This window comes from Streptomyces sp. NPDC052225 (assembly GCF_040679615.1).
GTDB lineage: Bacteria > Actinomycetota > Actinomycetes > Streptomycetales > Streptomycetaceae > Streptomyces.
This window is the reverse complement of sequence record NZ_JBFAVD010000026.1, coordinates 1-115,343: the sequence shown is the minus strand read 5'-3', so window position 1 is coordinate 115,343 and position 115,343 is coordinate 1. Positions and strand designations below refer to the sequence as shown.

98 protein-coding genes (1 of these 98 running past the window's edge) are annotated in these 115,343 nt (G+C 71.9%); 46 read left to right on the top strand and 52 right to left on the bottom strand.

Features of this window, described 5'->3' with window-relative positions:
* Positions 1–158: the 5' end (the start) of a 2-dehydropantoate 2-reductase N-terminal domain-containing protein gene (locus AB0L37_RS30790; RefSeq protein ID WP_365512647.1), read on the bottom strand. It extends 853 nt beyond the left edge of the window; 158 of the gene's 1,011 nt are visible here — the first part of the coding sequence; its start codon is at positions 156–158; its stop codon lies off the left edge, out of view.
* A 127-nt stretch (positions 159–285) separates the two neighbouring features.
* Between AB0L37_RS30790 and AB0L37_RS30785 the strand changes: the two genes are divergently transcribed.
* Positions 286–1,152 (top strand): aldo/keto reductase, encoded by an 867-nt coding sequence (locus AB0L37_RS30785; RefSeq protein ID WP_365512644.1) that lies wholly within the window; start codon positions 286–288, stop codon positions 1,150–1,152.
* Here the strand turns inward: AB0L37_RS30785 and AB0L37_RS30780 are convergent.
* The gene (locus AB0L37_RS30780) at positions 1,136–1,699 is read right to left on the bottom strand and encodes a DUF1697 domain-containing protein (protein WP_365512641.1); all 564 of its coding nucleotides are present in this window, start codon (positions 1,697–1,699) and stop codon (positions 1,136–1,138) included. The two genes, AB0L37_RS30785 and AB0L37_RS30780, sit on opposite strands and share 17 nt — an antisense overlap.
* Before the next feature lie 73 nt (positions 1,700–1,772).
* Positions 1,773–2,987, bottom strand: coding sequence for a S8 family serine peptidase (locus AB0L37_RS30775; RefSeq protein ID WP_365512638.1), 1,215 nt, complete (start codon positions 2,985–2,987; stop codon positions 1,773–1,775).
* Positions 2,988–3,348: 361 nt separating this feature from the next.
* On the opposite strand from AB0L37_RS30775, the gene AB0L37_RS30770 reads away from it, so the two are divergent.
* Complete coding sequence (locus AB0L37_RS30770; protein ID WP_365512636.1) at positions 3,349–5,610, top strand: MMPL family transporter; 2,262 nt, start codon at positions 3,349–3,351, stop codon at positions 5,608–5,610.
* A gap of 140 nt (positions 5,611–5,750) precedes the next feature.
* On the opposite strand, the gene mgt is transcribed toward AB0L37_RS30770, so the two are convergent.
* The gene (mgt, locus tag AB0L37_RS30765; protein ID WP_365512633.1) at positions 5,751–7,025 is read right to left on the bottom strand and encodes a macrolide-inactivating glycosyltransferase; all 1,275 of its coding nucleotides are present in this window, start codon (positions 7,023–7,025) and stop codon (positions 5,751–5,753) included.
* A gap of 70 nt (positions 7,026–7,095) precedes the next feature.
* Here mgt and AB0L37_RS30760 point away from each other — a divergent pair, with 70 nt between their 5' ends.
* Positions 7,096–7,977 carry an aminoglycoside phosphotransferase family protein gene (locus AB0L37_RS30760; RefSeq protein ID WP_365512630.1) on the top strand — a complete coding sequence of 294 codons (882 nt, stop codon included), beginning with the start codon at positions 7,096–7,098 and terminating at the stop codon, positions 7,975–7,977.
* Positions 7,978–8,091: 114 nt separating this feature from the next.
* Here AB0L37_RS30760 and AB0L37_RS30755 read toward each other — a convergent pair whose 3' ends face one another.
* From AB0L37_RS30755 to AB0L37_RS30740, 4 genes are all read right to left on the bottom strand, one after another.
* A complete protein-coding gene (locus AB0L37_RS30755; RefSeq protein ID WP_365512627.1) occupies positions 8,092–8,814 on the bottom strand; it encodes a 3'-5' exonuclease in 723 nt (240 codons plus the stop codon).
* Positions 8,815–8,915: 101 nt separating this feature from the next.
* Positions 8,916–10,184: an SAV2148 family HEPN domain-containing protein gene (locus tag AB0L37_RS30750; protein ID WP_365512624.1), complete on the bottom strand. Its 1,269-nt coding sequence runs from the start codon at positions 10,182–10,184 to the stop codon at positions 8,916–8,918.
* Between the two features lie 116 nt (positions 10,185–10,300).
* Positions 10,301–11,647, bottom strand: a complete 1,347-nt coding sequence (locus AB0L37_RS30745) for a copper amine oxidase (protein ID WP_365512621.1) — start codon at positions 11,645–11,647, stop codon at positions 10,301–10,303.
* A gap of 62 nt (positions 11,648–11,709) precedes the next feature.
* Positions 11,710–12,501 (bottom strand): Tat pathway signal sequence domain protein, encoded by a 792-nt coding sequence (locus AB0L37_RS30740; protein WP_365512618.1) that lies wholly within the window; start codon positions 12,499–12,501, stop codon positions 11,710–11,712.
* A gap of 160 nt (positions 12,502–12,661) precedes the next feature.
* Here AB0L37_RS30740 and glgX point away from each other — a divergent pair, with 160 nt between their 5' ends.
* Positions 12,662–14,779, top strand: a complete 2,118-nt coding sequence (gene glgX / locus AB0L37_RS30735; RefSeq protein ID WP_365512615.1) for a glycogen debranching protein GlgX — start codon at positions 12,662–12,664, stop codon at positions 14,777–14,779.
* Here glgX and AB0L37_RS30730 read toward each other — a convergent pair.
* Positions 14,754–15,998, bottom strand: coding sequence for an MFS transporter (locus AB0L37_RS30730; RefSeq protein WP_365512612.1), 1,245 nt, complete (start codon positions 15,996–15,998; stop codon positions 14,754–14,756). The genes glgX and AB0L37_RS30730 overlap by 26 nt on opposite strands.
* An 81-nt stretch (positions 15,999–16,079) precedes the next feature.
* On the opposite strand from AB0L37_RS30730, the gene treY reads away from it, so the two are divergent.
* Entirely contained in the window at positions 16,080–18,506 is a 2,427-nt protein-coding gene (treY, locus tag AB0L37_RS30725; protein ID WP_365512609.1) for a malto-oligosyltrehalose synthase, read from the top strand.
* On the opposite strand, the gene AB0L37_RS30720 is transcribed toward treY, so the two are convergent.
* Positions 18,466–19,566 carry a cytochrome P450 gene (locus tag AB0L37_RS30720; RefSeq protein WP_365512606.1) on the bottom strand — a complete coding sequence of 367 codons (1,101 nt, stop codon included), beginning with the start codon at positions 19,564–19,566 and terminating at the stop codon, positions 18,466–18,468. The genes treY and AB0L37_RS30720 overlap by 41 nt on opposite strands.
* Positions 19,567–20,034: 468 nt before the next feature.
* Here AB0L37_RS30720 and AB0L37_RS30715 point away from each other — a divergent pair, with 468 nt between their 5' ends.
* Complete coding sequence (locus tag AB0L37_RS30715) at positions 20,035–21,276, top strand: M14 family zinc carboxypeptidase (RefSeq protein WP_365512603.1); 1,242 nt, start codon at positions 20,035–20,037, stop codon at positions 21,274–21,276.
* 27 nt (positions 21,277–21,303) lie between these two features.
* Here AB0L37_RS30715 and AB0L37_RS30710 read toward each other — a convergent pair whose 3' ends face one another.
* Both AB0L37_RS30710 and AB0L37_RS30705 read right to left on the bottom strand, forming a co-directional pair.
* Positions 21,304–21,735: an SSI family serine proteinase inhibitor gene (locus tag AB0L37_RS30710; RefSeq protein ID WP_365512600.1), complete on the bottom strand. Its 432-nt coding sequence runs from the start codon at positions 21,733–21,735 to the stop codon at positions 21,304–21,306.
* 149 nt (positions 21,736–21,884) lie between these two features.
* Complete coding sequence (locus tag AB0L37_RS30705; protein ID WP_365512597.1) at positions 21,885–22,436, bottom strand: DUF1707 and FHA domain-containing protein; 552 nt, start codon at positions 22,434–22,436, stop codon at positions 21,885–21,887.
* Positions 22,437–22,640: 204 nt separating this feature from the next.
* Between AB0L37_RS30705 and AB0L37_RS30700 the strand changes: the two genes are divergently transcribed.
* Together AB0L37_RS30700 and treZ are read left to right on the top strand one after the other, a co-directional pair.
* Complete coding sequence (locus AB0L37_RS30700) at positions 22,641–23,495, top strand: GNAT family N-acetyltransferase (protein ID WP_365512682.1); 855 nt, start codon at positions 22,641–22,643, stop codon at positions 23,493–23,495.
* 93 nt (positions 23,496–23,588) lie between these two features.
* Positions 23,589–25,349, top strand: a complete 1,761-nt coding sequence (treZ, locus tag AB0L37_RS30695; protein ID WP_365512594.1) for a malto-oligosyltrehalose trehalohydrolase — start codon at positions 23,589–23,591, stop codon at positions 25,347–25,349.
* Between the two features lie 231 nt (positions 25,350–25,580).
* Here treZ and AB0L37_RS30690 read toward each other — a convergent pair whose 3' ends face one another.
* Positions 25,581–26,453: an aminoglycoside phosphotransferase family protein gene (locus AB0L37_RS30690; protein WP_365512591.1), complete on the bottom strand. Its 873-nt coding sequence runs from the start codon at positions 26,451–26,453 to the stop codon at positions 25,581–25,583.
* A gap of 6 nt (positions 26,454–26,459) precedes the next feature.
* Positions 26,460–27,596, bottom strand: a complete 1,137-nt coding sequence (locus AB0L37_RS30685; RefSeq protein ID WP_365512588.1) for an aminopeptidase P family protein — start codon at positions 27,594–27,596, stop codon at positions 26,460–26,462.
* Positions 27,597–27,841: 245 nt separating this feature from the next.
* Between AB0L37_RS30685 and AB0L37_RS30680 the strand changes: the two genes are divergently transcribed.
* Positions 27,842–28,594 carry a metallophosphoesterase gene (locus AB0L37_RS30680; protein WP_365512584.1) on the top strand — a complete coding sequence of 251 codons (753 nt, stop codon included), beginning with the start codon at positions 27,842–27,844 and terminating at the stop codon, positions 28,592–28,594.
* 18 nt (positions 28,595–28,612) lie between these two features.
* Here the strand turns inward: AB0L37_RS30680 and AB0L37_RS30675 are convergent, their stop codons facing one another.
* Positions 28,613–29,197 (bottom strand): PDZ domain-containing protein, encoded by a 585-nt coding sequence (locus tag AB0L37_RS30675; RefSeq protein ID WP_365512581.1) that lies wholly within the window; start codon positions 29,195–29,197, stop codon positions 28,613–28,615.
* 107 nt (positions 29,198–29,304) lie between these two features.
* Positions 29,305–30,159, bottom strand: coding sequence for a LysR family transcriptional regulator (locus AB0L37_RS30670; RefSeq protein ID WP_365512577.1), 855 nt, complete (start codon positions 30,157–30,159; stop codon positions 29,305–29,307).
* 95 nt (positions 30,160–30,254) lie between these two features.
* Between AB0L37_RS30670 and AB0L37_RS30665 the strand changes: the two genes are divergently transcribed.
* Together AB0L37_RS30665 and AB0L37_RS30660 are read left to right on the top strand one after the other, a co-directional pair.
* Complete coding sequence (locus AB0L37_RS30665; RefSeq protein ID WP_365512574.1) at positions 30,255–30,998, top strand: hypothetical protein; 744 nt, start codon at positions 30,255–30,257, stop codon at positions 30,996–30,998.
* 61 nt (positions 30,999–31,059) lie between these two features.
* Complete coding sequence (locus AB0L37_RS30660) at positions 31,060–32,496, top strand: hypothetical protein (RefSeq protein ID WP_365512571.1); 1,437 nt, start codon at positions 31,060–31,062, stop codon at positions 32,494–32,496.
* A gap of 12 nt (positions 32,497–32,508) precedes the next feature.
* Here AB0L37_RS30660 and cyc2 read toward each other — a convergent pair whose 3' ends face one another.
* A complete protein-coding gene (cyc2, locus tag AB0L37_RS30655) occupies positions 32,509–34,701 on the bottom strand; it encodes a germacradienol/geosmin synthase Cyc2 (RefSeq protein WP_365512568.1) in 2,193 nt (730 codons plus the stop codon).
* Positions 34,702–34,758: 57 nt separating this feature from the next.
* The gene (locus tag AB0L37_RS30650) at positions 34,759–35,628 is read right to left on the bottom strand and encodes a pentapeptide repeat-containing protein (protein WP_365512565.1); all 870 of its coding nucleotides are present in this window, start codon (positions 35,626–35,628) and stop codon (positions 34,759–34,761) included.
* A 105-nt stretch (positions 35,629–35,733) separates the two neighbouring features.
* Between AB0L37_RS30650 and AB0L37_RS30645 the strand changes: the two genes are divergently transcribed.
* The 4 genes from AB0L37_RS30645 (at position 35,734) to AB0L37_RS30630 (ending at position 41,028) form a co-directional block, all read left to right on the top strand.
* On the top strand, positions 35,734–36,507 hold the full coding sequence (locus AB0L37_RS30645) for an alpha/beta hydrolase (RefSeq protein ID WP_365512562.1): 774 nt from the start codon (positions 35,734–35,736) through the stop codon (positions 36,505–36,507).
* Positions 36,504–37,751: a cytochrome P450 gene (locus tag AB0L37_RS30640; RefSeq protein ID WP_365512559.1), complete on the top strand. Its 1,248-nt coding sequence runs from the start codon at positions 36,504–36,506 to the stop codon at positions 37,749–37,751. The genes AB0L37_RS30645 and AB0L37_RS30640 overlap by 4 nt, the downstream gene beginning before the upstream one ends.
* A gap of 237 nt (positions 37,752–37,988) precedes the next feature.
* The gene (locus tag AB0L37_RS30635) at positions 37,989–40,016 is read left to right on the top strand and encodes a glucose PTS transporter subunit IIA (protein ID WP_365512556.1); all 2,028 of its coding nucleotides are present in this window, start codon (positions 37,989–37,991) and stop codon (positions 40,014–40,016) included.
* Between the two features lie 160 nt (positions 40,017–40,176).
* The gene (locus AB0L37_RS30630; protein ID WP_365512553.1) at positions 40,177–41,028 is read left to right on the top strand and encodes a PRD domain-containing protein; all 852 of its coding nucleotides are present in this window, start codon (positions 40,177–40,179) and stop codon (positions 41,026–41,028) included.
* Positions 41,029–41,038: 10 nt separating this feature from the next.
* On the opposite strand, the gene msrB is transcribed toward AB0L37_RS30630, so the two are convergent.
* The 4 genes from msrB to AB0L37_RS30610 form a co-directional block, all read right to left on the bottom strand.
* Complete coding sequence (gene msrB, locus AB0L37_RS30625; protein WP_365512550.1) at positions 41,039–41,446, bottom strand: peptide-methionine (R)-S-oxide reductase MsrB; 408 nt, start codon at positions 41,444–41,446, stop codon at positions 41,039–41,041.
* An 11-nt stretch (positions 41,447–41,457) separates the two neighbouring features.
* Complete coding sequence (gene murC, locus AB0L37_RS30620) at positions 41,458–42,864, bottom strand: UDP-N-acetylmuramate--L-alanine ligase (protein ID WP_365512547.1); 1,407 nt, start codon at positions 42,862–42,864, stop codon at positions 41,458–41,460.
* A gap of 109 nt (positions 42,865–42,973) precedes the next feature.
* A complete protein-coding gene (locus tag AB0L37_RS30615) occupies positions 42,974–43,447 on the bottom strand; it encodes an indole-3-glycerol phosphate synthase (protein WP_365512544.1) in 474 nt (157 codons plus the stop codon).
* A gap of 144 nt (positions 43,448–43,591) precedes the next feature.
* Positions 43,592–44,413 (bottom strand): pyrimidine reductase family protein, encoded by an 822-nt coding sequence (locus AB0L37_RS30610; RefSeq protein WP_365512541.1) that lies wholly within the window; start codon positions 44,411–44,413, stop codon positions 43,592–43,594.
* Positions 44,414–44,495: 82 nt separating this feature from the next.
* On the opposite strand from AB0L37_RS30610, the gene zapE reads away from it, so the two are divergent.
* On the top strand, positions 44,496–45,587 hold the full coding sequence (gene zapE / locus AB0L37_RS30605) for a cell division protein ZapE (RefSeq protein WP_365512679.1): 1,092 nt from the start codon (positions 44,496–44,498) through the stop codon (positions 45,585–45,587).
* 12 nt (positions 45,588–45,599) lie between these two features.
* Here the strand turns inward: zapE and AB0L37_RS30600 are convergent, their stop codons facing one another.
* Positions 45,600–46,100, bottom strand: a complete 501-nt coding sequence (locus tag AB0L37_RS30600; protein WP_365512538.1) for a hypothetical protein — start codon at positions 46,098–46,100, stop codon at positions 45,600–45,602.
* A 154-nt stretch (positions 46,101–46,254) separates the two neighbouring features.
* On the opposite strand from AB0L37_RS30600, the gene AB0L37_RS30595 reads away from it, so the two are divergent.
* Complete coding sequence (locus AB0L37_RS30595; protein WP_365512535.1) at positions 46,255–47,649, top strand: alkaline phosphatase PhoX; 1,395 nt, start codon at positions 46,255–46,257, stop codon at positions 47,647–47,649.
* Positions 47,650–47,698: 49 nt separating this feature from the next.
* On the opposite strand, the gene AB0L37_RS30590 is transcribed toward AB0L37_RS30595, so the two are convergent.
* Complete coding sequence (locus AB0L37_RS30590; RefSeq protein ID WP_365512532.1) at positions 47,699–48,439, bottom strand: alpha/beta hydrolase; 741 nt, start codon at positions 48,437–48,439, stop codon at positions 47,699–47,701.
* 245 nt (positions 48,440–48,684) lie between these two features.
* On the opposite strand from AB0L37_RS30590, the gene AB0L37_RS30585 reads away from it, so the two are divergent.
* Both AB0L37_RS30585 and AB0L37_RS30580 read left to right on the top strand, forming a co-directional pair.
* A complete protein-coding gene (locus tag AB0L37_RS30585) occupies positions 48,685–49,563 on the top strand; it encodes a polyphosphate kinase 2 family protein (protein ID WP_365512529.1) in 879 nt (292 codons plus the stop codon).
* Positions 49,564–49,637: 74 nt separating this feature from the next.
* On the top strand, positions 49,638–50,519 hold the full coding sequence (locus AB0L37_RS30580; protein WP_365512526.1) for an ABC transporter substrate-binding protein: 882 nt from the start codon (positions 49,638–49,640) through the stop codon (positions 50,517–50,519).
* A 132-nt stretch (positions 50,520–50,651) separates the two neighbouring features.
* Here AB0L37_RS30580 and AB0L37_RS30575 read toward each other — a convergent pair whose 3' ends face one another.
* Both AB0L37_RS30575 and AB0L37_RS30570 read right to left on the bottom strand, forming a co-directional pair.
* Complete coding sequence (locus AB0L37_RS30575) at positions 50,652–50,918, bottom strand: hypothetical protein (protein ID WP_365512524.1); 267 nt, start codon at positions 50,916–50,918, stop codon at positions 50,652–50,654.
* 14 nt (positions 50,919–50,932) lie between these two features.
* Positions 50,933–51,277 carry a plasmid stabilization protein gene (locus AB0L37_RS30570; RefSeq protein ID WP_365512521.1) on the bottom strand — a complete coding sequence of 115 codons (345 nt, stop codon included), beginning with the start codon at positions 51,275–51,277 and terminating at the stop codon, positions 50,933–50,935.
* A gap of 230 nt (positions 51,278–51,507) precedes the next feature.
* Here AB0L37_RS30570 and AB0L37_RS30565 point away from each other — a divergent pair, with 230 nt between their 5' ends.
* Positions 51,508–51,765: a WhiB family transcriptional regulator gene (locus tag AB0L37_RS30565; RefSeq protein WP_365512518.1), complete on the top strand. Its 258-nt coding sequence runs from the start codon at positions 51,508–51,510 to the stop codon at positions 51,763–51,765.
* Positions 51,766–51,793: 28 nt separating this feature from the next.
* On the opposite strand, the gene AB0L37_RS30560 is transcribed toward AB0L37_RS30565, so the two are convergent.
* From AB0L37_RS30560 to AB0L37_RS30550, 3 genes are all read right to left on the bottom strand, one after another.
* Positions 51,794–52,165, bottom strand: a complete 372-nt coding sequence (locus AB0L37_RS30560) for a DUF6479 family protein (protein ID WP_365512515.1) — start codon at positions 52,163–52,165, stop codon at positions 51,794–51,796.
* A gap of 27 nt (positions 52,166–52,192) precedes the next feature.
* On the bottom strand, positions 52,193–52,867 hold the full coding sequence (locus tag AB0L37_RS30555) for a phosphatase PAP2 family protein (RefSeq protein WP_365512513.1): 675 nt from the start codon (positions 52,865–52,867) through the stop codon (positions 52,193–52,195).
* Between the two features lie 182 nt (positions 52,868–53,049).
* A complete protein-coding gene (locus AB0L37_RS30550; RefSeq protein WP_365512510.1) occupies positions 53,050–54,090 on the bottom strand; it encodes a LacI family DNA-binding transcriptional regulator in 1,041 nt (346 codons plus the stop codon).
* Between the two features lie 165 nt (positions 54,091–54,255).
* Between AB0L37_RS30550 and AB0L37_RS30545 the strand changes: the two genes are divergently transcribed.
* The 5 genes from AB0L37_RS30545 (at position 54,256) to AB0L37_RS30525 (ending at position 58,938) form a co-directional block, all read left to right on the top strand.
* Positions 54,256–55,539 (top strand): MFS transporter, encoded by a 1,284-nt coding sequence (locus AB0L37_RS30545; protein WP_365512507.1) that lies wholly within the window; start codon positions 54,256–54,258, stop codon positions 55,537–55,539.
* Between the two features lie 28 nt (positions 55,540–55,567).
* Positions 55,568–56,254, top strand: a complete 687-nt coding sequence (locus AB0L37_RS30540) for an alpha/beta hydrolase (protein WP_365512504.1) — start codon at positions 55,568–55,570, stop codon at positions 56,252–56,254.
* Positions 56,251–57,777 (top strand): carboxylesterase/lipase family protein, encoded by a 1,527-nt coding sequence (locus AB0L37_RS30535; RefSeq protein ID WP_365512501.1) that lies wholly within the window; start codon positions 56,251–56,253, stop codon positions 57,775–57,777. The genes AB0L37_RS30540 and AB0L37_RS30535 overlap by 4 nt, the downstream gene beginning before the upstream one ends.
* Before the next feature lie 35 nt (positions 57,778–57,812).
* Positions 57,813–58,676, top strand: coding sequence for a polysaccharide deacetylase family protein (locus AB0L37_RS30530; RefSeq protein ID WP_365512498.1), 864 nt, complete (start codon positions 57,813–57,815; stop codon positions 58,674–58,676).
* Between the two features lie 85 nt (positions 58,677–58,761).
* Positions 58,762–58,938, top strand: a complete 177-nt coding sequence (locus AB0L37_RS30525; RefSeq protein WP_365512495.1) for a hypothetical protein — start codon at positions 58,762–58,764, stop codon at positions 58,936–58,938.
* A gap of 7 nt (positions 58,939–58,945) precedes the next feature.
* Here the strand turns inward: AB0L37_RS30525 and AB0L37_RS30520 are convergent, their stop codons facing one another.
* Together AB0L37_RS30520 and AB0L37_RS30515 are read right to left on the bottom strand one after the other, a co-directional pair.
* Complete coding sequence (locus tag AB0L37_RS30520; RefSeq protein ID WP_365512492.1) at positions 58,946–59,614, bottom strand: ABC transporter; 669 nt, start codon at positions 59,612–59,614, stop codon at positions 58,946–58,948.
* On the bottom strand, positions 59,611–60,489 hold the full coding sequence (locus AB0L37_RS30515; protein ID WP_365512489.1) for an ATP-binding cassette domain-containing protein: 879 nt from the start codon (positions 60,487–60,489) through the stop codon (positions 59,611–59,613). Before AB0L37_RS30515 ends, AB0L37_RS30520 begins: the two co-directional genes overlap by 4 nt.
* Before the next feature lie 90 nt (positions 60,490–60,579).
* On the opposite strand from AB0L37_RS30515, the gene AB0L37_RS30510 reads away from it, so the two are divergent.
* From AB0L37_RS30510 to AB0L37_RS30465, 10 genes are all read left to right on the top strand, one after another.
* Complete coding sequence (locus tag AB0L37_RS30510; RefSeq protein ID WP_365512486.1) at positions 60,580–61,344, top strand: aminoacyl-tRNA hydrolase; 765 nt, start codon at positions 60,580–60,582, stop codon at positions 61,342–61,344.
* Between the two features lie 395 nt (positions 61,345–61,739).
* On the top strand, positions 61,740–62,390 hold the full coding sequence (locus tag AB0L37_RS30505; protein ID WP_365512483.1) for a TetR/AcrR family transcriptional regulator: 651 nt from the start codon (positions 61,740–61,742) through the stop codon (positions 62,388–62,390).
* 33 nt (positions 62,391–62,423) lie between these two features.
* Positions 62,424–62,981: a YciI family protein gene (locus AB0L37_RS30500; protein WP_365512480.1), complete on the top strand. Its 558-nt coding sequence runs from the start codon at positions 62,424–62,426 to the stop codon at positions 62,979–62,981.
* A gap of 155 nt (positions 62,982–63,136) precedes the next feature.
* Positions 63,137–63,562 carry a hypothetical protein gene (locus tag AB0L37_RS30495; protein ID WP_365512477.1) on the top strand — a complete coding sequence of 142 codons (426 nt, stop codon included), beginning with the start codon at positions 63,137–63,139 and terminating at the stop codon, positions 63,560–63,562.
* A complete protein-coding gene (locus tag AB0L37_RS30490) occupies positions 63,559–64,233 on the top strand; it encodes a TIGR03086 family metal-binding protein (protein ID WP_365512474.1) in 675 nt (224 codons plus the stop codon). Before AB0L37_RS30495 ends, AB0L37_RS30490 begins: the two co-directional genes overlap by 4 nt.
* A gap of 72 nt (positions 64,234–64,305) precedes the next feature.
* Positions 64,306–65,631 carry a DUF692 domain-containing protein gene (locus AB0L37_RS30485; protein ID WP_365512471.1) on the top strand — a complete coding sequence of 442 codons (1,326 nt, stop codon included), beginning with the start codon at positions 64,306–64,308 and terminating at the stop codon, positions 65,629–65,631.
* Between the two features lie 6 nt (positions 65,632–65,637).
* Positions 65,638–66,450, top strand: a complete 813-nt coding sequence (locus tag AB0L37_RS30480; protein ID WP_365512468.1) for a TIGR04222 domain-containing membrane protein — start codon at positions 65,638–65,640, stop codon at positions 66,448–66,450.
* Between the two features lie 124 nt (positions 66,451–66,574).
* On the top strand, positions 66,575–67,402 hold the full coding sequence (locus tag AB0L37_RS30475; RefSeq protein ID WP_365512465.1) for a DUF4142 domain-containing protein: 828 nt from the start codon (positions 66,575–66,577) through the stop codon (positions 67,400–67,402).
* A gap of 63 nt (positions 67,403–67,465) precedes the next feature.
* The gene (locus tag AB0L37_RS30470; RefSeq protein WP_365512462.1) at positions 67,466–68,230 is read left to right on the top strand and encodes a TIGR04222 domain-containing membrane protein; all 765 of its coding nucleotides are present in this window, start codon (positions 67,466–67,468) and stop codon (positions 68,228–68,230) included.
* Between the two features lie 146 nt (positions 68,231–68,376).
* Positions 68,377–69,948: an alpha/beta hydrolase gene (locus AB0L37_RS30465; protein WP_365512458.1), complete on the top strand. Its 1,572-nt coding sequence runs from the start codon at positions 68,377–68,379 to the stop codon at positions 69,946–69,948.
* Between the two features lie 101 nt (positions 69,949–70,049).
* Here the strand turns inward: AB0L37_RS30465 and hemQ are convergent, their stop codons facing one another.
* Together hemQ and hemG are read right to left on the bottom strand one after the other, a co-directional pair.
* Entirely contained in the window at positions 70,050–70,787 is a 738-nt protein-coding gene (hemQ, locus tag AB0L37_RS30460; RefSeq protein ID WP_365512455.1) for a hydrogen peroxide-dependent heme synthase, read from the bottom strand.
* Between the two features lie 5 nt (positions 70,788–70,792).
* On the bottom strand, positions 70,793–72,280 hold the full coding sequence (gene hemG / locus AB0L37_RS30455) for a protoporphyrinogen oxidase (RefSeq protein ID WP_365512452.1): 1,488 nt from the start codon (positions 72,278–72,280) through the stop codon (positions 70,793–70,795).
* Positions 72,281–72,411: 131 nt separating this feature from the next.
* Between hemG and AB0L37_RS30450 the strand changes: the two genes are divergently transcribed.
* On the top strand, positions 72,412–73,383 hold the full coding sequence (locus AB0L37_RS30450) for a DUF4349 domain-containing protein (protein ID WP_365512449.1): 972 nt from the start codon (positions 72,412–72,414) through the stop codon (positions 73,381–73,383).
* A 40-nt stretch (positions 73,384–73,423) separates the two neighbouring features.
* On the top strand, positions 73,424–74,803 hold the full coding sequence (locus AB0L37_RS30445; RefSeq protein ID WP_365512446.1) for an FAD-dependent oxidoreductase: 1,380 nt from the start codon (positions 73,424–73,426) through the stop codon (positions 74,801–74,803).
* 25 nt (positions 74,804–74,828) lie between these two features.
* Here AB0L37_RS30445 and hemE read toward each other — a convergent pair whose 3' ends face one another.
* Entirely contained in the window at positions 74,829–75,908 is a 1,080-nt protein-coding gene (hemE, locus tag AB0L37_RS30440; RefSeq protein ID WP_365512443.1) for a uroporphyrinogen decarboxylase, read from the bottom strand.
* 100 nt (positions 75,909–76,008) lie between these two features.
* Here hemE and AB0L37_RS30435 point away from each other — a divergent pair, with 100 nt between their 5' ends.
* From AB0L37_RS30435 to AB0L37_RS30410, 6 genes are all read left to right on the top strand, one after another.
* Positions 76,009–76,731: a DUF3000 domain-containing protein gene (locus AB0L37_RS30435; RefSeq protein ID WP_365512440.1), complete on the top strand. Its 723-nt coding sequence runs from the start codon at positions 76,009–76,011 to the stop codon at positions 76,729–76,731.
* 291 nt (positions 76,732–77,022) lie between these two features.
* Entirely contained in the window at positions 77,023–77,685 is a 663-nt protein-coding gene (locus tag AB0L37_RS30430; RefSeq protein ID WP_338701586.1) for a response regulator transcription factor, read from the top strand.
* A 99-nt stretch (positions 77,686–77,784) separates the two neighbouring features.
* A complete protein-coding gene (locus AB0L37_RS30425) occupies positions 77,785–79,071 on the top strand; it encodes a ribonuclease D (RefSeq protein ID WP_365512436.1) in 1,287 nt (428 codons plus the stop codon).
* 175 nt (positions 79,072–79,246) lie between these two features.
* Positions 79,247–80,044 carry a ferritin-like domain-containing protein gene (locus tag AB0L37_RS30420; protein ID WP_365512433.1) on the top strand — a complete coding sequence of 266 codons (798 nt, stop codon included), beginning with the start codon at positions 79,247–79,249 and terminating at the stop codon, positions 80,042–80,044.
* Between the two features lie 66 nt (positions 80,045–80,110).
* The gene (locus AB0L37_RS30415; protein ID WP_365512430.1) at positions 80,111–81,337 is read left to right on the top strand and encodes an acetyl-CoA C-acyltransferase; all 1,227 of its coding nucleotides are present in this window, start codon (positions 80,111–80,113) and stop codon (positions 81,335–81,337) included.
* On the top strand, positions 81,334–83,475 hold the full coding sequence (locus AB0L37_RS30410; protein ID WP_365512427.1) for a 3-hydroxyacyl-CoA dehydrogenase NAD-binding domain-containing protein: 2,142 nt from the start codon (positions 81,334–81,336) through the stop codon (positions 83,473–83,475). The genes AB0L37_RS30415 and AB0L37_RS30410 overlap by 4 nt, the downstream gene beginning before the upstream one ends.
* A 32-nt stretch (positions 83,476–83,507) precedes the next feature.
* On the opposite strand, the gene AB0L37_RS30405 is transcribed toward AB0L37_RS30410, so the two are convergent.
* Positions 83,508–83,663 (bottom strand): hypothetical protein, encoded by a 156-nt coding sequence (locus AB0L37_RS30405; RefSeq protein ID WP_365512424.1) that lies wholly within the window; start codon positions 83,661–83,663, stop codon positions 83,508–83,510.
* Positions 83,664–83,879: 216 nt separating this feature from the next.
* Positions 83,880–84,911 (bottom strand): hypothetical protein, encoded by a 1,032-nt coding sequence (locus tag AB0L37_RS30400; protein ID WP_365512421.1) that lies wholly within the window; start codon positions 84,909–84,911, stop codon positions 83,880–83,882.
* 50 nt (positions 84,912–84,961) lie between these two features.
* Here AB0L37_RS30400 and AB0L37_RS30395 point away from each other — a divergent pair, with 50 nt between their 5' ends.
* Positions 84,962–85,315, top strand: coding sequence for an NYN domain-containing protein (locus AB0L37_RS30395; protein ID WP_365512418.1), 354 nt, complete (start codon positions 84,962–84,964; stop codon positions 85,313–85,315).
* Here AB0L37_RS30395 and AB0L37_RS30390 read toward each other — a convergent pair.
* Genes AB0L37_RS30390 through AB0L37_RS30370 form a run of 5 tightly spaced genes read right to left on the bottom strand, consistent with a single transcriptional unit; the run spans position 85,312 to position 93,915 of the window.
* The gene (locus AB0L37_RS30390; RefSeq protein WP_365512415.1) at positions 85,312–86,280 is read right to left on the bottom strand and encodes an endonuclease/exonuclease/phosphatase family protein; all 969 of its coding nucleotides are present in this window, start codon (positions 86,278–86,280) and stop codon (positions 85,312–85,314) included. The genes AB0L37_RS30395 and AB0L37_RS30390 overlap by 4 nt on opposite strands.
* A complete protein-coding gene (locus AB0L37_RS30385) occupies positions 86,262–88,232 on the bottom strand; it encodes a PIG-L family deacetylase (RefSeq protein WP_365512412.1) in 1,971 nt (656 codons plus the stop codon). Before AB0L37_RS30385 ends, AB0L37_RS30390 begins: the two co-directional genes overlap by 19 nt.
* Positions 88,233–88,266: 34 nt before the next feature.
* Complete coding sequence (locus tag AB0L37_RS30380; protein WP_365512410.1) at positions 88,267–91,140, bottom strand: stealth conserved region 3 domain-containing protein; 2,874 nt, start codon at positions 91,138–91,140, stop codon at positions 88,267–88,269.
* A gap of 7 nt (positions 91,141–91,147) precedes the next feature.
* On the bottom strand, positions 91,148–92,113 hold the full coding sequence (locus tag AB0L37_RS30375) for a hypothetical protein (RefSeq protein WP_365512407.1): 966 nt from the start codon (positions 92,111–92,113) through the stop codon (positions 91,148–91,150).
* Complete coding sequence (locus tag AB0L37_RS30370) at positions 92,110–93,915, bottom strand: stealth family protein (protein WP_365512404.1); 1,806 nt, start codon at positions 93,913–93,915, stop codon at positions 92,110–92,112. Before AB0L37_RS30370 ends, AB0L37_RS30375 begins: the two co-directional genes overlap by 4 nt.
* Positions 93,916–94,260: 345 nt before the next feature.
* Here AB0L37_RS30370 and AB0L37_RS30365 point away from each other — a divergent pair, with 345 nt between their 5' ends.
* Entirely contained in the window at positions 94,261–95,355 is a 1,095-nt protein-coding gene (locus tag AB0L37_RS30365; protein ID WP_365512401.1) for an LCP family protein, read from the top strand.
* Positions 95,356–95,410: 55 nt separating this feature from the next.
* On the opposite strand, the gene AB0L37_RS30360 is transcribed toward AB0L37_RS30365, so the two are convergent.
* The 11 genes from AB0L37_RS30360 to ngcE form a co-directional block, all read right to left on the bottom strand.
* Positions 95,411–96,526, bottom strand: a complete 1,116-nt coding sequence (locus AB0L37_RS30360; RefSeq protein WP_365512398.1) for a hypothetical protein — start codon at positions 96,524–96,526, stop codon at positions 95,411–95,413.
* Between the two features lie 145 nt (positions 96,527–96,671).
* A complete protein-coding gene (locus tag AB0L37_RS30355; protein WP_365512395.1) occupies positions 96,672–98,147 on the bottom strand; it encodes a glycosyltransferase family 39 protein in 1,476 nt (491 codons plus the stop codon).
* A gap of 82 nt (positions 98,148–98,229) precedes the next feature.
* Positions 98,230–99,795, bottom strand: coding sequence for an amino acid permease (locus AB0L37_RS30350; RefSeq protein ID WP_365512392.1), 1,566 nt, complete (start codon positions 99,793–99,795; stop codon positions 98,230–98,232).
* A gap of 226 nt (positions 99,796–100,021) precedes the next feature.
* Complete coding sequence (gene dxs, locus AB0L37_RS30345; protein ID WP_365512389.1) at positions 100,022–101,947, bottom strand: 1-deoxy-D-xylulose-5-phosphate synthase; 1,926 nt, start codon at positions 101,945–101,947, stop codon at positions 100,022–100,024.
* Positions 101,948–102,317: 370 nt separating this feature from the next.
* A complete protein-coding gene (locus AB0L37_RS30340; protein WP_365512386.1) occupies positions 102,318–103,598 on the bottom strand; it encodes a sugar ABC transporter permease in 1,281 nt (426 codons plus the stop codon).
* Positions 103,595–104,386, bottom strand: coding sequence for an ATP-binding cassette domain-containing protein (locus tag AB0L37_RS30335; protein WP_365512383.1), 792 nt, complete (start codon positions 104,384–104,386; stop codon positions 103,595–103,597). Before AB0L37_RS30335 ends, AB0L37_RS30340 begins: the two co-directional genes overlap by 4 nt.
* Before the next feature lie 209 nt (positions 104,387–104,595).
* Positions 104,596–105,720, bottom strand: a complete 1,125-nt coding sequence (locus tag AB0L37_RS30330) for a substrate-binding domain-containing protein (protein ID WP_365512380.1) — start codon at positions 105,718–105,720, stop codon at positions 104,596–104,598.
* 121 nt (positions 105,721–105,841) lie between these two features.
* The gene (locus tag AB0L37_RS30325) at positions 105,842–107,041 is read right to left on the bottom strand and encodes an ROK family transcriptional regulator (protein ID WP_365512377.1); all 1,200 of its coding nucleotides are present in this window, start codon (positions 107,039–107,041) and stop codon (positions 105,842–105,844) included.
* A 203-nt stretch (positions 107,042–107,244) separates the two neighbouring features.
* A complete protein-coding gene (locus AB0L37_RS30320; RefSeq protein ID WP_365512374.1) occupies positions 107,245–108,153 on the bottom strand; it encodes a carbohydrate ABC transporter permease in 909 nt (302 codons plus the stop codon).
* Complete coding sequence (locus AB0L37_RS30315) at positions 108,150–109,211, bottom strand: sugar ABC transporter permease (RefSeq protein WP_365512372.1); 1,062 nt, start codon at positions 109,209–109,211, stop codon at positions 108,150–108,152. Before AB0L37_RS30315 ends, AB0L37_RS30320 begins: the two co-directional genes overlap by 4 nt.
* A gap of 7 nt (positions 109,212–109,218) precedes the next feature.
* Positions 109,219–110,625: an N-acetylglucosamine/diacetylchitobiose ABC transporter substrate-binding protein gene (ngcE, locus tag AB0L37_RS30310; protein ID WP_365512369.1), complete on the bottom strand. Its 1,407-nt coding sequence runs from the start codon at positions 110,623–110,625 to the stop codon at positions 109,219–109,221.
* A gap of 750 nt (positions 110,626–111,375) precedes the next feature.
* Between ngcE and AB0L37_RS30305 the strand changes: the two genes are divergently transcribed.
* Complete coding sequence (locus tag AB0L37_RS30305) at positions 111,376–115,230, top strand: GH92 family glycosyl hydrolase (RefSeq protein WP_365512367.1); 3,855 nt, start codon at positions 111,376–111,378, stop codon at positions 115,228–115,230.
* Positions 115,231–115,343: the final 113 nt, after the last annotated feature.

The following is a 115,343-nucleotide window of genomic DNA, read 5'->3' as shown; positions in this document are numbered from 1 at the left end:
GTGTGCGGCCCGTCCGGTGTCTGCAGGACGAGCCCGCGCTCGCGCAGCGCCTCGTACTGCGCGCCGCGCGCGACCAGCACGACGTCCTGCCCGGCCTGCGCGAGCCGCCCCCCGAGGGCGCCGCCGACCGCTCCCGCTCCGATGATGACGTAACGCATACAGCGACCCTTTCACGGAAAGGTGCAGCGGCCATCGACGCGGCTGTTGCGATCCGGCAAACTCTCCCGGTCCGGGGCCGCGCGGGCGCCCTGAGGCTCCGCCGAGGCCGTCGGCTACCGTCGCGGCATGACGACGCACCGACCGCCCACGCACTTCGCCCTCGGCTCCGACCTCCCCGTGCGCCGCCTCGGCTACGGCACCGTCCATCTGACGGGGCCCGGCGCCTGGGGCCCGCGCGGGTCCGACGCGAACGCGGTCGGCGTGCTGCGGCGGGCCGTCGAGCTCGGGGTGACGCTCGTCGACACCGCCGACAACTACGGGCCCGGCATCGCCGAGGAGCGCGTCGCGGCCGCCCTCCACCCGTACGCCGAGGGCCTGGTGGTGGCGACGAAGGGCGGTGTCGTACGGACGTCGTCGCAGTCCTGGCACATCGCGGGCCGGCCCGAGCAGCTGCGCGCGATGTGCGACGCGAGCCTGCGCCGGCTGCGCCTCGACCGGATCGACCTGTACCAGCTGCACCGCTTCGACCCGGACGTCCCCATGCCCGAACAGCTGGGTGTCCTCGCGGAGTTGAGGGACGCCGGCAAGATCCGGCACGTGGGCCTGGACTCCGTCACGGCCGAGCAGTTGCGGGCCGCGCTCGACCTGGGCATCGTGCCGATCGCGTCGGTGCAGAACCGCTACAACGTCCTCGACCGCGTCTCGGAGCCGCTGCTCAAGCTGTGCGAGGCGCAGGGCATCGCGTTCCTGCCCTGGTTCCCGCTGGGCAACGGCGCCCTCACCGACCACGAGGAGCTGACCGGTATCGCACGGGCGCACGAGGCGACGCCGTCGCAGATCGCGCTCGCGTGGCTCCTGCACCACTCCCCCGTGCTGTGCCCGACGCCGGGCACGGGGTCGCTCGCGCACCTGGAGGAGAACGTGGCGGCGGCGGACGTCCAGCTCACGGCGCAGGACATGGCGCGGCTCGACGCGCTCACGTCCCGCTCGTGAGCTCCACCAGCTTGGTGACGGTGTTCCAGTTGCGGCTGGTCGCGATCAGCCCCTTGTTCAGGCCGGGCCGCGCCAGCTGCTCGGCCAGCTTGGAGCGGCCGAGGCCGTCGGGGACGTAGAGATAGAGGGCGCGGTCGCCGAGCCGGAAGTCCTCCGGCGCGTACGCGGACGCGTCGACGGCGGCGTAGCGCTCGGGTCCCGGCTGCTCAGAGAGGTACGTGACGTGGAGCTGCTTGCCCTCAAGCTCCGCGGCCGGGAACGGGCACGCGTCGACGATCGCCTCGAGATACGCGTGGTCCCGTACGAGGACGTCGACCGTGAAGCCGAACTCGTCGGCGATGGCGCGGGTCAGAATCGCCGCCCACGACTCCTCGTCGCCGCTGTCCGCGCCGAAGGTGACGTTGCCGCTCTGGAGATACGTGCGGACGTCGTCGCACCCCAACCGCTCGACAAGGGGCCGCAGTTGGGCCATGGGCACCTTCTTGGCGCCGCCGACGTTGATGCCGCGCAGAAGCGCCGCGTAGTGAGTGGTCGTCCGCTGAGTCATGGGCACACGATAAGGCGGCCGCCGCACCCCGTGGGGGTGGGCACGACGGCCGCCGGTCACGTATCGCGAGCCGTTACTCGACGATCTTCAGGAGCTTGTTCGCGGTGCCGTCGGACGCGTTCTTGATGGCGTCCGGGGTGGCCCCGTCGGTGAGGGCCTTCGCGACGTCGGCCGGGGCCGCGTCCGGGTGCCCTGCGAGGTAGACCGCGGCGGCACCGACGACGTGGGGGGTCGCCATCGACGTACCGGAGATGGTGTTGGTGGCGTCGTCGCCCGTGTTCCAGTCGGACGTGATGTCCGAGCCGGGGGCGTAGATGTCCACGACGGAGCCGTAGTTGGAGAAGTCGGACTGCTCGTCGTCCTTGGTGGAGGAGGCGACCGTGATGGCCTCGGGGACGCGGGCGGGGCTGGACTGCGCGGCGTCGGACGACTCGTTGCCGGCGGCCACCGCGTAGGTGACGCCGGACGCGATCGACTTCTGCACGGCCGCGTCGAGCGCCTCGTCCACGCCGCCGCCGAGCGACATGTTGGCGACGGAGGGGCCCTGGTGGTGCTCGGTGACCCAGTCGATGCCGGCGACGACCTGCTCGGTGGTGCCGGAGCCCTCGTTGTCGAGGACGCGGACGGCCACGATCTTCGCCTTCTTGGCGACGCCGTGCGCCTCACCGGCGATGGTCCCGGCGACGTGCGTGCCGTGGCCGTTGCCGTCGTCGGCGCTGTCGTCGTTGTCGACGGCGTCGAAGCCGTAGGAGGCGCGACCGCCGAAGTCCTTGTGGCTGATGCGGACGCCGGTGTCGATGACGTACGCCGTCGCGCCCTCGCCCGCGCTGTCCGGGTAGGTGTACTTGCTGTCGCCCGCGGTCTCCGCCTGGTCGATGCGGTCCAGGCCCCACGACGGCGGGTTGTCCTGGGTGGCGTCGATGTGGAACTTCTTGTTCTGGACGACCTTGTCGACACCGCCGGCGGCGGCGAGCCGCTTGGCCTCGGTCTGCGAGAGGCCGCTGACCGAGAAGCCGTTGACGGCCGAGTCGTAGTTCCGCTTGAAGGTGCCGCCGTACTCCTTGGCCAGGCCCTTCTTGGTGGCGGCGGAGTCCGCCTTGCCGTCGAGGAGCACGATGTAGCTGCCGGCCACGGCGCCCTTGACGCCCTGGCCGTAGACGGTGCCCTCGGCGGGTGCCGCGTTGGCGAAGGGGCCCGCGAGGACGGTGACGCCGACCGCGGTGGCAGCGGTGGCTATCGCCGCGGTGAGCTTGACGGCGCCGAAACGGGCGCGCTGGTGAGTTGCCATGAAGAGGGATCTCCTCGTGGTGATGTGGGGGGTTGTGTGGGGGGATTTGCTGTTGCCCCGGCCAATCTCCGGAAGATGTCCGGGGGTTGAGACGAAACCCTGTCCGATTGACGCGACCAGATCAAGACCTACATACACCTGTGACTTACTCAACAAGGTTTCGTAATAACAAAAAGGACAGACCAGCCCTACATGGGGCTCTTCATCAGCCCTTCGCAGGTCACTCCCCCGCGGCTCAACCCCCGATACGTGTAAGGGGCGTGGGTCCTCCTGGACGCCGACTCCGGCCCGTCACGGCTCACCGGCCAGCACGACGACCCGCGCTTATCCCGCCCATACCTTCGAATCCGGAGGTGACCTCATGGCGAGGAACGGGGTGAAGGGCTTCGCCGCCCGGGCGGGCGGCTGGAGCGTGCGGCATCGATGGGCGGCGGTGGGGATCTGGGTGCTCTTCGTCGTCGTGGCGATGGGCCTCGGCTCGGCCGTCGGGCGCGTCGACGTCTCGGACGGCGACGGGCTCAGCGGCGAGACCGGGCAGGCCGCGCGCATCGTCGAGACCGCGGACATCGACGAGCCGGTGGGCGAGACCGTTCTCGTCCAGGGCAAGGACCGCCAACTGTCCGCCACGGCACCGGAGTTCAAGCGCGCCGTCGAGGACGTCATCAAGGCCGTCGAGGGCACGGGCGCGGTGACCGACGTCCGCTCGCCGTACGCGTCCGCGTCGGGCACCGTCTCGAAGGACGGCCGCACCGCGCTCGTCCAGTTCGACATGCGCGGCGACCCCGACACGGCGGCCGACCGGGTGCAGCCGGTGCTCGACGCGGTCAAGGGCGTGGCCGACGACCACGACGCGCTGCGGATCGAGGAGATCGGCGGCGCCAGCATGAACAAGACGTTCGCCGACGCGTTCGGCGACGACTTCCAGCGCGCCGAGTACTCGGCCGTGCCGGTGGCGCTCGGCATCCTGCTGATCGCGTTCGGCGCGCTCGTCGCGGCGCTGCTCCCGGTGGCCCTCGCGATCACGGCGATCATGGCGACGATGGGCCTGATGGGCGTCGTCAGCCATCTCCAGCCGATGAGCGAGACCGCCAACTCGGTGATGCTCCTCGTGGGGTTGGCCGTCGGCGTCGACTACTGCCTGTTCTATCTGCGGCGCGAGCGCGAGGAGCGGATGAAGGGCCACGACCCGCAGACCGCGCTGCGCGTGGCCGCCGCCACCAGCGGCCGGGCGATCATCGTCTCCGGTGTCACGGTGTGCGTGGCGATGGCGGGCATGATGTTCACCGGACTCGCCGAGTTCCAGGCGATGGGCCTCGCCTCGCTGATCGTGGTGGCGGTCGCGATGGTGGGCTCGGTGACCGTGCTGCCGGCGCTGCTCTCCCTGCTCGGCGAGCGCGTGGAGAAGGGCCGCATCCCCTTCGTGGGGCGCAGGAACAAGAGTCGTGCCCAGCGCAACTCCCTTGAAGGCAGCCGGCTTTGGCAGCGCGTCCTGACGGTCGTGCTGGCGCGGCCCGCCGTCTGCGTCGCCGTCGCGGTGGGCGCGCTCGTCGCGATCGCCGCGCCCGCGCTCGGCATGAAGACCCAGAACCTCACCCTGGACCAGGAGTTCGGCGACTCGCTGCCGATCGTGGCGACGTACGACCGGGTCAACGAGGCGTTCCCCGGCGGGTCCGACCCGGCCGAGGTCGTCGTGAAGGCGGACGACATCAACGCGCCCGCCGTGCGCTCGGCGATCGCCGACTTCCGTGCCCAGGCGGTGAGTTCGGGCGCCTCGCGCGGGCCGGTCGAGGTGACGGTGCACGCGGGGCAGGACGTCGCGTTCATCGACGTACCCCTGGTCGGCGGGTCCGATCAGGACAGGGCGGAGAAGAGCCTGGCGCTGCTGCGCGACCAGGTGCGGCCCGACACGCTCGGCACGGTCGACGGGGTGGAGGCGCCGGTCACCGGGCAGGTGGCGGGGTCGAAGGACTTCAACGACCAGATCGTCGGCTCGGTCGCCCCGGTCTTCGTGTTCGTCGTCGTCTTCGCCTTCCTGCTGATGCTCCTGTCGTTCCGCTCGCTGACGGTGGCGATCACGTCCATCGCGCTCAACCTGCTGTCCGTGGGAGCGGCTTACGGGATTCTCGTCGCCGTCTTCCAGAACGGCTGGGGCGCCTCGCTGGTCGGCGCGGAGGGCGTCGGAGCGATCATCTCGTGGCTGCCGCTGTTCCTCTTCGTGATCCTCTTCGGCCTGTCGATGGACTACCACGTGTTCGTGGTGTCACGGATCAAGGAGGCGCGTCTTCAGGGACGTACGAACACGGACGCCATCCGGCACGGGGTCGTCACGACGGCCGGGGTGGTCACGAGCGCGGCCGTCATCATGGTCGCCGTGTTCGCCATCTTCGGGACGCTGTCCATGCAGTCCTTCAAGCAGATGGGCGTGGGCCTGGCGGCGGCCATCCTGATCGACGCGACGGTCATCCGCGGTGTGCTGCTCCCGGCCGTGATGGCGCTGCTCGGCGAGCGCAACTGGTATCTGCCGAAGTGGCTGGAGCGGATGCCGGACTTCACGCACGACGAGGCCGGCACGGAGGTGCCCGAGGCGGCTCCGAAGGACGGGCCGGTGCGGGTTTCCCCATGAACCGTGACCGGTAAGGGGCGGTGCCGCAGTGCCTGTCGGGTTCCCGGAGGAACCGACCGGCACTGCGGCACATCTCCCTGGCGTCCGCGCATCGCCACGACGTCGTGCGCGTGACAGCGCATCCCCTGCCGTAACCCGGCCTAGCCGCGCGGCAGTTCGGCCTCGATCAGGTCGGCGGCCCGCTGCGTGCCGCCCTCGGTCGCCATCTCCCGCCGGATGGCGGCGAGCCGGGACGCCACCTCCGGGTCGTCGACGAGCGCGAGGACCGCCTCGCGCAGGGTGGCGGCGCTCGCCTCCTCCATCGGGACGTGGCGTGCGACGCCGAGGCTCTGGAGCATGTCCGCGTTGCCGAACTGGTCGACGGCCTGCGGGACGGCGACCATCGGCGTGGCGGTGGCGAGTCCTTCCTGACTGCCGCCCGCGCCGGCGTGCGTGATGAACGCGTCGGCCTGCTTCAGGACCGCGAGCTGCGGCACCCACGAACGCACCTCGACGTTCGCCGGGACCTCCCCGAGGTCGGCGGCGGTGACGTGCTTGCCGACCTGGAGCACGACGTGCCAGCCCGGCAGATCACCGAAGGCCTTCACGCACTCCCGGTAGAAGTCCGGCTGCTTGGTGAAGGAGGAGCCGAGCGAGACGAGCAGCACGCGCTCGGCGTCCGCGGGACGCTGCCAGTCGCCCTGCGCGGCGCGGTCGCCCTGGCAGGCGCCGACGAAGGTGTTCTTCTCCTCGTCGACCCGGTCGGCCTGCGGCTGGAGGGCCTTCGGGATGAGGACGAGGGTGCGGTCGTAGCGGCCCCAGAACTCGTCGGCCGTCTTCGGGACGCCGTACTCCTTCAGCCACGCGTCGAACTTCTCGAAGTACGCCGTGCCGCGCGGCGTCCGCCGGGGCTCGGCCCACATCGGCTTGGCGACCTCCTCCTCGTACCCCTCCCAGGCGACGAGGTTCGGCGAGAGCGTGATGGCGGGCACGCCCCAGCGGTGGGCGAGGACGCCCGCCGGGTACGAGGTGATGTCGTGGAGGACGAGGTCGGGCACACCGACACCGCCGCCCTCGCCGTCGCCCTCGTACGCCTCGATGAGCTGGGGCAGCGCCTGGATCGCGTCGTCCAGGAACGGCTCGACGTTGTCGAGGAGCGTGGTGCCCCAGGCCTCCGGGTCGTCGTCGGGGCCGGGCAGGGTGGTGCGGTAGAGGACCGGCTCGGCACCGGTCTCGGCGATCTTCTCCTCGAACAGGTGCGGGATCGCGTACGTGACGCGGTGCCCACGGGCGACGAGCTCCCGGATCACTTCCAGACTCGGGTTCACGTGCCCGTGGGCCGCGATGGAGAACATGGCGATATGGGCGGGCTTGGTGTGTTCCGGGTTCGTCATGACGTCACCGTAGACGAGACGAACCGTCTCGTGCAACCTCATTACGGTGCGGGCCTTCCGCCGCCGGGTGCGAGACTGGCCCCGTACCAGGTGCGACGTGGGAGGCAAGAGGATGGACGAGGCACGGGCACGGGACGTGCTGGCGCAGGCCGGTGTCGCGGAGGGCCCCGCGGCCGCCGCGGAACTGATAGCCCTCGGCGAGAACGCGGTGTTCGCCGCCGGCGACCTCGTCGTCAAGGTGGGCCGCAGCATCGAGCAGGCCGGCCCCGAGCTCCTCGACCGGGCCCGCCGCGAACTGGCCATCGCCGCCTATCTCGCGGACCACGACGTCCCCGCCGTGCGCGCCGCCAAGGCGGAACCGCTGCTCGTCGACGGGCACCCGGTCACCGTGTGGCACCGGATCCCGGCGGCCGTGCGCCCCGCCGAGCCGCGCGACCTCGCCGAACTCCTCAAGCGCGTGCACGCGCTGCCCGAACCGACCGGATTCACCCTGCCCCGGCGGGAGTTGCTCGGCGGCGTCGAGCGGTGGCTGCGGCTCGCGGGCGACGCGATCGACCCGGCCGACGCGGACTACCTGCGCGAGCGGCGCGACGGTTTCGCCGCGGCCGCGGCCGCGCTGACCCCCCACCTGCCCGCCGGGCCGATCCACGGTGACGCCCTGCCGCGCAATGTGCACATCGGGCCCGATGGACCGGTCCTGGTCGACCTGGAGACGTTCTCGGCGGATCTGCGCGAGCACGATCTGGTCGTCATGGCGCTGTCGCGGGACCGGTACGGGCTGCCCGCGGCGGCCTATGACGGGTTCGTGGCCGCGTACGGGTGGGACGTGCGGGAGTGGGACGGGTGTGCGGTGCTGCGCGGGGCCCGGGAGACGGCGTCCTGCGCGTGGGTCGCGCAGCATGCGCCCAGCAATCCGAAGGCGCTCGTGGAGTTCCGGCGCAGGGTGGCGTCTTTGCGGGACGGCGACGCCGAGGTGCGCTGGTACCCGTTCTGAGCCCGTCGGGACAGGGGGGTCGGGGGTTCCTTCGGCTTTCCCGCCGCGGGCACGGTCCCGCCGCGGGCACGTCGGCTTTGTCCCCGGACCCCCGGTCCTCAAGCGCCGGACGGGCTAGATCTGGGCCACATCCAGCACCCGCACGGGCCACACCGGATCCACCACGGCCCCCGCATCCCCCTTCTTGCGCAGGAAGTTCTGGAAGTCGGCCGCCCACTCCGCGTACCACTCCACCTGCCGCCGGTGCAGCTCGGCCACCCCCAGCGCCGCGACCTTCGCATGGCGCTCGCCTATCGCGAGGGCGAGCTGCGCCGCGGCCAGCGCGTCCGCCGACGCGTCATGGGCGGCGGCGAGCGTGACCCCGTACTCGGTGCACACCGCCTCCAGGTTGCGCTTGCCGCGGCGGTAGCGGTCGACGCTGCGGTCGATCGTGTACGGGTCGATGACGGGCGCGGGGTCCCGGTCACCGAGCCGCTCGCGCAGTGACGGCAGGCCGTGTCTGGCCAGTTCGGCGGAGAGCAGGGTCAGGTCGAACGCCGCGTTGTACGCGACCACCGGGACGCCCGTGCGCCAGTACCCGACCAGGACCTCGGCGATGGCGTCGGCCACGCGGTCGGCCGGCTCGCCGTCCGCCGCCGCCCGCTCATTGCTGATGCCGTGGACCGCGACCGCCTCGTCGGGGATCGGCACGCCCGGGTCGGCGAGCCACTGCCGGTGCCCGAGGACGGCGCCGTCCCTGACCTCGATGACGGCGCCCGTGACGATGCGCGCCTCGCGCGGATCGGTCCCGGTCGTCTCCAGGTCGAAGCCGATCATCAGCTCCCGGTGCCAGCCCATGGCAGCCCCCTTCTTCGTGGTGCGTTCCCCCAGTGACCACCACCCTCGCACGCGCCACTGACAATCGGTCCGGCACCTGGCACCGCATGCGACGGGCGCCGCTACGACACCGGTCGCCCGTCGGCCCACGCCTGTTCGAACTCGTCGCGGTATGTCACGAAAAGGCCGTTCTCCCCCGAGTCCGCGGAGGTGCCCGCCTTCACCACCCGGCCACCGCCGCGCAGCACCAGGACGGGTGCCTCCATCCCGCGGGTGCGGCGCAGGTACGACTGGACGACGGCGATGCCGTCCGAGCCGTCGCCGTCCACGAGGTACGCGGTGAAGCGGGGCGTCTCGTCGAAGACCTGGATCTCGAAGGCGGCCGGGTCGCGAAGCCGGGCGCGCACGCGCCGCATGTGCAGGATGTTCATCTCGACGGCGCGCCCCAACTCGCCCCGTTTGAGCCCGAGTTCCCTTTCGCGCCGTTTGACCGCGCTGGAGGCGGGGTTCAGGAAGAGCAGCCGGGTCCGGCAGCCCGACTCGGCCAGGCGCATCAGGCGCCGCCCCGAGAAGTTCTGGACGAGGAGGTTCAGGCCGATCCCGATCGCGTCCAGGCGCCGCGCGCCGCCGAAGAGGTCCTCGGCGGGCAGCTGCCGCAGCAGCCGTACGCGGTCCGAGTGGACGCCGACGACGTCCGCGTACCGGTCGCCCACCATGTCCTCGACGGCGTCGACGGGCAGCCTGCGCGACGACGGGACGTCCGAACCGGCGCTCAGTATGTCGAGCAGCCGGGAGGAGGCGCGCTCGGCCTGTGCGAGGACCGTCTCGGACAGCGCGCGGTTGCGGGAGACCACGTTGCGGGTGACCTCCAGCTCGTCGAGGGCGAGTTCGACGTCGCGCCGGTCGTCGAAGTACGGCTCGAAGCACGGCCAGTGCTGGACCATCAGCTCGCGCAGCTGCGGGAGGGTCAGGAACGACAGGACGTTGTCGTCGGCGGGGTCGAGCAGGTAGCCCTTGCGGCGGCTGACCTCGCGCACGGCGACGGCCCGCTGCACCCACTCCTGCCCGGCGGGGCCCGCGGCGGCGACGACCCAGTCGTCCCCGTTCACCGGTTCGTAGATGGGGCGCAGTACGGCCCCGACGACGGCGCGCAGCCGCTGCTCGACCAGGTTCAGCCAGATATAGGCGCGGCCGGCTCGTTGGGCGCGCGTACGGACCTCGCGCCATGCGTCGGTGCCCCAGTCCAGTTCGGGTCCGATCTGCGACCCGATGTCCATGGGCCGAGCCAGCGACACCGCTCCGGGCGGGATGTCCGTGGAGGCTGTCTCCTGGCTGTCCTGGCCCTCGTGACCGTCGTCACCAGGGGGCAGCTCCAGCCCTCCCGAGCTCACCCGCTCCGCACCGCCTTCCGCTCCCCCGAGCTGTTTTCGAGCACTCCCCCAGCAACGATCAAGGAAGGGTACTCCGGGAGCGGTCGGCGGTGCAGCCGGATGGAGAGGAGAGTTTCTCAACTACCGTTTCCGGGAACGCCGTTCTGACCCGCCAGGTCCGCGGGAGTGAGCGGATTCATAGCGGTCACGTCCCTGGGGGCGAGCGAGAAGCCCTGCCAGTGCACCGGCATCGGCTGTTGGTCCTCGTCCCGGGCGATGTGGTGGAACCCGATGTTGACCCAGGTGATCGGGTGCTTCAGGGTCTGTCCCGACACCCACTTGTCCACACTCGTACCGCCGCAGTTGGCCGCCGGGTTGTCGCTCGCGTACTGCTCGCACTTCTTGTACTCGGTGAAGTACACGTCGTGCTTGGTGAACGAGCGTCCGGGGAACTTGCTGGAGCGGCCGGGCACGAACTCGTAGGAGCGGGGGTGCCCGTCCGTGTTCTTGCCCGCCGTGGAGACCACGCGCCACCACCGCATGTCCTTGACGTCACCGGCGAGTTCCTTGGTGACGGGGGTACGGGTGGTCTTCGTCTTCGGCGATCCGCTGCCGGCCGGCGGGGTCACCGTGGAGTCGTACTGCTCGACCTTGCTCTTGGTGGAGCCGTCCAGGCCGAAGTTGAGCCGCCAGAAGACGTTGTGGCTGTGGCTCTCGGCGTAGGCGGTGGCACCCTTGCCGATGGGCCAGCCCTTGCCGTCGGTGCCCTTGTAGTCGTACGGGGAGAGGCTCCCAGTGGCTCCCACGTTCGACGTGATGGTGCCGTCGGAGGAGAAGCGCCACTCGGTGATGTACTCGTACCAGGACGCCTTGTTGACCGTGTAGACGAGCAGGTCCTTGCCCTGGGCGCTGTAGAGCTTGCCGCTGCCTCCGGTCGATTCGTCGTCGTTGAGCCGGTACGCGTGCCCGCGCGCACGCGTGGTCGCGCACAGGCCCTGGACGTCGCCCATGTCGGGGACCTTGACGGTCTTGATGGTGCCGCCGGGGCATTCGGCCGGCCTCAGCTTCTGCAGGGCGAGGCCGAAGTCGGTGCCCGTGATGTCGTCGTACTCGTTCTCCCCGTCGTCGTAGGGGACATGAACCTGCGCGAGGCGGGCACTGGTGAGTACGGAGATCGGCGCGGCTTCGCTCTTGGGCTGGTAGCTGACGTCGTCCAGGACGAGTCCGGACAGGGTGTTGTAGTGCCAGCACATCCGCCAGGTCGTACCGCCGTCGAGGGTCTGCTCGATCTGGTACGCGGCCGAGCAGGCGGGCGCGGCGGCTCCGGGTGCCTGAGGAGGCGCGGCGGAGGCGGGTGCGGCGAGGGCCGTGCCGAGCAGCGCGGTGACCGCGAGGCCGGTGAGGAGCGTGGCGGGCCTGCGGGCGCGCGCCGCTCTGGTGACGTGCGGGGCGCGTGTGGCGGCCTGGTGGGGCATGTCGGGCATACGGAAGGACTCCTTTGCGCAGGAGAAGGCAGGAGACGGTGGTGGCGGAGCGGCGCCCCGGGTCAGGTCAGGCGGCCGACCGTGCGGTCGCTGAGGTCGACGACGAGGGCGCGGGTGTCGATCCACGGCCCGTTCTTCACCTTGGCGACGACGCGCAGGCAGCGGTGCTTGCCGCACTCCGTCAGATCGGAGGGGACGTCCGCGACGGTCTCCTTGCGGAACACCATGCCGCTCAGCTGGAGTTGGTCCTGTGTGGTGAGCGCCTTGCCGGTGGCGTCCTTGTAGTCGCTCTTGAGGCCGGCGCCGAGCGGGTCGGCTATCAACAGCTGCGCGGCCTCGGCGAGTTCGTCCTTGTTGGGCGGCGGCTGCACGCCCCGGTCGGTGCGGGTGTCCTCGACCTTTCCGGTGTCGAGGTTCACGGTCTTGGTGACGACGGAGTCGCTCTTGTAGTCGTAGTAGACGACGTCGGCGCGGCGCTGGGCCGCCTCCGCGGCGCTCAGGCCCGGGTCGACCTCGGTCAGGTTGGTCGACAGGTGCTGGGGGCCGCGATCGCCCTCCACGTCCCTGGCGTCCCTCCGCAACGCGGTGCCGGACACGGCCAGTTGCTCGGCCCGCTCGGTCTCCGCGTCGGTCAGCGGGTCGCGTCCGACGCCCTTGTCCCCCTCGGCGGGTGCGGCCTCGACGGTGCCCTCCGGCGCCACGGCGTCGCGCTGGGCCGCGCCGGCCCTGGCCGCGTCACCCGCGCTCCCCGCGTCACCGGGCAGGCTCGCGCCGATCGCTACGGCGGCGCCGGCGGCCGCGAGGGCCACCCCCGCCACCAGCTTCCCGAGATGGCGTCTTGCTAGCTCGCGCACATCTTCCCCCTACTCCCCCAGCGGTCACACCGGAGGGCATACAGGTATTGCGTGGTCTTTCTGTAAGAGGGGCCCAACTCCTAGGTGGTTCCGCCACTTTCGGGGAGACTCTGGCCGATGTCGCCCGGACCGCCGGGCCGGAAGTGGAAGAGTCATAGCCATGCAGGTCTGGCCTGGACAGGCGTATCCACTGGGTGCCTCGTACGACGGCGCCGGAACGAACTTCGCGGTCTTCTCCGAGGCCGCGCACCGCATCGAGCTGTGCCTGTTGCACGACGACGGGTCGGAGACCGCGGTGGAGCTGCGGGAGTCCGACGCGTTCGTGCGGCACGCGTACCTGCCCGGCGTCATGCCGGGGCAGCGCTACGGCTACCGCGCGCACGGCCCGTACGAGCCGGAGCACGGCCTGCGCTGCAACTCGGCGAAGCTGCTGCTCGACCCGTACGCGCGGGCCGTCAGCGGAAGCATCGACTGGGGCGAGGCGGTGTACGGGTATCCGTTCGGGGCACCGGACGAGCGCAACGACCAGGACTCCGCGCCGCACACGATGGCGTCGGTCGTGGTCAACCCGTACTTCGACTGGGGCGACGACCGGCTGCCGCGCACCGAGTACCACGAGACGGTGCTCTACGAGGCGCATGTGAAGGGTCTGACGATGCTCCATCCGGCGCTGCCGGAGGAGCTGCGCGGCACGTATGCGGCGCTCGCGCATCCGGCGGTCATCGAGCACCTCACCGAACTGGGCGTCACCGCCCTTGAGCTGATGCCGGTGCACCAGTTCGTCAACGACCACCGTCTGGTCGAGATGGGCCTGAACAACTACTGGGGCTACAACACGATCGGCTTCTTCGCTCCGCACAACAAGTACGCGTCGTGGGGCGACCGGGGCGAGCAGGTCCTGGAGTTCAAGTCGGCGGTACGCGCGCTGCACCAGGCGGGTATCGAGGTCATCCTGGACGTCGTCTACAACCACACGGCGGAGGGCAACCACCTGGGCCCGACGCTCTCCTTCAAGGGCCTCGACAACCAGTCCTACTACCGGCTCACCGACGATCCGCAGTACTACATGGACACCACGGGGACCGGGAACTCGCTGCTGATGCGCTCCCCGCACGTGCTCCAGATGATCATGGATTCGCTGCGCTACTGGGTCGAGGAGATGCACGTCGACGGGTTCCGCTTCGACCTCGCGGCCACACTGGCGCGGCAGTTCCACGAGGTGGACCGCCTCTCGTCCTTCTTCGACCTGGTGCAGCAGGACCCGGTGGTCTCACGCGTGAAGCTGATCGCGGAGCCGTGGGACGTCGGCGAGGGCGGCTATCAGGTGGGCAATTTCCCGCCGTTGTGGACGGAGTGGAACGGCAAGTACCGCGACACCGTGCGGGACCTGTGGCGCGGGGAGCCGCGCACGCTCGCCGAGTTCGCGGGCCGCCTCACGGGCTCCTCGGACCTCTACCAGGACGACGGCCGCCGCCCGCTGGCCTCCATCAACTTCGTGACGTGCCACGACGGATTCACGCTGCACGACCTGGTCTCGTACAACGACAAGCACAACGACGCGAACGGCGAGGGCAATCGGGACGGCGAGAGCCACAACCGGTCGTGGAACTGCGGCGAGGAAGGCGACACGGACAACCCGGAGGTCCTTGAGCTGCGAGCGCGCCAGATGCGCAATTTCGTCGCTACGTTGATGCTGTCGCAGGGCGTGCCGATGCTCAGCCACGGCGACGAGTTCGCCCGTACGCAGGGCGGCAACAACAACGCGTACTGCCAGGACAACGAAGTGGCGTGGGTGCACTGGCCAGACGAGAACGCCCCCGATGAGCCGTTCCTGGAGTTCACGCGCGCGATGGTGCGGCTGCGCAAGGAGCATCCGGTCTTCCGCAGGCGCCGCTTCTTCCACGGCCGCCCGGTGGAGGGCACGCACGACGAGCTCTCCGACATCTCGTGGTTCACACCCGAGGGCGAGGAGATGACCCAGAAGGACTGGGGGGTCGCGCAGGCCCGCTCGATGGCGGTGTTCCTGAACGGGAACGCGATCTCGGAGCCGGGCCCGCGCGGCGAGCGGATCCTCGACGACTCGTTCCTGCTGCTGTTCAACGCGTCGCCCGAGGAGCTGGAGTTCGTGGTCCCGGTCAATCACGGCAGGCAGTGGGAGGCGGTCGTGGACACCGCGCTCGACGACGGGCTGCCCGCCGACGACGGGCAGAAGGTGCGGGCGGGCGACCGGCTGACGCTGGCGGCCCGCAGTCTCACGGTGCTGCGGCGGCCGGCGTAAGGGCCTGTGGGGGCCGTACGCCCAGGGCGACGAGGAAGGCGAGGGCGGCGGCGGCGCTGCCCACCGCGAACGCCGCAGCGGGGCCGTGAGCCTGCGCCAGGCGCCCGGCCGCGGCGAGCGTGACGGCCTGTCCGCCGACGAACGCGCTCGCGGCGACCGTCATGCCCTCGGCGAGCCGTTCGCGCGGCACGGCCCGTTCGGTGAGTCCGAAGCCGGTGATCAGGTTCGGCGCGAACAGGGCACCGAAGACGGTCACGGCGGCATACAGGAGCGGCATGCTGTGCGTGACGATCAGGGGCAGCGACAGGAGCGCCGCGGCGGCGGTGGCGACGCGCCAGCGGTGCTGGAGGGCGAACCGCTCGGGGACGGCCGCCATGGACAGGCCGACGACGGCGCTCATGACGCCCATCGCGGCGTAGACGAGGCCGGCCTGGTCCTCGTGGCCCAGCTCCTGGGTGAGCGCGGTGATCCCGGCGCCGCAGCCGCCGAGCAGGACGCCGAGCAGGACGAGGCCCACGCGCACGACGTGCACCTGGCGGGGCAGGCGCGGCCGCTCGGTGACGGGGCCGCGCGGTGCGGCGCGGGGCACCGCCGTGGCCGTCGGGTGCAGGGCGAAGGCGGTGCCGCAGCCGGCGACCAGGAGGGCGGCCGCGCCGAACGCGTAGGCGGGGTGCGCGAGCACGGAGGCGACGCCGATGAGAGCGGGGCCCAGGACGAACGACAGCTCGTCCATCGTGGACTCCAGGGACAGGACCGCGTTCACGGCGCGTTCGTCGGCCCCTTCGCGGCGGACGAGGGCGACGCCGCGGGCGCGCGCGAGGGGCCCGATCCCCGGCACGGTGGCGCCCGCGAGCACCGCGAGCGCGACGAGGAGGGGCGTCGGCAGGCCGTACAGCGCGCCCAGCGTGTAGGCCGCCACGGCGGCGGAGTTGAGCAGCGCGAAGGCGAGGACGACGGGGCGCTGGCCGCGCCGGTCCGCGAGGCGCCCCACGAAGGGCCCCATGACCACCTGGCCGAGCGCGAGGGCGCAGGCGACGGTGCCTCCGGTGGCGAGCGAGCCGCTGGTGCGCGTGACGAGCAGGACGCTGCCGAACTGGATCACCGCGACCGGGAGCCGCCCGAGGAACGAGACCACCGGGAGCAGCGTCCCCGTGACCGCGATCACCTGCCGGTACGTGCCGAGTGTCGTCGTGCTCGTCTTCTCCGCCGCACCGCTCATCGTCCGAAACTAACGAGGTCCGCGCGCGATCATGTATGCGGCGATGACACGAAAGCCACCCAGGCGGGTACGTAGGTTCGCATGACGCCTCAGCATCCGACGACCCCGTGGGCGACGTACCGGCTCCAGCTGCAACCGGACTTCGGGTTCGGTGCGGCGGCGGACGCGGTCCCGTATCTGGCCTCCTTGGGGGTCTCCCATCTGCATCTGTCGCCCGTCCTGGAAGCCGTGCCCGGATCGACGCACGGTTACGACGTGGTGGACTGCACGCGCGTGCGCGACGAACTGGGCGGCGAGGGCGGCCTGCGGGCGCTGGCCGGCACGGCGCACGAGCACGGGCTCGGCCTGGTCGTGGACATCGTGCCCAACCACATGGCGGCGTCCGCGCGCCACAACGGCCCGCTCAAGGATGTGCTGCGCCACGGCCCGACGTCTCCGTATGCGCGCTGGTTCGACATCGACTGGGAGGCGCAGGGCGACCGGGTCCTGCTGCCGGTCCTCGCGCGACATGTAGGCGACGAACTGCCCCACTTGAAGGTGGACGGCGACGTACTGCGCTACTACGAGCACGAGTTCCCCCTGCGTGAGGGCACCAGGGACCTGCCGCTGCCGCAGCTCCTGGATGCGCAGTGGTACCGCCTGTGCTGGTGGAGGCTGGCCCGCACGGAGCTCAACTACCGCCGCTTCTTCACCATTTCGGACCTGATCGCGGTGCGGATGGAGGACCCGGAGGTCTTCGAGGCGACGCACGCGACCGTGCTGCGCCTGATCCGCGAGGGTGTCGTCGACGGGCTGCGGGTCGACCACCCCGACGGCCTCGCCGACCCGGGCGGCTACGTGCAGCGGCTCGCCGAGGCGACGGGCGGCCGGTGGACGGTCGTCGAGAAGATCCTGGAGGAGGACGAGCGGCTCCCGGCGGCGTGGCCCGTCGCGGGCACCACCGGGTACGACGCCCTGCGGCACGTGGACGGCCTGTTCACGGACCCGGCGGGGGCCGGCCACCTCCTGGGCCTGTTCCGGCGGTTCACGGGCGCGGCGGCCGACCACGGCGGCGACTGGGCGGCCACGGTGCGCCGCGCCGCCCACCGGGTCGTGACGTACGAGCTCGCCGCGGAGGTGGACCGGCTGACGCGCGAGGCGAGCGCGCTGTGCGCCCTGGAGCCGGAGCTGCGCGACCACGCGCCGTGGGCGCTGCGCGGCGCGCTGCGGGAGCTGCTCGTACGCGTCCCGGTGTACCGCCCGTACGCGACGGGCGGCGCGGACCCGGAGACGGTGTTGACCGCAGCCGACGCGGAAGACGCGAAAGCCGCGTTCACCGTCCCTGAGGAGGCCCGCGCGGTCGACGCCGTACGGGAGTTGGCGCTGGGGCGGCGCGGCACGGGGCCGCGGCACCGGGCGTTCCGCGACCGGTTCGCGCAGACCGCGTCGGCGCTGCGGGCCAAGTCGGTCGAGGACAAGGCCTTCTACCGGCACACGCCGCTCCTGTCGGCCCTGGAGGTCGGCGGCTGCCCGGACGCTCCCGCGACAGCGGCGGAGGCGTTCCATGCCTACTGCGCGCGCGTGCAGCGGGACTGGCCGTACACGTCGACGGCGCTGTCCACGCACGACACGAAGCGCAGCGCCGACGTGCGGGCGGGCATCGCGGTCCTGACGCAGTGCCCGGGCCGGTGGGAGGCGCTGCTCGCCGGGGTGACGGAGCGGACCGCGCACGGCGGCGGCACGAGCGCGCCCGACCTCCAACTGGCGTGGGCCGCCTGGCAGACGGTGGCCGGGCTCGGCCCCGCGGAGCCGGAGCGGCTCCAGCGGGCGATGCTCAAGCACGCGCGCGAGGCGGGCCTGTTCACGACGTGGACGGAGCAGAACGCCGCCTACGAGAAGACCGTACGCGACTTCGTGGCGGCCGGCCCGTGCGGTCCCCCTGGAGACGCGGTGCTGCGCTTCATGGACTCGCTGGCGCCGCATGTGCGGGCGAACATCCTGGGCGCGGCCCTCGTCCATCTGACGATGCCGGGCGTCCCCGACCTCTACCAGGGCACGGAGCACGAGTTCCGCGCCCTGGTGGATCCGGACAACCGCGCGCCGGCCCGCTTCGACGCCGGCCGGTCCTCGGAGAAGGCGGATCTGACGAGGGCGGCCCTGCGCCTGCGCAAGAGGCATCCCGACTGGTTCGGCGGCGGGGCCACGTACACGCCGCTGTCCGCCGAGGGCCCCGGCGAGGCGCACTGCGTCGCCTACATGCGCTCGGACCGGGTGGTCGTGGCCGTGACCCGGCTGTCGCTGCGGCTCGCCGAGGCGGGTGGCTGGCAGGACACGCGGCTGCTCCTGCCGGACGGCGAATGGACCGAACTGCTCGCCCCCGAGCGGCGGTTCAGCGGCCGCGCGCGCGTGGCGGACCTCTTCGGACGGCTGCCGGTGGTGCTGCTGGTGCGGCCGGACGAGGCCGACGACGGCAGTGCGGGGACGGACGTCAGTGCAGGGACACCCGTACAGCGGCCGGAGAGCGGGTGAGCAGGCCCTCGGGGGCCGGCCGGAAGCCGGGTGCCCAGCGCACGGCCGGCAGCGCCTCCAGGAGGGCGTACAGGCCCGAGCGGGCGGTGAGGCGGGCGAGCTGGACGCCGAGGCAGCGGTGCCGGCCCGCGCCGAACGCGAGCTGCCCCGGGGCCGCGCGGAAGACGTCGTAGCGGTCGGGGTCGGCGAAGCGGGTGGCGTCCCGGCCCGCGGAGCCGACGAGGCAGGCGACGGTGGCGCCGGCGGGTATCGTCCCGCCGCTCGTCGCGACCGGCGCGAGAGCGCGGCGCAGCACGATGTGCACGGCCGGGTCGCGGCGCAGCGACTCGGCCCACGCGGCGTCGGCCAGCGCGGGCCTGGCCCGCACCAGCGCCAGCTGGGCCGGGTGGTCGAGGAGGTTGGCGAGGAGCGCCGCCAGGGCCCGGTCGGTGGCCTCGCCGCCCGCGCCGAGCAGGGTCGCCACGAGCCCGGTGACCGCCTCGTCGGACAGCGGCCGCCCGCCGGCCCGCGCGGTGCACAGCACGGACAGGAGATCGTCCCCCGGGTGGGCGCGGCGGCGCGCGAGGTGGGGGCGCAGGAAAGCGTCGAGGTCGGCGGGGGCACCGCCGAGGTGGGTCAGGCCGGTGCGGCACCAGGCGGTGACGCGGGCGGTGTCGGCGTGCGGCAGGCCGAGCGCGGCCACGACCGCCGCGGCGGGCAGCCAGTGGCAGAACTCCTCGACCAGATCGGCCTCTTGGTGGCGTACGAGGCGGCGGGCGAGCACGTAGGCGGTGCGGTCGACGCCCGCCTTCAATGCGGCCAGCGCGCGCCCTTGTAGCGCCGGGGAGACGAGCGCGCGGTGGGCGTCGTGCGTGGCCTCTTCAAGGTGGGCGAACGTGCGGCCGGGCGGCGGGGCGACCAGGCGGGGGTCGCTGAGGGCGGCGCGCACGTCCACGTAGCGGCTGAGCAGCCACGCGCCGAAGGCCTCGTCATGAAGGAGGGGGTGGGCGTCGCGGAGCCGGCGGTACAGCGGGTACGGGTCGCGGGCCACGGCGGGGTCGGCGAGGCTGGGCGGCGGCACGGGGCAGGCGGGGCGGTGACGACACGCCCCGGGACGGGAGGCCTGTCCAGGAGGGCAGAGCACCGCGGGCTCCCGTCTGTGCGCCGATGCGCGCGCCGATGCTGCGCGCGGCTGCTCCCAGCCCACCACCGAGGGCCCCGGCACGCCGCGCCCGTACACCCGTACGAGTGAAAACCGCGACGCTGCGTAGTGCCGTGGCCCTGGATTTCCGTCGAGATCGGTCTGAACACGCGGCCTGCCGGTCGCGTATCTCAGGGCGGGACGCACGACCGGAGAACACGACCGGAGAAGGCGGGACCCACGACCGGAGAAGCGGAACGAAGTCTGTCGGCGAGACGTTCTCCTGTCACGCGGGGTGTGGCCTGCGCGGGCGCCGGAAAGCGGGACGGCGGCCCGCAAAGGCCTTCTTGACAGGCCGGTCCCGGCGTGGGGTACTGCGTTTTGCTGACGCCGGGAGCACCAACGGGGGTGAGTCATCTGACGGACCAGCGCTACCCCACCTCGGCCGAAGTGGTCCAGTCAGCGCGGGAGCTGGCGACCCACCGACCTGACCTGTGCCATCTACGCCAGGTCGGCATGTCCCGAGGGAACAGACCCCTGCAACTGCTGTCCGTGGGACACGACCGGCGTGCCGTCCTGATCGTCGCGGGCGCGCACGCCAACGAGCCGACGGGCGCCTCCACGGTGCTGCACCTGGCCGAACGAGCCCTGAGGGACCGCGAGTTGAGATCCGACCGGTCCTGGCACTTCCTGCTGTGCGCGGACCCGGACGGCGCGGCCCTGCACCGCACGCCCGCGCCGCGCACGCTGCTCGACTACCACCGGCACTTCTTCCGCCCCGCGGGCCCCGAACAGCCCGAGTGGTCGCCCTCGGTACTGCCGCCGGACCGCCTCCCGCCGGAGACCCGGGCGCTCACCGGCGTCATCGACCAGCTGCGCCCCTACCTCCAGGTCTCGCTGCACGGCACCGAACTGGGCGGCAGCTGGGTGCAGTTGACCCGGGACATACCGGGGCTCGCGGAGCCCTTCGCGAAGTCGGCGGCGGAGCTGCACATCCCGGTGGAGACCGGGGCGTCGGACGCGGCGGGCTGGCCGGCGTCCGGGCGCGGGGTCCATGTGATGCCGGAGCCCGACGCGCAGGCCGCGTTCCCGAGCCTGCCGGACGACGCGCGGCACTCCACCTGGCACCACGCCCACCGCTACGGCGGCTCCACGGCCATCGTCGAGGTCCCCATGTGGGCCAGCGACCTCGTCGACGACCCGGCGCCGCACCCGGCGCCCGAGCGGGCCCTCGCGCGGCTGTCGGCACGTCTGAGCCGGGACACCCGCCTCGTGGAGGACATCCTCGCGGAGTCGCTGCCCCGTCTGCCCGACACATCGGGCCCGCTGCTGCGGGCGGCGCGCTGGGCGCTGAGCCTGGTGCCGGGCCTGGCGGACGACTGGGTGCAACCGCCGCCGCCGGACGCGACGATGGCGTACATAGGCTCCATCGACGCGTTCGCCCGGCGGCTGCCGCTTCGGGCCGCCGCGATGCTGCTGCGCGTCCTGGAAGAGGCCGACGACCTGGCCGCGCCCCGCCTCGACGCCCTCGTCACGCGCTGGTGCGCGGTGTACGCGGACCGGTTCGGGGCGCGCTGGGTCCCGGTGGCGCATCAGGTCGAGCACCAGGCGCGGACGACGATCGCGGCGGTCCGGCACGCTCAGGGGTGAGCACCCCGGGAAAGAGCTGAAGGGCGGTCAGTCGTCGGTCTTGAAGACCGACCCCGTGCTGGCGTGCAGCACGCACTCGTTGGAGAAGTCGCGCGCGTACGCCACGCGCCGGCCGTCCCACATCCCGTACGCGACGGCGGTGACCGGCTTGTAGATCATGAGGCAGGCCGTGTCCTGTACGGGGATCCGGTTGATGTCGCCCTTGGCCGCCGCCAGTTCACGGCAGGCCGCGGCGGCGTACGGGTGGCCCGCCGCCGTGTGCGCGGGGCAGCGCAACAGCGTGCCCTCCATGTCACCGAGGACGCCGTCGCCCTCCATGACGGACAGGTAGACCCAGTTGCCGGGCAGCGACTCCTGAGGAGCCGCCTGGGTCGTGCCCGCCGCCGCGCCGAGCAGGGCGCAGGCCGCCGCGGCGGCCAGCAGGGTGCCGCGTGCCTTCGTGACCGATACCAGGGCCATGGATGTCACCGTTCCTCGCGTTCCAGGGGCGCGCGGGCGCTCGCCCGTGCCGCTGCATACATCGACACGGACAGGCCCTTACCGCACCGGGTACACGGCGCCATCCACCCGAACGGGACGGCGGGAACGGGCAGTCGGCTCAGCCCGACTCAGCTCGCGGAGAGCCGGAACGACATGCGGCCGAAGGCGACCTGGTCGCCGTCCTGGACCACGGCGGCACCGATGACCCGCCGGCCGTTCACGGACGTGCCGTTCGTGGAGCCGAGGTCGCGCAGCACCCACGTGCCGCCCTGCCGGCTCAGCTCGGCGTGCACCCGCGAGACCGTCTCGTGGCTCAGGCGCAGGCCGTTGGCCGGATCGCGGCCGATGCGCAGCGGGTACGGGTTGGCGACCGGCGGCAGGAGCAGCTTCGGCAGCCGCTCGACGGTCCAGGCGCGGCGCAGCCGCACGGTGAACCCGGAGACCGCTCCGACGGCCCCGAAGACGGCCCGCGTCCACCGGTTCTCCGGGCGCAGGTCGGCGGTGAGCGCGGCCAGTTCGTCGGGCTTGCGGGCGGCGAGCGCCAGCTCCATCCGACGCACGAACGTGTCGTGCGAGAGCCGCCCGAGCGCGGCGCCGTCCCTGAGCACCTTCAGCGCACGGTCCCGCTCGGCGTCGGACACCCGAGCCGGGTACGTGTGGTGTTCAAAAGAGGACGTCACAGTGGCGATTGTCGGGCAGCGGGGGCCGGGGTGTCCAGAAAACGGGGAGCGTCGCGTATGCCCCACTGCTAGGTTCGACGCCGCCGCGGCCGGGAACGGGCCGCTCCACAAGGAGAGTTCTTGACCTCTGCACCGCGGGACCTGACGATTCGCGCCCTCACGGGCGGCGACGCCGCGACGGCCGACACCGCGCTCTTCCGCTCCATGGACGACCCGGGCCTCGTCGGCCGCGTCATCACGGGCGTCGACTACCGGACCTTCGACGAGGGCGGTGACTACGACCCCGCCCGGACCTGGGTGGCGCTGCGCGGGGGACGCGTCGTGGCACGGGCCGCCTGGTGGGGCGCGCCGGACGACACGGAGCCGGTCAACCTGAACTGGTTCGACGTCGACCCCGACGACCTGGAGGCGGGCGTCGAGCTCCTCCGCCGGGCGCCGTACGACGTCGAGTACGAGTTGATCCTGCCCGGTGACTGGAGCGAGCGTCCCGATGTCCGCGCCGCCGCCGAAGCGCGCATGGAGGCGGCCGGGCAGGCGGGCATGCGCCTGCTCGTGGAGCGTCTGCGCTACCGGTGGACTCCGCGGGACGGGCTTCCGGAGCGGCCCGGCCGACTGGAGTTCCGGCCCGAGCCCGACGACACCGTCGTCCTCGACGTGCTGCGCCGCGTGCACTCCTCGACGCTGGACGCGCACGCGCTGCGCGCCGTCGAGGAAGGCGGCCTCGACCAGGCCGCCCAGGAGGAGCTGGACTTCTTCCACTGGTGTCCGTCGCCGCGTGAATGGCTGCAGTTGGCGTACACCGAGGACACGGGCGAACTCGTCGGCATCCATGTGCCCGCGTACAACCACTCGGGGCCGATCATCGGGTTCATCGGGGTCGTGCCGGAGCAGCGCGGCCGGGGTTATGCGTATGACCTCCTGGCGGAGTCGACGCACTTCCTCGTCGCGCAGGGCGCCGGGGCGATCGATGCGGCCACCGACGACGGGAACGTCCCGATGGCAGCGAATTTCGCGAAGGCCGGGTACCCGGTGATCCAGAAGCGCGTCCATTTCGTGTGACCCGGGCCGCACCTCGCCGAAACGGCCCCCTGACGATCAAGAGTGACGCACCATGGACGCGTCGTCACCGGCCGCAGACGAGGGGAACCGTCCGTGCAGTTCGAGGTGTGGGCACCACAGGCCGAGCAGGTCACGCTCCACATGGAAGGCGTCGCGACAGCAGCCGTCGAGCACGCCTTGGAGCGTGATCCCGACCGCGACGGCTGGTGGTCGGGTTCCGCCGACGCGCGGGACGGGACGCGGTACGGGTTCGCGCTCGACGGCGGCCCCGTCCTGCCCGACCCCCGCTCGCGCCGCCAGCCCGACGGGCCCGACGGCCTGAGCGCGGTCGTCGACCACGACCGGTATGTGTGGCAGGGCGGTTGGGCGGGGCGGGAGCTGACCGGTGCGGTCCTGTACGAGCTGCATGTGGGCACGTTCACGCGGGAGGGCACGCTCGACGCCGCCGCGGAGCGCCTCGCACACCTGGCCGAACTGGGTGTCACGCACGTCGAGTTGATGCCGCTGTGCCCGGTCCCCGGCCGGCACGGCTGGGGCTACGACGGGGTCAGCCTGTGGGCCGTGCACGAGCCGTACGGCGGCCCCGAGGCACTGAAGCGCTTTGTCGACGCGGCGCACGAGCTCGGGCTCGGCGTCGTCCTGGACGTGGTCCACAACCACCTGGGCCCGTCCGGCAACTACCTGCCCTCCTTCGGCCCGTACTTCACGGACACCCACCACACGCCGTGGGGCAGCGCCGTGAACCTGGACGCGCCCGGCTCGGACGAGGTGCGCGCCTACCTGATCGGCAGCGCCCTCGCCTGGCTGCGCGACTACCGGCTCGACGGGCTGCGGCTCGACGCGATCCACGAGCTCCACGACCGGCGCGCCCTGCCGTTCCTGGAGGAACTGTCGGCCGAAGTGGACGCCCTCGCCGAGCAGTTGGGCCGCCAGCTCTTCCTGATCGGCGAGTCCGACCTCGGCGATCCGCGGGTCGTCACGTCCCGCGCGGAGGGCGGGCTCGGCCTGCACGCCCAGTGGAACGACGACGTCCACCACGCGATCCACGCCGCCGTCACGGGTGAACGGCAGGGCTACTACGCGGACTTCGCGGCCCGTCCCCTCGCGGCGGTCGCCAAGACGCTCACGCACGGCTTCTTCCACGACGGCACGTACTCGACGTTCCGCGGCCGCCGGCACGGCCGTCCGCTGGACCGCACCCGCACGCCCGCGCACCGGCTGCTCGCCTATACGCAGACCCACGACCAGGTCGGCAACCGCGCCCAGGGCGACCGGCTCGCCGCCTCCGTCTCCCCCGGCCTGCTCGCGTGCGCGGCGACACTCGTCCTCACCGGCCCGTTCACGCCGATGCTGTTCATGGGTGAGGAGTGGGCGGCGAGCACGCCGTGGCAGTACTTCACGGACCACACCGATCCGTCGCTCGCCGACGCCGTACGCAAGGGCAGGCGGCGGGAGTTCGCGGCGCACGGCTGGGCGGAGGCCGACATCCCCGACCCGCAGGACCCGGCGACGCGGCTGCGCTCCTGCCTCGACTGGTCGGAGCGCGAGAGCGGCGACCACGCGCGCGTGCTCGCCTGGTACCGCGAACTCATCGCGCTCCGCCGCGCCCGCACGGACCTTCAGGATCCGGATCTGGCGGCGGTGCGGGTCGCGTACGACGAGGAGGCGCGGTGGATCGCGTACCGGCGCGGGGATCTGCGGGTGGCGGTGAACCTGTCCGGGGTGCCGGTGTCGATTCCTCTGGGCCGGCCTGTCGCTGCGCTGTTGGCGGCGTGGGAGCGGGTTGACGTCCCTGGGGCGGATGGCGTTCTCACGGTTCCGGCGGAGTCCTGCGTGGTCGCTGTCGCGCCGTAGGGGGTGCGGTGCGTTTGCGGGTGCGAGTGAGTGGGGGCTGGTCGCGCCCCGCGGCGGAGCCGCTCATGACACAGCCCCGCGCCCCAGACATGCAGACGCTTCGCGTCGCATTTCCCCGATGAGACGCGCCCTATGAGATGGCGCACGCAGTGCGCATCTCAGGGGCGCGGGGAACGGCGCGACCAGCCCCCACCGGACCGGCAGACACAGAACCGTCGACGACAGCCCCGCTCACCCGTCCGACACCAGCTCCAACAGGATCGGCTCCCACACCCGTTCGAGCCGCACCCTCAGCACCCCGGAGTCCCCGCCCTCCGCCAGCCGAACCACCGCATCGCACCGCCCCAGCCAAAGGCCCCGCAGACACGCCCGCGCCCCGTACCCCGCCAGCGTCGCCGACCGCACCGCCGCCCGCGCGCCGACCGACGCCGCCAGGCCCGCGATGTCCTCCGCCGGGTCACCGATGACCGCGTCGCCCCAGCCGAGCGCCCCGGTCACCCGGCCGTCGCGCGTGACGATCAGGTGCTCGCCGGAGAGGCCGTGGTGGACGAGGACGGCGTCGGGCAGGGGACCGAGCTGGGCCACCGCGTGGCCGGTCAGCTGGCGCAGCCGCTCCGCGTCGAACTCGCCCTGCCCGTCGAGCTTCTGGGCCGCGGGCGCCGCCGCGCGCCGCAGGTTCTCCAGGGAGCGCGGCGCGGCCTTGGGCACGCCGAGCTGAGCGGCGCGCGCCACCGGTACCGCGCGCAGGGCGGTGAGCAGCCCGGCGAGGTCCTCCTCGCCGGCGGCCGTGACCTCCCGCTCCTGTGCGTTGTCGCCGGGCAGCCGGGTGTCCAGGGAGTAGCCGAGGCCGGGGGCCCACTCCCCCGACGCGATGCCGACGGGCACGGCGACCGGTACGTAGGGGCGGACGAGGTCGCGCAGGCGCAGCTCGCGCCGGCGCCGCGTCGACGCGGCCGCGTCGGGGGCGAGGCGCAGCACGTGCTTGTCGCCGACCCACCAGGTGTACGGCGAGGTCGCGGCGCGGACGTCGCCACCGCCGGGGAGCAGCGGCTCCAGGAGGTGGCGCACCGTCTCGGCGGTGGGCTGTTGCGGCGTCGGCGGCATGGCGGGTCAGCTCACGATCGCCATGTCCCGCGCCGTGGCGTTGAGGCGCCGGCCGCCGTCCTCGGTGACGGTGACGATGTCCTCGACGCGGACGCCGAAACGGCCGGGGAGGTAGATGCCCGGCTCGACGGAGAAGCACATGCCGGGCACGAGTTCCTGCTCCTCGCCCTCGATCATGTACGGGGGTTCGTGCGTGGTGACGCCGATGCCGTGCCCGGTGCGGTGGATGAAGTACTCGCCGTACCCGGCGTCGGTGATGACCTTGCGGGCGACCCGGTCGACGTCCTGGCAGGCGATCCCGGGCCGCACCGCGTCGCAGGCCGCCGTCTGCGCCTCGCGCACGATGTCGTGCACGCGCTGTTCCTCGTCGGTCGGTTCGCCGACGTGCACGGTGCGGGTGGTGTCGGAGCCGTAGCCGTGCTTGAGTCCGCCGAAGTCGAGGACGACCATGTCGCCGTGCTGGATGACGCGGTCGCTCGCCTCGTGGTGCGGGTTGGCGCCGTTGGGTCCCGATCCGACGACCGTGAAGTCGACCTGCGAGTGCCCGAACTGCCGGAGCAGGCCGGCGAGTTCGCGAGCGATGTCGTTCTCCTTGCGCCCCGCGAAGGCGACCTTCTTGATCTCCTCGTACGTGGCGTCGGCGGCGGCGCCCGCGGCCGCGAGCCGCTCCAGTTCGGCGGCGTCCTTGACGCCGCGCAGCATCGGCAGGGCTTCGGTGAGCGAGACGTACGAGGTGTCGGGCAGCGTCCTCTGGAGTCCGAGCAGGTGCATGGCCCAGGCGTTGTCGCTGACGCCGAAGCGGCCGGATCCCCCGGAGGACCGGAGCAGCGGGGCCGTGACGTCGTACGGGTTCTTGCCGTCGGTCCAGTCGCGCAGCGTCATCGCGTCGGCGCCGGCGGCCTTCGCCGCGTCGGGCGCCTCCAGCGTCGGCACGACGAGGGTGGGCTCCTGCCCCGCGGCGAGGACGAGGAGGGTGAGCCGCTCGGTGTCGGCCGGCACGGAGTAGCCGGTGAGCCAGACGAGGTCGGGCCCCGGCGCGACGAGCACCCCGGCGAGCCCCGCGTCGGCGGCGGACTGCGCGGCCCGTTCCATACGGGCCTTGTAGTCGGCGGCGGTGAAGGGCGCGGGCGTGCCGGTCGTCATCTCCGGAACCTCCATGAAGGGGACTGACTCTGGGCAGCATCCTGCCCGGCGGCCGGGGACGGCGCGAGTCCGCCCCCTGGCCATCGGTTCACCACCGGGCACCGGCAATGAACGCCGGCACCTTGTTCAAGCATTATCTCTAATGCTTAGATCCACGTATCCCGTTAAGCACGCTCGGAACACCGAACGGCTCGGAAGCCCGAGCGGCTCGTAAGCCCGAACGACTCAGACAAGGACGTACGCCCATGCTCGTGCTCGCCCAGATCAGCGATCCGCACCTCGACGGCACGCCGCGCGCGACCGAGCGGGCCCGCCGCGTCATGGACCATCTGCGGGCACTGCCGGGGACCGTGGACGCGCTCCTGGTGACCGGCGACATCGCGGACCACGGCGCCGAGTCGGAGTACGAGGAGGCGGCCGAGCTGCTCGGCCTGCACGACCCGGCGTCGCCGTTCCCGGTCCTGACCTGCCCCGGCAACCACGACAGCCGCGCGCCCTACCGCAAGGCCCTGCTGCGCGAGGACGCCGCGACGACCCCGGTCAACCGTGCGCACCGGGTGGGCGGGGCCGCGATCCTGATGTGCGACTCCAGCATCCCGGACGCCGACGAAGGGGCGCTCGACGAGGAGACGTACGGCTGGATCGAGGAGGAGCTCGACGCGCTGGACGGCGAGACGCCGGTCCTGCTCGCCTTCCATCACCCGCCGGTCGCGCTGCACCACCCGCTGCCCGACCGCTACCAGCTCGGCCAACCCCGCGCCCTGGCGCGCCTGCTGGAGCGCCGGCCGGAGATCGTCGGGCTCATCACGGGCCACGCCCACTCGCCGGCGGCGACCACGTTCGCCGGGCGGCCGCTGATCGTGGGGCCCGGGGTGACGTGGACGCTGCGGCTGCCCTGGGAGGGCGAGCAGGTGGCGGACCTGGAGGCGCCGGTGGGTCTGGCGTTCCATGTCCTGGACGACGAGCGGCGGTTGACCACGCACTTCCGCACGGTATGACCCCAGGTCGGCCGGCTGTCAGGTCACGACGCCGGGGGTGACCGTCAACTCCTGGCGGGCACCACTGTCATGACGGACCGTCATCGTCAGCTGCCGCCCCGGGTGCGCGTCCGCGACGACCGCCGCGAGGTCGCTCGCCGAGCCGATCCGCGCCGTGCCGAGGCTCACCAGGACGTCACCGCGCACCAGTCCGGCGGTGTATCCCGGCCCCGGCACGTGCACGGCGACCACCAGCGCGCCGGGCCCCTTCGGCGCGTCGACCACCTCGACGCCGAGGCTGCCCTTGGCCGCGGCGGCGGCCGGGGACGGCGCGGGCGGCGCCGTCGGCTTCCGTGCGGGCGGGGGCGCCTGCGCCGCCTGCTTCTGCATCTCGGCCAGCTTGCTCATGCTGATGACGGTGGCCCCGACGGTGCCGAGCCCCACGCCGGCCAGCACCAGAACGACCGCGCACAGCAGCCCGGACAACCAGGTGACCAGGCGCTTTCCGCGCCGTCGCGCGGCGTGCGGGCGCCGCGCGGGGCGCGGCTTTCGCTCGGGGGCGCCGCCGGGGTCGTCCCCCGCGGTTCCGGGCATGGACTTGGGTCGCAACGCGGTCTGTTCCATAGGTCGCTCGCCTCCGGCCACAGCTCTACCCGCCGGTCCGGCGCGCGACGATCCCCGAACGAGTGAGAGTGCCGGGCCGCGCTCGAACACCCGCGGTTCCGCGCAGGTCAGCCCATCAGTGCCGCCGCCAGCTCCGCCGCGGGCCCGCGCAGCTCCCCCGCGTGCACCAGCTCCGTACGGTGGACGACGCGCGGCGCGACGAGCGGAACCGCGGTCGGGCAGGAAGCGGCGAGCGACGCGGGCAGCACCGTCAGGCCGTGCCCCGCCGCCGCCAGCGCCAGCAGCGTGCGCAGGTCCGTGCCCTCGTAGCGCAACGCCGGACGGAAGCCACCGCCGCCGTGCGCCGCCCGCAGCCGGTCGAGCGGGACACCGGCGCCGGGGGCGTCGAGCCAGCGTGCGTCGACGAGGTCGACGAGGCGTAGCCCGGCGCGGCGGGCCAGCGGATGGCCGGCCGGCAGGACCACGTGGACCGGCTCCTCGGCGATGCCGTGCGTGGTCAGCGGGGCGACGTCGGGCAGCCGCAGCGGGTCGCTGGGCGCGGCGACCCCGTCCACGATGCCCAGATCGACGGCGCCCGTCGCGACCTCGGCGGGGATCTCCTCGCGCGCCAGCACCCGTACGGTCACGGCGGTGTGCGGCAGCAGCGCGGCCGTGTGCTCGCGCAGCGCGGTCGGCGTGACGGCGAGGGTCAGCCCGCCACCGGGAGCCGCCGCGCTGCGGCGCACGTCGGCGCGGGCCGCGTCGAGGCGCAGCAGCAGCGGGCCCGCGTGTTCCAGGAGCCGCTCCCCGGCGGGCGTCGGCGCGACCGGCCGCCGGGTCAGGAGCGGAGCGCCGAGGTCCTGCTCCAGGGCCGCGATGTGCTGGGAGACGGCGGACTGGGTGTAGCCCAGCTCCCGGGCCGCCGCGGAGAAGGAGGCGAGGCGGGCGACGGTGACGTACGTGCGCAGCAGGTGCGGGTCCATGCGGCCCAGGGTGGCAGCCGCACATCAGCAACGCTTATGGAGGGTGCAGTCTTCATCGTTGGACGTGAACCACGGCCGCCGCCGACGATGACCCCATGCCCGCACTCATGTCCCCGCCCGCCCGTATCGCCCTCGTCGCCGACCGCTCCCCGCACGTCGTCTCGCACACCCGCGTCCCCCTGCTCCTCGACGCGCTCGCTGGCCGCGAGGGCCTGGCCCTCGACGCGTACTGGATCCCGACCGAGGACGCCGAACGACCCGATGCCGTACGGGACTTCGACGCCGTGTGGGTCCTTCCCGGCAGCCCGTACCGCAGCGAGGCCGGTGCGCTCGCCGCGATCCGCACGGCCCGCGAGGAGCGCATCCCGTTCCTCGGCACGTGCGGCGGGTTCCAGCACACGCTCCTCGAATACGCCCGCCATGTGTGCGGCCTGACGGGCGTCGCGCACGCCGAGAACGACCCGGGCGCCGACGATCTCCTCATCGCCCCGTTGAGCTGCTCGCTCGTCGGACACGAGGGCACGGTGACCACGACCGGCGGCTCGCTCGCCGAGGCGGCGCTCGGCGCGGACCGCACGGTCGAGCGCTACCACTGCGGCTACGGGCCCGCGGCCACGCACCTGGGCACACTGCGCGCGCACGGCCTGCGGTTCACCGGCGCGGACGAGCAGGGGCAGGTCCGCATCGTCGAACTCCCGCGGGAGCAGCACCCGTTCTTCCTCGCGACCCTGTTCCAGCCGGAGCTGTCCGGCGACGGCAGCCGTCCGCACCCGGTCATCCGGGCGCTGGCCCGCGCGGCGGTCGCGCGGGCCGGTTCACCGGGCCGTCAGCCGGTGTGACCGTCGTGGCAGACTCCCGGGGACCAGCGAAGCGAAGCCGGAACGGAGTCCACACCACCGCATGACCGACCGCACCCTCCGCCTGCTCCGCGACGACCCGCGCCTCGCCGCCCTCGCCGCCTTCCCCTTCGCCTTCGACCTCGGCCGCACCACGCACGTCGAGGACGTACGGCTCGCCTGCGGCGGCGGGCTGCGGCCGGTCGCCGGGTCCGACACGGGCGGCACGTACTTCGTGTGCGACGACGGCGCGGTCCTGTACGCCGACTCGGAGGGCGCGGCCGGTGTCGTCGGCGCGTCGGTCGACGAGGCGGTCGAGATCCTCGTCGGGCTCCCGGCCTGCCCCGCCGGTCTCACCGCCGACGCGCCGCCCGAGGAGATCCTCGCGCGCGTGGCCGAGGCCGAGGAGGAGATGCGGGAGGAGTGCGCGCCCGAACTCGACGCACAGCGCGCCCAGTTGAGGAAGGCGCTCGGGTTCGCGGAGCGCTCACCGGCGGAGCTGCTCGCCCTCCTGGACGCGGCGCTCGCGAGCACGGAGCCTGACCATCTGCTCCTGAACGCGGCCGAGGGCCGCGCCTACCGGCCGCTCGCTCCGTGGCCGCGGCGTCCGCTGTGGGAGCCGGTCCTGGCGCGGGGCCGCGCCGACCTGGCCGCCCTGCGCGCGGACGCGTCCGGCGCGCTGGACGCGGTGGCCGACCCGGTGCGCCGCACGCTCGTCCTGCGGGCCGCCCAGTTCGACCGGCGCGCCACCGATCTGCCGTTCCTGCGGCGGCTGTTGGCGCGCGAGGCGCGGGACGCGGGGATGACCGAGGAGCTGCGCCTCGCCGCCGTCCTGGTGGGCCTGGCCGGCGATCCGGACGACCTCGCGCTGCTGCACGCCGCGCGCGCGACGACGTACGACACGCACCTGGGCCTGTCCGGCATCCCGGACCGCGACGCCACCGCGGAACACCTACGCGCCTGGGCCCGGGAATGGGACGACTCGCTCTTCGGCGACGATCCGGCCGACGAACCGTTCCTGGCCTGGGTCGAGCTGGCCCTCGCCCAGGACCTGACCGAGCTCGCCCGCACGGCCCTGGTCCGCAGGCTCGACGAGGACCCGTGGGAGGCGGTCGAACTGTCCACGATGCGGGGGATGTTCGAGGAGCTGGGCGACACGGCGCAGGCCCTGCGCACCCAGCGCCACGCGGTCGCCGTCGCCCACCCGGTGCCGGGTTCGTACGGGCGGGTCTCAGCCCTTCTCACCCTGGCCCGCCTGGAGCGCGAAGGCGGCCAACTGGCCGCCGCCGTGGATACGTTGACGACGCTGCGCGACCAGCTCGACCGTTCCGACGACGAACTGGTCCGGCACTGGCGCGGCGTCATGCTCGGCGTGCACCTCACCCGCGAGCACTACGCCGTAGCCGCCGCGGGCCTGCCCGCCGCGCAGGCGGACGCCGTACGGGCCGCCGCCGACGCCCTGCGCGCCCAGCTCTCGGAGCCGGGCGCGCGGAGCGTCTGAACCGCGAGCCGCTCAGGAGGCTGCCCAGGCGAAGGACGGCGCCGTCGGGATCCGGTCCGGCAGGAAGCCGTGCGCCCGCCGCGCCAGGTACTCGGGGCGGTAACGGTCCACCTCCCGGTGCCAGTTGAGGATGCCCGCCATCCAGTTGCGCAGCTCATCGACGTACCCGTCGAGGATCCCGCGCGCCTCGGCGGACAGCTTGAAGTCCTCGTACAGGACGGGGAATTCGTGCGCCACGACGTGCTCGAACTGCTGCATGCGCTGCGTCATCAGGTCGTGCACGATGCCGAGCGCCCGCGGGTAGTCGATGCCGAAGAAGTTCTGTACGACGAGGATCGCGTTGTGGATCTCACCCTCGTATTCGATCTCCTTCTGGTACGAGAAGACGTCGTTGACCAGCATCGCGTAGTCGACAGCCGCGTTCTCCAGTGAGCGGACGGGCCCGCTGCGGTACACCTGCGGCGGCACGGCCGGACCGTGGCCCATCCGGCACAGGCCCATCGTCAGGTCGGCGCCGAAGGTGGCGCGGCGCATCTCCAGATAGTCGACGGGGTCGGGGATGCGGTTCTGGAGCTGGTTGGCGACCTCCCACACCCAGCTCTCCGTCATGACGTCGACGGACGCCTTCAGGGTGCGCCGCTGCTCGGGCGTCATCGCGGCGGTGGTGCGCGCCCACAGGTCGAGCAGGCCGCGCTCCATGGCGTTGACCGGGACCGGCGCGGGCTCCCCGTCGACGGGCATGCAGGCCGTCAGGCGCGCCGTGCACGCCTTCGCGGCGGCGATGTCGCGCCGGTGCCCGAAGACGAGCGGGTAGTAGTCGTCGCCGTACGTCCCCCACGCGAGCCACTGCGCGCTGAGGTCGAGCGCCTCCGGCGAACCGTCCGGGTCGAGCCCCGCCGAGCACAGCGCCAGGTCGGCGGCGGCGAGCTTGGCCTCGTCCCAGACGCCCTCCGCGAGGATGCCCATGCGGTGCGCCCACGGCACGAGCCGGGCCCGCGCGCCGTCGAGGGCGGGGTTCAGCTTCAGCTCGAACGGCATGTAGAAGTCGGGGAGCCGGGACGGGCCGACCTTCTGGAACGGGACGTGCGTGTACGCCCGCAGCCGCTCCGCGCCGACGGACGCGAGCAGCGCCCGGATGTCCGCGCCGCCCGCGCCGAGCCCGGTCGGCCCGCCCAGCGGCGAAGACTCCGGGACGGCACCCTTGTTCATGTAGCGGCTGGAGCGCAGATGCCATTCGTGGCCGCCGGACTGCCAGTCCTGGAGGCCCTGCGTGTACGCGGCGACGGCCGCGACCTCGTCCGGCGTGAGGCCCTTCTCCAGGGCGAGCGCCGGGACTTCGGTGAGCGCGGTGTGCTCGAACTGGTGCAGCCGCGAGGTGAGCACGTCGTTGACGGCTTCCGCCGCCTCCTGTGTCGTACAGCCGAAGAAGGTCTCCAACACCAGGACGCCGTTGGAGAGTTCGCCTTCGTCGCACACTTCGCGCTCGTACGAGAAGAGGTCGTTGCGCAGGTGGACGCCGTCGGAGAAGGCCTCCATGAGGACGCGCAGCGGCCTCGACTCGGCGACGGACGCGGGGACTTCGGCGGTCGCGTACTCGACGAGCCCCGCCGACCACGGCGCACCGCCCACCTTGCGGCGCATCTCGATGTACTCGACGGGGTTGGAGATCCGGCCCTCGTTGATGTTCGAGAGCTCCCACATCGACTCGTTGAGCAGGTGCTCGGTCGACTCGGCGAAGCGGCGGCGCCAGTCGGCCGACATGGCGGGCACGGTGCGCCGCCACAGGTCGATGAGGCCCGCCTCGACGGGGTTCTCCGGCTCGGGCACGGCTGCGTCCGGACTGTCCAGGTCCATCGGCATGAAGAGCGGCAGCCGGTCGAGGTGGGCCTTGCCGGCCTCGCGGTCGTTGGTCCGCTTGAACATGTCGAGGAAGTGGTCGTCGAAGAAGAAGACCCACACGTACCAGTCGGTGATCAGCGAGAGCGCGGGCCCGTCGCAGTCGGGGTGCGTGTACGCGCAGAGCAGGCCGTAGTCGTGCGCGTCGAGGTCGCTCTGGTCCCAGATGCCGCTGCCCTCGAGCATGCCCATCTCGCGGGCCCACGCGGTGGAGTGCGCGCGGGCCTCGTCGAGGTGCGGGTTGAGCCGCGCCTGGTATGGCATGTAGAAGCGCGGGAGCTGGAACGGCTGCGAGGACTGCTGTGTCATGTGCGCGGCCCTACCCGCGCCGGTCAACTGCCATCCCCGGCGCGGCACATGATCGTCCTATCGCGTGAACGTTTCCTGTTTCCAGTGCGCGGGCCGCCGCAATGCCCCAGGCACCTTGGTGGCACCGTCGCCGAGGGCCGCGTTCAGCTGGGCCTGGGTGAGGAAGATGCTGCCGGTGAGGTCGGCCCCGGCCAGCCGCGCGTCACGCAGGTCCGCGCCGATCAGGTCGGCCGAGCGCAAGTCGGCGCCGGTCAGGTCGGCGGCGACGAGGAGGGCGCCGCGCAGGTTGGCGCCGCGCAGGTCGGCCTTCTTGAGGCGGGCGCCGACGAGATCGGCGCCGCGGTGGTTCTTCTTGCGGCCGAGCGCCCCGGGGACGTCCGCGCGGACCAGCTCGCTGGCCTTGAGCAGCACGGTGTTGACGTCGCCGCGGATCGCGGGCACGTCGGCGGCGAGCAGTTCGTCGGCGTCCGCGCGCGTCAGCCGGTCGACGGTGTCACGGGCCCGGCGCGCGTCCCGGTGCACGGCCGCGGCCCTGGGCAGTGTGAGCACCTCCTCCAAATACCAGAGCAGCTCGTGCAGTTGACGCATGACGGGAAAGACCTCGTACATGGTCCGCGCGCTGTCGGGCCGCTCCCGCCAGCTCACTCCCCCGAAGGTGACCTGCGAGACCTTCTGCCCCGCGCCGAAGCAGTCGAAGACGGTGCAGCCGCGGTACCCCTCGTCGCGCAGGGTGGCGTGGATGCCGCAGCGGAAGTCGCTCTGGAGATTCCGGCACGGCGTGCCCGCGTTCTTGTTCGCCGCGAAGTCCTGGGACCTGGCGAAGGGCAGCGCGACACAGCACAGCCCGAAGCAGTTGCCGCAGTCGGCGGCGAGATCGGCGAGCGGCAGGGCGGGACGACGGGCATCAGTCGGATCAGAGGAGGTCACGCCCCCTATTGTCCCCGACGGGCCCCGCACGCCCCCTTGTGGCCCGGCTCTCCCCGCGCCACCGTTGACGCGACCGGAACCGCACACCCCATCCCAGGAGTCGACGTGGCCTCCTTCCTGCTGCCCCACGCACTGCACGGCGACGGCCCGCACAAGGTCATCGCGGTGCACGGCTGGTTCGCCGACCGTTCCGCGTACGCGCCGATCGTCCCCGACCTCGACCGGGCCTCCTTCCAGTACGCCTTCGTCGACCTGCGCGGATACGGGGAGGCGGTCCGGACGCCGGGCGCGTACACGACCGCCGAGGCGGCGGACGACGTGATCGACCTCGCGGACCGGCTCGGCTGGGAGCGCTTCTCGCTGATCGGGCACTCGATGGGCGGCAGCGTGGCGCAGCGCGTGGTGGCGCGGGCGGGCGCGCGGGTGCGGCGCATCGCGGGCGTCTCCCCGGTCCCGGCCTCGGGCCTGCCGCTGCCGCCCGAGCAGTGGGAGCTGTTCGCCGGCGCCGACACCGAGCCCGCGAACCGCCGCGCCATCCTCGACGTCACGACGGGCGGCGTCCGCCCCGCCGCCTGGCTGGACCGCATGGTCGAGCGCTCGCTGGCGGTCAGCGACGCGAAGGCGTTCCGGGCCTGGCTGGACTCGTGGGCGGGCGACGACTTCCACACCGACCTCGAAGGCTGTACGACGCCCGCGCTCACCGTCACCGGTCAGCTCGACCCGGCGCTGTCGGCGGACCTGATGCGGCAGACGTGGCTGCGCTGGTTCGTCCGTGGCGAGCTGGTCGATCTGCCGGTGTGCGGCCACTACGCGATGGACGAGGCGCCGCTCGCGCTGATCAGGGTGGTGGAGGACTTCCTGCGGGCGGACGGCGCGTGACCCCCGGGCCGCCGGACGTCTTCGACCCCCGCCTGTACGCGGCGGGGGTCCCGCACGACCGCTACCGCGTGCTGCGCGATGACCACCCGGTGTCCTGGCAGGCGGAACCGGCGGTCCTCGGCTGGCCCGAGGGCCCGGGTTTCTGGGCGGTGGCCCGGCACGCGGACGTGGTCCGGGTCCTGAAGGACGCGTCGACATACTCCTCGCACGTCGGCGCGACCCAGATCCGCGACCCGGACCCGGCGGACCTCCCCTTCATCCGCGGCATGATGCTCAACCAGGACCCGCCGGCCCACGGCAGGCTGCGCCGCCTGGTGAGCCGGGCGTTCACCCCGCGCCGGGTGGAGGCGTTCGAACGAGCGGCCCGCGACCGGGCAACATCCCTGCTGCGCAAGGCACTTGAGGCGGACGGCAGCCCCACCCTCGACCTCGTGTCGACGGTCACCGACGACTACGCCCTCCTCAACCTCGCCGACCTCCTCGGCGTCCCGGAGTCCGACCGCGCGCTGCTGTTGCACTGGACGCGGCGGGTCATCGGCTACCAGGACCCGGACGAGGCCCCGCAGCCGGTCCTCGACGCCGCGGGGCGCCCGGTGAACCCGCGCTCCCCGTCCGCACTGGCCGACATGTTCGCGTACGCCGACGAGCTCGCCGCCCACAAGCGCGCCCACCCGGCGGACGACGTGATGACGACGCTCGCGACGGACCCCGAGCTCACCGGGCCCGAACGGCAGATGTTCTTCTTCCTGCTCACCGTCGCGGGCAACGACACGGTCCGCAGCGCGGCCCCGGGCGGCCTGTCCCTCCTGGCAGAGAACCCCTCCACGTACGCCCAACTCCGAGCCAACAAGCTGGACTTGACGACCCTCACCGACGAGCTGCTGCGCCGCCACCCGCCGGTCCTGACCTTCCGCCGCACGGCGGCCCGGGACACGACGCTCGCGGGCACCCGAATCGCGAGGGGCGACAAGGTCGTCGTCCTGCACGCCTCCGCCAACCACGACGAGCGCGTCTTCGCCGACCCCTTCCGCCTCGACCCGCACCGCACCCCGAACCCCCACGTCTCCTTCGGCGACGGCCCGCACGTCTGCCTGGGCGCGCACTTCGCCCGGCTCCAGCTGCGGATCCTCTACGAGGAGGTGGCCCGTGCCCTCCCCGACCTGCGGCCGGCCGGGCCGCCCCGGCGGCTGGTGTCGAACTTCATCAACGGGATCAAGGAGCTGCCGGTGCATCGGGAGGCGTGAGCTGCCTCACGCCCGGGAGGTCTTCCGCTCGGCCCTTATCCCGGTGCTACAGTGACGGCCGATCGATCCCGATCACAGGGTTGTTACTCCCCACGAAGACGTTGTCGTCATCGTGAGGCGAGGCAAGGCCTGGGAAACGCCGTTTGGCGTTGCCCGGGCCTTTTTTGTTGCCCGGACCCGGGGCGGGAGCGATCGCGAGCCGATGCAAGAGCACGATCCGAGATGCGAGGAAGCATCATGAGCAGCAGCACCGCTCCGGGCACCGAGACGCTGGCGGAGAGCATTCTCCGCGGCGTCGGCGGACCCGGGAACATCGAGAGCCTCACGCACTGCGCGACGAGGCTGCGCTTCCAGCTCCACGACGGGGCCAAGGTCGACCAGGCCGCCCTCGACTCCCTCAAGGGCGTCATGGGCACCGTGCCCCAGTCGGGCGACCGCTTCCAGATCGTGATCGGCGGTGCCGTCGCCCGGGTCTACTCCGAGCTCATGAACCTGCCGTCGATGACCGCGGGCGGCACGGCGAAGCCGAAGTCCGACGCCGAGGTCAAGGCCGAGATGCGGGCCAAGAGCCGCGGCAGGTTCGCCTGGGTCGACAACTTCTTCGAGTACCTCTCGGACTCGTTCCGCCCGCTGATGGGTGTGCTGCTCGGCTCCTCGCTGATCATCGCGATCGCGTCCGTGCTCGACGCGATCGGCGTCGTCGACTTCCGCGCCACGGACAAGTCCGCGACCTGGGTGTTCGTCGACGCCATGTGGCGCTCGGTGCTCTACTTCCTGCCGATCTTCGTCGCGTACAACGCGGCCAAGAAGCTGAAGATCGACCCGTGGGTCGGCGCCGCCGTGATGGCCGCGGTGATGACCCCGAACTTCACCGGGATGCTCAACAAGGACTCGGGCATCCCCGGGATCACCTGCACCACCAACGCGACCCTGGGCACCCAGGAGTGCGTGGCGCACGTCTTCGGGCTGCCGATGCAGCTGAACGACTACGGCGGCCAGGTCTTCGTGCCGCTGCTGATGGTCGCCCTGCTCGCCCTGGTCTACAAGGGTCTCCAGCGGATCTTCCCGGAGAGCGTGCACATGGTCTTCGTGCCGTTCTTCTCCATGCTGATCATGATCCCGGTCACCGCGTTCCTCATCGGCCCGATGGGCATCTGGGCCGGCAACGGCCTCGGTGAAGGCCTGTCGTGGATGAACAACAACGCCCCGATCGTCTTCGCGATCATGATTCCGCTGATCTACCCGTTCCTGGTGCCGCTCGGCCTGCACTGGCCGCTGAACGCGCTCATGCTCCAGAACATCAGCGTCCTCGGCTACGACTTCATCCAGGGCCCCATGGGCGCGTGGAACTTCGCCTGCTTCGGCGCCACCGCCGGTGTGCTGCTGCTCTCGGTCCGCCACCGTGAGAAGGAGATGCGCCAGACCGCGACCGGCGCCCTCGCCGCGGGTCTGTTCGGCGGTATCTCCGAGCCCTCGCTCTACGGCATCCACCTGCGCTTCAAGCGGATCTACCCGCGCATGCTCGTCGGCTGCCTCGTCGGCGGCGTCATCGTCGGCGTGATGGGCGGTGTCGACACCGACGCCTTCGCCTTCACCTCGCTGCTGACCATCCCGGTCTTCGACCCGATGGTCACGTACATCATCGCGATCACCGCGGCCTTCTTCACGTCGATGGCGCTGGTCTACTTCTCCGACTTCCGCACCAAGGAGGACCGCGCCCAGGCCAACGCCGAGCGCGACGCCGCCGAGGCCGCGGAGCGCGGCGACGACACTCCGGCGGCCGCCCCGGCCGAGGCCGTCACCACCGTCAAGGACATCGAGATCGCGGCGCCCGTCGCGGGCCGCGTGGTCTCCCTCGACGAGGTCCCCGACCCCGTCTTCTCCTCCCGCGCGCTCGGTGAGGGCGTGGGCATCGAGCCGGCCGACGGCCGCATCGTCGCCCCGGTCGCCGGTGAGCTGGTCACCGTCGTCGAGACGGGCCACGCCTTCGGTATCCGTACCGAGGACGGCGTCGAGGTGCTCGTGCACGTCGGCATCGACACGGTCCAGATGAAGGGCGAGGGCTTCGACGTCCGCGTCGAGTCCGGCCAGAAGGTCGCCGTCGGCGATCTCCTCGCGGAGGTCGACCTCGACGCCGTGCGCGCCGCGGAGCACCCGACCGTGACCCTCATGACGGTCCCCAACACCGCGGAGCTCGCCTCGGTCGAGCCCCGCACCGGGCAGGACGTCGCCGCCGGCGCCGCCGTGGTGACCGTACGGCGATAACCACCCGCCACCGGCACGGTGCGCGCGTCCCTCACCGGGGCGCGCGCACCGTCGCCGTTACGGGGCGGTTGGCGCGAACAGCGGACGATACGGGATCATCGACCAGGTATCGGACCATGAATCGGACCAGGCAACGGACCACGGACGGAAGGGAGGCCCGGTGGAGGCACTACGCGTCCTGAACAACAACGTGGTCCTCGCACGGGACGAGCAGGGCCAGGAGGTCATCCTCACCGGGCGTGGCATCGGCTTCAGCTCCCAGCAGGGCAAGCCCATCGACCCGGCGCTGATCGTGCGCGTCTTCGTCCCCGCCGACGGGCGCGACCCCGACCATCTGGCCGAGGTCTTCGCCCTGATCGGCGAGGAGGTCCTGCGCGCCGTCGTCATCGCCCTGGAGGAGGTCGGCATCGAGGGGCGCGAGTCCACCCGGCCGACCCTCGCCATCGCGGTGGCCGACCACGTCGCCGGAGCGCTCGACCGGGCCAAGCGCGGCATCGTCGTCGAGTACCCGCTGCGCGAAGAGACGCAGGCCCTGTACCCCACCGAGTACGCCCAGGCGCAGAGCCTCCTCGCGGCCATCAACGAGCGGGTCGACCCGCGCCTGGAGCCCTCCGAGGCGACCGCGCTCGCCCTGCACCTGGTCAACGCCGGTTTCGCCTCGGGCGATCTGTCGTTCACGTACACGATGACCGGCGTCATCCAGCAGATGCTCGCCGTCGTCCGCGAGCAGTACGGCCTCGACGTCGCGCAGGACTCCCTGAGCGCGGCGCGGTTCATCACCCACGTGCGCTATCTCTTCGTACGGATCCAGCAGCACCGCCAGCTCAAGGGCCACGAGTCCACGATCGGCAAGGGCATCCGCCAGCACTACCCGGAGGCGACGGGCACCGCCCTGAAGCTGGCCACCATCGTCGAGCTGCGCCTGGGGCAGCAGCTCAGCGACGACGAGATCTCCTACCTGGCGCTCCACGTGGCCCGTATGACGATGGAGGCCGACGCCGAGGCGGCGTGAGCCGCCCGGATCAGCCCTCGTCCTCCGTGAGACGCAGCGAGATCGAGTTGATGCAGTACCGCTGGTCCGTCGGCGTGGGATAACCCTCGCCCTCGAAGACGTGGCCGAGGTGCGAGCCGCAGCGTGCGCACCGGACCTCGGTGCGCACCATGCCGTGCGAGCGGTCCTCGATCAGCTCGACGGCGTCCGAGTCCTTCGGGTCGTAGAAGCTCGGCCAGCCGCAGTGCGACTCGAACTTCTCCGTCGACGTGAACAGCTCCGCGCCGCAGGCCCGGCAGGAGTAGACGCCCTTGGTCTTGGTGTCGGTGTACTCACCGACGAACGCGGGCTCCGTGCCGGCCTGGCGCAGTACCGCGTACTCCGCCGGGGTCAGCTCCGCGCGCCACTGCTCGTCCGGCTTCTCGACGTCGTACGACATGAGGTCTCCTCTTAGCGCTGTGCGAGGTGGTCCAGGATGCGCGGGCCGAGGTCCGTGACGTCGCCCGCGCCCATGGTGAGAACGAGATCACCGGGCTTCGCCATTCCCGCGATCGCCTCGACCGCCGCCGTCCTGTCGCCCGCCGGCTGCACGTCGGCGCCCGCCGCGCGTGCGGCGTCCACGATCAGGGCGCTCGTGATGCCCGGGATCGGGTCCTCGCGGGCCGGGTAGATGTCGAGGACGACCGAGGCGTCCGCGAGCTTGAGGGCCTCGCCCATCTCCTTGCCCAGCTCCTGGGTGCGGGAGAACAGGTGCGGCTGGAAGAGGACCAGGAGGCGCGAGTCGGCGGCCGCCGCGCGCATCGCCTCCAGGTCGGCCGTCATCTCGGTCGGGTGGTGCGCGTACGAGTCGATGACCTGCACGCCGCTCTCCTCGCCCTTGAGCTGGAGGCGGCGCTTGACGCCGGTGTACGACTTCAGCGCGCCCGCCAGGTTCCGGGACGGGATGCCGAGCGCGACGCCCGCCGCGAGGGCCGCGACCGCGTTGTGCGCGTAGTGACGGCCGGGGACCGAGACGGTGAAGGTGAGCAGCTTGCCGTCGAGCAGAACCGTCACCTCGCTGGCCAGACCGCGCGGGGTGATCTTGTGGATGCGGATGTCGGCGGACTCGGACTCGCCGTACGTGACGACCTTGAGGGACGTCGTGTCGCGGATGCGGCGGGTCAGCTCGACCGCGCCCTCGTGGTCGGCGGCGATGACCAGCGTGCCGCCGGGGACGATCTTCGACGTGAAGATCTCGAAGGAGTCGTAGATCTCGTCCATCGACGCGTAGTTGGCGTGGTGGTCGAGCTCGACGTTCAGGATGATCGCGACTTCGGGCCGGTACTTGTGGAAGCTGCGGTCCGACTCGTCGGCCTCGGCGACGAAGATGTCGCCCTCGCCGTGCAGCGCGTTCGAGCCGGGGGCGTCGAGGTCGCCGCCGATCGCGTACGAGGGGTTCAGGCCGAGCGAGCTGAGCGAGACCGCGAGCATCGACGTCGTGGTCGTCTTGCCGTGGGTGCCGGCGACGGCGATGGGGCGCAGCCCGTCCATCAGGGCCGCGAGCGCGTCCGACCGGTGCACGACCGGGATGCCGAGCTCGGCCGCGCGGACCAGCTCCGGGTTGTCCTCGCGGATCGCGGAGGAGACCACGACGCAGGTGGTGTCGGGGGCGACGTTGTCCGCGGCGTGGCCGATGTGGACCGTGGCGCCGAGCGCGCGCAGGGCCTCGACGGTCGCGGACTCACGCGAGTCGCTGCCCGCCACCTGCGCGCCGCGCTGCGCGAGGATCTTGGCGATGCCCGACATTCCGGCGCCGCCGATGCCGATGAAGTGCGGTCGGTCCATGGCGGCGGTAGAAGTGGGCAGGCCGGGTGCCATACGTGTCGCTCCCCTGAGGTCGTGCTTGGGTGTCCGGATCCGCGGCCACGAACGACGGCGGACGGGGTCAGCCTATTGCCTCCCCCGACCCGCCTCGGCCCCGTCCTCCTCACGCCTTGCTGTACGAGAACAGCTTCAGGACCGGGACGCCCACCTTGTGCCGGGCCCGGGAGGCCCAGTCGCGGTGGAAGAACTCCTCGACGTAGTGCGGGTCGGTCAGCACGATGACCTCGTCCGCCTTGATCTCGTCGACCAGGGCCTTCAGGGCGTCGAGCGGGTGGTCCTCGATGAACCGGCCCTCGGCGGCGCACCCCGCCTGGTGCAGGGCCGCGAGGGAGACCGCTAGGGCCTGCTCGCCGGGGGCCTTGGCCTCGTCGCCCTCGGGGACCTCGTCCTCGCGCGCCGCCTCGTCCAGTTCACCCATGGCGACGTCGTCGATGGCCCGCAGCAGGCGGTCCGCCTGGTCGCCGCGGGGCTGGATCAGCACGTGGAAAGAGACTTCCTCGTCACCGTGCAAGGTGGTGACGAACTCCACGTCGGCAGACGTCAGGGCCTTCTCGATCATCAATACGCTCGTGAACACGACGGGCGCCCTTCTTCTCCTACCGTGGGCCGCCTCGAGACGACCCTCCGGGGTGGACCAGCGGACCTGCGGAAACCATCCTGCCCCGTGGCCGCACGGGGTCTGCGAGATTTAGTGTGCCCAGCGGAAGCTAAACGGAACGACTCATTCCGCCGAGTGTCGGCTCCGACGGTACCGAGTGAAGAGAAAACCGTCCTCCTCCAGGAGAGATGCCAGTTCGAAACGTTCCGGCACTGCCAGGGTCGAGCCCCCCGCGATGCGCTGCGCGTCGCCCGCGGTGAGCAGCGGCGACACCGTCAGACACAGCTCGTCGAGTACCCGGGCCGCCACGAACTGCCCCAGCATCCGCGGGCCGCCCTCGGTCAGGAGCCGCTTGAACCCGCGGTCGGCGAGCGCCCGTACCGCACGGTCCGGGTCGACGGTCGCGCCCTCGCCGGCGATGAGCACCTCGGCGCCGGCCTTGCGGGCGGCAGCCATCCGGTCGGCCGGGGCGCCCGCGCCGGTGATCAGGAACGTCGGGGCCAGCGGGTCGGTGAACAGCGGCAGGTCGAAGTCCAGGTCGAGGCTCGCGCTGATGACCGCGATCGAGGGCGCCGGAGCCTGGCCGGCCGCTTCCCGGCGCGCGAGGAAGGCCTCCCGGGCGCGGGCCGGCCGGTAGCCCTCCTGGCGGACGGTCTGGGCGCCGACGACGACCAGGTCGGCGAGACCGCGCAGGGCCCCGAAGATCCGCATGTCGGTAGGGCAGGAGATGGGCTGCGAGCGGCCGTCGTGCTGGGCGGCCCCGTCGAGCGTGGAGACCATGTTGGCACGCAGCCACACGTCCACGTCCGGGTCGGCGGGATAGGCGTAGGCGTCGGCGAGCTCGTCGAGAGTCCACTCCCGGCTCACCGGCCCCTCCGCCACCTCCTGACCCTCGTACCCCTTGTCAGCTGCTGTTTCGTACGTCACAGGGAACAGGCGTCGCATGACGTGCAGTGTGGCACGGCCACTAAGCTGAGGAGTTGTGTCGTCATCCACCGAAGCCGCCGACTCCCGGGAGTCCCGCCAGATGGGCCTCAGCCCCATACCCGACGCGGCGCCGCTGTCCCTGTGCGCCCGTGAGCCGCACGTCCCCGCGGAGCGCCTGGTCGCGGAGATGGTGCCGCCGCCGCGGTTCAGCACCGCCCGCTTCGAGACGTACATCCCCGACCCGAACCAGCCGAGCCAGACGCAGGCCGTTCAGGTGCTGAGCGGATTCGCCGCGGGCCTCGGCGGCGCGCACGCCTCGGGCGCCGGTTCCGGTTCCGGGAAGAAGCGCGGGTTCTTCGGCTTCGGCAAGAAGCCCGCCGCTCCGGCCGGGCCGCGCGGCGTCTACCTCGACGGCGGCTACGGCGTCGGCAAGACCCACCTCCTCGCCTCCCTGTGGCACGCGACGCCGGCCGCGCCCGAGCAGAAGGCGTTCGGCACGTTCGTCGAGCTGACGAACCTGGTCGGCGCGCTCGGCTTCCAGCAGACGGTGAAGACGCTCAGCGGCCACCGGCTGCTGTGCATCGACGAGTTCGAGCTCGACGACCCCGGGGACACCGTCCTCGTCTCCACCCTGCTCGGCAAGCTGGTCGACGCGGGCGTCGCGCTCGCCGCGACCTCGAACACACTGCCGGGCAAGCTCGGCGAGGGCCGGTTCGCCTCCGCCGACTTCCTGCGGGAGATCCAGGGCCTGTCCGCACACTTCCGTCCGCTGCGCATCGACGGCGAGGACTACCGGCACCGCGGCCTTCCCGAGGCCCCGGCGCCGTTCTCGGACGAGCAGGTCACGAAGGCGGCGTACGCCACGCAGGGCGCTTCGCTGGACGACTTCCCGCATCTGCTGGAGCACCTCGCTCGGGTGCACCCGAGCCGGTACGGCGCCCTGACGGACCACCTCAAGGCCGTCTGCCTCACCGACGTCTCGGCCGTCCCCGACCAGTCGACGGCCCTGCGCCTCGTCGTCCTCGCGGACCGGCTCTACGACCGCGAGATCCCGGTCCTCGCGTCGGGCGCGCCGTTCGACCAGCTCTTCAGCGAGGAGATGCTGAACGGCGGCTACCGGAAGAAGTACTTCCGGGCGATCTCGCGGCTCACGGCGCTGGCGCGGGACGCGAAGGGGCTCGTACGGGACTGAGGGCGGCCGGGGTCATTTCCGGCGCCGCCGGACCGCCATGGCGTTCCCGGCGGCGAGCAGCGCCGTCAGGACGGCGCAGCACAGCGCACCGACCGCCCAGCCCGTGTCCTCGCTGTACGTCAGCACCGTGAGTCCCGCCCACACGAAGCCGAACCAGGCCGCGAGCCGTCCCCGGGAAGTCTCCGGGAGCGGCCCCGCGGCTTCGGCGTGTTCGACCTCCTCGTACGTCATGCGGTCCCACCGCAGGCACAGCGCGAGGAGCAGCCCGAGTCCCGCGCCGACACCGATGAGCAGGGGCGCTTCGCGCAGCGTGACGCGCCACCCCGCGATCAGGCAGATGGCCACCAGCGACGCCGCCGTCACCGCCCCGAACAGGCCTCCCGTGCGCGCCGGATGCTGCCAGACGCAGCGCTGGAACCGCGAGGGCGGACGCCGCCGGCCGACCATCCGCTGGTTGCGCACCAGGGCCCGCACCATCACCCGGTCCACCATGCGGACCGCTCTCAGCATCATCCCGACGTCCCCCGATTCCCGGGCCGGAGCATAGGGCACCTACACGAGTAACCATCCCCCAACTGCACTTGCTACGCGCGTGGTTCCCGTGACGGAGAGCGCGTGATAGACACAGCCGGGTCACAGTCCTGTCCGCCAACAGGAAGTTGCTCTCATGTCACGCACGACTCGTACGTCCGATGCACGGCAGTCCGCAACACGACGTCAAGTCCTCGCCCGTACCGGCGCTTTGGGGGTGGGCATCACCTTCGCGGGGGCCGTCTCCGAGCTGTTCGCCGGGTCGGCCGCGGCGCAGGGGAAGGGCGGCTACGGGCCGTTGGTGCCCGATCCGGCCGGGCTGCTCGACCTGCCGAAGGGGTTCTCGTACAAGGTGCTCTCCCGCGAGGGGGACCAACTGCGGTCCGGGGAAGGGCCGGTGCCGAGCAACCACGACGGCATGACCGCCATCGCCGGGAGACAGGGCCGCGTGCACCTCGTGCGCAACCACGAGAACCGGGTCACCGCGAAGATCCAGGTGCCGACCGTCGAAGGGATCACGTACGACCCGATGGGCAAGGGCGGCTGTACGGCGCTCACCGTCGACCGGCACGGGAACGTGCTGTCGGAGCGGGTCGCCATCGCCGGCACGGCCGTCAACTGCGCGGGCGGGCACACCCCTTGGGGCACCTGGCTCACCTGCGAGGAGACCGAGGACCGGGCCGGCACGAACGGCTACACGAAGGACCACGGCTTCATCTTCGAGGTCGACCCCGTCGACCCGCACCGCTCGGGCGCCGTCCCGCTGACCGCGATGGGCCGCTTCCAGCACGAGGCCGTCGCGATCGATCCGCGACGCGGCGTCGTGTACGAGACGGAGGACGCGTTCCAGTCGCCGTTCGGCCTCTTCTACCGTTTCCTGCCCAACAAGCCCGAGGGCGGCCTCGGTTCGCTGCGCGCGGGCGGCAAGCTCCAGGCGATGCGGGTGCCGGGCGTGCCCGACCTGTCCGCGGTCCAGGAGACCGGCGCCACCTTCGACGGCATCGAGTGGGTCGACGTGCCGGACCCGCTGGCCGCACAGACCCCCATCCGCAACCAGGACTTCGGGCCGAAGGGCATCACGCACGCCCAGAAGCTGGAGGGCTGCTACTGGGGCGGGTCGAGCGTCTACTTCGTGTCGTCGTACGCGCGCAGCCGCGAGGGCTCGGCCGCCGACCACTTCGGGCAGATCTGGCGGTACGACCCCGCGTCGCGCCGTCTGACCCTGGTGATCGTCTTCGGTCCCGACACGGACGTGCAGCTGCCCGGCGAGGAGCCCGACAACATCTGCCTCGCGCCCAGCGGCGGCCTGATGGTGTGCGAGGACGGCGAGGGCGCGCAGCACGTGTTCGGCGTGACCAGGAAGGGCGAGGTGTACGCGATGGCGCGCGGGCGGCAGAACATCGGGACGCCCGAGGCGCCCGAGTGGGGCGAGTTCGCGGGGGTAACCTTCTCCCCCGACGGCGACACGATGTACGTGAACTGCTACAAGCCCGGCACGACGTTCGCCGTGACGGGCCCCTGGCACAAGTGACCCGCTCGGGCCGGTGCCGCCGCGCGGCGGCACCGGCCCGAGCACGGCCTCACTTCAGGTGCCGGCCGAAGAAGCGGTTGCCGTCCTCCAGCTCGAACCACGGGGTGCCGACGTGTCCGCCGAGGTTCGCGTGCAGGGTCTTCTCCTCGCTGCCGAAGGCGTCGAAGAGGTCGAGGGCCCGCTCGCGCGGGTTGCCCCGGTCGTCCCACTGCAACAGCATCAGCAGCGGGATCGTGAGCTGCCGGGCCTCCTCGCGCCGGGCGCGCGGCACATAGCCCCCGGCGAAGAAGCCGGCGGCCTTGATGCGCGGCTCGACCGTCGCGAGGCGGATGCCGAGGGCGGTCCAGCTGGTGTAGCCGACCGGGCCGCCGATGCCGGGCTGGTCGAGGGCCGCGTCCAGCGTGGTCAGCCAGTCCGGGACGGCGTTCTCGACGAGCGGGCCGATCAGGGCCTCGAAGATCTCGTCGATCCTGTCCGCCGGCTCACCGGCCTGCATGGCCCGGCGCAGGTCGGCGCGGGCCTGCTCGGCTGCGGCGGTGTGGGGCCGGTCGCCGCATCCGGCGGCGTCGATGGTGACGACCGCGTACCCGCAGGCCGCGGTGGACCGGGCGCGGGCCCGGAGGCGGGGGTCCGCCTTGGGCAGGCCGTTGTTGTGGGACATCAGGATCAGCGGGACCGGTGCGGACGCGGACGCGGAGTCGGGCGTCCACAGGGTGCCGGGGATGTCGCCGAGGGTGAACTCGCGCTCGAGAATGCCGTCGTCGAGGCGCTGCTCGGAAGTGAAACGCATGGTCGTGCCTTTCGGGAGTGCACAGTGCGGCGCTCCCGGACGACCTATCGCCCGGCCGTGACCCCAGAGGGGAGCACCCATGTCATCAGTGTGTTCACGGGTACCACCTCCTCGTTCTTTCGCACGGCCGCCAGAAAGCTAACAGGCCGCCTCACCGGACGCCAAACGGTTTTCCGCGGGCCGGGTAGCGGCGGACCGCATACCGACGCAGGATCGGAAGGACCTGACCTGAAGGGGTGCGCGCCGTGGCGAAGAAGAAGCACAAGAAGGGCACCGCGAAGGACGGCTCGCTGCGCGAGCTGCTGCGCGTCCCCGAGGGCGAGCGGATCGACCTGTCGTCGTACGACGCCGCCGGCACACCCGGCGGCCCCGCGGACAAGGCGGCGGGGACCGCCGCGACCGCCCGGATGGGCGAGCGCCTCGCCGGTCTCCAGGAGCGGCTGTGGGCGGCGGGCTCCGCCGGTGACCGGCGGCGCGTCCTGCTGATCCTCCAGGGCATGGACACCAGCGGGAAGGGCGGCACCGTCAAGCACGTGATCGGGCTCTTCAACCCCTCGGGCTGCCGCATCAAGGCCTTCAAGGCGCCGACCCGCGAGGAGCTCAACCACCCGTTCCTGTGGCGCGTCGTGAAGGCGCTGCCGGAGCCCGGCGAGATCGGCATCTTCGACCGGTCCCAGTACGAGGACGTCCTCATCGCCCGCGTACGGGAGCTGGTGCCGCGCAGTCAGCTCGGCCGGCGCTACGGGCAGATCAACCGGTTCGAGAAGTCCCTCGTGGACGACGGCGTGGTCGTCGTGAAGTGCTTCCTGCACATCTCGTACGAGCAGCAGAAGCGACGGCTGCTCGAACGGCTCGACAACCCGGACAAGCACTGGAAGTTCAATCCCGGCGACATCGACGAGCGCGCGCTGTGGCCCGCGTACCAGGAGGCGTACGAGATCGCCCTGGAGCGGTGCTCGACGGACGCGGCACCCTGGTTCGTGATCCCGGCCGACCGCAAGTGGTACCGCAACTGGGCTGTCAGCAGGCTCCTGTTGGAGCATCTGGAGGCGATGGACCCGCAGTACCCGAAGGCCGGCTTCGATGTCGAGGAGTGCCGCGAGCGGCTGCTCGCCGGACGGTGAACTGCCGTACGCCTGGTTGAATTTGGCCGGATCACGGCCGCGTGCCGCCCGGACGCCCTGGGCAAGGTCCCTGCATGGGACAACGGTCAACCACAGCTTGGGAGTTCACCGATGACCGCGGGCATCTGGCCGTGGCGCCAGAGCCGCCCACGCGCGTCGTCGCCTACATACAGGCCGGGGCGGGCCTGTGGGATCTCGGGATACGGCCCGTCGGGATCTTCGGCTCGTACCACGACGGGGAGCACCCCGACCGGGCCAAGGCGGGCGCCCTGCCGCTGGACGGCGTGGCGTATCTGGGCGCGGGGGCGGGGCTCGGCCTCGACGACGTGCTCGCGGTGCGGCCCGATCTCGTCGTGGCCCTCACGTACGGCGGCGGACAGGTGTACGGGATCGAGCCCGACACGGCCAAGCATCTGGAGGAGCACGTCCCGGTCGTCGTGATCGACGTGGGCCAGGGGCGCGGCCTGGCCGGGGTGCGGGAGCGGTTCGCGGACCTCGGGCGCTCGCTGGGCGTCGGCGAGGACCCGTCGGCGCTCGCCGGACTGGCGCGGGCGGAGGAGGAGTTGACGCGGATCGCGGCCGAGCGCGCGGGGGTCAGGGTGCTCGCCCTGTCGCCGGGCGGCGCCGACAGCGTGCATCTGGCGCGGCCCGCGAAGTGGCCCGACCTGAGCGCGCTCGGCGGTCTCGGCGTGCGCACGGTGGAACCGCCCGAGGGGCCCGGCGCCAACTGGCACACGGGAACCTGGGGCGACGCGGCCGAACTCGCCCCCGACATCGTCCTGTTGGACGCACGGGCCAACGCGGCACCGGCCGCGGAGTACGTGGGCGACCCGCAGTGGGCCGCCGTCGCCGAGCGGGCCCTGGTGCTGCCGTGGAACCCGGAGATCCCGGCCAGCGCCGCCGCCCACGCGGCGTTCTTCGCCTCGGTGACGGGGGCGCTGCGCGCGCGGGCGTGAGACTCGGCGGCAGGTTCTCGGAGCCTGTCTTTGAACCCCGTCGTTCGCCCGGAGCGCGGGCGCAGCGGAGTCCGGTGCGTGGCCTCGGCGTGCCGGGCTTCGGGCCGGGGGCGGGGGTTCAAAGGCAGGATCTCAGTCGGCGGGCTCGTCCGGGACCGGCTGCTCGGGGTGGACGCCGCCGGAGCGCGGGGCGCCCTTGCGGCCCGACCCCGATTCGTCGGGCTCCGGCATGGTCTCGTCGGGTTCCTCGTCCTCGTCGTGCGACCCGTCCGGCGCGGGCACGTCGAGCGGATCGCCGTCGTGGGCGCCCGCCTGCTGGTCGGGCGGGTCACGGGGGACGGCGGGCGGCTCCTTGCCCGGGGTTTCGGGGCGGATCTCCGGTTCGGGGTGCCTGGTCATGTCGGTGACCCTCCTCAGTGGCCGGGAGGCTTGGCGCGTGCGGACTTCGTCATCGACGAACGGTCTTTGATGACACGGCCCTTGGCCTCTTCGTAGAGCTGGTCGCGGGGCGGGACCCCGGCCCCATGGCGCGACCGCAGCCCGCCGCGCCGGCCGGACGAGATGTCGCGGGTCGAGGTCCGGCCCGCCGGCTTCGCCGCGCCGGACCGTGCGCGCTCCTCGTTCCAGCGGTGGTCGGTGCGTGCGACCGGCGCGCGGCGATCCGCTCGGCACGGCCGGTGCTCTCGCCGCGGTAACAGGGCGCTCTGCTTGTCCTTCTCGTACGGACGCTCACGCTCGGCGTTCGATCCGCTCGGCATCTTCTCGTCTCCCTTCTCACGCGGCCCTGCCCACGGGATGCGGCCGGGGCCGCGGGCTGTGTGGTTCCCGCGACCCCGGCTCCCCTTCGCTCCCCTTCGGCAGCCCGGACCGGCAGGACCGAGCGGCCGGGGCCCGGGTCCCCGTGGCGCGGGAGCCCAAACTCGGCGTTTTCGCGCGCCTGTTGAGGGGCACCCGCGCCGTCATGCCGGTACCAGTGAGGGAAACGGAAATGGAGTGGCTCGAGCGGGCCGCGTGCGTCGGGGAGGACCCTGAGCTGTTCTTCCCGGTCGGCACGACGGGGCCCGCCGTGCACGACGTACGGGCCGCCAAGGCGATCTGCCGACGCTGCCCGGTCATCGCCGCGTGCCTGGAGTGGGCCGTGGCGACCGGGCAGACGACGGGGGTGTGGGGCGGCACGTCGGAGACCGAACGGGCGGGGCTGATGCGGGCCGAGCGGCGACGGGCCCGGCGGGCCGAGGCCCGCTGACCCGGCGGCCCGCCGCGCGGCGACCGCGTCACGTCCGGCCGGGGCCGCCGCTGCCGAAGGCGCCGCTGCCGTTGCGGCTCCACCGGTGGCGGCTCTGGTCGTCGCTGCGCTTGCTGCTCTGGTGCTTGAGCTGGTGCGGGGTCAGCCGGGCGCTGTCGTCGTCCGCCTTCGGCATCTCCTCGGGCTCCCGCACCTCCTGGACCTCGCGAACGGGGCCGCTGTCGGGCAGCTTCGGCTGTTCCTCGGGGGCGGGCGGGCCGGGCTCACGACGGCGGATCCGGATGCCGAGCCATACGGCCCAGATCAGAGCGAGCGCGACGACCAGTCCCCCGGCGAACGAGACGAACGCCGCCGAGACGTCGGGGAGTGCGGTGACGGTGGTGGTGGCGAGTCGGTTCATGGGAGCCGAGTACCCACACCCCGGCGATCACGCCTGTGGCCGGGAGCGCCGCACCGAGCCGAACGCCCACCACACGAGCAGTGTCACCCCGGCCCCGGCCAGCGCCCCTGCGGCGGTGTCGGTCAGCCAGTGGGCGTGCAGCCAGGTACGGCTCCACATCATGGCCACGGTCAGGAGCACGGCGCCGGGCCACCACCGGCGGCGCCGGACCGCCGGAAGCAGCGCGGCCACGAGGATCACGGTCGTCGCCATGGTCGCGGCATGCCCGGACGGGAACGACCCGTGGTCGACCGTCACCAGGGGGTGCGCGGGCCGGGGCCGGTCGACCAGGTGCTTGAGGCCCTGCACCGCGAGCTGCGTGGCGAGTGTCGAGGCGAGGACGAACAGCGCCGCCCGGGGCCGGCGCAGCGCGAACAGGGCCACCGTCGCGGCCAGCGGGACGAGGGCGCCGTAGGGCCCGCCGAACCAGTTCAGCCCCGAGGCCAGCGCGTGCGGGACGCCGTCGTGCGGGCCTCCCATCCAGCGCAGCCAGGTGTCGTCGAGGCCCTGGAAGGGGGGCCGCCGGACGCTGCCGCGCACGAGCGTGCCCAGCAGGACCGGCAGGACCAGGAACAGCACGCCGGACACGAGGAGCCCGGCACGGCGGGGCGGCACGGCATCGGGCGGGGCGGGAGTGCGTGGTCGGGCGGGGGCGAGGGACATGGCACGCCTTTCGCAGAGGCCTGAGGAGACGGAGACGGCGTGATGGTTACACGTGTCACTGAACCGGCGCCAGACCCGACGCGGAAATATCGGTGCCGGGGTACCGGGGGGCGGGGTGGCAGGGCGAGGCCAGCGGTCGCGCTCCCCCTCGCGGGTGTCGCTTCAAGCCCCCGGCCCCGGGCTCACCCAGAGGACTCCCGCGCCTCCACCTGCGCCCGCGCCCGGAAAATCACCCCGGGCACCGCCCCCGGATCCGTGATCGCGCGGTCCACCATCGCCGCCACCTCCCGCGGCTCGGGAAGTTCCGTGCGCACGCTCGTCAGACGTGGCCGCAACAGGCGGGCCAGCAGGAGATCGTCGGCGCCGACCAGCGCCACGTCGCCGGGGATGTCGGCGCCGGCGTCCTGGAGCGCGCGCATCAGGAGCATCGCGTACTCGTCGTTGTACGCGAAGACGCCGTCCAACCGGGCGGCGGCGACGGCCTGTCGGGCCCGGGCCGCCGACTCCTCCGTGCACGCCAGCGGGACCGGTGTCACGCTCGCCCCGGGGAAGGCGCGCGCGGCGGCCCGCGCTCCCGCCAGGCGCGGCCCGCTGAAGGCGGCGAGGCCGTGCTCCTCCGGGACCACGACCCCCAGGGCGCGGCGGCCGGTCGCGAGGAGGTGGGCCGCGGCGACGGCGCCGACCTCCTCCTGGTCGATCGTGATGCCGTAGGCGCCGGGTACCGGGGCGGGGCCGAGGGAGAGCACCGCGCGGGTGCCCGAGCGGTGCAGCAGGGCGACCGACTCCTCGGTGAGCGGGGCGCCGAAGGTGGTGAGGACCGCCGCCGGACGCAGCTCGGCCCAGGCGCGGGCGGTGTCCTGCGGGGGGCGGTCCGCGCGGGCGCCGTGCAGGACGCCCGTGTAGCCGTACTCCTCCAGTGCCGACTGGAAGCGGGCGACGAAGCCCGCGAAGAGCGGGCCGAAGGCCGGAACCTTGTCGGCGGGGACCGCGATCAGGACCAGGGCGCTGCTCCCCGAGCGCAGGGAGCGGGCGGCGGCGTGCGGGACGTAGCCCAGTTCCTGTGCCGCCTTCTTGACCTTGGCCTGGGTGGCGGCGCTGACCTTGCCCGCCGCCTGGCCGTTGAGGACGTAGCTGACCGTCGCGCGGGAGACACCGGCGTGGCGGGCGACCGCGGAACTGGTGGGCGCTGGGGCGTGGGGTGCGCTGTCGTTCATGGCGTTCATGGGTGCTGCGCATCCTTTCACGCGGACAAAATCTCGGCCCGAAGGTCTGGCGCCCAGCGGCACGTCGGTGCTAAGAATCCGTTACACGTGTCAACTTACACGTGTAACCACTCTGTCTCGAGGACACCGGGACACCGGACTCGACGAGTCAAAGAGGAGGGCAACGTGGCCCTTTCCGCTCAGCGCGACCCCCTGGCCGGCGCCACCCCCGGCGCCACCCCTGGCACCGCACCCGGTCCCGGCCCCGGCGCCCCGTCCCGCACCCCCCGCGGCCTGCTGCCGCTGCTCACCCTCGGCAACACCGCCATGTTCACCCTCTACATCGGGGTCGGCGGCGTCCTGCTGCCCTTGCAGATCGAGGACATCGACCGGGCCGACAAGGTCGCCCTGCTGGGCCTCGTCAGCGGTGTGAGCGCCGTGTTCGCCACCCTCTTCAACCCGGTGGCCGGCGCCCTGTCCGACCGCACGGGACGGCGCAACCCCTGGATCCTCGGCGGCGGGCTCGCCGCCGTCGGGGCGATGGCGCTGCTCGGCGGCGTGCACACGGTGCTGCTCGTCGCCATCGCCTGGTGCGTGGGACAGGCCGTCATGAACGTGTTCCAGGCCGCCCTCACCTCCGTCGTCCCCGACCGCGTCCCGCTCGCCGCACGAGGGAAGGCCTCCGCGGCCGTCGGTCTCGGCATGCCGCTGGGTTCGACGCTCGGGGCGGTCATCGGGGCCGCGTTCACCGGCCAACTGCGCACCGGATACCTGGTCCTGGGCCTCTTCGTGGCCGTCGCCGGCGTACTGTTCACGGCCTGTACGCGGGAGGAGAAGCAGCCCGCGCGCGACGTGGTGCCCATGAAGCAGCAGATGGCGGCCTTCATGAGCGCCCTGCGCGATCACGACTTCAAGTGGGCGTTCATCGGGCGGGCGTTGCTCGTCCTCGGCTACTTCTCCGTCTTCGGCTACCAGCTGTACATCCTGGATGATCATGTCTCGCTGCCGAAGGGGATGGAGCCCGCCGATGCCGTCGCGATCCTCACCCCCGTGTCGGCGGTCGCGATGGCCGTCGCCACGCTGGCGGGCGGGGTGCTCTCCGACCGGTTGGACCGGCGCAAGCTGTTCGTCGGTGTCTCGGCGTTCGTCTCCGCCGTCTCGCTGCTCGTGCCCGCGATCTCCCCGACGTGGCCCGCCATGCTCGTCTTCGCCGCGCTCAACGGCCTCGGCTTCGGCTGCTTCATGGCCGTCGACAACGCCCTGGTCACCATGATCCTGCCGAGCGAGGGCGACACCGCCCGCGACCTCGGCGTCCTCAACATGGCGACGGCGGGGCCGCAGATCGTCGCCCCGTTCGTGGCCTCCGTGATCGTGTCCGTCTCCGGCGGCTACACGACCCTGTTCGTCGTCGGCGCGGCCCTGGCCGTGCTCGGCGCGCTCGCCGTGCGCCCCATCCGTGGCGTGCGCTGAGCACCGTGATCGAGAAAGGCATCACCTGATGAAGTTGCACACCCGCGAGTGGGGCAGCGGCGACCGTGTCGCCCTGCTGGTCCACGGGATCATGTCGGACCACCGCACCTGGCGGCGGGTGGGGCCCGCGCTCGCGGAACTCGGGTACCGGGTCGTCGCCGTCGACCTGCGCGGTCACGGGGCGAGCGGGCGCGGTGCGTACAGCGTCGGCGCGTTCGCCGACGACCTGGTGGAGACCCTGCCTGCCGGCGCCGACCTCGCGCTCGGGCACTCGCTCGGCGGACTCGCGCTCTCGCTGGCCGTGGAGCGGCTCGCGCCGCGCCGCGCGGTGTACTCCGATCCGGCCTGGGCGCTCGGCCCGGAGTTCGACCCCGCGGTGTTCATGGAGTTCCGCGGGGCGAGCCGCGAGACGATCGAGAACCTCAACCCGCGCTGGGACGAGGCGGACGTGGACGTCGAGTTGGCGACGCTGGCCGCCTGGGATCCGCGGTCCGCGCTCGCCGTCGCCGGGGAGCAGGCGATCGACCGCACCCCGGCCACGGCCCTCGTGCCGTCCCTGGTGCAGGTCGCCGACCCGAGCTTCCTGGTGTCGGAGGAGAAGAAGGAGGAGCTGGTGCGGCGCGGGTTCGAGGTGCGGACCGTGAAGGGGACGGGACACACGATCCACCGTGACGACTTCGACGGTTTCCTGACGTCCCTCGAGGGCTGGCTGTGAGCGCCCCGACCGCGCTCACGACGAGCGGCGAGGTGCGCGGCGCACGGCTGCGCGGCGGAGTCCAGCGGTACCTGGGAATCCCGTACGCGGCCGATCCCGTCGGCGACGCACGGTTCCGCCCGCCGGCCAGACCCGCGGCGTGGAGCGGCGTGCGGGACTGCCTCGCCGCCTCGCCCGCGCCGCCGCAGGGCCCCGACCCCCTCCTGGAGGAGGTGGTCGGCACGGGCCGGGTGGAGACCGACGAGGCGGGCTGCCTGACCGTCAACGTGTGGGCGCCCAACGGCGGTTCGAACCGCCCGGTGATGGTCTGGGTGCACGGCGGTGCCTACGTGCAGGGCTACGGACACCAGGTGTGGACCGATGGCGCGCGGCTCGCCGAGCGGTACGGAGTCGTGGTCGTGTCCCTCAACTACCGCCTGGGCGCGCTCGGTTGGCTGTACGTGCCCGAGCTGCTCGGCGAGGAGTACGCGGGGTCCGCCAACCTGGGGCTCCAGGACCAGATCGCCGCCCTTGCGTGGGTGCGGGACAACATCGCGCGGTTCGGCGGCGATCCGGGCCGGGTGACCGTGTTCGGGGAGTCCGCGGGCGGCGGCAGTGTCGCGGCGCTGCTCGGCGCACCCGCGGCCCGGCCGCTGATCCACCGGGCGATCCTGCAGAGCCCGCCGCCGCGCGCGGTGCGCTCCGCGGGCGAGGCCGCCGAGGTGGCGCGGGCGTACGCGGCCGTCCTGAAGGAGCGGACCGGCATCGACGACGTTCGGGAGGCGAGCGCACAGCAACTCCTGGACGCTCAGGACGAATTGATGCGCAGCTACGCGGTGCGGTCGATCCCGTTCACCCCGGTCGTGGACGGGGCCGTGCTGCCGCTGCACCCGCTCCAGGCGCTGCGCAACGGCTCGTGCGCCCACATACCCGTGCTCGCGGGAACGAACGAGCACGAGGGCCGGCTGTTCACCGGGCTCGGTCCCGCCGCGACGGACGAGGTCGTCGACGCGGCCCTCGACGCGGCGTTCCCCGACGCGGCGCTCCGCGACCGCGCGCACGCCGTCTACCGTGCGTACGAAGGGAGTTCGGCCACGGCACGGCTCGCCGCGCTGCTCACCGACGATCTGTTCCGCGAGCCCACCGACGCCTTCCTGGACGCGGCCGTCGAGGGCGGCGGGCGCGTGTGGTCGTACCTGTTCCGGGAGCCGACGCCGGCGCTCGGCGGGCAGCTGGGCGCGGCGCACACCCTCGACATCCCGTACGTCTTCGACGTCCTCGACGGCCCCGGCCTGCGCGCCTGGGTCGGTGAGGAGGCGCCGCAGGAGCTCGCGGACGCGATGAGCGGGGCCTGGGTGCACTTCGCGCGCGAGGGATCACCGGCGCACCACCTGCTGCCGGCGTGGCCGCGGTTCACCACGGCCGAGCGGGCGACGCTGCTTCTGGGCGGCGCGGAGGACCGGGTGGGCGAGATCGCGTTTGACCCGTTCGGGGACCGGAGGGCGCTGTGGGGTGAGACCACCTCGCAGCCCACCCCCAACTGACCGTTTCATCCCATTTGCGGCGCTATCGTCACCGCGTGATCAGCTACGTACGCCGTCTCGCACTGACCTGCGCCCTCGGCGCCCTCGCCCTCGGTGCCGCCGCCTGCGGTGGCGGCACCGAGCCCACGCACCCGGGGCGGGCCGGGCGGCCGGCCGCGAGCCCCTCGGCTCAGCGGTCGCCGACCGTGCCGCCCACACTCGCCCCGGGCCCGGCCGGCCTCACCCCCGTGTTCAAGAGCGCCGCGCACGCGAAGGAGCGCACCGTCGCGCTCACCTTCGACGCCGACATGACCGCCGACCAGGGTCCGCGCGCGGCGGCGGGCGAGCACTTCGACAACCCGCGACTCATCGCCACGCTGCGCAGGCTGAAGGTGCCCGCGACCGTCTTCATGACGGGCCGCTGGGCCGAGGAGTACCCGGCCGAGGCCAAGGACATCGGGCACGACCCGCTCTTCGAGGTCGCCAACCACTCGTACAGCCACTACGCCTTCACCGGGGACTGCTACGGACTGCCGCGCGTGCCCGCCGCCGGAATGCGCGCGGACGTGGAGCGGGCGTTCACCGCGTTCCGCAAGGCAGGCGTCGAGCACGTCGTGCCGTACTTCCGCTTCCCGGGCGGCTGCTACGACAAGGAGGCGCTGCGGGCCCTCACCCCGGCCGGGGTCACGGCCGTGCAGTGGGACGTGGTGAGCGGGGACGCCTTCGCGACGGACGCGGGCGCGGTGACGCGGCAGGTGCTCGACGGGGTGCGGGCCGGTTCGGTGGTCGTCATGCACTGCACGCGCAGCGCGGCGCCGACGACGGAGCGCGTGGTGCGCGCGGTCGTGCCCGCCCTGCGCGAGAAGGGCTTCCGCTTCGTGCGCGTCTCGGAGCTCCTCGGCTCCGCCCGGAAGGCGTGACCGTACGGACGCGGAAGGCGTGACCGTGCGGACATGGAAGCCGTGTACGTACGGGCGCGGAAGCCATGAACGTACGCTGGGCGGCATGGCCGACGACTACTGCACCCCGCCCGTGGACCGCCCCGCACCCGCCGCCGAAGGGCCGTTCGCCGAGTGCGTGCTGTGCCGCAGGCCCACCGAGTACCCGGAGTCCACGAAGGGCGTGACGCTGTGCCCGGTCTGCGAGTGGCAGGAGGCACAGCGCACGGCCTGCTCCGGCTGAGCCCGCCCTACCGCCGGGACGACAGGTGGCAGGCGGCGGCCCCGCATGCCGCCGCCAGGAGCGCGGACGCGGCGAGCGGCAGCAGCGGGAGCGGGATCGCGCCCCGCTGCGACCCCTCGATGAGGGCCGTCACCGCCGCGCTCGCCGGGGATCCCGGGACGACCAGGGCGAGCAGCGCGCACAGCAGCAGCGCGGCGATGCCGAGCCCGGGGGCGCGCAGGACCGGCCAGGTGGTGACGGCGCCCACGGCGGCGCCGACGAGCGCGCAGACCAGCATCGCGAGCAGGCCCGCGCCCGCCGCGGGCACCACCGCCACCTTCAGCTCGTGGTTCGTGCTCGCACCGTCGCTGATGAGCGCGACGACGACGGTCGCCACCGCGCCGAGCACCGCCGTCGCGAGGAACCCGGTGACGAGGCTCGCCAGGTGCGCGCGCCACGGAGCGGTCGCCGCGGCGGTGCAACCGCGGGCGGCGGGCGGCTCGTTGGAGACACAGATCCGTACGAGCCAGGCGCCGACGGGCAGCAGGGACGCGGCGGCGTAGCCGAGCGAGTCGAGCACCGGCTGGCCGCCCTGGACGCCGATCGCGACGAACGCGGCGTACAGCACGACGGGGGCGAGCCAGCGCTGCGAGCGCAGCAGCAGGGCCGACTGGTAGGCGAGGAGTGCGGTGGTCATCGGGGCTCCGTGGGGGCGGTCGCGGGCTCGGCCCTCAGGGCGACGACGTGCCAGGGCGGCCGCGCGTCCAGCAGCGCCCGCAGCACGGCGTCGGAGTGCGAGGCGGGTGCGGTGATCCGTACCGTACGGGCGTCCAGGCGGGTCAGGGTGTGCGGGTGGGGCAGTCCGTCGGGGTCGCTGCCGTGACCGGTCACCTCGACGACGACGCGCGGCCCGTCGGCGAAGGCCACGTCCTCAACCTCCTTCTGGGCACGAAGAGTTGATCCCTCGATGACATATGTGGCGTCGGCCGCGCCCGCGAGGCGGCGCGGGTCGTGGTCGACGAAGACGACGGCGCCGCCGGCCGCCGTGCGCTCGGCGACGGCGCGGTCGAGCTCGTCGCGGGCGGCGTCGAGGCCGGTCCACGCCTCGTCGAGGACGAGCAACTCCGGTGCGGCGAGCAGCGCTTGGGCCACCGCGACCTTCTGACTGCTGCCCTTGGACAGCTCGGCGAGCGGCGTGTGCGCGTAGCCGCCGGCACCGAACCGTTCGAGCCACTCCCCCGCCCGCCGCGCGGCGTCCTTGCGTACGAGTCCGTGGACGCGGCCCAGATGGGTCAGGTAGCCGAGCGCGGTGAACGGGAGGGCGGCCGGGAAGCGTTCGGGCACGTACGCGGTGCGCGGGCGGCCGGTGATCCGGCCCGCGCTGGGGGCGTCGATCCCGGCGACGAGCCGCAGGAGCGTCGACTTCCCGGTCCCGTTCGTGCCCTGCACCCGCACGAGGGTGCCGGGAAGCACGTCCAGGTCGACGCCGCGCAGCACCCAGGGGCCGCCGAGTCCGTAGCGGCGGCCGACCGCGCGCAGGGCCAGGCGGGGCGGGGGCGGATCGGTGTGCATGCCGTCATCGTCGCGTACGGCGCGGCCGTACGGGACAGGGGGTGACCGGCGGGCGGGGGCCGCGCCGGGCGTCCTGGCAGACTGGAGGGCGTGACCAGCGACGACACCACCACCACGCCGGCGGCCCCGGCCTCCGACAGCCCGTTCCGCGACGAGCGCACCGCACGCGACGAGGCACCGCAGTTCGTGCTGCCGCTCGTCGTGCGCATCGAGCGCGCCGAGCCCCCGGCCCGTACGGACGCCCTGGAGACGGCGGCGCGCGCCGTGCTGGTGATCCTGTCCGACGAGCGCTCGCTCGGCGACGGGGAATGGGCGCAGGTCATGCGCGACTGGCAGGACGCCCGGATCCGCAAGGTGGTGCGGCGGGCCAGGGGCGCGGAGTGGCGGCGCGCGGAGGCGCTCGACGGGATCACGGTCACCGGCAGCGGCGGCGCCGAGGTGCGGGTCTTCCCGCCGGTCCCGCTCGACGGCTGGCCGAAGGACCTGGCCCGGCTCCAGGTCTCCGGCACGGACCTCACCGACCCCGAGCCGCCGGCCGCGCCCGACCCGGCGGCCCCCGTCCTCTGGCTCAACCCGGACCTCGACATGACCGCGGGCAAGGCGATGGCGCAGGCCGGGCACGGGGCGCAGCTGGCCTGGTGGGAGCTGTCCGACGCGGAGCGCAAGGAGTGGCGCGAGGCGGGCTTCCCGCTGTCGGTACGGACGGCCGGCCGGGCCCGCTGGGAGCCGCTGACCCGCGCCGGCCTTCCGGTCGTGCGGGACGCGGGCTTCACGGAGATCGCGCCGGGCTCGTGCACGGTGGTGGCCGAAGGGCCGTCGGCGGGCGGCCTGTTGGCGGGGCTCGGCCGCGCGTGAGGCCGCTCGCCGCCGCGGCCGGGAGTCGGGCAACGCGTCCGGTTCGCACCCTGGCGGCCCGGCGTGCGGAGCTCTAGCATCGAAGGAGCCGAGCTCTTCACACTCGGATGGGTCGACTCCGTCGCCCTGTCACCTATCGCCCCCGAGACCCCGGGCCCGCACCACCGCAGCACCCACAGCGGCCGGGGGCGTCTTCGCCGACGAACGACCCCGGCCCCGCGTCCTCCTGGCCCGTCGGGGCGAACTCCCGCACGCCCCCTGGCCGGTGGGGACGGAGAGCGCGCGAACACACGCCGGGGGAGACGTGTGATCCCGCGCTCGCGGGCCGCCGCCGATGCCGGCTCAGCCGCCGGCGGCGGCCGCTCCCCCGGCCGTCCGTGCCGCATCATGTCCGTATGACGCAGGCAGGCGGTGCGGTGGACGGCAGGGTCGCGCGCGGGAACGAGACCCGGCGGCTGGTTCTGGCGAGGACGGTGGACCTGGCCTCGGTGGAGGGGCTCGAAGCCCTGTCGCTCGGCCGGATCGCCACGGAACTGAAGCTCAGCAAGAGCGGCGTCTTCGCCCTGTTCGGCTCCAAGGAGGAGTTGCAGCTCGCGACCGTCCGCGCGGCCGCCCGCGTCTACCAGGACAAGGTCGTCCGCCCCGCCCTGACCACCCCGCCCGGCACCGGCCGCCTCTGGGCGCTGTGCGAGAGCTGGCTGGAGTACTCGCGGCTGCGCGTCTTCCCCGGCGGTTGCTTCTTCTACGGGGTGCTCGCCGAGTACGACGCCCGCGAGGGCGCCGTGCACGACGCGCTGGCCGGGGCACAGCGCGCCTGGGTCGAGCTGGTGGAGCGGTGCGCGGCCGAGGCGCGGGACCTGGGCGAGCTGCGCCCGGACACCGAAGTGCCGCAGCTGGCCTTCGAGTTGATCGCCCTGATGGAGATGGCCAACGCCCACTCCGTGATGCACGGCGACCCCGCCGTCTACCGGCGCGCCCGCGTGGGCATCGCGACGCGGCTCGCCGCGCTGGTCACCGATCCGGGGCTCGCGCCGGAAGTCGGTTGAGCCGCGGCCTTCCGTAGGGGAGGGTCTGCGGTCATGGAGTTCTTCTGCTACCACCGCGACCGGCCCGGCTCCCTCCCGCTACGCGACCGGCTCATCGAGGCGCACTGGTCCTACATGGACGGCTACGACAAGGAGTTGATCGCGCGCGGCCCGACGTTCGCCGCCGACGGCGAGACGCCGACCGGCAGTGTGCACATCGTCGACCTGCCGTCCGCGGCCGCGGCCCGCGCGTTCGCCTTCGACGAGCCCGGCTATCAGGCGGGCGCGTACCGGGACGTGCTGCTGCGCCGCTGGCGCAATCTGCTGGGCCGCACCATGTGGGAGTTCCCCGGCGGCCGCAGCGGCGGCGACCGCTTCCTGGTGCTCGGCCTCGGCCCGGAGCGCCCCGGCGACGCACTCGCCGTACCGGCCGCGCACCGTGACGAGTTGATCGCGTTCGGGCCGCTGCTCTCCGACGACGGGACGGTGCGCCTCGGTACGGCGGCGCTGGTCCGGGCCGCTGACGCGGACGCGGCGCGGGCGGTGCTCGGTGACCTGGAGCGGTACGCGGCGATCGAGGTGCACGACTGGGAGTTCGGCGGGCGGCGCTGAGCGGACGGACGGGCGGGCGGGCCGGTTGAGCGGGTGGCCCGCCCGTCTCTTTGCCGAAGTTCCGGTCTCTTTGCCGAAGTTCCCGTCTCTTGTCGAAGTTCCGTCTCTTTGTCGAAGTTCCAGCACGACCGTTCGTTTAGTTTTATCGTGGGGACATGACAGCAACCATCCTGCGGGCCCGCTGGCAGCGAGGCCCCGCCTGTGAACCGGGCGACTCCCCGGTCTGGATCAGCGTCACGGAGTTCACCGCGGACGGGCACCGGCGCGCGCTCGGCGTCGCCCTCAACGGGCTGCGCCTGCGCCGCCGTTGGCCCGTCACCGACGGCGCCGTCGGCATGTGGCTGTGGGCCGATCCGCCGCGCCGCCGCTCGGGCGCCGTCTCGGTGTGGTCCGGCGGGCGCGCGCTCACCGGGTTCGTCCGCCGTCCCGACCACGCCCGGATCGCCGGGGAGTTCCGCCCCCACGGCACGATGCGCTCCACCCTCTGGTCCCAGCCGCGCTTCGACGCGGCGGCCGCGTGGGAGACCGCCCGCGAACTGCTCGTCGGGACGGCACCCTGGCCCGCGCAGGAGCCCCGATGACCGAACCCACCAGGTCCACCGAACCCACCGAACCCACCGACCCCACCGGCCTGAGCGCCCTCGTCGCGCTGGACCGGATCGCCGTCGAGGAGGCCGTACGCCTCGTCGGGCTCGTCGGCGCGGACGACTGGGGCCGAGACACCCCGTGCGCGGGCTGGTCCATCCGCCGGCTCGTCGCCCACATGACCGCTCAGCACCGCGGGTTCGCCGCCGCCGCGCGGGGCCGTGGCGAGGACCCCGAGGCGTGGCGGGAGGCGGAAGCGGGGGCCGCCGCGCATCGGGACGCCGCCCTCGACGTACTCGCCGCGTTCGCCGAACCGGCCCTCGCCAAGCGGGAGTTCACGCTGCCGGAGCTGCGCCCCGGGCCGGGCCCGGGCGGTGGCTGGCCCGCGCGGATCGCCGTGGGGTTCCATCTCGTGGACTACGCCGTCCACGCCTGGGACGTCGCGGCGGCCCTCGGTGCCCCGGTCGAACTTCCCGAGCCGGTCGCCGCCGCCGCTCTGAAGGTCGCCCTGCGGGTGCCGACGGGGGCGGACGCGCGGGGCCCTGGCGCGGCGTTCGCACCGTCGGCCGCCGTGCCGCCGGACGCCTCGGCCCTCGACCGGACGCTGGCCGTACTGGGCCGCGACCCGCGCCGATGGCCCGCCGGGAAACCTCAAACAAAGCTCTGAACGTCCCCCTTCAAGGGTTCGACCGGTCCCGCCGGGGCCAGAACCCCTGCACGGCGAAGGAGGGGGACGGACATGCGGGGACACACGGAGAACGGGGCGCGCCTGGGCACCGGCATCGGCTGGCGGCCCGAGATCGCCGACGTCGTCGAGGCCATGCCGGGCATCGACTGGGTCGAGGCCGTCGCCGAGAACCTCTGCCCCGGGCATCTGCCCGACTCCCTGCTGCGGCTGCGCGAGCGCGGCGTCACCGTCGTGCCGCACGGCGTCTCGCTCGGCCTCGGCGGCGCCGACCGGCCCGACGAGCAGCGCCTCGCGGACCTCGCGGCGCGCGCGGAGGCGCTGGGGTCGCCGCTGGTCACGGAGCACATCGCGTTCGTACGGGCGGGCGGCGAGCGCACCGCGACGCAGCCCCTCGAAGCGGGGCACCTGCTGCCCGTGCCGCGCACCCGCGACGCGCTCGACGTTCTGTGCGCGAACATCCGCATCGCCCAGGAGGCTCTGCCGGTGCCGCTGGCCGTGGAGAACATCGCGGCACTGTTCGGCTGGCCCGGCGAGGAGATGTCCGAGGGGCAGTTCCTGTACGAGCTGGTGGAGCGCACCGGCGTACGGCTGCTCATCGACGTGGCGAACCTGCACACCAACCACGTCAACCGTGGCGAGGACCCGGCCAAGGCACTGGACGAGCTCCCGGTCGAGGCCATCGCGTACGTGCATGTGGCGGGCGGCTTCGAGCGGGACGGGGTGTGGCACGACAGCCACGCACATCCGGTGCCGCGCCCGGTCCTGGACATCCTGGCCGACCTGGCGTCACGGGTGACGCCGCCGGGTGTCCTGCTTGAGCGGGACGAGAACTTCCCCGAGGACGCGCGCGAGTTGGGGCGCGAGGTCGCCACCATCCGGGAGACCGTGGCCGCGGCGAGCCCGCCGCCTCGCTCCTCCCGTCCCGCACCAGCTCCCGTACACGATGCGGATGTTCAGGACGCGGTACGCGGACGTGTCGCGCTCGCCCAGGCATCCCTGCTCTCCTCGCTGGTCGCCGGCACCCCGGCCCCCGAGGGCTTCGACCGCGCCCGGCTCGCCGTGCAGAGCCGGGCCCTGGCGGGCAAGCGGGCCGACGTCGTCGCGAAGGTGGCGCCCGAACTCCCCGCCGCCCTGGGCGCGTCGGCGTACCGCACGGCGTTCCTCGCGTACGCCCAGCGGCGCCCCATGACGGGCGGCTACCGGCGCGACGCGCTCGACTTCGCCGAGGACCTGCTCCTGGGGCAGCGCGTCCAAGAGCCGGGAAAGCGGCGGGAGTTGACGCGGTGGTGGCTGGAGCGGTCCGGTCCGGCGTCCCTGTCGGGGCGGCCGGTGGCCCGTGCGCTGCGGGCCGCGCGGTTCGCGCTGGGCCGGGGGTGACGGGCCGTGGGCACCTGGGGGGTGCTCCTGTACGCCGTACTCGCCGCCGGAGGCCTGCCGCTGCTGATCGCGTTCGCCTGGCAGTACGGGAACGCCGACCCCGAGGCTGCCCCACTACCGGTCGAGGACGTACTGGAGGCCGCACGGCTCGTCGGCGGACACCGGCAGGTCACGGTCACGGCCCTCGCGGCGATGCACGCGGCGGGGCTGATCAGGGTCGACGCGTCGGGCGCACTGGCGGCGGTCCCCGGAGCAGTCGCCCGCACCCGGATGGAGCGGTCCGTCCTCGACGCCTGCGCGACGGCTCCGCACGGTGAACTCCGGCCGCTGCTGCGGTCGGTGGACCGGAGCAGCGCCCAGCGCCGCCTCGGCGAACGACTCGCCCGGCGCGGGCTGATCCTTTCGCGGCGGGGCGGACGGTGGCTGTGGGTCTCGGCAACGGCCTACGGCGTGCTCGCCGTGCTCGTCGAGATGGCGTCGTACCCACTGATGCTGCTGGTCGATGACGCCACGGACGTGACCGGGAGCGACTGGCTGCCGATGTGGATGCTGCCGGGCGTCATGGTCGCCCTCCTGGTCTCCCTCGTCGTCGGCATTCGCGCGAGCGGCCCCGCGCTCACCTCCGCCGGACGCCGCGCGATCACCGCCTACCGTGCCGAAGCCCGCCACGCGGACGCCACGGGACCGGCGCTCGCGGTGGCGCTGCACGGCCCGTCCCGCATCCCCGACCCGGTGCTCGCGGCGATGCTGACCCCGCGCCCCTCCGCGCCGACGTCCCCCACCGTCTATCAGCCGCCTCCCCCGCCGTCGACGTACTGACCCCAGCGGGGCGCGCGGCCCGCACAACCCCCGCGCCCCGTACGGTGGTTGGCGTAGTCGGGGCTGATGCCTGGCACCCCGTGCCCGAGGCGCACTAGCGTGCGGTGCCGCAACAGGAGGCACCATGCGAGGACACTTACCCCACCGCGTCAACGGGACGGCGCTCATCGTCACCGGTCTGCTGGCGACCCTGGCCGCGCTGGTCTTCCCGATCTGGTCGTACGCGGACCGCTCGGGCACCGGCCTGGACACGCTGAACGCCCAGACCGTGTCGACCAGATTCGGCCCGCTGTCGGCCACCGACCGGATCTTCATCACGAAGGTGCGGCTCGCCGGGCTGTGGGAGCTGCCCGCGGGACAGCAGGCCGAGGAACGGGCGCCGAGCAAGGCGGTGGAGACGGCGGGCAGGCATCTCGTCGAGGGGCACACCTTCCTCGACGCCCGGGTGCGGGAGGTCGCGGCGCAGCTGAACCTGGAGCTTCCCAACCAGCCGAACGATCAACAGCAGGGGTGGCTGCGGGAGTTGACGGCGACTCAGGGGCAGGACTACGAGCGGAAGTTCGCGAACGTGCTGCGCCGGGCGCACGGCCAGGTCTTCTCCCTGGTGGCCCAGGTCCGCGCGTCGACCCGCAACTCCCTGGTCCGGGACCTCGCGGACGACGCGAACACCACCGTGCTCGACCACATCGAGGTCCTGGAGGCCACGGGCCTGGTCGACTTCGACCAGCTCGCCCGGGACGGCGCCACCGCGAGCCCGCCGCCGGCGACCCGCTCCCCCGCCCCGCCCGGACCGACGCCCTCCCCCGCCGACCCGACACCGGTGACACCGTCGCCGACGACCTCGTACCCGCTGCCGCCGGCCGCGTCCCGCCCCAAGGAGCAGGACGACGAGAAGCGCGGACCGAAGGGAAAGGGCCCGCGGAACCCCGAGCGGAATGCAACACACCGCTGACGCCCTGTCCGCATACTGAACGAGCCGTAGCGCATACCCGAACAACTGGCATAGAAACTCGGCATGTTCTGGGTCCTCTTTCTCGTCCTGGCCTGCGCCCTGGCCTTCCTCTCCTGCGCGCGCCTGTGCCTCGCGGCGGTGCGCGCCGCCGAGAGCGAGCGCCGCGCCGGCGACGCGTACCGGGGATACGAGCTGTCCCTGTACGAGACGGCGTTCCTGTCGGGCGGCCCCGCACGGGTCGCCGACGTGACGCTGGTGTCCATGGCCCGCGCCCGCCGCCTGCTGCTCGCGCACACCGGCTGGGCGACGGTCGTCGACCCCGTGGGCCGGGACGCCCTGGAGCGCTCCGTGCTCGGGGCGATCGGGCCCGCGGGCCAGTCGCGGATACCCCTGCTGCGGGCCGCGGCGGCCACCGGCGAGGCCGTGCGCGCGCTCGCCGAACGCCTGGTCTCGACCGGGCTCGCCGTGCCGGACGCGAACCGGTCGACGGTCGCGGGCGCGGTGCGCCAGGTGCAGGCTGCGGCGGTCGCGGTGTTGGCGCTCGGCACGGTCGCGGTGCTGATGCCGGGGCAGAGCGACCCGGGGCAGACGCCGGTGGCCCTCTGGTTCGCGCTGCCGCTGCTGCTCACCGTGAGCTGCCTGGGCATCGCCCGCGTCGAGATCCACCCGTACACGCGCTGGGCCTCGCCGACCGGGCAGCGCCTGCTCGCCGCGGTGCCCAAGGGCTCGGGTTCGCTGCTCGCGGTCGCCGTGCGCGGGGTGCGCGCCGTGGACGACCCGGAGCTGCGGGCGGCACTCGGCGGCACGCGGAACGCCACGGCCGAGTGACCTGACGAACGCCCGGGCGACGCATCGGGGTCATTGATCCGACACCTGCGACCTGGTGCTTTACATCGCCAACGGCCGCCCCAAGTATCCCTTTGTTCCCGAGCCGCAAGGGTTCGAGAGCCCGACGAAAGGGATGCATCCAAGCGATGAGAGCAGCATCCGCCCTTTATGCCGCCGCGGGATCCTTGGTCCTGTCGGCCCTCGTCGCCGCCCCGGCGGGCAGCGCGACCGGCAGCACCTCCCCCGAGACCCTGGGCACTGAGCTCGCCGCCCGGCGCGCCGCGGCCGCCAGCATCGACTTCGGCGCCTGCCCGGCCGTCGAGAACCTCCCCGACCCCGTCACCTGCGGCACCGTCACCGTCCCCCTGGACTACGCCGACCCCGGCGGCAAGCAGATCAAGCTGACCGTCAGCCGCGTCAAGGCGACCGGCAAGCGTGGCGGCGAGAAGGTCGCGCGCCAGGGCTCGTTCGTCTTCAACCCCGGCGGGCCCGGCGGCAACGGCATGTACTTCCCGATGGTCGGCATGATGCCGGAGTGGAAGAACATCGGCGCCGCGTACGACCTGGTCGGCTACGCGCCGCGCGGCGTCGGCCGCTCCGCCCCGCTGTCCTGCCAGGACCCGAAGCAGTTCGCGAAGGCGCCCACCCAGTCGCCGACGCACCCTTCACCCTCGTACAAGAAGGAACGCGTCGCGCAGGCGCAGTCGTACGCGCGCGGCTGCGCGAAGAACCCGGGCCTCGCGCACTACACGACCCTCGACAACGCCCGTGACCTGGACGTCCTGCGGGCCGCGCTCGGCGAGAAGAAGCTGACGTACATGGGGGCCAGTTACGGCACCTACATCGGCGCCGTCTACGCCGAGCTCTTCCCCTCGCACGTGCGGCGCATGGTCTTCGACTCGGCGGTCAACCCGGACCCGGATCAGATCTGGTACGCCAACAACCTGGAGCAGTCCGCCGCGTTCGAGCGCCGCTGGGCCGACTTCCGGGCGTGGGTCGCCAAGCACGACGACACGTACCACCTGGGCACGACGCCCGAGGAGGTTCTCGACTCGTACGAGCGGGCACGCGCGCGGCTCGCGCACGAACCGGCCGGCGGGAAGGTCGGGCCCGGCCAGTTGCAGGCCGCGTTCCTCCAGGTCGGGTACTACGACGACTACTGGCCGATGCGGGCCGTGGCGCTGTCGGAGTACCTGAAGGGCAACCCGAAGCCGCTGATCCAGCAGGCCGCGCCGTCACCGGAGGCCGCCGCGGAGAACGAGAACAGCAACGCCGTCTACACGGCCGTCGAGTGCAACGACGCGGCCTGGCCGACGGACTTCCGCACCTGGGACCGCGACAACTCGCGGCTCGCGCGCACCGCGCCGTTCGAGACGTGGGACAACGCGTGGATGAACCTGCCGTGCGCCTACTGGCCGGCTCCGCGGCAGCGCCCGGTCGACGTGCGCACCGCGCCGGGCGCCCTGCCGCCCACGCTGATCCTCGCGGCGGAACGCGACGCGGCGACCCCGTACACGGGCGCCCGTGAGCTGAACCGGCGGATCGCCGGCTCGGTCCTGGTGACGGAGCGGGAGGCGGGCACGCACGGCATCGCGGGTGGCGCGAACGCGTGCGTCAACGGCCACTTCGACGCGTACGTCCTGGAGGGACAGGTCCCGATGGCCGCGGCAGCGGCGTGCGCGCCCCACGCGGAGCCGACACCTTTGGGTGCCGAATAAGCTCCCGCGGGGGCACGTCAAGCCCCTCCGGCGCCACATAAGCCCCTCCGGCGATCGAGGAGCGGGGTCCGGGGCAGAGCCCCGCGACCCCGCTGCACGCTCTAGGCGAGCCCGGCGACCAACTCGGCCACCGACTTACGCCGCCCGGTGTAGAACGGCACCTCTTCCCGCACATGCCGCCGCGCCTCGGAAGCCCGCAGATGCCGCATCAGGTCGACGATGCGGTACAGCTCATCGGCCTCGAACGCGAGAATCCACTCGTAGTCCCCCAGCGAGAACGACGCGACCGTGTTGGCCCGCACGTCCGGGTAGCCCCGCGCCATCTTGCCGTGGTCGGCGAGCATCTTCCGCCGCTCGTCGTCGGGCAGCAGGTACCAGTCGTAGGAGCGCACGAAGGGGTACACGCTCACGTAATTGCGCGGCGTCTCGTCCGCCAGGAACGCCGGGATGTGCGAGCGGTTGAACTCGGCGGGCCGGTGCAGCGCCATGTTCGACCACACCGGCTCAAGGGCGCGGCCCAGCTTCGTACGGCGGAAGAGGTTGTACGCCTCCTGCAGCTGGTCGGCGGTCTCGGCGTGCCACCAGATCATGAGGTCGGCGTCGGCGCGCAGGCCGGACACGTCGTACGTGCCGCGGACCGTGACGTCCTTCGCGGCGAGCTGGTCGAACAGCTCCTGGACCTCGTCGGCGTAACCGGCCCGGTCCTCGGGCAGGACGTCCTTCAGCTTGAAGACCGACCAGAGCGTGTAGCGGATGACCTCGTTCAGGTCCTTCGCCAGCTTGCCCTTGTTCGGGATGCGCTCTGCCGCCGGGTCGGTGGTGGGGTTCTCGTCGCTCATGTCCCTCATTCTCCCGCTCCGCCGTGCAGGCTCTGCACCGGGTTCGCCTTCAGCTCCTCGCGGGTGCTCAGGTCCCCGCGCAGTTCGTCCACGGCCGCGCGCGCGCTCGCGATGCACGCCGGGATGCCGACGCCGTCGTACGCCGCTCCGCAGACGGCGAGGCCGGGCAGCGGCGCGAGGTGTTCGCGGATTCGGGCGATGCGCGCCGCGTGTCCGACGGGGTACTGCGGCAGTCCGTCCTGCCAGCGCGTGACGTGGGCGGCGACCGGGGCGGCGGTCAGGCCGGTGGCCTCGCGCAGGTCGTGGCGGCCGATGCCGGTGAGGTCCGCGTCGTCGCGGTCCAGGTCCTTCTCGTCGCCGTAGCGGCCCACCGAGGTACGCACGACCAGGAGGTCGGGGTTCTCGTCGGCGATCCAGCCCCACTTGTGGGAGGCGAAGGTGGCGGCCTTGATGGTGTGGCCGTCGACCGGCGGTACGAGGAATCCGCTGCCCTCGGGCAGGCCCGCGTCGGCCCTGCGGTAGGCCAGCGTGATCAGGGCCATGGAGGCGTACTCGATCCCGCGCAGTTCCTGGGAGGCCATGGGGGACGCCGTGCGCAGCAGGCTCGCGGCGGGGGCGGCGGGCAGGGCGACGATCACCTGGTCGGCCTCGAAGGTGCGGCCCGACTCGGTGTCCACGCGCCAGGCGTGCTCCGCTCCCCGGGCGCCGAGGGCCGTCGCGCGCACCCCGTGCAGGATGGTCCCGCCCTTGGCGCGCACCGCGTCCGCGACCGCGTCGGGCAGCGTGCCGACGCCGCCCTCGATGCCCATGAACACCGGGCCAAGCTGCTGGTTCGCGGCCGCACGGGACTGGATCGCGCGGACCGCCTCCATCAGCGTCGGATGGCGGCGGGCCTCCTCGAAGAGCTGCGGGACGGCGCTGCGCAGCGAGATGCGATAGGCGTCGCCCGCGTAGACGCCGCCGAGGAGGGGTTCGACGAGGCGGTCGACGACCTCCCGGCCGAGGCGGGCGGCGACGTACTCGCCGACCGCGACGTCGTCGCCGATCTCGGTGGGCGGCAGGGTGGCGTCCTGCTCGATGCGGGCGAGTCCCTCGTCGGAGAGCACCCCGGCGAGCGCGTCGGCGGTGCCGGGGACGCCCATGACGTGGCCCTTGGGCATGGGGCGCAGCTCGCCCCGGGTCCAGATCGAGGCCGTCGCGGTGGACGGCGGCTGGAGGCGGTCGGCGAGTCCGACCTCGCGGGCCAGGCCCACCGCCTCGGGTCTGCGGGCGAGCATCGACTCGGCGCCGAGGTCGACCCGGGCCCCGGCGATCTCGCCGGCCCGGAGCTTGCCGCCGACGCGGTCGGAGCTCTCCAGGACCGTGACCCGGGCGTCCGGGTCGGTGTCGAGCAATCGGTGGGCGGCCGCGAGTCCCGCGATGCCGGCGCCGATGACGAGGACGTCACGGCCCCGTCCTGTACCCGTACCCGTGGAGGTGTCCGTTTCGCGCATGCCCCCACTCTGTCAGAACGGCCGAGTCCCGACCGTGACCGGTTCGGGATCGCGCGGCAACCACCGAAACGGGGTGCTCGCGCGTCGAAGGAGACGTCCGATGACCGTCACGTCCTTCGGGGGGTACGTCGATGCACGTTTCCGGAACCACTCGTACCGCGCCGCGCCCGCGGCCGGTCCACGCCCTCGCGGGCGTCCTGCTCGCCGCGGCACTCGCGCTCACGGGATGCTCGGGCGCGAGCGGCGGCAACGACAGCTCCGCCGCCGGGAAGAGCATGTCCGACAGCAAGGCCGGTGGCGCCGCCGACGACCGGGGCTCCGCCGGGCCGCAGAACGCGAAGAAGCCGCCCAAGCTCACCGGCGTCCACATCATCCACACGGCGAGCCTGTCCGTCCGCGTCAAGGACGTGCCGGACGCCCGGGACAAGGCCCGCACCGCAGCCGAGAACGCGGGCGGCATGGTCGGCAACGAGACCACCGACCGCGACGGCCACGGCCGCGAGCGCTCCCGGATCACGCTCCGGGTCCCGCAGGAGTCGTACGACGACGTACTGGACCAACTCTCGGGGTCGGGACGCCTGTTGAAGCGCTCCGAGAACGCGAAGGACGTCACCGACCAGGTCGTCGACGTGGACAGCCGGATCAGGACGCAGCGGGCGAGCGTCGCCCGCGTCCGCGAACTCATGGACCGGGCCTCGAAGTTGAGCGATGTGGTGACCCTGGAAGGGGAGTTGAGCAACCGTCAGTCGGAGCTGGAGGCTCTCCTCGCCCAGCAGGCGTCCCTGAAGGACCGCACGACGCTCGCCACGATCACGCTCAAGCTGACCGAGGCCCCGCCTGCGGGCGCGTCGGCCGACGATGACGACCCCGGCTTCCTGGACGCCCTGTCCGGCGGCTGGTCCGCCTTCGTGACGGTCCTGAAGTGGATCGGGATGGCGCTCGCGGCCGTGCTGCCGTTCGCGGCGGTGGCGGCGCTCCTGGTGTTCGCGTGGCTGCGTCTGATCCGGCCCCGGCTGCCGCGGCGCCCCGAGGAGCGCGCGGTGCACACGGCGCTCGGCCCGCTGCCCGCACACCCGAGGTCCGACCCCGACGAGCAGGACTGACAGCCCTTCACCCTGCGCTCCGCCCACGTAGCGTGGGCTCATGAGCACTGGGAAAGAGCGACTCGTGGTCATCGGCGGCGACGCGGCGGGCATGCCCGCCGCGTCGCAGGCACGCCGGCTGCGCGGCCCGGACGAGCTGGAGATCGTGGCCTTCGAGCGGGGGCACTTCACGTCCTACTCGGCCTGCGGGATCCCGTACTGGGTCGGCGGCCAGGTCGACGAGCGCGACGAGCTGATCGCACGGACACCGGCCGAGCACCGGGAGCGGGACATCGATCTGCGGATGCGGACCGAGGTCGTGGAGATCGACGTCGAGGGGCGGCGGGTGCGCTCCCGGCACGTGGACGAGGGCGGCGAGTCCTGGACCGCGTACGACAAGCTCGTGATCGCGACGGGCGCGCGGCCGATCCGCCCCGAGCTGCCCGGGATCGACGCGCCGGGCGTGCACGGGGTGCAGACCCTGGACGACGGGCAGGCGCTGCTCGACACGCTGGGCGCGACCAAGGGGCGCCGCGCGGTGGTGGTGGGCGCCGGCTACATCGGCGTGGAGATGGCGGAGGCACTGATCAACCGCGGTTACGAGGTGACCGTCGTCAACCGTGGCTCCCAGCCGATGTCGACGCTCGACCCGGACATGGGGCGTCTGGTGCACGAGGCGATGACGGGCATGGGCATCACCATGGTCGACGACGCCGAGGTGACGAAGATCCTCACCGGGGACGACGGGCGGGTGCGGGCGGTGGCGACCGAGGACGCCGAACACCCGGCGGACGTCGTGGTCCTCGGCGTCGGGGTGCGGCCGGAGACGACGCTGGCGAAGGCGGCGGGCCTGCCGCTCGGCGACCACGGCGGGCTGCTGACGGACCTGGCGATGCGGGTGCGCGGACACGAGGACATCTGGGCGGGCGGCGACTGCGTCGAGGTCCTCGACCTGGTGTCGGGGCGCGAGCGGCACATCGCGCTCGGCACGCACGCCAACAAGCACGGCCAGATCATCGGCTCGAACGTGGGCGGCGGGTACGCGACGTTCCCCGGCGTCGTCGGGACCGCCGTCAGCAAGGTGTGCGACCTGGAGATCGCGCGGACGGGGCTGCGCGAGAAGGACGCGCTGCGGGCGGGGCTTCAGTTCGTGACGGCGACGATCGAGTCGACGAGCCGGGCGGGCTACTACCCGGGCGCGGCCCGGATGACGGTGAAGATGCTCGCCGAGCGGCGCACGGGGCGGCTGCTCGGGGTGCAGATCGTGGGGCGCGAGGGCGCGGGCAAGCGGGTCGACGTCGCGGCGGTCGCGCTGACCGCGGGGATGACGGTGGAGCAGGTGGCGGCCCTGGACCTCGGCTACGCGCCGCCGTTCTCCCCGGTGTGGGACCCGGTCCTGGTGGCGGCGCGCAAGGCGGTGGCGGCGGTGCGGGCCGGGTAGTCGCTCCCGGCCCGCACCGCACAGCTCAGCGCGCGGTCTCCGTGTGGACGAACTCCGCGAGGCGGGTCAGCGCGTCCGGGTCGGTGTTCGGCGGCACGCCGTGCCCGAGGTTGAAGATGTGGCCCTCAAGGCCCGCGGCGGAGTCCAGCACCTCGCGTGCCCGCTCCTCGACCGCTTCCTGGGTGGAGAAGAGGATCGCGGGGTCGAAGTTGCCCTGGAGCGTCTTGCCGGGGCCGACGCGGCGCGCCGCCTCGTCGAGCGGCACCCGCCAGTCGACACCGACGACGTCGGCGCCGGCCTCGCCCATGAGCCCGAGCAGCTCACCGGTGCCGACACCGAAGTGGATGCGCGGGACGCCGTACGACTCGATCGCGCGGAACACCTTCTGGGAGGCGGGCATGACCGAGCGCCGGTAGTCGGCCGGGGCGAGCGCGCCGACCCACGAGTCGAAGAGCTGCACGGCGCTGGCGCCGGCCTCGATCTGCACCTTCAGGAACGCGGTGGTGATGTCGGCGAGCCGGTCGACGAGGTCGGCCCAGAGCTGCGGGTCGCCGTACATGAGCGCCTTGGTGTGCTCGTGGTTCTTGGACGGGCCGCCCTCGACGAGGTAGCTGGCGAGGGTGAACGGCGCGCCCGCGAACCCGATGAGCGGCTTCGGACCGAGCTCGGCGGTCAGCAGGCCCATCGCCTCCGTGACGTACCAGACGTCCTCGGGGGTCAGGTCCCGCAGCTGGTCCAGGTCGGCGCGCGAACGGATCGGGTTCGCGACGACCGGGCCGACGCCGGGCTTGATGTCGAGGTCGACACCGATGGCCTTGAGCGGTACGACGATGTCGCTGAAGTAGATCGCCGCGTCGACGTCGTGCCGGCGGACCGGCTGCATCGTGATCTCGGCGACCAGTTCGGGCCGCATGCACGACTCGAGCATCGGGATGCCCTCGCGCACCTTGTGGTACTCGGGCAGCGAGCGCCCCGCCTGCCGCATGAACCACACCGGGGTGTGCGGCACGGCCTCGCGCCTGCACGCCTTCATGAAGGCGGAATCCTTGGTGGCTTCGTACGTCGCTGACGGCTGCTGGCCCGGGGGCAGGGTGTTGGCACTCACGCCGGAAAGTCTCGCACGACCGCGCACCCTGCCGAGAAGGGTGTCGGGCCCCGGGTGTCCTTGCCTGCGTCAGGGCCTCGTTCCCCTTAACCTTCCCCGCATGGCTGCGGCTCAGGGACGACGGTCGGACGGCGCGGACGGGATGAGTGAATCGGTGCGGGAGGGGCAGAACGCTCGGGACATGAACGCTGCACAGAAGAAGGACGAACCGGCGCCCCCCACTCCCCCGGCGTTCCGCACGGCGGTCGACGCCCTGCGGTCGGCGCGGCTGCGCCCGGAACTCGAGATCGATCCCACGCGCCCACCGCAGCGCCTGGCCCCCTTCTCCTACGCACTGGAGGCGACGGTCGTCGACCCGGCGGACGATGACGACGCACTGGCCGACGGGCGGCTCGTCCTGCTGCACGATCCGGCCGGGCACGAGGCGTGGCGCGGCACGTTCCGCCTGGTGACGCTGGTGCGCGCGGAGCTGGAGCCGGAGATGGCGGCCGATCCGATGCTGCCCGACGTCTGCTGGTCATGGCTGACCGGTGCGCTCCAGACCCGCGGTCTCGGCTACGGGGAGCCGTCGGGCACGGTCACCCGGGCCGGCTCGCACTACTTCGGCGGGATCGGCGACCGGCCGCCGACCTCACAGATCGAGATCCGCGCGTCGTGGACGCCGCGCGAGGGCCTGGGCGGCGTCCCGGACACGGCGGCGCACCTCGCGGCGTGGTGCGAGCTGCTCTGCCAGATCGCCGGGCTGCCGCCGGTGGCCGGGGGGCACGGCGCGGAGGGCGCCGTGGTCACGCTTCCGCAGCGGCGCGGCCCGCATCCTTCGTGACGGCGTATATCGGAACCGATCATTTTCGGCCGCGTCGGGCAGCTGCCCGGCGTGGCCGTCGCTCGTTCCTGGGTACTTTTCCTGCCGATTCGGATGCGGTTCGTAAGCGGATCCGGTGCGGTTCGGATGCGGTTCCTGTTCGGTTCGATCTTCGGATGATCGATACTGTGTCCGAATTGCGCGAATTGTTACTCACTAAATCGTGATCTTTCTCTAAAGGCGGGCGGGTTTGCTGCCGAAGACCTCTGTGACCTTGACAGCACGGTTCGTCCCCGCACCCCAGGAGGCCTGGTGTCCGTTCTCCTCGAGCAGCCCTCAAGCCTGGTCGCCTACCGCCCGAACAAGCCGACCGCGATGGTGGTCGTGGCCGACCCTCGCGTCCGTTCCACCGTCACGCGCCATCTGTGGGCGCTCGGTGTGCGTGACGTGATCGAGGCCTCGTCCGTCGCAGAGGCTCGTCCCCGCATCGGCAACCCCCGTGACATCTGCGTCGCCGACGTCCACCTCCCCGACGGATCCGGCCTGACGCTCCTCTCCGAAACCCGCGCCGCGGGCTGGCCGAACGGCCTGGCTCTCTCCGCCGCCGACGACATCGGCGCCGTACGCAACGCCCTCGCGGGCGGCGTGAAGGGCTACGTCGTCACCGGCACCCGCACCAACATCGGCCTCCCCACCCGTCCCGGCGCCGCCCCCATCGGGTCCGCGGCCGCCCGTATGCACCGCCGCCCCCCGGGTGCCCCGAGCCACCCGGGCGGCTACCGCGAGCTCTCCGGCCGTGAGGTCGAGGTGCTCCGGCTCGTCGCCGAGGGCCAGTCGAACAAGGCCATCGGCGTCTCGATGGGTCTGTCCGCACTGACCGTCAAGAGCCACCTCGCCCGGATCGCCCGCAAGCTCGGCACCGGTGACCGCGCCGGGATGGTGGCGGTCGCCCTGCGGACCGGAATCATCCACTGATCGAAGAGTGGCCGGATCTTTCCGGTATACGGCTCTTCCACGCCCGTCGACGGAACGTTCCGTCGACGGGCGTCGTCCGTTCACAGATACCCTTGACAGGTGACCGACGCCCAAGAGACCGCAGCAGACAGTTCACTGCGCACCACCGGAGGCGCCCCTCCGGACGACGGCGGATCTGTTGAAGAGGCGCCGATCCCCCTTCTCGAGCCGCGCGAGGGCATCCCGCCGGTGATCGCCGACGAGGCCGCGCTCGCCGACATGGTCGCGGCCTTCGCCGCGGGCACCGGACCCGTGGCCGTCGACGCCGAGCGCGCCTCCGGCTACCGCTACGGGCAGCGCGCGTATCTCGTGCAGCTGCGCCGCGAGGGCGCGGGCTCCGCGCTCATCGACCCCGTCGCCTGCCCCGACCTGTCCGGGCTCGGCGCCGCCATCTCCGACGCCGAGTGGGATCTGCACGCCGCCACTCAGGACCTCCCCTGCCTGCGCGAAATAGGCATGGTGCCCACCAAGCTGTTCGACACCGAGCTGGCCGGACGGCTCGCCGGGTTCCCCCGCGTGGGGCTCGGCGCGATGGTCGAGAGCGTGCTCGGCTACCAGCTGGAGAAGGGCCACTCGGCAGTCGACTGGTCGACGCGCCCGCTGCCCGACCCCTGGCTGCGCTACGCGGCGCTCGACGTGGAGCTCCTCGTCGACCTGCGTGACGCCCTGGAGAAGGAGCTCGACCGGCAGGGCAAGCTCGACTGGGCCCACCAGGAGTTCGACGCGATCGCCTCCGCGCCGCCCGCCCCGCCCCGCAAGGACCCGTGGCGCCGCACGTCCGGCATGCACAAGGTGCGCCGCCGCCGCCAGATGGCCGTCGTACGGGAGCTGTGGACCGCGCGGGACAAGGTCGCGCAGCGGCGCGACGTGTCGCCGGGCAAGGTGCTCGGGGACACGGCGATCGTCGAGGCCGCGCTCTCCCTTCCGGTCAACGTGCAGGCGCTGGCCGCGCTGCCCGGCTTCGGGCACCGGATGGGCCGGCGCCAGCTGGAGCAGTGGCAGGCCGCCGTCGACCGGGCCAGGGAGCTGCCGGAGGCGGAGCTGCCGCAGCCGGGCCAGCCGGTCGCGGGTCCGCCGCCGCCGCGCGCCTGGGCCGACAAGGACCCGGCCGCTGCAGCGCGGCTCTCGGCGGCGCGGGCCGCGGTGTCGGCCCTCGCCGAGACGCTGAACATGCCGCAGGAGAACCTGATGACGCCGGACACCGTGCGGCGCGTGTGCTGGGAGCCGCCGGCCGTGGCGGACGCGGACTCCGTGGCGGCGGCGCTGACCTCGCACGGCGCGCGGCGCTGGCAGGTCGAGCAGGTGACGCCGGTGCTCGTGGCGGCGCTGAGGACGGCCCGCGGCTGAGTCCCGCACTCCCGCCTTTTGTCCGACCGGGGCCCCGGTCTCGTACGTTCGCGTACGGGGCCGGGGCCCTTCGGCGTGGTTGGGGGGGCGGGTGTGGCGGGCGTGGCGGTTGTTGTTGCAGAGTCAGGACATGCGGATGGTTTTGAACGCGCTCAATTCTCGTTAGTTTCTGACCATGTTTCTGAGCATGTTCAAAAAGGGGCGGGACAGCGGGACGCAGGGATACGACGACTGGGTGCGGGCCTTCGAGGCCGAGCGGGAGCGGCGGGCGCGGCGCGGGGATCCCGACTGGGGGCAGGGCGCACGGCTGCCGTCCGCGCTGGTCCGCAGCCTCCAGCGGTTCCAGGTCGGCGAGGACGGGGACGGGGCCGAGCTGCTCGGCAAGGCGGAGCGGGCCGGGGACGCCCGGTACACCGCCGCGGCACGGCTGTTCATCGCGGAGGAGCAGAACCACGCCCGGCTGCTGGCGCTGCTGCTGAAGGCCGGCGGGGCGGGGACGCTGGAGTCGCACTGGAGCGACGCCGCGTTCGTGCGGCTGCGCCGGCTGCTCGGGCTGCGGCTCGAACTGCTCGTCCTGATGGTGGCCGAGGCGGTGGCGCTGCGCTATTACCGCGCGCTGCGCGACGGCGGCGCCGATCCGCTGCTCCGCGAGGTCGCCGGGCGGATCCTGGCCGACGAGGAGCGGCATGTGCCGTTCCACTGCCGCCGGCTGCGCGAGGGCTTCGTACGGGTGCCGCGGCCCGCGCGGTACGCGGTGACCGGGGGCTGGCGGCTGCTGCTCGCGGGGGCTGCCGCGCTGGTCGCCGTGGACCATGGCGCGGCCCTGCGGCGGTGCGGCGTCACCCGATGCGGTTTCGTACGCGACATCGTGGCGTCGTCCGCCGTCATGGCCGCGGTGATGGCCGGTCGCGATGTGACCTTCGCCGCTCCGACCGTGGGGACTGGGCAGCATGGTTACCCGCAAGTAGCATGAGGGTGTGAGCGCGCGCTCAGTCGCGCGCCGTGGCAGTGCCGTCCCGCATCTTGGAGGAGAGCCATCGTGCCTCGTACCGTCAGGGACGTCGTCTTCGTCGACGGCGTCCGCACCCCGTTCGGCAAGGCGGGCCCGAAGGGCATCTACCACGAGACCCGGGCCGACGACCTCGTCGTGAAGGCGATCCGCGAACTGCTGCGCCGCAACCCGAACCTGGACCCCGCGCAGATCGACGAGGTCGCGATCGCCGCGACCACGCAGATCGGCGACCAGGGCCTGACCCTCGGCCGCACGGCCGGGATCCTCGCCGGTCTCCCCCAGTCGGTCCCCGGCTACTCGATCGACCGCATGTGCGCGGGCGCCCTGACGGCCGTCACCACGGCCGCGGGCTCCGTGGCGTTCGGCGCGTACGACGCCGTGATCGCCGGTGGTGTCGAGCACATGGGCCGCCACCCCATGGGCGAGGGCGTCGACCCGAACCCGCGCTTCGTGTCCGAGAAGCTCGTCGACGAGTCGGCCCTGTTCATGGGCATGACCGCCGAGAACCTGCACGACCGCTACCCGCACATCACCAAGCAGCGCGCCGACGAGTACGCCGTGCGCTCGCAGGAGAAGGCGGCGAAGGCGTACGCGAACGGGAAGATCCAGCAGGACCTCGTCCCGATCTCGGTGCGCAACACCAACGCCGAGGTGGGCGAGACCGGTTGGGGTCTCGTGACGGCCGACGAGCCGATGCGCCCGGGGACCACCCTGGAGAACCTCGCCGGGCTCAAGACGCCGTTCCGTACGCACGGTCGCGTCACGGCCGGCAACGCCGCGGGTCTCAACGACGGCGCCACCGCCTCGATCATCGCCTCCGAGGACTTCGCCCGGGAGAACAACCTCCCGGTGAAGATGCGTCTCGTCTCCTACGCCTTCGCGGGCGTGGAGCCGGAGGTCATGGGCTACGGCCCGATCCCGGCCACGGAGAAGGCCCTCGCCAAGGCGGGTCTGTCCATCGAGGACATCAACCTCTTCGAGATCAACGAGGCGTTCGCCGTCCAGGTCCTCGCGTTCCTGGACCACTACGGCATCGCCGACGACGACGCGCGCGTCAACCAGTACGGCGGCGCCATCGCGTTCGGTCACCCGCTCGCCTCCTCGGGTGTGCGTCTGATGACGCAGCTGGCCCGTCAGTTCGAGGAGCAGCCGGAGGTCCGTTACGGCCTCACCACCATGTGCGTCGGCTTCGGCATGGGCGCCACGGTGATCTGGGAGAACCCGCACCACAAGGACGCCGGAGGCGACAAGTGAGCACCACCACCGCTGAGCTCCTGAAGGGCGCGGCCGAGCTGTTCCCTGGCGAGGTCGTCACGTCGGCGCACGTACGCCACCTCGAACTGCCCTACGGCGCGGGCCGGTTCGCCCTCATCACGCTGGACAACGGCTTCGACCACACGAAGCCGACGACCTTCGGCCCGGGTTCGCTCGCGAACCTGAACGCCGCCATCGACCAGGTGGAGAAGGAAGCGGCCGACGGCGACATCGTCGGTGTCGGCATCACCGGCAAGCCGTTCATCTTCGCGGTCGGCGCCGATCTCAAGGGCGTGGAGCTGCTGAAGAAGCACGACGACGCGCTCGCCATCGGCAAGGGCGGCCACGAGGTCTTCAAGCGCCTCGCGGGCCTGGCCGTGCCGACGTTCGCGTACTACAACGGCGCCGCCATGGGCGGTGGCGTCGAGGTCGGTCTGCACTGCACGTACCGCACGGTGTCGAAGGCGCTCCCCGCGTTCTCGCTGCCCGAGGTCTTCCTCGGCCTGGTGCCGGGCTGGGGCGGCTGCACCCTGCTGCCGAACCTGATCGGCGCGGACAAGGCCGTCTCGGTGATCATCGAGAACAGCCTGAACCAGAACAAGCAGCTCAAGGGCAAGCAGGTCTACGAACTGGGCATCGCCGACGCGCTGTTCGAGGGCGCGGACTTCCTGGAGCAGTCGCTGCTGTGGACCGCCTCGGTCCTCAAGGGTGACGTCAAGGTCGAGCGTCCGGACATCGACCGGGGCGAGGGCTGGGACCAGGCCGTCGCGCGCGGCAAGTCCATCGCCGACTCCAAGGTGCACGGGGCGGCCCCGGCCGCGTACCGCGCGCTCGACATCATCGCGGCGGCCAAGGACGGCGACCTCCAGGCGGGTTACGACGCCGAGGACAAGGCGCTCGCCGACCTGATCATGGGTGGCGAACTGCGCGCGGGCATCTACGCGTTCAACCTCGTCCAGAAGCGCGCGAAGCGCCCGGCGGGTGCCCCGGACAAGTCCCTGGCGCGTCCGGTGACGAAGGTCGGCGTGGTCGGCGCGGGCCTGATGGCCTCGCAGCTCGCCCTGCTCTTCCTGCGCCGCCTGGAGGTGCCGGTCGTCCTGACCGACATCGACCAGGAGCGCGTCGACAAGGGTGTGGGCTACGTCCACGCCGAGATCGACAAGCTGCTCGCCAAGGGCCGCGTCAACCAGGACAAGGCCAACCGTCTCAAGGGCCTGGTCTCCGGTGTCCTGGACAAGGCAGAGGGCTTCGCGGACGCGGACTTCATCATCGAGGCCGTCTTCGAGGAGATCGGCGTCAAACAGCAGGTGTTCGCCGAGGTCGAGGCCGTCGCCCCGGCGCACGCGATCCTCGCCACGAACACCTCGTCCCTCTCCGTCACGGAGATGGCGTCGAAGCTGAAGCACCCCGAGCGCGTGGTCGGCTTCCACTTCTTCAACCCGGTCGCGATCCTGCCGCTCCTGGAGATCGTGCGCGGCGAGCAGACGGACGACGCGGCGCTGGCCACGGCGTTCGGCGTCGCCAAGAAGCTGAAGAAGACGGCCGTTCTCGTGAAGGACGCCCCGGCGTTCGTCGTGAACCGCATCCTCACCCGCTTCATGGGCGAGATCCAGAACGTCATCGACGAGGGCACGCCGGTCGAGGTCGCCGAGAAGGCGGTCGAGCCGCTGGGCCTGCCGATGTCGCCGCTGGTCCTCCTCGAACTGGTCGGCCCGGCCATCGGCCTGCACGTCTCGGAGACCCTGAACCGCGCCTTCCCGGAGCGCTTCACCGTCTCCCCGAACCTCGCGGCGGTCGTCAAGGCGGGCAAGCGCGGCTTCTACGTGTACTCCGCCGAGAATGGCTTCAAGCCGGAGCTGGACCCGGAGGTCGCGGCGCTCCTCAAGCAGGGCGACACCGTCCTCACCGAGGAGCAGGTCCGCGACCGTGTCCTCGACGCGGTGGCCCAGGAGATCGGCCTGATGCTCGACGAGGGCGTCGTCGCCGAGGCCCAGGACATCGACCTGTGCCTGATCACGGGCGCGGGCTGGCCCTTCCACCTGGGCGGGATCACTCCGTACCTGGACCGGGAGGGCGTGAGCGAGCGGGTCACCGGGAAGCGGTTCCTGGAGGCCGGTGTGGCGAGCGTGCCCGCGTAAGCGGTCCTCTCACAGCGTGCCGATGGCCGCCCCTACGACGTAGGGGCGGCCATCGCCCGTTCCAGGGCGGCTGTTTGACGGCGGATCAGGTCGCGCGGGAGAACCGGCCGGACCGTCTGCGGCGCGCCGTCACCGGCGGGCGTGCCGCCGGGCAGCACCGCGCGCTCCAACTCCTGCTGGTTCAGCACGCGTTCGGCGGGCCGTGGGGGCGCGGCCGTCGCGGAAGCGGAGGCAGAGGAGGAGGAGGAAACGGAAGGCTTGTGCCCGCCTTCGGACACCCCCGCGCCGTCGCACGCCGTCAGTCCCAGCATCAGTGCCGGCCCGAGCGCCCATGACGCGCATCGAGCGAGCTTCGACGCTCCGCTCAAGGCCCCCCACCCTTCAGGGGCGGGGCCGATTCAGGTTCAGTACACCTGCCGCCACGCCTCCAACGCCAGCCCCGGCTCTCGCTTGCGGCGCGTCAGCAGCATACGGTCCGGGTCGCCGGGGAGGTAACTGGCCGCCACCACGCGCCCATTGGCGTCCTCCGCGAGCGCGATACGGGCGTCCGGCGGCAGGGCTGGGCCGGACTCCGCCCACCAGGCGCCCGCCGCTTCCTGCTCCGTCGGGTAGGCCGCGAAGGCGACGCGGCCGGACGACGCGCGCTGGGCGAGCAGCGTGCAGTCCACCTCGTCGAGCGGGCAGCGGATCGCCGAGACCGGGCCGGGGCCCGCCGCGTCGAGGATGCGGGCCGGGGCGTCGTCGCCGCGCCAGGCGTAGAGGGCGCCGTCCTCGTCGACGTAGAACAGCGTGGTGGCGTCGGCGGAGGTGGCCAGGGCGCGCAGGGTGTCGGGGCGGGGCGCGGCGGGCTGTGGTTTCTCGTCCCGCACCGGGGTGCCGCCCGGCGTCTCCTGGCGCCAGCGCAGGATGCCGTCCGGCGTCGCCGCGTACAGCGTGATCAGGCCCGACTCGGCTGCCACGGCGGCGAGTTCACCGCGTACGTCCGTGCCCTTCAGGTCGCGCCACGGGCCCCAGCCGCCCTTCTCCAGCTGGGCGCGCATGCTGACACCGCCGCCCTTGTTCGCGACGAAGACGTGGGCGCGGCCCTGCGCGTCGACGGCGACGGCGGGCGGGCCGGTCAGGTCGCCCTTCTTGTTCGGGTGACCGAGCGGGTTCCAGTCCAGTGCGGCGAGATGCGACTGGAAGTGCGTGGAGTGGACGAGGCCGGACTCGCCGGGGACGGTGGGGCGCCATGTGGCGAGGTGAGCGTATCCGTTCGCGCTGCGGGCCACGGCCAGGGCGGGGCGCACCCGCTGGTCGCCGCCGACGGTACGGGGAGGCGACCAGGGTCCTTCGGGGTACCGCTCCACGCGGCACACGATCGCGTCACCTTCGGGGGCGTACGCGTACACGCAGAGCGCGCCGTCGCGGCCGCCGATCAGCCAGTCGCCGTTCACCCCTCCAGCCTAAGCGCCGCCCGCCGGGCCGCCCATGCGACCCTGGCCGCATGAGCGAACTGCTGGTGGTCGACGGGGCCAATGTCGTCGGATCGGTGCCGGACGGCTGGTGGCGCGACCGGAGGGGTGCGGCGGAGCGGCTGCGGGATCGCCTGGTGACGTACGGGGAGCGGACGGGCGCCGAGGTGATCCTGGTCGTGGAGGGCGCGGCGCGCGGCGTCGAGTCCGTACCGGGCGTGCGGGTGGAGTCGGCGCGGGGCAGCGGGGACGATCACATCGTGGAGCTGGTGGAGCGGGTCGGAGGGCCGTGCACCGTGGTGACGGCGGACCGTGAACTGCGGCGCCGGGTCGAGGAGTTGGGGGCGCGGACGGCGGGGCCGCGGACCGTCCGTGAGGACGGTTAGTCCTTGAGGACGACCGTGCCCGTCAGGATCCGGTGGTCCGAGCAGGCGGGTGTGCCCGTGCAGCCCCGGGGGATCGGCAGTGCGTCGGCGGAGTACGGGCCCGCGATCCTGTCCTCCCGCACGAAGATCATGTCGATCTTCGCCTTGTCCCCGCAGGGCGGTGCCGTGCCGGGCACGTCGTCGGCGGTCCATTCGCCGTAGCCGGGGCAGTGTCCCTTGTCGCTGTCGTCGAGCTCGCGGTAGTGGCCGCCGTGACGGGTCTGGTACGGCCACAGCCGGTCGTAGGTCGGCTGCGCGTTGAAGTCGCCGGCCAGGATCACCGTGTCCCCGGCCGCGTGGTACCGCTCGACGGTGTCGAGCACGTCGTCGAGCTGGTTGGCGCTGTACAGCTTGCCGTTGTCCGCGACCTCCTGGCTGATGCCGATGTGCGTGGTGCACAGTCGCCGGTGCGGGGTCTTGGCCAACGGTGCGCACAGCAGTTTGCGCGGTTCGCCGGTGCCGTCGTCGGGCAGCGTCCTGCGGTCGGCGGGGCCGAGTGGCGCCTTGCTGAACAGGGCGATGCCGTAGGAGTCGCCGCCGCAGATCTCCGGGTCGCCGCCGGGGAGACCGGGCTCGAAGCGGTCGAAGGTGTCCGGGTCCTCGGGCCAGCCCGCGTCGATCAGGTTCTGCCGGATGCGCTGGAACTGGCCGTGGCAGACCTCGTTGAACGCCGCGAAGTCGATGTTCCGCTCCGTGATGGAGGCGGCCGCCGCTTCGGGGAGACGGTCGGTCGTCGAGCCGTGGTGCAGGGTGTTGCCGGCCACGTTCCACTGCCACACGCGGTACGTCGTCCCGGTGGCACGGGGAGCGCGGGGGGCCGGATCGGCCGGCGGGGACCCGCACGCGGCGACCGCGAGCAGGCACCCCACCAGGCCGAGCAGCGCCCGTCGGCGCCTCGCTCCAGGGGTCACCCGACGTACTGCCACGGGCCGAACTCCGGGCTCCCCGGGCCGCGTTGGCGGCTGACGGCGAGCCGGCCGCTCGCCGAGACCACGGCGATGGTGCCGCGGCCGAGGCCGTCGAAGGCGACCGCGGGCGCGTGGGCGACGGTGCCGCCCAGTTCCGTGGCGGGAAGTTCGAGCCACGGGCCGTCGCCCGGCAGGAAGCGGTAGGCGACGCCGCCGAGGTCACTGCGGGTGGCGAGCAGCGTGCCGACCTCGGTGGCCGGGCCCGCGGCGGCGGCGACGGGGCCGAAGCCGCCGCGCGAGGAGATGCTCGTGGCCGGAGTCACCCAGCTGCCGCCGGGCGCGTTCTCCTCGGCCGTCAGGACGTTCCCCGTGTTCGGCTGCCGGTAGAAGACCGCCACCCTGCCGTTCGGCTGGATCACGGAGGAGCACGGCCCCGCGGGCGTGCTCAGCCGGAACCGCGGAGCTCTGACGAGTGGCTCGTCCAGGGTCGACTGCGTCCAGTGGAAGACGCCCTCGCGGCTCGATCCGAAGACCTCGACCTTGCCGCTGGGCGTGGTGACCGCGGCGAGCCCCTCCTGAAGGTCGTATCCGCGCAGGTCGGTCCACTCGCCCCAGGTCCCGTCGGCTTCCTGGATGCGGCTGTGCAGGCCTTGGCCCGCGTTGCGCACGAACAGGTGCAGCCGTCCCGCGCCGTCCCGGGTGACGACGGGCGTGCCGAGGTGGCGGTCGCGCTCCTCGTCCCCCGCCGAGGGGTTGCCGAGAGTGATCCAGCCGGGGAACACCCCGCCGGGCGCGGACTGTTCGAGCAGCACGATCTCGCGGGCATGCGATCCGTCGGCCGCCAGGTGCGAGAGCCGTTCGGCGAAGATCTGCCAGCGGCCGTCCGGGGTGAGGCTCGCCGCGAGGCCGGGAGCCAGCGGGCCGCCGCCCATCAGGAAGGGCCCGCGCCACTGGTCGCTGCCGGGCTGCGCCTCCACCCACACGGCGGCCTGCTGGTTGATGACGGCGAAGGCGGTGAGGCGCCCCTTGTGGTCGGGCAGCAGCCAGTTCGTGCCGGCCGGGTAGCGGGGCGTCGTGCTCTGCACCCATCCCGTGCTGCGGGTGCCGAGACCGACCGCGTAGTCACCGCTGCCGGCCGGGTCGCCGCAGTCGTAACCGTCCGCCGCGCCGTAGAAGTTGAGGAAGAACTCCTTCAGTGACACGGCCCGGGCACTGAGGTTGTGCGGCCATCGCTCGTTGTAGTAGCCGCGGAAGGACTCGACGGTGAACGTGCCCCCCTCGCCGGGCCCCTGGTAGTGATCGAGCGCGGCCCAGGTGAACAGGGCCGCGGCCGTGTGGTCGCAGTGGTCCGAGAGGTTGCCGTAGTCGTGCCGCTGCGGGAACTTCTCGCCGTGCTCCAGCCGGTCGGGGTCCGGATCCATGGTGCGGATCAGCGTCGGCCGGAAGATGCCGAGGATCTGGACCAGGGAGGCGAGCAGGTCCTGGCGGGTGTACCAGTAGGTCTCGGTGACCAGTCCGCCGGTGGGCGCGAGCGTCGGCACCTGTTCCGTCTGCGCGCGCCACAGGACGTGCAGGCTGCGGGCCGGACCCTCGGGGGTGCCGTGCTGGCGGATGTTGAGGAAGACGAGCGTCACCCAGGGGGCGTCCGCGAGGGAGTAGACCTCGGCGAGGGCGCCGCGCGCGGTGGCGAGGGTGGCCGGCTTCCAGGCGGCGGTGCGGTCGCCCAGGACCATCGCCGCGTAGGCGGCCTTGATCCCGTTCTGCCGGGCCTTGGCGTAGGCGGGGCGGTCCGCGGCGACCGGGTCCGTCTGGAGCGGCCTGGGGTTCTCGCCGTTCGCGTCGCCCGCGGTGATGTACACCGTGGTGGTGGGCGTGCCGGCCTTGACGCCCTGGAAGGTCGCCGGGTTCATGAAGTAGAGGTCGTCGTCCGGGTGCGCCACGATCTGGAGCACGGAGGCGCGGCTGTTCATGAGCGAGTCCTTCCTGGGGCGGAGACTGTGGTGGTCACAGCGGCCACCCCGGCAGGTAGCCGGTGTGGGCGCGCCTGTTCCGGTCCGAGCCGATCTCGAACTGGCTGGCGACGGGGAAGTAGCTGGGCAGGAACGCCCGCAGGATCGCGTCCTGTTCGTCCTCGGAGACGTCACCGTCGTGGAAGTCGTTGAGGCAGAACACGTCGTGCGGCCGCGCGGTGAGGATCCGGTTGAGCCGCGACTTGTGCTCGCTCAGACCGACGTTGACGAACCCGCAGGAGATGGAGCCGGGCACACTGCGTCCGGTGTGGAACCCGAAGTAGTGGTGCAGCGACGAGGCGACGGAGACGTCGCTGTGGTCGCGCAGCCGGTTGGCGGCGGCCTGGGCGACGGCGTCCTTGAAGTGTGTCTCCACGTCCTCCAGCACACTGCGCCGCAGCGGGTGCGGGGCGTGCAGGAACGTGTGCACCAGCGTCTGCCCGAAGTAGGCCTGGATCAGGGCGCGGTTGTTCTTCGCCGCGCTCATGTTGTGCTCGTCGTCGTACGAGGGCGGCGCCATCGGGATCGACGTGGGCGACATGAAGTGCTTGGCCTGCCCATTGCTCAGGAAGAACGCGTCGGGCTTGAGGGTGCGGCCGACGAACACATCGTCGTTGAAGTAGAGGAAGTGCTCGGCGAGGCCCTCGATGTGGTGCAGCTGGCTCTCGATGGCGTGCGAGTTGTACGTGGGCAGCGCGCCGCGATTGCCGAAGATCTCCGTGTGGTCCACCACCCGGACCCGCGGGTGCGACGTGTCGAGCCACGGCGGCACCTGTCGGTCGGTGACCAGGTAGATGTTGCGGATCCACGGCGCGTACATGTCGATCGACCGCAGGGAGTAGCGCAGTTCGTCGCGGTTGCGGAAACGAGCGGCGCTGGTCGCGGCGTCCTCGGTGGCGATGCCCATGGCGGCGAGGACCGCGTTCTTCCGCTCCAGCCAGGCCATGTCCGAGCCGTCGACCCAGGTGTAGACGGCGTCGACGGGGAAGGTGACATCGCCGTGCAGCGGCTGGGTGAACGGAGGGATCGACGGGTACTGCCGTCCGCCCAGCGTCAGCGCGGCGCGCTGGAGCGAGCGCTTGGGCACCCGGTCGCCGACCAGGGTGCGGGTCGGCGACGTGATGTGGGCCGGGTCCTCGGGGTCGTCCTCCCAGAAGGAGATCGTGCAGCCGTAGACGGCGCCCAGGCGCATGGTGCGCGAGGTCGACACGGTGCTCTGGTAGATGCGGACGCCCGAGCACGGGGTCTGGGTGTGGGCGCCGATCAGGCCCGCGAGGACGGTGGCGATGCCCTTCTGCTGCTCGTTCAGGAGCTCTGTGTAGACGGGAGCCTGCGCGTACTGCCGGGCCAGCGCCTCCAGCACGGCGGTGCGGTAGTGGACGTGCACCGCGACGGTGTGCCGGACCATGGAGTCCCGTACGACGAAGTACGGGATGTTCGCGGCCTCCAGGGCGTTGGCCGCCAGAGCCAGGTTGGCCTGGACGATGTCCCAGGGGGTCTCCGACTCGATGACACGGCAGAGCTGGCCGCCGGAGCGGACGAGGCCCCGGTGGCTGCGCTCGATCTTGTTCTCCAGCGCCTTCTGATCGCCGGTGCGCACCAGGCTGGCCGGGGCCGGCTCGGCGGCCTGGGCCGCGCCGTCCGCGCTGCTGTACAGCGCGTGGTACGCCTGCCGCTCGATCTTGGCGATCTCGCGGCGCCCGCTGTCGCGCTCGGCGAGCAGTTCGGTGAAGATCTGCTCCCACTGCCCGGTGACCGTCTGGGGCGCGAAGCGGCCGACGGCGTCGAGTGCGGCGGCGCCCATGCGGTGGCGCAGCGGCCCGTCCTCGATGAGCTGAAGCAGCCGGGCCGCGAGGGTGTCGGTGTCGCCGACCGGCACCAGGAACCCGGTCTGCCCGTCGATGATCACCTCGCGCGGCCCGTTGGGCGAGTCGTACGAGACGACGGGGACGCCCGCGGCCTGGGCCTCGGCGAGGACCAGGCCGAACGCCTCGTTGCGGGAGGTGAGCAGGGCGATGCTCGCCTTGGCCCACTCCTCGGCCAGATGGGGCGAGTTGCCGTTCAGCTGGACGCAGTCGTGCAGTCCGAGGGAGTCGATCTGCCGGCGCAGCGCACCGCTGAGCGGTCCGTCACCGAAGATCCGCAGAGTCCATTCGGGGTGGTACTGAGCCACGGTCGCCCAGGCCGCGATCGCCTGGTCGATCTGCTTCTCGCCGACGAGGCGGCCCGCGATGACGACCGTGCGGGTCTCCAGGGTGGAGCGCGGCCGGAAGCCGCTGGGCAGCGCGTTCGGCACGACGAGCAGGCGGGGCGCGCCCGCGCCGAGCGTCTCGGCGAACCAGTCGCTGGTGCGCTCGCTGAGCACGGCGAGGGCGTCGAGCCGCGAGGAGTGCAGCAGCAGCGGTTCGCCACTGGTACCGCGCAGCTCGGAGACGCGGTGCTCTTGGTGCACGGTGACGACCCACGCGGGGGCGAGGGTCACCGCGAGCGTCATCAGGGCGGGGGTGGTGGTGATGAGGATGTCCGTGTCGATGTCCTGGAGCGCCAGCTCCAGTTCGAGGTCCGAGAGGCGGTTGAACGCCGCTTCCCAGGACGCATCGACGATCTTGCTCGGCTGGGCGGCCAGGTGCCCCCACGCCGTGGGGTCGAGCCCGGAGTCGCGCAGCGGCCGCTGCACGGGAGTGGTGGCGTCGACGAGGTAGTCGACCCGGACGCGCTCGTCCGGTGAGAAGAACTGGGCGGGCCTGCTCTTGAACACGCTCAGGACGCGGACGTCGTGGCGGGCTGCGAGTTCGGAGGCCTGGGTGTAGACGGCGCGTTCGGTGCCACCGACGGCGTCGGCCGTGGTCAGCAGAAAGGTGATCTTCATAGGTGCTTCAGTCGGCCTCGGGCATCGGGGAGCAGGCGATCCGGAGGTTGCCCGCCGGGGTGTAGCGCGGCTGGACGATCATGGGGCCCAGGCCCTCGGGGGTGACGGCGATCTGCCGCATGGCGAAGACGCGGGTCGGGTTGCGCACGTCGTGCACCCGCCGTCCCACGCGCAACCGGTCGCCGTTGCCGAAGCAGGCCACGACGTCCCACTGGTCGGCGCCCTTGTGCCGCGGCGGCATCTTGTCCAGCGGCACCACGACGCGGATCACGTCGGGCGCCACCTCCTCGGCGTCCTGTTCCAGGACCCGCCCGGAAGCCACGAACTCCACCCAGGGCAGTTCCTCGCCGGGCCCGAACAGCCGGAAGTCGACCGTGATCCCGGCGTGGTCGATATGGACCTTCACGACTTCGGCCGACGGCTGCGCCGTGCGCGTCACGACCCGGGCATTGCCGGTGAACGAGCGCCCGATCCGGTGCCGTGCCCCCGTCGCCGCCGACTGTTCCATGGGCTTGGTCGGCCCTTCGTACGGAACCGGCGGCCGGACCAGGAGCAGCGCGCAGCGCTTCGAGCGGCGCCCGTCACGCAGTCTGAGACGCAGCTTCCAGCGGCCGTCGCCGACCGGGGCGCCCCCCACCTCGGCGCCGAGCAGCACGGCGGCGTCCATCAGAAGTACGCCGTCGGGGCCTTCGTAGACGCGTGCGTCGGTGCGCCACCGTACGCGTCGGCGCTTGAGCAGGATCTCGGCGCGCTCCGGCAGCCGGGCGCTGCGCGGCAGCCGGGCATGCAGATTCACCGTCTGCCCGTCGAGGATCGCGGCGTACAGCAGCTCGGCTCCGCGCCGGGCGCGCAGCGGCAGGAAGAAGCGTGCGATGAGGATGCCGCGCAGGGCGGCCACGCGCTTGCGCAGCTTGTACCGGACGGCACCGGCGCGCCGACGCAGCCCGGTGGGCCGCTTGGGGATACGGGTCATGCGTCGGTGCTTCTCAACTCTGCCGCGCGCGTTGCGGGAATTCCGGGCAGGCCGCGGGTCTCGTAGGGGCTGGGCACGGGGAAGTACGTCTCGAGGAACCGCTCGAGCATGCGGGTCTGCGCGTCGGGGTCCGGTCCGGACACGGTGTCGTTGATGCAGAACGTGTCGAAGTTGCGGTGTGCCAGGAGGCTGTTGAGGCGGCGCTCGGCGAGCGACGCGGCCAGGTCGACGTACTGGTAGCGCAGATCGCCGACCGTGGCGCGGGCCGAGTGGTACGCGTAGTAGTGGTGCAGCGACGACGCCACAGGAATGTCCTTGGGCGAGCGGAAGCGCGAGTGCTGGGTGGCCAGGTGTTCACGCGCGTAGACGTCTTCGATCTCGCTGAGGACGCTGCGGCGCAGGGCGTGCGGCGTGTGCTTCATCTTCTGCGAGAGGGCGCTGCCGAACTGCTGGGCTATGAGACGTCGGCTGTTCTTGCCCGCCGCGTTCACCGGAAGCTCGTCCGCCTGTACGTCACCGACGGGGATGAGCGCCTTCGACTGGAAGAACTTGGTCAGGCCGTTGGGGTGGAAGAAGTGGCCGGGGGTCACGGGGCGCCCGAAGAAGACGTCGTCGTTGAGGTAGAGGAAGCACTCCGACAGGCCCTCGATGTGGTGCAGCTGCGTCTCGATGGCGTGCGAGTTGAAGGTCGGCAGGGCCATCGGGTCCGAGAAGATCTCGCGGTGGTCCACCACCTTCAGGTTGGGGTGGTCCGTGTTGAGCCACGCCGGTGCCTGCCCGGCCGTCACCAGGTAGACGTTGCGCACCCAGGGGGCGTTCTGGTGCAACGAACGCAGGGAGTAGAGGAGTTCGTCGCGGCTGGTGTAGCGGGCGTCGTTCGCCGCTTGTTCGTGCAGCGTGCCGCCGGTCAGGGCACCGCGGGCGCGGTCCCGCGCGGCACGCCAGGCCGGGTCCGAGTCGTCGACCCACGTGTAGACGACGTCGACGGGGAAGGCGTGGTCCTCGGGGAGGCGTACGGAGAACTCGGCGAGGGTGGCGACGTCGCCGGTCGTGTACGCCGGAGGGACCGGGCTGAACAGGGCCTGGGGCGCGGTGCGGCGCGGCGCGTCCACGGGGACGCGGTCGGCGACGCGGTTGGCGCGGGGCGCCTCGAGCCAGCCGTCGCGCTCCGTCCAGAACTCCAGGTCGCAGCCCTGGTCGGCGCCGAAGACGAGCTGCTGCGTCGGGTCGGTGACGTACCAGGCGACGCGCAGGGTGCGCTGCTTGCGCAACTGGCGCCAGGACTTGTCCTCGTCGCCGGGCTGCATGGCCGACTCGGCGGCCGGGGCAGCGGCCGGCCCCACGTATCCGGGGGTCTGATCGAAGGCGATCCTGAGCATGTCCTCGGCCTCGTCGCGCAGCGCGGCGGGTACAGCGACCGTCGGCACGTCGTGGGCGGTGCCCCGGACGCAGAAGTAGTCGATGCCGCCGGCCTCGAGGACGGAGGTCAGGATGTGCAGATTGCGGGCGCGTGCGGCCCATGCCGTCGCACCGTCGACAAGCAGGGCCCGCATGTGACGACCGCCGACCCGTACGACGCGGCGCGCGTAGGCGGCGCTGTGGCGGGATGCGTTGCGACGGCCGCCCATGGCCCAGACGATGGTCGCGGAACGGACGGCGTCCACCGAGGTGAGCGAGGACTTGACCGCGGAGCGCAGGGGGGCGGGCACCTTGCGGACGATGCCGCGACGGGCGCCTGCCGGGAGGACCGACCGGTAGGTCGAGACCAGGGATCCCGCCTCCGGATTGCCGGAACCGACCACGAGGCATCCACCATCCACGCCACTGCGGTCCAGCGCCGACGGAACACGGACACCACCTTGTGCCCTGCCGTCGGTCGGAAGAAGACCGATCCCTGTTTGTCTGACTTTGCGAAGCCGTCGATGTTCGACTGCCTGACGGCCTTTTTTGCTCATTGGTTGAGCAAGTCACAGAACTTTCACATGAGGAACAGGTGAAAGTCCACCCAGAAATCAGGACAAAGCGCCAGGTAGCGTGTGACCTATCCCACCGGTCTCGCGTACAACCTTTTGCGAGCCAGGTTCGAACAGCAAGTGAAGCCAGGGTGAACCTTCCTGGCGTGTTCCGCGTGCTTATAGTGCTCCGTCATGACACATGCCGACACCACACCCAGCACCCGGGCGGACCGCCGCAGGGCGACCCGCGGAAAGGGCCGTCGGCAACGCACGCGCGGCCGCCGCATCCGCCGCATCATCCTGTTGACCCTGGTCGTCCTGATCGTCGCCGCGGGCGGCACCGGCTACTGGCTCTACAGCCGGCTCGACGGGAACCTCAAGGGCGTCGACCTCGACCAGGCCATCGGCACGAACCGGCCGGAGAAACTGCCCACGTCGGGACAGAACATCCTCGTCCTCGGCTCGGACTCACGGTCCGGCGCCAACGCCTCGCTCGGCACCGGCAAGGTGGCCGGAGCCCGCTCCGACACCGCCCTGGTGATGCACATACCGGAGGGCCGCACCCGGGCCACCGCCGTGAGCATCCCGCGCGACACCCTGGTCACCCGGCCCGAGTGCACCAAGGAGGACGGCAGCAAGATCCCGTCCGCGAAGCGGGTCATGTTCAACTCCGTGTACTCCCTCGCCGGTCCGGCCTGTGTGGTCAAGACCGTCGAGTCGATGTCCGGTGTGCGCATGGACCACTTCATGGAGATCGACTTCGCCGGCTTCAAGGGTCTGGTGGACGCGATCGGCGGGGTCACCGTCACGGTGGACAAGCCGATCCACGACACGTCCAGCGGTCTCGATCTGACCTCCGGTACGCACAAGTTGGACGGCACGCAGTCCCTGGCCTTCGTCCGCACCCGGCACGGCGTCGGGGACGGCAGCGACCTGGGCCGCATCGGGCTCCAGCAGCAGTTCATGATCGCCCTGCTGAGCGAGATCAAGAAGCAGGACCTGCTGGGCAGCCCCACCAAGACCTACAAGATCGCCGACAGTCTCACGGAGTCGCTCACCACGGACTCGGGGCTCGCGTCGCTCACTTCGCTCGGCAAGTTCGCCCGCAGCATGAACGGTGTCGACCCGGCATCCATGGAAACGATCATGCTGCCGGTCGCCTACGACAAGATCGACCCCAACCGGGTCGTCGCGGCCGAACCGCAGGCGAGCACCCTGTGGAAGGCGATCCGTTCGGACTCCGCGATCCCGGAGTCCGCAAAGAAGTCCCCCGCGACGGGCGGCTGACCCCTCCCGCACGGAACGGCGGCCCCCGGCGCAGCTGCGCCGGGGGCCGCCGTGCTCACACTCGCGTCCAGTCCCGGGAGAGGGTGAGACCCGACCCCTGCTCCTGCCGGGCCACGCGCAGGGCACCGTCCCTGCCGCGCACTGCGACGGCCACCCGCCCGTACGCGTCCAGGGCCAGAGCCGGGTCGCCCACGCACTCCACCCCCGTGTCCGACCACCACACGCCGTTGTGCTCGGCCTCGGTTCCGCAGACACCGATCAGCAGGGTGCCGCCGGCTCCGCGCTGGGCGAGGACCGTGCAGTCGTAGCCGTCGAGCGGGGCGCGCAGCGCGGCGAGGGCGCCGTCACCGGGAGCGCCACCGAGCGGGACCGGCCAGCCGCCCGCGCGGTAGGCGACGACTCCCGCCGTGTTCGGGTCGGTCCAGTAGTACGTGATGCGGCCCGGAGCCGTCTCCAGGGCGGTGCCGGAACCGGCGAGGGCGTGCAGTTGCATCGGTTGCCCGGCGCGCAGCGCGCCGTCGGGCTCCTCCTGCCGCCACTGCACGACCCCGCGCTCGGACGGGACGGCGACCTCCACGAATCCGTCCGAGGTGGCCGCGGGGATCGGGCCGTCGGCGAGCCAGGCGCTCTTGAGGTCTTCCCACGGGCCCCATCTGCCGTCCTTCTGCTCACGGCGCATCTGGAGGCCGTGCCCGGCGTTGCGCAGAAAGACGAAAACCGTCCCCTGCGCGTCGACCGCCGCCGTGGGCAGGCCGATCTGCCGGCCCTCCTCAGGGTTGCGGTAGGGGTTGCCGAGCGAGCGCCACTCGGTGACGGGGCGGCCCGTCTGGTACTGGATGGCGTGCACCACGTCCATGCCGGGGCCCTTGGCGTCCGGCCGCTGCCGGCGTCCGAAGAAGTGCACATACGAGTCGGCTCCCTGCGCGACGACCAGATCGGCCAGCCGCGGGAGCGGGAAGAAGTCGGGGCCGGACCACTGCGGCCCGCCGGGGCTCCGCTCCGTCCAGCGCAGCAGTCCGCCGTCCGCCGGTGCGTAGAGCGTGAGCCTGCCGTCCTTGCCGAGGGTCAGCCACCGGCCCCGGGCCGTCCCGATGGGCCGGAGCCCGGCCCCGTCGGCGCCCGGGCCGTCGACGGGGTGGGCAGCGCCCACGGCCGTCCCTCTTCTCCCCATGGCTGGGTTCACCTTCCCGATTCCGCCGCGTCATCTGCACGGCACCCCCGTACAACCGGCACATCATATGCCGACCTTCGAACGCTTCATCGGGCGCCGCTGTGCCGTCCGCCCAGGGCCAAGATCCATCGGGAACGAACGCCGGCTACCGGTCGTCGACCCGTAGTCGGCGGTAGAGGATCGCACCGTCGACGCATTCCACCTCCTGGTACGCCCCCAGGATCCGGGACATGGACCGGATCCGCTCCGGCCGGTAGGGCGCACCCCGCGCGTCGTCGACGATCAGCTCCGGCGCGGTGGCGGACAGTTCGGCACGGAACACCCCCCACGCCCCCTCCACCCCCCACTTCTCCCCCACCTGCGGCCCGTCCCGCCCGCCGCTGTAGTTGGTCAGCAGCCCCGCCGTGAGGTAGCGGCTGGCCGGGGTGCGGTCGGCGAGCCAGTAGGTCTCCGGGTGCATGCCCCAGACCAGGACGGGGTCGTGCGGGGTCGTGTGGGTGCGGATCGCTGTCGCCACGCGCTGCGCGTGGGTGAGTTCCGGGCGGGGGGCCAGCAGGCCCCAGGTGACGAAGAGGGCGCAGGCGCAGGTCGAGGCGAGGAGGGCGTCGGCGAGGCGTTCGCGCGGGAGGATCTGGAGGGAGGCCGTCGCCAACAGGGCCAGAGGCGGGGTGAGTTGGAGGAAGTAGTGGCCGAAGAAGTGGAAGCCGGCCAGGACCGCCGCGCAGGATGCGGCGAGCCAGAGCCACAGGTCCGTGCTGCCCGTGCGGGCGATGCGCAGGACGCGGACGACCGGGGGGACGATGCCCGCGCAGGCGATCGCGAGGATCGCCGTGTTGGTCAATCCCCGTGCCAGGACATGGAGTTCGGAGCCGGTGAAGGAGGCGTACGCTCCGGAGCCCGTCACCGTCCAGAAGACGAAGCCCGTGGGGGTCGTGGCGAGTGCCGCCGCGAGTACGGGGGCGAGCGCGCCAACCGACAGGCGGGTCAGGGCAGTTGACGGTGCTCCGGACCTCCACAGCATCCACAGGGCCGGGACGAGTACCGCTCCCCCGGTCTGCTTGGCCAGGAACGCACCGCCGATCGCGAGGCCGCACAGGCCCCAGCGGCGCCGGTCCGCGCACCACATCGCCGCCGCCGTCCACGGCAGCATGAACACCTCGAACGTGGCGGCCTGCGCGTCCTCCGGGTTGAGGCCGACGGAGATGAGGAGGTAGAGCGTCCCCGCCGTGCCGCCCGCCGTGTCGCCCCAGCGGCGGCGGGCCAGCGACGCGAGCAGCACGGCCGTCGTCAGCTGCGCCCCGATCGCGCACACCCGCAGCGGTGTCAGCGAGTCGGAGCCGAAGAGGGCGAACGCGGCCTCGTACAGCCAGGGGACGAGCGGGGGTTTGCGGTCGACGACCGTCTCGTAGAGCGCGCCGCCGTGGGCCAACATCCTTGCCTGGACGGCGAGATAGCCCTCGTCCGGGTTCCACAGGCGGGGGCGGAAGGACGGGATGCGGGTGACGCAGGCGAGGGCGGCGAGGAACGGGAGCAGGCGGGTCCAGTAGGCGCGGGCCGAGGTCGCCGCCGCCCCGCGGTCCTCGGATACGTACGGTAGCGATCGCGGCGCCTCGGTGAGCATGGCGCCAAACTATCCGGCCCCGCACTTCCCGTCTAAACGGGACATACGGGGCCGGATGCGCGAGAGGTGAATCGGTGTGCGATTACCGGGAGTTGCCGGTGGCAGCGCCCGCCGCCGCGCGGCTGTGGCGGCGCCCGTAGACGAAGTAGAGGGCGATGCCGATGACCATCCAGATCGCGAACCGCAGCCAGGTCTCCACCGACAGGTTGAGCATCAGCCACACCGAGCAGGCCACCGACGCGATCGGCAGGACAGGAACCCACGGGGCCTTGAAGCCGCGCGGCAGGTCCGGGCGGGTGCGGCGCAGGATCATCACGCCGAGGGCGACGACCACGAAGGCGAAGAGCGTGCCGATGTTGACCAGCTTGGAGAGCTCTTCGAGGGAGATGAAGCCCGCCACCAGCGCCGTGAGGAAGCCCAGGATGATCGTCGAGCGGTACGGCGTACGGAACTTGGGGTGCACCGCGCTGAAGACGGGCGGCAGCAGGCCGTCGCGGCTCATCGCGAAGAAGACCCGGCTCTGGCCGAGGAGCAGGATCATGCAGACGACGGTGAGGCCGACGACCGCGCCGAAGGAGATCACGCCCGCCCAGAACGGATGGCCGACCGCCTTGAACGCCTCGGCGAGCGGGGCGCTCGGGTCGAGGTCCTTGTAGTTCTGCATGCCCGTGACGACGATCGCGACCGCGCAGTACAGGACCGTACAGATGGCGAGCGAACCGAGGATGCCGCGCGGCACGTCCGTCTGCGGGTTACGGGTCTCCTCCGCGGCCGTGGCGACGACGTCGAAGCCGATGTACGCGAAGAAGACGACCGCGGCGGCGGTGAAGATGCCCATGACGCCGAAGCTGGACGGGGTGAACCCGGCGATGGCCTCCAGGAGCGTCGCGCTCAGGCCGGTGCCGCCCTCGGTGTCCTTGGCCGGCGGGATGAACGGCGAGTAGTTCGAGCCGTTGATGAGGAAGGCGCCGACGGCGATCACGATGAGGACGACGGTCACCTTGATGGCGACGACCACGGACGTGACCCACGCGGACAGCTTCATGCCGAGGACGACGACCGTCATCACGGCGAGGACCAGCAGGAACGCCGCGATGTTGAAGCTGAAGCCGTCGATGTCCGAGCTCGGTCCGCGCAGTGCCTCCGGCAGCGGGATGCCCCAGCTGTCCAGCAGGGACTGCACATAGCCCGCCCAGCCGACCGCGACGGTGGCGCAGCCCAGGGCGAGTTCGAGGATGAGGTCCCAGCCGATGATCCAGGCGGGGAACTCGCCGAGCGAGGCGAACGCGAAGGTGTACGCGGACCCGGCGACCGGGACCGTGGAGGCGAACTCGGCGTAGCACAGGGCCGCGAGGGCGCAGACCACGGCGGCGACGACGAAGGAGAGGGTCACGGCGGGCCCTGCGTACTCGGTGGCGGCCGTGCCGGTGATGACGAAGATGCCGGAGCCGATGACGACGCCGACACCGAACACGGTCAGGTCGAGCGCCGACAGGGACTTCTTGAGCTGGTGCTCGGGTTCCTCGGTGTCCCGGATGGACTGCTCGATGGATTTCGTACGGAACAGTCCCGTGCGGGTGCGCTCCGCGCCTGGGCCTGGCTGGGTGGTCACCGGCGTACCTCCGTTTGGCTTCGTCGTCCTCGACATGATCGAGACGAGTTGCCTCCGGCGGGCCGGTCAGTCCTCCAGGTTCACCGAAACGGAGCGGGCCGGACCCCCCTGATGGGTGAGTCCGGCCCGAATCAAGCCCCTGCGGCGATTGAGCAGCGGGGTCCGGGGCTCAGCCCCGTTGCCGGTCGCGCTTTCGTCGGCGGGTTGCCGCGCCGTCGTGGTTGCTCGCGCAGTTGCCCGCGCCCCTGACGGGGCGCTCCCTCTAGTCGCGGGCCGGCTCGGCCACTCCTGCCTCAGCCCGCTCGTAACGACCGTCCAGTTTCGCCACCAGGCCCGTGACCTGGCGGGCGATGTCCGGGGCCGTGAGGCCGATCTCCGCCATGACCTCCTTGCGGGAGGCGTGGTCCAGGAAGCGCGGCGGGATGCCGAAGTCGCGCAGCGGGACGTCGACGCCCGCGTCGCGCAGCGCCTGGGAGACGGCCGAACCGACGCCGCCCACGCGGGAGTTGTCCTCCACGGTGACGACGACGCGGTGGCGCTCGGCGAGCGGGGCCATCGCCTCGTCGACGGGCTTGACCCAGCGCGGGTCGACGACGGTCGTCGTGATGCCCTGCTTGTCGAGCAGGTCGGCGATCTCCAGGCACATGGGGGCCAGCGCGCCGACGGAGACCAGGAGGACGTCGGGGCGGTCCTCGGTGGCCGGCTTGCGCAGGACGTCCATGCCGCCGACCTTGCCGACCGCCTCGACGGCGGGGCCGACCGCGCCCTTGGAGTAGCGCACGACCGTCGGGGCGTCGGAGACCTGGACCGCCTCGCGCAGCTGGGCGCGGACCTGGTCGGCGTCGCGCGGCGCGGCGATCCTGAGGCCCGGGACGACCTGGAGGATCGACATGTCCCACATGCCGTTGTGCGAGGCGCCGTCGGTGCCGGTGACGCCGGCCCGGTCCAGGACGAAGGTGACACCGCACTTGTGCAGGGCCACGTCCATCAGGAGCTGGTCGAAGGCGCGGTTGAGGAACGTCGCGTAGACCGCGAAGACCGGGTGCAGGCCGCCCGCGGCGAGGCCCGCGGCCGACGTGGCGCCGTGCTGCTCCGCGATGCCGACGTCGTAGACCCGGTCGGGGAAGGCGTCGGCGAACTTCTTCAGGCCGACCGGCTGGAGCATCGCCGCGGTGATCGCGACGATGTCCTCGCGCTCGTGGCCGAGGCGGACCATCTCGTCGCCGAAGACGGACGTCCAGTCGGCGCCGGACGCCTTGATCGGCAGGCCGGTGTCGGGGTGGATCGGGCCGATGCCGTGGAAGCGGTCGGCCTCGTCCTGGAGGGCGGGGGTGTATCCGCGGCCCTTCTCGGTGAGGCAGTGCACGATGACCGGGCCGCCGAAGCGCTTGGCGCGGGTCAGCGCCGACTCCAGGGCCTCGATGTCGTGGCCGTCGATCGGTCCTACGTACTTCAGGCCGAGGTCCTCGAACATGCCCTGCGGGGCGATGAAGTCCTTGAGGCCCTTCTTGGCGCCGTGCAGCGTCTCGTACAGCGGCTTGCCGACGACGGGCGTGCGCTCCAGGAGGTCCTTGCCGCGCGCGAGGAAGCGCTCGTAGCCGTCCGTGGTGCGCAGGGTCGCCAGGTGGTTGGCGAGGCCGCCGATGGTGGGCGCGTACGAGCGCTCGTTGTCGTTGACGACGATGACGAGGGGGCGGTCCTTGGCGGCGGCGATGTTGTTCAGCGCCTCCCAGGCCATGCCGCCGGTCAGCGCGCCGTCACCGATGACGGCGACGACGTGGTCGTCGCGGTCCTGCACCTCGTTGGCCTTGGCGAGGCCATCGGCCCAGCCGAGGACGGTGGAGGCGTGCGAGTTCTCGATCAGGTCGTGCTCGGACTCCGCCTGCGACGGGTAGCCGGACAGGCCGCCCTTCATCTTCAGCCGGGAGAAGTCCTGGCGGCCGGTGAGCAGCTTGTGCACGTACGACTGGTGGCCGGTGTCCCACAGGACCTTGTCCTTGGGCGACTCGAAGACGCGGTGCAGGGCGATCGTCAGCTCGACGACGCCGAGGTTGGGGCCGAGGTGGCCGCCGGTCTTGGAAACCGCGTCGACGAGGAAGGTCCGGATCTCGCCTGCCAGCTGGTCCAGCTGCTCCAGGCTGAGCCGGTCCAGATCGCGCGGTCCCGTGATGCGGGTCAGCAGCGGCACCCGTGCCTCCTTGCAGTAGAGCTGTAGTAGCTGGTTGAGCTGTTCGAGCTTGCCGGGTCTGTCGAGTCTAATGTTCCGCCGTCGCGAGCGGCGGGCGGGCCCAGGGCCTGTCCGGCGGATCCTGTCACGGACGCGGTCTGTGGCACGCGCATCTGCCGCGTTGTCGTCGGTTGCCGACGCTCCGCGTCGACGCCCTCCTCCGCCTTGCAGCTGCACGCACCACAGACCGCTCACCAGCACAAACAGGCGCGGGCCGACAAGCCGCGACCTGATCCGCCGGACAGGCCCTGGCGTTCGGAGCATGACTGTGCCCGGCGTCACCGTTGACACCGGGCACAGTCAGTCGAGGCCAGAAGGGGTCCGGCTGCCGTCAGGCGCGGCCGGCCGACTTCTGGGTCTTGCGGGTGATCGAGTCGATGACGACCGTGGCGAGGAGCACACCGCCGGTGATCATGTACTGGATCGGCGTGGCGATGCCCTGGAGGGCGAGACCGTACTGGATCGACGTGATGACCAGCACACCGAGCAGCGCGTTCCAGGTGCGGCCCCGGCCACCGAAGAGGCTGGTGCCGCCGATGACGGCCGCGGCGATGACGTTCATCAGGAGGTCGCCGGCGCCGGCGCTCTGGTTGGCCGCCGCGATCTTGGAGGCCCAGAAGAGGCCGCCGACCGCCGCGAACAGACCCGCGATGGCGAAGACCGAGACGCGGATCGCGGTGACGTTGATACCGGCACGGCGGGACGCCTCGACGCTGCCGCCGAGCGCGAAGATCTTGCGGCCGTACGAGGTGCGGCGCAGCAGGAAGTCGGTGCCGACGAGGACGACGGCGAAGAGCAGCACCGCGAGCGGCAGGCCCTTGTACTGGTTGAACATGACCGCCACGGCGAACACGGCGATGGCGAGCAGCACCGTGCGCAGCACGATCTCGCTCAGCGGGCGGGACGGGACCCCGGCGGCCTCACGGCGGCGGGCGCCGAAGAACGCGGAGAGGAAGTACCCGGCCACGGCCACGACCGCGAGGCCGTACGCGGCGGCGACGTCGGAGAAGTAGTACGTGGTGAGCTTGCCGACCACACCGTCGCTGTCGATGTTGATCGTGCCGTTGGAGCCCAGGATCTGGAGCATGAAGCCGTTCCAGAACAGCAGGCCCGCCAGGGTCACGGCGAACGCGGGCGCGCCGATCCGGGCGAAGAAGAAGCCGTGCAGGGCGCCGATGACCGCACCGGCCGCGAGCGAGGCGAGCACGGCGACCCACTCGTTGACCCCGTGCGTGACGCTCAGTACCGCGGTGATGGCGGACGAGACACCGGAGACGGAGCCGACCGACAGGTCGATCTCGCCGAGCAGCAGCACGAAGATGATGCCGACCGACATCATGCCGGTGGCCACCATGGCGACGAAGATGTTGTTGAGGTTCTCCGCGCCCAGGAACGCCGAGTTCAGGCTCTGGAAGATGACGCAGATGACGATCAGGCCGATGACGACCGGGATCGCGCCCAGGTCACCGGCGCGGATCTTGCGCTTGAACTCGCCGATGTAGCCGGCGAAGCCCTGCTCGCGGACGAGGAGGCGGGGGTCGACGGCGGTCACCGCGGCGCCCGCGGCCGCGGGAGCGGCGTCCACCTGGGGCTTGGTCTTGTCGATGCTCACTTCTGGGCACCCCCGTTCGTGCGCGCCGCACGGCGGGTCACGGCGTTGTCCGTGGCCCCGGTGATGGCGGAGATGATCTCTTCGTTGGACGTGTTCTTGACCTCGAACACGCCGTTGTTGCGGCCGAGACGCAGCACCGCGACCTTGTCGGCGACGGCCTTCACATCGGCCATGTTGTGGCTGATGAGGATGACCGCGTGCCCGCGCTCGCGCAGCCGCTCGACGAGGTCGAGGACCTGCGCGGTCTGCTCGACGCCCAGGGCGGCGGTGGGCTCGTCGAGGATGACCAGCTTCGGCTCGCCGAGCATGGAGCGGGCGATGGCCACGACCTGGCGCTGACCACCCGAGAGCGAGGCGACGGGGATGCGCACGCTGGGGATGCGGATCGACAGGGTGTCGAGCAGCTCGCGCGAGCGGCGCTCCATCTCGACCTCGTCGAGGACGCCGCGCCTCTTGAGCTCACGGCCCAGGAAGAGGTTGCCGACGACGTCGATGTTGTCGCACAGGGCGAGGTCCTGGTAGACCGTCGCGACACCCAGGTTCTGGGCGTCGTGCGGCTTGTTGACCGCGACGGTCCTGCCTTCCCACTCGATGACGCCGTCATCGATGGGGTGCACACCCGCGATCGTCTTGACCAGGGTGGACTTTCCGGCGCCGTTGTCGCCGACCAGGGCGACCACTTCCCCGGCGTGGACCTCAAGCTCTACGTCGGTGAGCACCTGGACGGCACCGAATCGCTTGGAGACCCCGCGCAACGCCAACACGGGCGTAGCGGACACGTGAACCATCTCCTTCGCCGCCAAAGGCCTGACCCGGCGGGAGGTTGAACAGAGAAGACTGGGAGGGGAGTTGCTGGGCGTCCGGCGCCCCGCCGTTGAGCTTTGCGGGGCTTTCGGCGGCGGGGCGCCGGACGTGCTTACACGGGAGCGCTACTTCGTGCGGTGCGCAAGTCCCGTACAGCGTGGGGGAGTCGAATCTCCCGAGGAGCCCGTGCGGACTACTTCAGACCGATCTTGTCGCAGGCGGCCTTGTACTTGGCCGTGCAGATCTCGTCGAGGGAGTAGTACCCCTCCTTGACGACCGTGTCCTTGATGTTGTCCTGCGTCAGCGAGACGACCGGGACGATGACCGAGGGGATCTTCTTCTCGGTGCCGCTGTCGACGGTGCCCGTGGCGAGCGAGCTGTCGAGCTTGCCGTCCTTCGCGATGGAGACGGCCATCTTGGCGACGGTCTCGGCCTCCTGCGGGTACGACTTGAAGACGCTCATGTACTGGTCGCCCGTGACGATGCGCTGCACACCGGCGAGCTCGGCGTCCTGGCCGGTGACCGGGGGAAGCTTGCTCAGGCCCGCGCTCTTGAGCGCGGTGATGATGCCGCCCGCCATGCCGTCGTTGGCCGAGTAGACGCCGGCGATCTTGTTCTTGCCGATCGAGGAGATCGCGCCTTCCATGTTGGCGTTGGCGTTCTCCGGCTTCCACTCCTTGGTGTCGTAGGACTTGGCGATGGTCACCTTGTCCTTGAGCACGGAGAGGGCGCCCTTCTTGAAGAAGGCGGCGTTCGGGTCGGTGATCGCGCCGTTCATCATCACGATCTTGCTGCTCTTGGTGGCCTTGTCACCCATGGCCTTCAGGAGCGCCTCGCCCTGCGTCTTGCCGACCTCCTCGTTGTCGAACGAGGTGTAGGCGGCAATCGGGCCCTCGGCCAGGCGGTCGTAGGCGACGACGGGGATGCCCGCGTCCTTGGCCTTCTTCACGCCACCGGCGACGGCCTTGTAGTCGACCGCGTCCAGGATCAGGACGTCGACCTTCTTGGTGATCATCGTGTCGATCTGCTGCGACTGGACGGTCGCGTCCTGCTTGGCGTTGAGGTACTCGACCTTGCCCTTGCCATTGGTCAGCGTGGATATCTGCTTCTCAATGATCGGCTTGTCGAACTTCTCGTAGCGCGCGGTCTGGTTCTCCGGAAGGAGCAGGCCGACGGTGATGGCGTCGCCCTTCTTGGCGCTCGACGCCTTGTCGCCGTCGTCGCCCTTCGACTCCTTGGCGCTGCCACAAGCGGCGAGGGACACGGCCATACCGGTGGCGCAGAAAGCAACGGCGGCACGACGCATACGCGTGTTCACTTCAGAAACCTCCCTGACGAGGCCGCGACGTTGCGGCCGAGGTGGATTGGAGTCAACTCGGCCGCAACGTAAGCGTCAAGGAGTAAATACTTAACGAGATGGCAACGGTGTCATGCGTTCTCTAAGTGAAGGCAGGTGTCGCCGTCGGTACAACCCCGTCCAAAAGGGTCGAGTCCCCCATCTCGCTGAGCGCCAGGGCGAGCGCCCCGAGCACCTCCGCGCGGCCGCCCAACGCCCCTGGAAGGATGGAGAGTTGGCGGGCGGCGCTGGGGATCGCGTACCGCCCCACGGACTCCCTGATGGGCCCCAGGACCAGCTCTCCGGCCTCCGCCAGATCGCCGCCGAGGACGACCCGGCTCGGGTTCAGGAGGTTGCAGAGATTCGCGACACCGGAGCCGATGTGCCGGCCCACGTCCGCGATGACGCGACGGCAGCCCGGGTCGCCGTCGCGCGCGAGCCGTACGACGCCCTCCATGGTCAGATCGGTGCCGTGCGACGACTGGAGCAGGGGCAGCACGTAGCGGGCCGCCGTGAACGTCTCCAGGCAGCCCCGGTTGCCGCAGCGGCAGACCGGGCCCGACTCGTCGAGCGTGATGTGCCCGATCTCCCCCGCCGTGCCGCCGGGGCCCCGGTAGATCTGCCCGGAGATCACCAGACCTGCGCCGACACCGCTCGCGACCTTGATGTACGCGAGGTCCTTCACGCCGCGTCCGCTGCCCCAGACCAGCTCGCCGAGCGCGCCCAGGTTGGCGTCGTTGTCGACGTGCACGGGGGTGCCGAGGCGGCGGCTGAGCTCCTCCGCCGGCCTGGTCCCGGTCCAGCCCGGCAGGATCGACGTCGACCCCAGCGTGCCGCTCTCCACGTCGATGGGGCCCGGCACGCCGAGCCCGACCCCCGCGACCTTCGTACGGTCGACGCCGGTCGCCGCGACCAGGCGCTCGACCAGCTGCTCGGCGCGGTCGAAGCCCTGCGCGGCGCTGGCGTCCACGTCCAGCGGCTCGGACTCCTCGGCGAGCACCTGGTGCGCGAGGTTGCCGATGGCGACGCGCAGGTGCGTGTGGCCGAAGTCGACGCCGATCACGATGCCCGCGTCGCCGCTGAGCGACACGCTGCGGGCCCTGCGCCCGCCGGCCGAGGTGGGCGTGACCTCGACCGTTCCCCCGTCCTTGAGCTCCCGGACGATGTTGGAGACGGTCGCCGCGGACAGGCCCGTCGTCCTCGCGATCTCCGCCTGCGTGAGCGAACCCGCGAGCCGCACTGCGCGTACGACCCGCTCCAGATTGGCCCGGTGCAGCGACGACTGCGACCCCGGAGTCTCCATTGACCCACCCTTATCCGTGGCCCGCGTCACCCTGGGTGACCGAACCTTGTACAAGTTATGAACTCCAAACTCCGCTGAAGGTACCTATGCCGTCAACCCCTTGACAGAAATCGGTTCCTGGCACGCGCGAAGGGGCCGGGCCCCGAAGAGTTGTCTCTTCGGGGCCCGGCCCCTGTGAAGGCGCTACGGCGCGACGGTGGACGTCAGCGGAAGGTGCCCTGCGACACCGAACCGGCGATCCTGCGCTGGAAGATGACGTACACGACCAGTACGGGTACGACGGTGACGACGATCGCCGCGAACAACGCACCGTAGTCGATGCCGTAGGCCTGCGAGGACGCGTACGCGGCCATGCCCTGGGTCAGCACCCACTTGTCCTGGTCGGTGTTGAGCGCGACCGGCAGCAGGAACTGGTTCCACAGACCCAGGAAATTGAAGATCGCCACCGCGGCCATGCCCGGGCGGGCCATCGGCAGCATCACCTGGAAGAACGCCCGCCACTCGCCGGCGCCGTCGATCTGCGCGGCCTCGTACACGTCGTGCGGCAGCGACCGGAAGAACGAGTACAGGAAGAACATCGTGAACGGCAGCGCGAACGCGACGTAGGTGAGGATCAGCCCCGGCCGTGTGTTCAGCAGCCCGAAGTTCTGCAGCTGGAAGAAGAGCGGCACGATCGCCAGGAAGACGGGGAAGGTCAGCCCGGCGAGCATCACGTAGTAGATCAGCCGGCGCCCCGGGAACTGGTACCGGGCCAGGACGTACGCGCACATCGCGCCCAGCAGCATCACCAGGACCAGTGCGCAGACGACCACGATCACCGAGTTCAGGAAGTACTTCCCGATGCTCGCGTCGCTCCAGGCGCGCGAGTAGTTGTCGAACTGCCAGTGCTTCGGCAGCGCGAACGGCGACGACAGGATCTCCTTGGTCGTCTTGAACGACGACACCACTACCCACAGCATGGGCAGGATCACGATCACGGACCACAGGATCAGCAGGCCGTGCGCGATCACCGCGAACCTGCGGTCGCTGCCCGCGACGGCTCGCGTCAGCTTCTGGTCGCTCGCCCGCTCCGGGTCACGCGTCTGCTTCCGGTCGGCGGCTATGACGCTCACTGGGCACCCCCCTTGGCTACGGCACGCCGAGCCTTCAACCCACGCGCTCTCTTACCGCCGTCGCTCTCGCCCCCGCCGGTCAGACGGTTGACGGCGAACACCAGCGCCGCGAACACCAGGGTGACGACGGCGAGGACGACCCCCATCGCGGTGGCAAGGCCGAACTGCTGCTTGGCGAAGGCGACATTGAACAGCCGCTGGCTGATCGTGAGGGTCGAGTTGTTCGGCCCACCGCCCGGCAGCATGGCCTGTACGTAGACGAACGCGTCCAGCGCGGCGATGCCCAGGTAGATGTACGCGGTCTGCACACTGTCCCGGATCGCCGGCAGCGTGACCGAGATCGTCATCCGGAACCGGCCGGCTCCGTCGATCCTGGCCGCCTCGTACAGCTCGGCGGGAACGCCCTTGATCGCGGCGATGAACAGCACCGCGTAGAACCCGACGAGCCCCCAGACGATGACGAACATCAGGGCCGGCATCGCCGTCGCCTGCTCGCCCAGCCAGGCGAACTCCTTGAAGCCGTCCAGGCCGAGCCCGCTGAGGATGCCGTTGACCAGGCCCGCGTTCGGGTCGTACATCTGCGCCCAGATCAGGCCGACGATGATCGCCGGCACGACGTAGGGGAAGAACGAGACGATCCGGTAGAACGATGCCCCCTTGATCCCCCGGACGGGGCCCTTGCTGGGCCCGCCCAGGGTGATGGCCACCGCGACCCCGAGAGCGAGCGTCAGCGTCACCAGCGGCACGAAGGCCGCCAGCAGGGCGACATTGCGCAGCGCCTTCAGGAAGACATCGTCCTGGAACATCTTGACGAAGTTGTCGAGGCCGACGAAGTCGTAATCCGGGCTGAAACCCCGCCAGTTGGTCATCGCCCAGAAGATCGCCTGGGCGAAGGGGTACAGGACGAAGATCACGAAGATGGCGACCGGGAGACCGAGGAACGCGAGGAAGAACGTCACCCGGTCGAAGGTGAGCTTGCGGCGCCGGGGCCGCCCGCCGCGAGCGGCCGGCACGGGCCGGCTGCTCGCGGTGTCGGAGATGGTGGTCGTTTCTTTCATCGCAGTGCTAGCTGACCTTGATCTTGTCGACGGAGTCGTCTTCCCGGACCTTGTCGGAGATCTTCTGGAGCGCCGAGGTCAGGCCCTTGGCGTCGAGGTCGCCGGAGAGGAACGAGTTGAACGGAACCAGCTGGTCCGTGTTCATCCCGTAGGCCTCGACGAAGTTGTACGTGAAGATGTTGGTGCCCGCGGCCTCCAGCATCTTCGTCTGCGAGACGAGGGCGGACGATCCGTAACCGTCGGCGGGCACGGTGCCCTTGACGATCGTCGGGGCCAGCTTCGTCTTGGAGAAGTTGGCGGCCGCGTCCTTGGACAGCATCGCCCGCAGCACTTCCTTGCCGCCGGCCGGGTTCTTGCCCTTCTTGGGGACGATGAACGGCTCGCCGGCGGCCGCGCGGATCGCCTCCCAGGGCAGCTTCGGCTTGTCGGTGAGCGTCATCGAGGGGAAGCCGGTCATCTGGAAGTCGGCCTTGGTGGCCTTCTTCATCTCGTTCTCGATCCAGCCACCGGACGGGTAGAGCAGCGCCTTCTGGTCGTTGCTCCAGATCGCCTGGGCCTTCTGGAACTGGGTGCCGGAGCCGCCGGGGACGAACATCTTCTGCTTGACCATGGTCTCCATGACCTTGATCACGCCCTGGATGGCCGGGTGCGACCAGCAGCCCTTCTCCAGGTTCTCCAGCGCGAGCCGGACCTCGTCGCCGCCCTCCTTGATCGCCGAGTCGATCAGGAGCGTGCGGTAGTAGGTCGCCGCCTCCTTGCCGTGGACGAAGAGGTACTTGCCCTTCTTCTTCGCCTTCTGGCCGAGGTCGAGCGCCTCGTCCCACGTCTTCGGCGGGGTCCAGCCGTTCTTCTCGAACAGCGTCTTCGAGTACCAGACGCCGTACACCGTCATCACGTAGTTCAGCCCGACGAACTTGTCCTTGAACGTACCGGGGCCCTTGACGCCGGGGTAGATCGTGTCGGCGATCTTCTTGCCCTCGTAGTTGTTCGCCTCGAGGACGTCGTCGAGCTCCTCGAGCTGGTCGAGAATGCCGAGGAAGCCGATCTGGTCCTCACCGGAGTTGTCGATGAGGTCCGGCGGGTTGCCGCCGACGAAGCGGGGCTGGAGTTCCGGGGCGATGTCGACGACCGGCTTGACCTTGACGTCGAGACCCTTGCTCTTCTTCTTCGCGATACCGCCGGCGAACGTGACGTAGTCGACGCCGTAGCCGCCGTTGAAGATGGCCGCGTCGACCTTCGAGTTCGCGGCGACACCGAAGGGGTTGTCGGCGCTCGTCTTGCCCTTCGAGGCCTTGTCACCGTCGCCGCTGTCGGAGGGGGAGCTGCACGCCACCGCGAACGAGCCCACGGCCGCGGTCGCGATCGCCCCGCGCAGGAGCGTGCGCCTGTCGAGAGAGCCGGCACGAATGGTCATTTCTGCATCCTCACTGATCGATTGGATCTTTACCGGTGTGCTGTTTGTGCGGCCTGCGGGCCGGATCGGCCCCGCGTGCACCGCACTTCTTCCAGAGCGCGCCCTGATGCGCATCAGGGCGTTTCGCCGTCTTCCCGGTGCCGGTCGGCGGCACCGATGGTGATCAGCCGAGCGATGCCGAAAGCTCGCGATGGCTCACGCCGGGGATGGGTCCCATGCTCAAGTCCTCGCCTTCTCCAGGACTCAGGCGGTGCACCGGATCCTCCCCGGCACCGCGGTGATGTGCTGTGTTGTGCCCCTGCTGAGGGGGAAACGCAGGTGGAGCTGGGTGGTACCAAGAATTCCGGTCGATAAGGGAAAACACGGATTTCGGGCCGCTGACCGCGCCCCGCCGTACTCCCCCGTCCCCCGGGTCCGCACCGTGGCCTGAACTCGGACCGGGCCGGACGCCGACAGGTATAGTCCACTCCCTGTGAACTGGGCAAGATCGAATGCAGGTTTGGACATCGGTCTTTTCCGAGTTGAGACCTCCCGGAAATAAGCCGCACGCCGGACGTTGCCGCTCCTCTCAACTGCCTTGTCTACAAAGGGTGTACGCAGCCACAAGGTGAAGCGCTTCACCTCGGCGCATTCCACGGCCCCGTCGACACGCTCCAACACCCTTGACACCACTGGCCACTTGCCGCCCTACTGGACCTTGCGCAGCGAACTGACAACGTTGTCGACCGTCGCCGGGAGGGTGCACACTCCATGCAAGGCAGATCCAGACCCACACGAGGCAGACTCGCCACCACGGCCGCGCTGGGCGCGGCCGCCCTGGTGCTCACCGCGGCCGGCCAGGGGGCCGCCGTCGCGGCGCCGCCCCAAAAGCCGCAAGTGGCAACGGAGTTCAACTCCTCATTCGAAGCGGGGCAACCCGTCCCCGACTGGCTGAACACGGTGGACACGGCCGCCGACGGCAGCAAGCGGGCGTCCGGCGTCGACGGCGGCTACAGCGGCGGCATCCCGGGCAATGTCAACGGGCACGTCACCGACGTCCGCGCCAGCGGCGAGAACGGCGGGAGCGGCGAGGTCGCGGCCAACCTCGTCGACGGTGAGGCCACGACGAAGTGGCTGGCGTTCACGCCGACCGCCTGGGTCGAGTACGACCTGGACGAACCGGTGAAGATCACCAAGTACGCGCTGACATCGGCCAACGACCACGACGAGCGCGATCCGAAGGACTGGACCCTCCAGGGCTCGGCCGACGGAAAGGTCTGGACCACTCTGGACAGCCGGTCCGGCGAGACGTTCGGCGAGCGGTTCCAGACGAAGACGTACGATCTTGAGAGCCCCGCCGAATTCGCCCATTTCCGCCTGGAGTTCACGAAGAACAACGGCGCGGGCGACGCGACGCAATTGGCCGATTTCCAGCTGTCGACGGGCGGCGACCAGGCACCGGCGCCCGAGGACATGCTCTCGCTCGTGGACAAGGGCCCGAGCGGATCGCCGACGGCGAAGGCGGGCGCGGGCTTCACCGGGACGCGGGCCCTGCGCTACGCGGGCACGCACAAGACGGACGGCCGCGCGTACTCGTACAACAAGGTCTTCGACGTCGATGTGGCGGTGGCGAGGGACACCGAGCTGTCGTACAAGATCTTCCCGTCGATGGCGGACGGCGACCGCGACTACGACGCGACGAACGTCTCCGTCGACCTCGCCTTCACCGACGGCACGTACCTGAGCGACCTGAAGGCCGTCGACTCGAACGGCGGGCTGCTGACCCCGCAGGGACAGGGCGACGCCAAGCGGCTCTACGTGAACCAGTGGAACGCGGTGAAGTCCGGGATCGGGTCCGTCGCGGCCGGCAAGACGGTCGACCGGATCCTCGTCGCGTACGACTCCCCGAAGGGCCCGGCGAAGTTCCGCGGCTGGCTCGACGACATCAGCATCGTGAAGGCCCGGCCCACCGCCCCCAAGGCCCACTTGAGCGACTACGCGTCGACGACGCGCGGCACGAACTCCAGCGGCGGCTTCTCGCGCGGCAACACCTTCCCGGCGACGGCCGTCCCGCACGGCTTCAACTTCTGGACGCCGGTGACGAACGCGGGCTCGCTCAGCTGGCTCTACGACTACGCGCGCGACAACAACGCGGACAACCTGCCCACGATGGAGGCGCTGGCCGCGAGCCACGAGCCGAGCCCGTGGATGGGCGACCGGCAGACCTTCCAGATGATGCCGTCGGCGAAGGCGGGCGACGCGGTGGACACGTCGCGCTCCGGCCGGGCACTGGCCTTCCGGCACGAGAACGAGACGGCCCGCCCGTACTACTACGGCGTGACGTTCGAGAACGGCGTGAAGGCGGAGATGACGCCGACCGACCACGCCGCGGCGCTGCGCTTCAGCTACCCCGGCGACGACGCGAGCGTCGTCTTCGACAACGTCTCCGAGCAGGGCGGCCTGACCCTGGACAAGGAGCACGGGATCGTCACCGGCTACTCGGACGTCAAGTCCGGCCTGTCGACGGGCGCGACCCGGCTCTTCGTCTACGGGGTCTTCGACAAGCCGGTCAAGGACGCCGCATCGGCCGGCGTGAAGGGCCACTTCACGTTCGACGCGGGCAAGGACCGCACGGTCACGCTGCGCCTCGCGACGTCCCTCATCGGCATCGACCAGGCCAAGGACAACCTCGCCCAGGAGCTTCCCGCGGACCGGTCCTTCACCGACGTACGGGACGCGGCGCGCGCCCAGTGGGACACGCTGATGAAGAAGGTGGAGGTCGAGGGCGCGACGGAGGACCAGCGCACGACGCTCTACTCGTCGCTGTACCGCCTGTACCTGTACCCCAACTCCGGCTTCGAGAAGGTGCGTTCGGAGGGCGGTGAGGCGACGTACAAGTACGCGTCCCCGTTCTCGGCGATGCCGGGTCCGGACACCCCGACGCACACCGGCGCGAAGATCGTCGAGGGCAAGCCGTACGTCAACAACGGGTTCTGGGACACGTACCGGACGACCTGGCCCGCGTACTCGCTGCTCACCCCGAAGAAGGCGGGCGAGCTGGTCGACGGGTTCGTGCAGCAGTACCGGGACGGCGGCTGGATCTCGCGGTGGTCGTCGCCGGGGTACGCGGACCTGATGACGGGCACGTCGTCGGACGTGGCGTTCGCCGACGCGTACGTGAAGGGGGTCGACGGCTTCGACGTCGAGTCGGCGTACAAGGCGGCCGTGAAGAACGCGACCGTGGTGCCGCCCCAGTCGGGCGTGGGCCGCAAGGGCATGCAGACCTCGCCGTTCCTCGGCTACACGTCGACGGACACGCACGAGGGTCTGTCGTGGGCCCTTGAGGGCTACCTCAACGACTACGGCATCGCGCGGATGGGACAGGCGCTCTACAAGAAGACGGGCAAGAAGCAGTACAAGGAGGAGTCGGAGTACTTCCTCAACCGGGCCCGCGACTACGTCAACATGTTCGACGACAAGGCGGCGGGGACCGGCTTCTTCCAAGGCAAGGACGAGAAGGGCGACTGGCGTGTGAAGTCGGGGGACTTCAACCCGGCGATCTGGGGCTACGACTACACGGAGACCAACGCCTGGGGCTACGCGTTCACCGCTCCGCAGGACAGCCGCGGCCTCGCCAACCTGTACGGCGGCAGGGGCGGCCTCGCGAAGAAGCTCGACACGTTCTTCTCGACGCCGGAGACGGCGACGAGCGACGTGGCCGGTTCGTACGGCGGGGTCATCCACGAGATGACGGAGGCGCGCGACGTACGGATGGGCATGTACGGCCACTCGAACCAGGTCGCGCACCACATCACCTACATGTACGACGCGGCCGGCCAGCCGTGGAAGACGCAGGAGAAGGTCCGCGAGGTCCTCTCCCGCCTCTACACGGGCAGCGAGATCGGGCAGGGCTACCACGGCGACGAGGACAACGGCGAGCAGTCGGCCTGGTACCTCTTCTCGTCGATGGGGTTCTACCCGCTGGTCATGGGCAGCGGTGAATACGCCATCGGCTCCCCGCAGTTCACGAAGATGACGCTGCACCTGGAGAACGGCGAGGACCTCGTCGTCAAGGCGCCGAAGAACAGCGCGAAGAACGTCTACGTGCAGGGCGTGAAGGTCAACGGCCGTACGTGGTCGAAGACTTCGCTGCCGCACTCGGTCGTCGCGAAGGGCGGTGTCATCGAGTTCGCGATGGGCTCGAAGCCGTCCGCGTGGGGTACGGGCGCGGACGCGGCGCCGACCTCGATCACCAAGGACGACAAGGTGCCGTCGCCGCGGTCGGACGCGATCACCGGTTCGGGCCCGCTGTTCGACAACACCTCGGCGACGACGGCGAGTTCGGCGGAGCCGGTGGACCTGCCGGTCGGCGCGGACGGCACGAAGGCCGTGCAGTACACGCTGACGTCGGGTGACAAGGCGAAGGCCCCGACGGGCTGGAAGCTGGAGGCGTCGGACGACGGCCAGGCGTGGAGGACGGTCGACGAACGCTCCGGCGAGTCCTTCACGTGGGACAAGCAGACGCGGGCGTTCTCGGTGAGCGCGCCGGGCGCGTACAAGCACTACCGGCTCGTGTTCGCCGGGGGCGGCGAGGCGACGCTCGCGGAGGTGGAGCTGCTGTCGTGACGTACGGGTGAGGGAGGGGGCTGGGTCGGGAGCGGCCCGGCCCGAGTGGCGGGCCGCGTGCGGCGACGTAGCCGACGAGGGGACCCGGATCGGGGGGGGGGCGACTAGGGGGA

Bases quoted from the DNA above. Each gene is read 5' to 3' on its own strand.
- AB0L37_RS30785 (WP_365512644.1), top strand. From the start codon at position 286: ATGACGACGCACCGACCGCCCACGCACTTCGCCCTCGGCTCCGACCTC.
- AB0L37_RS30780 (WP_365512641.1), bottom strand. From the start codon at position 1,699: ATGACTCAGCGGACGACCACTCACTACGCGGCGCTTCTGCGCGGCATC.
- AB0L37_RS30775 (WP_365512638.1), bottom strand. From the start codon at position 2,987: ATGGCAACTCACCAGCGCGCCCGTTTCGGCGCCGTCAAGCTCACCGCG.
- AB0L37_RS30770 (WP_365512636.1), top strand. From the start codon at position 3,349: ATGGCGAGGAACGGGGTGAAGGGCTTCGCCGCCCGGGCGGGCGGCTGG.
- mgt (WP_365512633.1), bottom strand. From the start codon at position 7,025: ATGAGGTTGCACGAGACGGTTCGTCTCGTCTACGGTGACGTCATGACG.
- AB0L37_RS30760 (WP_365512630.1), top strand. From the start codon at position 7,096: ATGGACGAGGCACGGGCACGGGACGTGCTGGCGCAGGCCGGTGTCGCG.
- AB0L37_RS30755 (WP_365512627.1), bottom strand. From the start codon at position 8,814: ATGGGCTGGCACCGGGAGCTGATGATCGGCTTCGACCTGGAGACGACC.
- AB0L37_RS30745 (WP_365512621.1), bottom strand. From the start codon at position 11,647: ATGCCCGACATGCCCCACCAGGCCGCCACACGCGCCCCGCACGTCACC.
- glgX (WP_365512615.1), top strand. From the start codon at position 12,662: ATGCAGGTCTGGCCTGGACAGGCGTATCCACTGGGTGCCTCGTACGAC.
- AB0L37_RS30730 (WP_365512612.1), bottom strand. From the start codon at position 15,998: ATGAGCGGTGCGGCGGAGAAGACGAGCACGACGACACTCGGCACGTAC.
- treY (WP_365512609.1), top strand. From the start codon at position 16,080: ATGACGCCTCAGCATCCGACGACCCCGTGGGCGACGTACCGGCTCCAG.
- AB0L37_RS30710 (WP_365512600.1), bottom strand. From the start codon at position 21,735: ATGGCCCTGGTATCGGTCACGAAGGCACGCGGCACCCTGCTGGCCGCC.
- AB0L37_RS30700 (WP_365512682.1), top strand. From the start codon at position 22,641: ATGGACGACCCGGGCCTCGTCGGCCGCGTCATCACGGGCGTCGACTAC.
- AB0L37_RS30690 (WP_365512591.1), bottom strand. From the start codon at position 26,453: ATGCCGCCGACGCCGCAACAGCCCACCGCCGAGACGGTGCGCCACCTC.
- AB0L37_RS30685 (WP_365512588.1), bottom strand. From the start codon at position 27,596: ATGACGACCGGCACGCCCGCGCCCTTCACCGCCGCCGACTACAAGGCC.
- AB0L37_RS30680 (WP_365512584.1), top strand. From the start codon at position 27,842: ATGCTCGTGCTCGCCCAGATCAGCGATCCGCACCTCGACGGCACGCCG.
- AB0L37_RS30675 (WP_365512581.1), bottom strand. From the start codon at position 29,197: ATGGAACAGACCGCGTTGCGACCCAAGTCCATGCCCGGAACCGCGGGG.
- AB0L37_RS30670 (WP_365512577.1), bottom strand. From the start codon at position 30,159: ATGGACCCGCACCTGCTGCGCACGTACGTCACCGTCGCCCGCCTCGCC.
- AB0L37_RS30665 (WP_365512574.1), top strand. From the start codon at position 30,255: ATGCCCGCACTCATGTCCCCGCCCGCCCGTATCGCCCTCGTCGCCGAC.
- AB0L37_RS30660 (WP_365512571.1), top strand. From the start codon at position 31,060: ATGACCGACCGCACCCTCCGCCTGCTCCGCGACGACCCGCGCCTCGCC.
- cyc2 (WP_365512568.1), bottom strand. From the start codon at position 34,701: ATGACACAGCAGTCCTCGCAGCCGTTCCAGCTCCCGCGCTTCTACATG.
- AB0L37_RS30635 (WP_365512556.1), top strand. From the start codon at position 37,989: ATGAGCAGCAGCACCGCTCCGGGCACCGAGACGCTGGCGGAGAGCATT.
- msrB (WP_365512550.1), bottom strand. From the start codon at position 41,446: ATGTCGTACGACGTCGAGAAGCCGGACGAGCAGTGGCGCGCGGAGCTG.
- murC (WP_365512547.1), bottom strand. From the start codon at position 42,864: ATGGCACCCGGCCTGCCCACTTCTACCGCCGCCATGGACCGACCGCAC.
- AB0L37_RS30610 (WP_365512541.1), bottom strand. From the start codon at position 44,413: ATGCGACGCCTGTTCCCTGTGACGTACGAAACAGCAGCTGACAAGGGG.
- zapE (WP_365512679.1), top strand. From the start codon at position 44,496: ATGGGCCTCAGCCCCATACCCGACGCGGCGCCGCTGTCCCTGTGCGCC.
- AB0L37_RS30600 (WP_365512538.1), bottom strand. From the start codon at position 46,100: ATGATGCTGAGAGCGGTCCGCATGGTGGACCGGGTGATGGTGCGGGCC.
- AB0L37_RS30595 (WP_365512535.1), top strand. From the start codon at position 46,255: ATGTCACGCACGACTCGTACGTCCGATGCACGGCAGTCCGCAACACGA.
- AB0L37_RS30590 (WP_365512532.1), bottom strand. From the start codon at position 48,439: ATGCGTTTCACTTCCGAGCAGCGCCTCGACGACGGCATTCTCGAGCGC.
- AB0L37_RS30580 (WP_365512526.1), top strand. From the start codon at position 49,638: ATGGGACAACGGTCAACCACAGCTTGGGAGTTCACCGATGACCGCGGG.
- AB0L37_RS30575 (WP_365512524.1), bottom strand. From the start codon at position 50,918: ATGACCAGGCACCCCGAACCGGAGATCCGCCCCGAAACCCCGGGCAAG.
- AB0L37_RS30570 (WP_365512521.1), bottom strand. From the start codon at position 51,277: ATGCCGAGCGGATCGAACGCCGAGCGTGAGCGTCCGTACGAGAAGGAC.
- AB0L37_RS30565 (WP_365512518.1), top strand. From the start codon at position 51,508: ATGGAGTGGCTCGAGCGGGCCGCGTGCGTCGGGGAGGACCCTGAGCTG.
- AB0L37_RS30560 (WP_365512515.1), bottom strand. From the start codon at position 52,165: ATGAACCGACTCGCCACCACCACCGTCACCGCACTCCCCGACGTCTCG.
- AB0L37_RS30555 (WP_365512513.1), bottom strand. From the start codon at position 52,867: ATGTCCCTCGCCCCCGCCCGACCACGCACTCCCGCCCCGCCCGATGCC.
- AB0L37_RS30550 (WP_365512510.1), bottom strand. From the start codon at position 54,090: ATGAACGCCATGAACGACAGCGCACCCCACGCCCCAGCGCCCACCAGT.
- AB0L37_RS30540 (WP_365512504.1), top strand. From the start codon at position 55,568: ATGAAGTTGCACACCCGCGAGTGGGGCAGCGGCGACCGTGTCGCCCTG.
- AB0L37_RS30525 (WP_365512495.1), top strand. From the start codon at position 58,762: ATGGCCGACGACTACTGCACCCCGCCCGTGGACCGCCCCGCACCCGCC.
- AB0L37_RS30520 (WP_365512492.1), bottom strand. From the start codon at position 59,614: ATGACCACCGCACTCCTCGCCTACCAGTCGGCCCTGCTGCTGCGCTCG.
- AB0L37_RS30515 (WP_365512489.1), bottom strand. From the start codon at position 60,489: ATGCACACCGATCCGCCCCCGCCCCGCCTGGCCCTGCGCGCGGTCGGC.
- AB0L37_RS30505 (WP_365512483.1), top strand. From the start codon at position 61,740: ATGACGCAGGCAGGCGGTGCGGTGGACGGCAGGGTCGCGCGCGGGAAC.
- AB0L37_RS30500 (WP_365512480.1), top strand. From the start codon at position 62,424: ATGGAGTTCTTCTGCTACCACCGCGACCGGCCCGGCTCCCTCCCGCTA.
- AB0L37_RS30495 (WP_365512477.1), top strand. From the start codon at position 63,137: ATGACAGCAACCATCCTGCGGGCCCGCTGGCAGCGAGGCCCCGCCTGT.
- AB0L37_RS30490 (WP_365512474.1), top strand. From the start codon at position 63,559: ATGACCGAACCCACCAGGTCCACCGAACCCACCGAACCCACCGACCCC.
- AB0L37_RS30485 (WP_365512471.1), top strand. From the start codon at position 64,306: ATGCGGGGACACACGGAGAACGGGGCGCGCCTGGGCACCGGCATCGGC.
- AB0L37_RS30475 (WP_365512465.1), top strand. From the start codon at position 66,575: ATGCGAGGACACTTACCCCACCGCGTCAACGGGACGGCGCTCATCGTC.
- AB0L37_RS30470 (WP_365512462.1), top strand. From the start codon at position 67,466: ATGTTCTGGGTCCTCTTTCTCGTCCTGGCCTGCGCCCTGGCCTTCCTC.
- AB0L37_RS30465 (WP_365512458.1), top strand. From the start codon at position 68,377: ATGAGAGCAGCATCCGCCCTTTATGCCGCCGCGGGATCCTTGGTCCTG.
- hemQ (WP_365512455.1), bottom strand. From the start codon at position 70,787: ATGAGCGACGAGAACCCCACCACCGACCCGGCGGCAGAGCGCATCCCG.
- hemG (WP_365512452.1), bottom strand. From the start codon at position 72,280: ATGCGCGAAACGGACACCTCCACGGGTACGGGTACAGGACGGGGCCGT.
- AB0L37_RS30450 (WP_365512449.1), top strand. From the start codon at position 72,412: ATGCACGTTTCCGGAACCACTCGTACCGCGCCGCGCCCGCGGCCGGTC.
- AB0L37_RS30445 (WP_365512446.1), top strand. From the start codon at position 73,424: ATGAGCACTGGGAAAGAGCGACTCGTGGTCATCGGCGGCGACGCGGCG.
- AB0L37_RS30435 (WP_365512440.1), top strand. From the start codon at position 76,009: ATGGCTGCGGCTCAGGGACGACGGTCGGACGGCGCGGACGGGATGAGT.
- AB0L37_RS30420 (WP_365512433.1), top strand. From the start codon at position 79,247: ATGTTTCTGAGCATGTTCAAAAAGGGGCGGGACAGCGGGACGCAGGGA.
- AB0L37_RS30395 (WP_365512418.1), top strand. From the start codon at position 84,962: ATGAGCGAACTGCTGGTGGTCGACGGGGCCAATGTCGTCGGATCGGTG.
- AB0L37_RS30385 (WP_365512412.1), bottom strand. From the start codon at position 88,232: ATGAACAGCCGCGCCTCCGTGCTCCAGATCGTGGCGCACCCGGACGAC.
- AB0L37_RS30380 (WP_365512410.1), bottom strand. From the start codon at position 91,140: ATGAAGATCACCTTTCTGCTGACCACGGCCGACGCCGTCGGTGGCACC.
- AB0L37_RS30375 (WP_365512407.1), bottom strand. From the start codon at position 92,113: ATGACCCGTATCCCCAAGCGGCCCACCGGGCTGCGTCGGCGCGCCGGT.
- AB0L37_RS30365 (WP_365512401.1), top strand. From the start codon at position 94,261: ATGACACATGCCGACACCACACCCAGCACCCGGGCGGACCGCCGCAGG.
- AB0L37_RS30360 (WP_365512398.1), bottom strand. From the start codon at position 96,526: ATGGGGAGAAGAGGGACGGCCGTGGGCGCTGCCCACCCCGTCGACGGC.
- AB0L37_RS30355 (WP_365512395.1), bottom strand. From the start codon at position 98,147: ATGCTCACCGAGGCGCCGCGATCGCTACCGTACGTATCCGAGGACCGC.
- AB0L37_RS30350 (WP_365512392.1), bottom strand. From the start codon at position 99,795: ATGTCGAGGACGACGAAGCCAAACGGAGGTACGCCGGTGACCACCCAG.
- AB0L37_RS30335 (WP_365512383.1), bottom strand. From the start codon at position 104,386: ATGGTTCACGTGTCCGCTACGCCCGTGTTGGCGTTGCGCGGGGTCTCC.
- AB0L37_RS30325 (WP_365512377.1), bottom strand. From the start codon at position 107,041: ATGGAGACTCCGGGGTCGCAGTCGTCGCTGCACCGGGCCAATCTGGAG.
- AB0L37_RS30315 (WP_365512372.1), bottom strand. From the start codon at position 109,211: ATGAAAGAAACGACCACCATCTCCGACACCGCGAGCAGCCGGCCCGTG.
- ngcE (WP_365512369.1), bottom strand. From the start codon at position 110,625: ATGACCATTCGTGCCGGCTCTCTCGACAGGCGCACGCTCCTGCGCGGG.
- AB0L37_RS30305 (WP_365512367.1), top strand. From the start codon at position 111,376: ATGCAAGGCAGATCCAGACCCACACGAGGCAGACTCGCCACCACGGCC.